Raw genomic sequence first — 110,410 nt, forward strand, 5'->3', positions numbered from 1 at the left:
CAATATGGTGGTTGTAATAAGACATATGAGCCAGCTTGACTTTAAACGATCCCAACGCACCTTGAATGCGCTAGACCGCAAGCCGCCGCCCACATGTCCCTTCATCTAAACTACAATTTCAAAGAGCGTTCCTGCCTCAAACCTCTCGGTCGAAGCGCCAGCGAGCCGGCGATAGGAGGACCGGAACAGAGGCACCGATCATTTGATCAGTACCGCGTCCCGGCTAGAAAAGAGCAATCTCGCTATCCGCTTTGCGGAGCGACCCGAAGGCCAGCGAGGCGACCGGCGGGAGAAGCGAAGAGCGTCTCGTCGTCCGGTGAAGCTGCTTATATGGGCGGCTTCGGAAGGCGTCAACAACGTTTTTGCAGTTTTTTCGGTTCCATGTCGTTTTCGATTGCTGAACCTCGCCTCAGCGGCGCTCGGCGGTCGTTTCGAGCGATACCTTCCCCCTGGTTCAACGCCACGTCATAAGGGTGTGTCCGCGCGCGACCGACGTGCGCCTGCATGAGAGGATTTCATCGTGTCCCCCGCCCCTGCCGCCGCACGTCCCGACGACCGCCCTTGGACCCGCGACGCGATCCGGCGACTGGAGGCGGACTTCTGCCGTTCGGCGGATACCCATCTGATCCGCGTCGAATTGCCCGCGACACCGGGGATCACGCTCTACCTGAAGGACGAATCGGTCCATCCGTCGGGAAGCCTCAAGCATCGGCTTGCGCGGTCGCTGATCCTTTATGGCCTGTGCAATGGCTGGATCGGGCGCGACACGGTGCTGGTCGAGGCGACCAGCGGGTCGACCGCCGTGTCGGAAGCGTATTTCGCGCGGCTGCTCGGCCTGCGGTTCGTGGCCGTCGTGCCGCGCAGCATCGCGAGCGCAAAGATCGCCGCGATCCGCTTTCACGGCGGCGAGGTCCATTTCGTCGATGACCCGCGCGAAGTCTATGCCGCGGCGCAGGCCTTGGCCGACTCGCATGGCGGCCACTATCTTGACCAGTTCACCTATGCCGAACGCGCCACCGACTGGCGCGGCAACAACAACATTGCCGAATCGATCTTCGCCCAGCTGGCCAAGGAGGATCATCCCGAGCCGAGCTGGATCGTCTGCGGCGCGGGCACCGGGGGCACCTCGGCGACGCTCGGGCGCTTCATTCGCTATGGCCGTCATGCCACGCGGCTGTGCGTCGCCGATCCGCAGGGATCGGTGTTCCACCGCCATTATGCCAATCCGGCCATCACCACGGTCGAGGGCGACTGTTCGGGGATCGAGGGGATCGGACGACCGCGCGTCGAACCGTCTTTCGTGCCGAGCGTCATCGACCGGATGATCGCGGTGGACGACGCCGACAGCATCGGGGCGATGCGGGCGCTGAGCCAGCGGCTCGGACGGCCGGTCGGCGGATCGACCGGCACCAACATCGTCGCCTGCGCCGCGCTGATCGCCGAGATGGCGTCGGTCGAAGCCCAAGGATCGGTCGTCACGATCCTGTGCGATTCGGGGCTGCGCTACAGCGACACCTATTTCGACGACGACTGGCTGGCGGCACGGGGGCTCGACTGGCGTCCGGCGGCGGCGCGCTACGCTACGTTCCTGGGAACGGGCGCGTGAGTCCGCTCAGCGTCACCGACCTGTTCACCATCGGGATCGGTCCATCCAGTTCGCATACCGTCGGGCCGATGCGCGCGGCCCACGCCTTTGCGACGATGCTGGCCGAGGACGGGATCGTGCCAGAGCGGGTCTATTGCGACCTTTATGGTTCGCTGTCGCTGACCGGCCGGGGCCACGCCACCGATATCGCCGTGCTGCTGGGGCTGTCCGGCGCCACCCCCGAAGGCGTCGACCCGGATGCGGTGGCAGGCATCGTTGCAGCGATTGGCGACAGCCATCGGCTGATGCTGGCGGGTATGAATGCCATCGCCTTCGATCCGGAACGCGATGTCGTGTTCCACCCCGGTTTCCTGCCCGGCCATCCCAACGCGATGGCCTGTACCGCCGTGCTGGCCGATGGCAGCCGCATCACCCGCCGATACTATTCCGTCGGCGGCGGGGCGATCCGGGCGGAGGGGGAGGCACCGCCGCGCATTAACCTGACGCTGCCGCACCCCTTTGCCACCGGCAACGACCTGTTGGCGCTCTGTGCCGATACGCGCCAGTCGATCGCCGAGGTCGTCGCCGCCAACGAAAGCGCGTGGCGGCCGGAGGCGGAGACGCTGGGCTTCCTCGATGCGGTGCGCGCGGCGATGCTCGCCTCGATCGACCGGGGCTGTGCCGGCAGCGGCGAACTGCCCGGCGGACTGAAGGTGCAGCGCCGCGCGCGGGCGATCCGTGAGAAGCTGCTGGAACGCGGCCCCCGTACCGACCCCAGCGTGGTATTCGAATGGGTCAGCCTGTGGGCGCTGGCGGTGAACGAAGAGAATGCGGCGGGTGGCCGCGTCGTCACCGCGCCGACGAACGGTGCGGCGGGCGTCATCCCCGCCGTCCTCAAATATTACGAGACCTTCGTCCATGGATCGACGCGGGCGGGCGCACAGGCATTGCTGATGACCGCCGCGGCGATCGGTTTCCTCTACAAGCAGAACGCCTCCATCTCCGCTGCCGAAATGGGGTGTCAGGGCGAGGTCGGCGTCGCCTGTTCGATGGCCGCCGCCGGCCTTGCCGCCGCATTGGGAGCCAGCCCGGCGCAGGTCGAGAATGCCGCCGAGATCGGCATGGAGCATAATCTGGGCCTCACCTGCGACCCCATCGGCGGGCTGGTGCAGATCCCCTGTATCGAGCGCAACACGATGGGCGCGATCAAGGCGATCAACGCCGCCTATCTGGCGCTGCACGGTGACGGTCGCCACATCGTCAGCCTCGACCAGGTCATCGAAACGATGCGCCAGACGGGCGAGGACATGAAGAGCCAGTATAAGGAGACCAGCCAGGGCGGCCTGGCGGTCAACGTCGTCGAATGCTGAAGGAACAACGCTTGTCTGCACTGCCCGATTTCGCCGCTATCACACCGGAAACGATCGCCCCGACGCTCGACGCGCTGCTCGCCGAGCGCGATGCAGCGGCTGAGACCGTCAAGGCGGCTGACCCGAGCTTTGCCGCCACGTGGCTGCCGGTCGAGCGGGCCGATGTCGCGCTCGACAATTTCTGGTCGAGCGTGTGGCACCTCCACGCGGTTGCCGACACGCCCGAGCTGCGCGCCGCCCATGCCGCCGGGCAGGCGGTGCTGACCGAACGGGGCATCGCCGCGCAGCAGGACCGGGCGATGTTCGATACGCTGCGCGCGCTGGAGGTGACGCCGGACTTCGCCGCGCTGGACGACGCGGATCGGGTCGCGGTCGAGCGATCGATCCGCGACCGGACGCTGGCCGGGGTCGCGCTGGACGACGCGGCGCGCGAGCGGTTCAAGGAGGTGGCGACCGAACTGTCGGCGCTCCAGACCGAGTTCGCCAGTGCGGTGCTGGACGCGACCGATGCGTGGACGCTGCAGGTGACCGACGAAGCGCGGCTGGCCGGGCTGTCGGAGGCCGACCGGACGATGATGGCGGCGGCGGCCGAGGCGCGCGGGGAAACCGGCTGGGTCGTGACGCTGCAACAGCCGAGCGTCGTCGCGGTGCTGACCTTTGCCGAGGACCGCGACCTGCGCGCGCAAGTCTATCGCGCCTATGGCACGCGGGCGTCGGATCAGGGGCCGGATGCGGGCAGGTTCGATAACGGCCCGCGCATCCGCCGCATCCTCGAATTGCGGCACGAAGCCGCGCGCTTGCTGGGCTTTCCCGATCCGGTCGCGCGGTCGCTCAGCACCAAGATGGCGCCGGACGTGGGCGAGGTGCTGGCGTTCCTGCGCGATCTGGCGCAGCGGGCGCGGCCCCATGCCGAGGCGGAGATCGCCGAGCTGCGCGGCTTCGCCGCCGAGCATCTGGGGATCGACGACCTGCAGCCATGGGATGTCGGCTTCGTCAGCGACCGGCTGAAGCGTCATGCCCATGCGATCGACCAGTCGGTCATCAAGGCCTATTTCCCGGTCGACCGGGTGTTGTCGGGATGGCGAGCGTTGCTGGGGCAGCTGTTCGGGCTGACGCTGACCGAGCGGAACGACGTCGCGACATACCATCCCGATGCGCGCTATTATGACGTGGCCGATGCGGGCGGGGTGTTCGCCGGCCTGTACCTCGACCTGCACGCGCGGCCGGGCAAGAAGGGCGGCGCGTGGATGGCCCCTGCCCGGCCCTATCTGAGCGATGGCGGCCTGCCGGTCGCCTACATGGTCTGCAACTTCGCGCCGACCGGCGGGGAGGTGCCGCTGCTGAGCCATGACGATGTCACGACGCTGCTGCACGAGACGGGGCATTGTCTCCACCACCTGTTCACCCGCGTGCCGCGCCCGGACATCGCCGGCACGACCGGGTTCGAATGGGACGCAATTGAGCTGCCCAGCCAGCTGATGGAGGATTTCGCGTGGGAGCCGTCGGCGCTGGCCGCCATGTCGGGCCATGTCGAGACGGGCGAGCCGCTGCCGCGCGACCTGTTCGACCGGATGCTGGCGGCGCGGCGGTTCGGATCGGGGATGTTCCTGGTCCGGCAGATCGAGTTCGCGATGTTCGACCTGCTGCTGCACCTGGGCACGCAGGGCGACGATCCGATGACGGTGATCGAGGCGATGCGGGACGAAGTGGCGGTGGTCCGGCCGCCGGCATGGCACCGTTTCCCCCACGCCTTCGCACACATCTTCGCCGGGGGCTATGCGGCGGGATATTACAGCTATCTCTGGGCGGAATTGCTGGCGGCGGACGGCTTTGCGGCATTCGCCGAAGCCGGGACGCTCGACCGGGCGACCGGCGACCGGCTGCGCGAGACGGTCCTGTCGCAAGGGGCGGTGCGGCCGGCGATCGAGCTGTTCCGCGCATTCCGGGGGCGCGACCCCGATCCGGCGGCGATGCTGGCGCGGCATGGGCTGGTCTGAGGCCAAAGTTCACTAAGTTCACACTCGCGCGCGTTTTGGCATTTGTCGTGTCTGGTTCACGCGAAGGCGCCAAGGCACGAAGAAGACGGTCGTTTTCGCGCGGAGGCGCGGAGGCGCGGAGGGTTGCGTTCCTGGCGAGGCTTTCGCGACCGGGAGACCTTGTGCGGGCTGGCAGCATGGAGGGAGGCCGCTGGCGCGGGAAAGGTCGCACCAGACGCAACCCCTCCGCGCCTCTGCGCCTCCGCGCGAAATCCATCTTCTTTGCGCCTTCGCGCCTTCGCGTGAATCCGTTCGGCGGCAGCGATGAGAAAGAGCAGTCGCTACTCTGCGGCGCAACTCGCCTGTAGGACAGCCTTTTCGAACACGGCGCGTTTGGCGGCGGCGATGGCGCGGCCGAGGGCCGGGAGCGGGACCTCCGTCAAGGTGATGCGTAGCGTGCGTCCCCTGCCTGGCGTGACCTCCGCCCGCCCTTCGGGCAGGTCGACGACCATCGGACCGCTGGGCACGAAATCGGGCCGGTGGGCGATGGTGACCGTGATCGGTGCGGCGGGATCGGCGGACGGCCCCTCGCGACGCAGCGTCGAGGGGGCGCGGCCGAACGCCGCCTGGAATGCTTCGTTGAAGCGGCGCACGCTGCCATAGCCCGCCGCGAAGGCGATATCGGTCAGCGGCAGGCGGGTATCGTGCACCAGATGCTTGGCGAGATGCAGCCGCCGCGTCGCTTCGATCGCGAGTGGGGTCAGCCCCAGATGCTCGACGAACAGGCGGCGCAGATGGCGGTCGGTCATCCCCAGCCGGTCGGCCAGATCGCCGACGCTGCCGTCGGCCAGCGCGCCATCGTCGATCAGCCGCAGCGCGCGGTGGATCGAGGCGAGCGTGCCGGCCCAGGCCGGACTGTCGGGTGCCGTTTCGGGGCGGCAGCGCAAGCAGGGACGATAGCCGGCCGCCTGCGCCGCCGCCGCGCTGGCATAGAAGCTGACATTACCGCGCGCCGGGGTGCGCGCCGGGCAGACGGGGCGGCAATAGATGCGCGTGGTGCGGACCGCAGTGAAGAACAGCCCGTCCATCGCCGGGTCGCGCCGCACGATCGCGGCATAGCAATGGTCGGGGTCGAGCATGGCGCCAATGTAGCCGGGCACCTTTGCACGACTAGCGGAAAACGGACATGGCCGTGGTGCGATGTCCGCTTTCCGCTGGCGGCCCGGCCCGGCGGTCGGCAGGGTCGCGGGCATGACCCAGCTGCTCCTGTCCGAAACCCTGCCCAGCCCGTTGGGCGCGATCACCATCCTGACCGATGGCGACGGCGTGCTGCGCGCGCTGGAATATGAGGACTTTCCCGACCGGATGGCGCGGCTGTTGCGGCTGCACTATCCGCGCGGCTGGCGGATCGAGCCGGCCGGGCGCGAAAGCGATGCGTGGCATGCGCTGAACGCCTATTTCGCGGGCGAGCTGTCGGCGATCGACACGCTGGCGACGGCGACCGGGGGTACGGATTTCCAGCGGGCGGTCTGGGCCACGTTGCGCGCGGTGCCGGCGGGCCGGACGGTCGCCTATGCCGACATCGCCGCCGCAATCGACCGGCCGAGCGCCGTGCGCGCGGTGGGGATGGCCAATGGGGCGAACCCGATCGCGATCGTCGTGCCGTGCCACCGGATCATCGGGCGGTCGGGGCAGTTGACCGGCTATGCCGGCGGGCTGGCGCGCAAGCAGTGGTTGCTGGCGCACGAGGGGGTCGGGTTGGTTTAAAGGAATGGGTTCACGCGAAGGCGCGGAGCTCGCGAAGAAGAAGGTAGATTTCGCGCAGAGACGCAGAGACGCAGAGGAGTTGCGTTTCGGGCGCTCGGCGCGCGATCGGCAGACCGTAGCGCGCCTTGCAGCAGGGAATGAAGCCGCTGACGCGGGGGATGCCGCAGCAAGTGCAACCACTCCGCGTCTCCGCGTCTCTGCGCGAAATCTACCTTCTTCTCCGCGCCGTCGCGCCTTCGCGTGAACCAATCTTCTTCAGCGCAACGCCGCGCTCATATCTCCACCCGGTGCCAGCGCGGCATAGGCCCGCTCGACCGCCGCGACGAACTTCGCATCCTGCCCGAGATCGCCGAACACCTCGCGCATCGCCAGCAACGCCGCCGGCTCCCCCGCCCGCGCTAGCAAAGCATCGGCGCGCGGATCGACCAGCGTTTCGCCGCTCGCCTTGCGCAGCTCTAGGAACCGGAACCACGCCGCGATCGGCACCGCCAGCCGCTCGACCGACCGACCGCCCGCCCGCGCGTCGCGGATCGTGTCGCACAGGCGATAGGGCAGCTTCTGCGAACCGTCCCACGCGATCTGCGCCAGCCGATGCGCGATCGCCGGATTGGCGAAGCGGGCCAGCACGTCGGCGATATAGGCCGACAGGTCCATCTCGGCCGGCGGCTGGATCGACGGCGCGATATCCTCACGCATCAACCGCTCGGCAAAGGCGGCGAGCGGTGCGCAGGCCATCGCGTCGCGCACCGTCGCCAGCCCCATTAGGATGCCGAGATAGGCGAGCGACGAATGCGCGCCATTGAGCAGGCGCAGCTTCGCATTCTCGAACCCACGCACGTCGCGGGTGAACTGTGCGCCGGCCACGTCGAAGGGCGGGCGCTCCCCGACGAAATCGTCCTCGATCACCCATTGGGTGAACGCCTCGCGCTGGATCGGCCATGCATCGTCGAGCCCGGTCGCGGCGCGGACCGAGGCGCGCAGCGCGTCGTCGGTCGCGGGCGTGATCGAATCGACCATGGTGGAGGGAAAGCGGACATGATCGTCGATCCATGCCGCCAGATCGGGATCGCGCGCGGCGGCAAGGTCGCGGACGGATCGACGGAAACGCTGGCCGTTATCGGCCAGATTGTCGCACGCCAGCAAGGTAATCGCCCCGCCCCCCGCCGCCCGGCGGGCGGCGAGGCCCGCGACCAGCCAGCCTGACAGGGTCGACGGCTCCGCGCCGGTCAGTTCGCGGACGATGGCGGGATGGTCGAGGTCGAGCGCGCCGTGCGCGTCGAGATGATAGCCCTTCTCGGTCACGGTCGTCGTCACGATCCGCGTGGTCGGCGCGGCAATGCGCGACAGGATCGCGTCGCGGCGCTGTGCGGTCAGCAGTTCGGTGATCGACCCGACGACGCGGTAGCGCGTCTCCGCCCCCAGCAGCGCCAGCGTGTAGAGCCCGTCCTGCGGTGCCAGCGCATCCGCCACCCCGGTCGAATTGAGCGCGACCGCGCTGATCGCGAAGCGCGGGTCGTGGTGCAGGATCGCATCGACATAGGCCGCCTGATGCGCGCGGTGGAACGCGCCGGGGCCGATATGGACGATCCCCGGTGTCAGCGCGCTGCGGTCATAGCCGGGCCGCGCGACCGATGGCGGCAGCGCGGCGAGCGTGGCGTCGGACAGCCTCACAGCTTGTACGCCCGCTTGACCAGCCCATAGGCGAGGTCGTGCGCGACCTGGTGCGCATCCTCTTCGTCCAGCCGATGTTCGGCGACCAGCCGCGCGAGGAAGGCGCAGTCGACCCGCCGCGCGACATCGTGCCGCGCCGGGATCGACAGGAAGGCGCGGGTATCGTCGTTGAACCCGACCGTGTTGTAGAAGCCCGCCGTCTCGGTCGCCTGTTCGCGGAAGCGGCGCATCCCCTCGGGCGAATCGTGGAACCACCACGCCGGGCCGAGCTTCAGGCACGGATAATGGCCCGCCAACGGTGCGAGTTCGCGGGCATAGGTCGATTCGTCCAGCGTGAAGAGGATGATCGTCAGGTCGGTCGCGGTGCCGACCACGTCGAGCATGGGTTTGAGTGCCGCGACATAATCGGTTCGGGTCGGGATATCGGCCCCCTTGTCGCGGCCATAGACGTCGAACAGCCCGCGGTTGTGATTGCGGAACGATCCGGGATGAATCTGCATCACCAGCCCGTCATCGATCGACATGCGCGCCATTTCGGTCAGCATCTGCGCACGGAACAGTTCGGCATCGGTCGCATCGGCGGTGCCGGCAATGACTTTCGCGAACAGCGCCTCCGCCTCGGCGCGCGACAAATTGGCGGTGCGGGCGGTCGGGTGGCCGTGATCGGTCGAGGTCGCGCCGGCGGCGATGAAGTCCTGCCGCCGTTTGCGGTGGGCGTTCAGATAGCCGGTCCAGTCATGGACGTCCTCTTGCGTCAGGTCGGCGAACTTCGCGAGGGCGGGGCGGAAGGCTTCATGCTCGCAATCGATCACCGCATCGGGGCGATAGGCGGTGACGACCCGCCCGCCCCAGCCGCTGGCGCGGATCGCACGGTGATGGTCGAGCGGGTCGTCCGCCCCCTCGGTCGTCGCCAGCAACTCGATCCCGAACCGGTCGAACAGTGCACGCGGGCGATAGGCATCGGTCGCCAGCAGCTCGCCGATCCGGTCGTAATAATCGTCGGCATTGGCGGCGGTCAGCGCGTCGTCGAACCCAAATACCGCGCCGAACACATGGTCGAGCCACAGCCGGGAGGGCGTACCCCGGAACAGATGCTGGTTGGCAGCGAACACGCCCCACGCCTTGCGCGGGTCGGCGGCGATCGTCCCGTCGCGGCGCGGCACCGCCAGATCGTCGAGCGCGATCCCCTGACTATACAGCATTCGGAACAGATAATGGTCGGGCGACAGCAACAGCTCGGTCGCATTGGTCCAGGGGCGGTCGGTCGCGAACCAGGCCGGGTCGGTGTGGCCATGCGGGCTGACGATCGGCAGGTCGCGGACGGCGCCATAGAGGTTGCGGGCGATGCCCCGTGTCGCCGGATCGGCGGGGAACAGGCGGTCGGGATGAAGCAGCAGCGCGGGCATCGGAATCTCCTCACCCCCTCGATGCGACATTGTGCCAGCGCTGGCAACAGTCTATTTGGCGTGCATGGCCAGCCAGATTCCCGCCCGCGCCGTTCGGGTCGATCGTGACGATGACGTCGCCCTGTTGCTCGATCCCGTCGCGGCAGGGGGCGTCGTGCGGTTCGACGACGCGCACGTCGTGGCGCGCGAGGATATCGTTGCGGGCCACAAGATCGCGGTGCGCGCCGTCGCGGCGGGCGCGCCGGTGCGGCGGTATCGCGCGGCGTTCGGGGTCGCGACGACGAACATCGCGGCGGGCGCGCACGTCCATGTCCATAATGTGCGGACGGCGCTGTCGGGGGAGGATGCCTATCGCTACGCCCCGGCCCTGCCGCCCGCCCCCTCCCCCCGCACGGAACCGGGCTTTGCCGGCTATGTCCGCGCCGATGGCAGCGTCGCCACGCGCAACGAAATCTGGGTGTTGCCGACGGTCGGCTGTGTCGGGCGGCTGGGCGAGCGGATCGCGGCGGCGGCAGGTCCGCGCCATGCCGGGCGGGTCGATGGGGTCCATGCGTTCAACCATCCGTTCGGCTGTTCGCAACTGGGCGACGACCTGAACCGCACGGGCGCGATCTTAGCGGCGCTGGCGTGCAATCCCAATGCCGCCGGGGTCGTGCTGCTGGGGCTGGGGTGCGAATCGAACCAGCTCGACGCGATGCTCGCGCGGTTGCCGGCGGACATGCTGGCGCGGGTGCGGACGGTGCGGGCGCAGGCGAGCGCCGACGAATTTGCCGAGGCGATGGCGGCGGTGGACGCACTGGCCGAGGCGGCACAGGCGGAGCGTCGGCCCGTGCCGCTGGCGGCACTGCGGCTGGGGGTGAAGTGCGGCGGGTCGGATTCGATGTCGGGGCTGACCGCCAATCCGCTGATCGGGCGGATGACCGACCGGGTCGCGGCGGCGGGCGGCACGGTGCTGATGACCGAGATCCCCGAGATTTTCGGGGCGGAGCGGCTGCTGATGGCGCGCTGTGCCGATGAAGCGGTGTTCGACCGGCTGGTCGAGGTGACCAACCGCTTCAAGCGCTATTTCCTCGACCATGGCGAACCGGTGTCGGAGAATCCCAGCCCCGGCAATATCGCCGGAGGGATCACCACGCTGGAGGAAAAATCGCTGGGCGCGGTGCAGAAGGGCGGCGTTGCGGTGGTGACCGACGTGCTGGACTATGGCGAACCGGTGCGCCGCGCGGGACTGTCGGTGGTCGACGGGCCGGGCAACGACGCGGTGTCGACCACCGCGCTGGCGGCGGCGGGCGCGACGATCACGCTGTTTTCGACCGGACGCGGCACGCCGCTGGGCAGTCCGGTGCCGACGATGAAGATCGCCACCAACCGCGACCTGGCGATGCGCAAGGGCGGGTGGATCGACTTCGACGCGAGCGTCGCGCTGGACGAGGGGCAGGATGCGGCGGCCGATGCGCTGCTGGCGCGGATCGTGGCGGTGGCGTCGGGCGAGCCGGCGCGGAACGAGGTGAACGAGGAACGCGCGATCGGGATCTGGAAGTCGGGGGTTACACTGTAGCCGCGCTGTTCACAGTCGAACCGACCCCATGATATAGACATAGGGGAGCGGCGCACTCCGCACCGACCAATCGGGGGAACATTGTCCGCCGGGTGATGTGACAACCGTCGCAGCTCCATAGGCCTTCAACTGCAGTGCGACGCTTTCCAACGCCGTGAACCCGTTTTGCAGCGCCCGTTCGTCAGTCCTCGGCTGATAGCAGACCGTATAGGTATCAAGCCCGGCGACCATCCACGATCGCGCCGCGTTGGCGATGATGCCGTCGGCATCGCCAGTCAGCTTTCCGTCCAGGTCGTAGCCGACGATGAACGGTCCGGGAATCGGATCGATGATCGGGGGCGGTGCCTCGGGCACGGCCGGCACCGGGCGCTGCCGGGCCGATATCGCCCCCGGCGCAAACGCCAATAGTAGCGCGACCGCGGATAAACGCGGCAACATGGGCAGAAGCGCCGTCACGCCTGCCCATCCGTCGCGCATAGCCCCTCGCGATACCGCCGCGCCTTCTCCACATAGACCGCCGCCGACATCCGCAGCCCGGCCAGTTGTTCGTCGGTCAGCGTCTTCACCGCCCGGGCGGGTGCGCCGACGATCAGGCTCTTCGGCGGAAACGTCTTCCCCTCCGTCACCAGCGCGCCGGCGCCGACCACGCAATCCTCGGCGATGACGGCGTGGTTCAGCACCGTCGCACCCATGCCGATCAGTACGCGGTCGCCGATGGTGCAGCCGTGCAGCACCGCGCGGTGGCCGATGGTGCAATCCTCGCCTAGCGTCAGCGGCGCGCCGGGGTCGCTGTGGAGGACCGCGCCGTCCTGCACGTTGCTGCGCGCGCCGATGGCGATCGCGCCATTGTCGGCGCGCACCACCGCGCCGAACCAGATGCTGGCCCCCGCCCCCAGCCGTACCGCACCGATCAGGTCGGCGGACGGCGCGACCCAGCTGTCGGGGGCGAGATCGGGGACGGCGTCGGCAAGGGCGTAGATCGGCATGACGCCGATGCTATCACCCGGTAACGACGGGAGCGAGTTTCGCGCGCAACAATTTGTCGAAGTGGTCGAGCGGGCAGCGCGTCGCACAGCCGGGGATGGCGATGGCGCGGTCGACGACCGTTGCCGTACCGTTGCGGATCGCGTCCAGCGGCTGCACCCGGTAGGACAGCGTCACATACGGCCCGCGCGCATCGCGCCGCCGGGTCAGGACCAGCGCACCGCCGGGGGCCGCATCGTTCAGCGCAAAGCCCGGCGCGTCGAGATCGACGCCCAGCGCCGCCGCCAGTGCGGTGACGTTGGTGTCATGCCCGACCAGCACGTCGAGGCGCGGCCCGGTGGCGGCGTTCAGGGTCCGCAGCATATGGTCGCCAAGCGGTCCGGCCTGATGCGCGGCCATGTAGGGCGAGCGGGTGAAGACGTCGAACAACGCCGCGTGCAGCACGCCCAGCCGCTTGATCGTCGCGGCATCGGCGCGGCCGAAACCGACCTGTGCCATCGGCATTCCCTCGGCATATTGCAGCAGGATCACCTGCGCCGTGCCCGACGTCGCGCGGATCGGGCCGGTGAACTCCACGCCGCGCCCGTCGGCGGACGGCTTTAGGGTCGCCGGTCCCGGCGTCGAACAGCCCGTGGCCAGGCCGCAGCCCAGCACGCGGTCGAGTTCGCGGATCGTCGCGGCGTGGCGCGCGGTCAGGGCATTCACCCCGCCGGTATAGGCGGTGATCGCCGCCACTGCCTTGTTCGCGTCGAACGCGGTCGCGCCGGCGCGCAGCGGTTCGAACAGCGGATCGACGGTGCCTGCGGCTTCATGCTCGACGGCCAGCCTGCAGCCGGGTGCCAGCGCATCGGCATAGGCGCGGCCGGTGGCGATGGTGCGTTCGGGCGTATTGGCGTGGATGCGGACGCTGCCGGGTGCCGGGCAGCCGGTCGTGCCCAGCCAGCGACGGTCGTGGCGGGCGAGCTGCGCGATCGCCTTTGCGCCGTGGGGCGTCAGATATTCGGGGGCGACCGGCCATGCGGGCCACTGCCCGTCCACCTTGGTATCGAGCGGTGCCTCGCCCGTGATCGGTGCGCGCACGCCGTGGCGCATCAGCATCACGACCCGTTCGACCTTGTCCTGCGCGGCGGCGGGCAGCGGGGTCAGCAGCGTGGCGGCGAGGAGCAGGAGGCGCATGGTCGGTCCTTGTGATTACATTCGGTCGTTCGGAATCATGGATGTACCCCGGCGCAGGCCGGGGCCCAGTTGGGGAACGTCAGCTCCCTGCGCAGAAGCCTTTCCAACCGGACCCCGGCCTGTGCCGGGGTACGAAGTTCATGGGGGGAGGATGATGCCCCCCACCCCTTACATCTTCATGGTCAGGCTGAACTGGAACACCCGACCGGTCTTCAGATAGCCGCCGTTGCGGTCGTTCGAGATATACTTCTCGGTCTTGCCGACCGTCGCCCAATAGGTGTGCTGGTCGAGCAGGTTGCGCGCCGACACGCCGATTTCGAGATTGTCGGTGACTTCGTATGCCGCACCGAAGTTCAGCTCGCCCACCGGCTGGACATAGATGTCCGGCTGGCTGTCCTGCACCGCCGCAAGGAACTTGCCGGTATAGTTGTACCACAGGTTCGTGCGGAACCCGCCGCCGGCATAGAAGACCTCGGCATTGTAGATCAGGTCCGGGGCCTGGGGCAGCGTGCTGGTGCGCGTGCCGCTGCCGGGGATCACGTAATTCGCCTCGGTCTTCTGATAGGTGATGTTGCCGCCCACGCCGAAATTGCCGAGGAAGCTGCTGTCGACCATGTCGCCCACGGTGAAGCGGCCCGATGCCTCGACACCCTTCGCGGTGCCGCCGCCGCCATTGACCGGGCGGATATAGGTGATCTTGCCCACCGTCTCGCTGGCGCTGCGCGACGCGGTGCTGACGATGAAGTTGGTCAGGTCCTTGTAATAGGCGGCAAGCTGGACATAGCGGCCGACGCCCATCTGGTAATCGACGCCCGCGTCATAGCTCCATGCCTGGACCGGCTTCAGGTTCGGGTTCGGCTGGGTGATGGTGACGGTGCCGTCGCTGGCCGGTTCGCCGATCCGGGTCGGGCCGGCGAGCAGGTCGAAGGCGGGGCGCGCATAGCTGGAGCGCACCGCGCCGCGTACCGTCAGGCTGCCATTGGGCTTCCACGCCGCCAGCAGGCTGGGGTCGACATGGTCGTAATCGCGGCCGGCGTTGACGAAACGCGCACCGTTCACGTCGTTGAGGTAATAGCGCGCGCGGAAGCCGTTATCCTCGTAGCGGATGCCGGGCATCACTTCGAGATTGCCGAGCGTGATCGTCGCGGTGCCGTACAGCGCCTTGCGGGTTTCGTTGCCGCTCGACAGTCCCTGGTTCAGCGTCGCCTGCGACACGACGATCAGCGGCACATAGTCGCGGACCTGCGCATCGAGCTGCGCGCGCGACAGCACCTTGATCGGGCGGGCGGGATAGTAATCGAGGAAGTCCTTGAGGACATAGCCCAGATACTGGTTGATCGACGGCCCCTGCACCGTGCCGTTCTGCAGCGGCGTCAGGAAGCGGTAGCGCGTCTGGTCGGGCGCCAGGCTGCGGCCCGAACGGTCGGCATCCTCGTACAGGCCGCCAACCTCGACCGACAGGAAGCTGTCGTTGTTCCAGCCGATGCTGCCCTTCAGCGTCTTCTTGGTCTCGCTCAGATAATCATAGCCGCGCTGGACATAGAGCTGGGTCGGCCGGTCGAGCGACGAGACATAGGCGATCGCACCGTTCGACAGGATCGGGCGCGGCGACTTCGGATTGGACAGGTCGACGTTCACGCCCTCGGTCGCGGCACCGGTGTTGGTCGTGGTGCCGTTGTACGCGATGCCGCGATACGCCGCCTCGATCCGGGTCGGCTGGTCGAAGCGACCATCGGCATAGGCACCTTCGAGGGCGGCGGTGAAGCCTTCCCAATGCGCCTTCGCACCGACCTGTGCCGAGAACAGTTCCTGCTCGATATCCTCGGTGCGGAAATAGCTGGCCGGGTTGATGCCGAGCGGGGTGTAGACGCCCGCCGCATTGTACGACCCGCCATTGGGATTGGTCTGTCCGCGCGTCAGTTCGTTGCGCAGCGCGGTCTGGTTCATCGTGTTGGTATTCAGATACGTCGCATAGTTGACGCGGGCGAATAGATCGATCGGATCGCTGCGGAAGTCGAACGCGCCGGTCGCGCCATAGCGCTTGATCTTGTTGTTGTAGAAATTCCACTGCACGCCGTCGGCGGTCAGCGCGTTCGGGTTCGCGCGCGAATTGCCGCTATTGGCGCGGGTCGGCTTATAGTCGTTCTGGACGGCGGTCGATTCCGCGGCGTTGCCGCGCTCTTCGTAATAGCCCGCGACATAGATGCCGAACTGACGGTCGCTGCCGAAACGGCGCGCGGCGTCGAGGCCGATCGCCCCGCCGAACGCTTCCTGTTCGCGGTCGAGCGCGAGGCCGGCGACCTGCCCCAGCACGCGGGCGCGGGTGAAGCTCTGGTTGAAGTCGAACGCGGTCGGCGTGCGCAGGTCGACGATGCCGGCGATGCTGTCGGCATCCTTGGCCGCACCCGGCGTCTTGTCGGTCACGATCCCGCCGATCGCGAACGGCGAGAACAGGTTGAGCGAGATGGCGCGGTTGTTGCCCGAGGTCTGCGGCAGGCGCAGGCCGTCGAGGGTATAGGCGTTGTAGCTGGTGTCGAAGCCGCGGATCGTAACGAACTGCGCTTCGCCGGTCGCGCTCTGGTTGCGGCCCTGGTCGCGGCTGACCGACACGCCGGGCAGCATCTTGGCGAGGTCGGCGATGCTGGTCTGCGAATGGATCGCGACGTCGCCGGTGGTGACGATGTCGATCGTCGCGATCGCCTGCTGCTCTTCGTTCAGCGCGGTACGCTGGCGGCGGCCGTTGACCACGATGTCATCGGTGAGCGATTCGCTGGCGGTCTGCTGCGCTTCGTCGGTCGCGACGGGCGCGGCGGGTGCGTCCTGCGCATGGGCCATGGCGGGCAGCAGCGCGCCGAGCGTCAGGGCGGCGATGCCGCTGGACAGGACAAGCGCATGGGCGCGCCGCCGGCGTGCCGGCAGCGTCGGGATCGACGACATGGATATTCCCCCAGGGGTATGTTGGATGATTGCGGGGTTGTTCCCCGTTGGACCGCGCCCCTAGTCGATCGATGTGTATATTTTATGACAGTTAGCGATAACGATTGCGTGGCGTTGTGGGGTTTCTGAGAATGCCTCCAGCTTGTGTTGACATTATGTTGACTTTGCCCGGCATCCCTTGCCGATGCAGACGGAGCGGTTAAGGTCGCGCCATGATGAAACGCCGCGATCGTCGCCAGGAAATGCTCGACCTGCTCGCGCAGGGAGAACCGCTGGGGATCCACCGCCTGGCGGATACGCTGGCGGTGTCAGACGAAACCGTGCGGCGCGAATTGCGGCTGCTGGAGGCGGACGGGCTGATCGAGCGCATCCATGGCGGTGCGCGGCTGGCCAAGTCGGTCGAGGAAGGCCCGTTCGAGGCGCGGCTGCACCGCAACGCCGCCGCGAAACAGCGGATCGCCGCCGCCGTGGCGCGGACCGTGGCGGACGGCGATTCGCTCTATCTCGACGCCAGTTCGACAGCATTCCACGTCGCGCAGGCGCTGAAGGGCAAACGCGACCTGACCATCGTCACCAACGCACTGGGCGTCGCGACGGAGCTGGGCGGGCGTCATGGTAACCGGCTGTATCTGGCAGGCGGCGAACTGGACGAGCGGTATCGCGCGTTCTTCGACCCGACGGCGCGCGCCTATCTCGCGCAGTTCCGGCCGGGCATGGCGATCGTGTCGACCGAGTCGGTATCACCCGATGCGGGCTTCACCGACTATCATGTCGGCGAGGGCGAACTGTGCCGCCAGATGATCGCCCAGTCGCGGGCGGTGACGATGGCGGTCGACGCGTCGAAGTTCGACCGGGCGAGCATCGTCGCGGTTGCGTCGTTCGCCGAGGTCGACCGGGTCGTCACCGATCGGGCGGTCGATCCGGCCTATGCGGCGGTTGCCGCCGGGGTGGACTGGATGGCGGCGTAACCGATCCGCCACCCCGGACGCGATCCGGGGTGGCGGGCATCGTCAGGCGCGGCGGCGAACCAGCCAGACCGTATCGCCGGCATCGTCGACCACGAAGATCGCGCCATCGGCCCGCGTCTGGACGCTGACCGGGCGACCATGGACCGTGCCCTTCTTCGCATCGGCGACGAACCCGGTCAGGAAGGGCTGCGGATCGCCGGTCGGGCGACCATCGGCGAACGGCACCGCCAGCACGTCATAGCCGCTGAAGCTCGACCGGTTCCACGATCCGTGCCGCGCGACGAAGGCGGTCGGTGCGCCCTGCTTGGCGAAGGCGATGCCCAGCGCAGCGGCATGCGCGCCGACCGCGACGTCGGGGAGCAAGGTGGAGGAGAGCAGCTCGCGCTTCTCGTTCAGGTGGCGCGGGTCCTGCTTGCCGTAATAGCTGTACGGCCAGCCATAGAAGCCGCCTTCACGGACACCGACCAGATAATCGGGGGCGATGTCGTCGCCGATCTCGTCGCGCTCGTTGACCGCCGTCCACAAATTGGCGGTGCCGGGTACGAAGTCCATGCCGACCGGATTGCGCAGGCCCGAGGCATAGGTCCGCTCGCGCCCGGTGGTCAGGTCGATGGCGAGGATCGCGGCGCGGCGCTTTTCCTCGTCCATGCCATATTCGCCGACATTCGACGCCGACCCGACCGAGACGTACAGCGTGCGCCCGTCGGGGCTGAGCAGAAGGTTACGGGTCCAGTGATTGTTATACCCGCCGGCCGGCAGGGTCGCATGGGTACGCGGCTGGGCGGTGATCCTGGTCTGGCCCGGCTGATAGGGGAAGCTGACCACCGCATCGGTATTGGCGACATAGAGCCGCCCGTTCGCATATTGCATCCCGAACGGCTGGTTGAGATTTTCGCGCAGCACGAAACGCTGTTCGGCGATCCCGTCGCGGTTCGCGTCGCGCAGCAGGGTGATGCGGTTGGCGCTGTAGCCGGTGGTCTTCGACAATGCCTGTCCGCGCGCCACCTCGGGGTCTGCGTCCAGCTTGGGCAGGGTGCGCGCTTCCGACACCAGCATGTCACCATTGGGCAGCAGCAGCGCCTGGCGCGGATAGTCCAGCCCGCTAGCGAACTTCACCACCTCCCACCCGCGCGGCGCAGTCGGGGTGCGCCCCTCGGGCCAGCCGATGGTGACCGGATGGTTGACCACCGATTCGGTCGCATAGGGCGGCGCGGTCTCGGTATAGCCGGGGATCGGCTTTTGCGGTGCCTGCGCGAAGGCGGCGGTCGAGAACAGGGCAAGCGTCGTCGCGCCCAGCGTGCGGAGGTTCATTGCATTTCCCCATGGTTCCATGGAGGCGACAACCGGGTGCAGCGGTGGCGGGTCCGCCAGCAATAAAATGATACGCGCTGGGTACGGATATGATCCTCCCCGGCACGGGGAGGGGGACCGTCGCCGAAGGCGATGGTGCAGGGGGTTGGCCTCGCAACGCAACGGCTCCGTATGCGGGCACCCCCCTCCACCATGCTGCGCATGGTCCCCCTCCCCGTGCCGGGGAGGATACGGGCCGGATCGACGTTCAGCGCCAATCGCGGATCACCGTCATTCCCGCGCAGGCGGGAATCCATAACCGCTGCCGCTTCGGCTGGACCCGCGACCTTGGCGCATATGGACTCCCGCCTGCGCGGGAGTGACGATGGGGGGAGCGTTGCAGTTGTCCAGTGCGCTGAATGTCGATCGGTCCTAGGTCACTCCACCGTGACCGACTTCGCGAGGTTGCGAGGCTGGTCGACATCGGTGCCCTTGGCGACGGCGACGTGATAGGCGAGCAGCTGCACCGGCACCGCATAGACGATCGGGGCGATCAGCGGATGGACCTTCGGCATGGTGATCGTCGCCACCGCGCCGTCGCCCGCCGCCTGGATGCCGTCATAGTCGGAGATCAGCACGACCTTGCCGCCGCGCGCCTGTACCTCCTGCATGTTGCTGACGGTCTTGTCGAACAGCGGACCCGAGGGCGCGATGACGATGACCGGCACCTGATCGTCGATCAGCGCGATGGGGCCGTGCTTCATCTCGCCGGCGGCATAGCCCTCGGCATGGATGTAGCTGATTTCCTTGAGCTTGAGCGCACCCTCCAGCGCCAGCGGATAGTCGGTGCCACGGCCCAGATACAGCACGTCGCGCGCGGCGGCGATGACGCCGGCCATGCCCTCGATCGCCTCGTCATAGGCGAGCGCGCCGTTGATCGACGCGGGCGCTTCGGCGAGGTGGCGGACGATGCTGCGTTCCTCGGCCTCCGACAGGCGGCCCTTGGCCTTGGCGAGGTTCGCTGCCAGCGCGGCCAGCACGGCGAGCTGGCAGGTGAACGCCTTGGTCGAGGCGACGCCGATCTCCGGCCCGGCATGGGTCGGCAGCAGCAGGTCGGCCTCGCGTGCCATCGTGCTGGTCGGCACGTTGACGACGACGGCGATGGTCTGGCCCTCGCTCTTGGCGTGGCGCAGCGCGGCGAGCGTATCGGCGGTTTCGCCCGACTGGCTGATGAACAGGGCGAGGCCACCCTCCTCCATCACCGGCGCGCGGTAGCGGAACTCGCTGGCCACGTCGAGGTCGACGGGAACCCGCGCAAACTGTTCGAACCAGTATTTGGCGACCATGCCGGCATAGAAGCTGGTGCCGCACGCGACGATGGTGACGCGCTTGATCCCCGACAGGTCGAATTCGGGGATCGGCAGCGACACGCGCCCTTCGAACCGCTGGAGATAGCCGCGCAGCGTCTGGGCGACGACGATCGGCTGCTCGTAGATTTCCTTCTGCATGAAATGGCGGTGATTACCCTTGTCGATCAGCGCGCCGGTGACGCCCGACAGGGTGACCGGGCGGTCGACGGGGTTGTTGTCGCGATCGAAGATGTCGGTGCCGTCGCGGCGGCAGACGACCCAGTCGCCCTCTTCGAGATACGCGATGCGCTGGGTCAGCGGGGCGAGCGCCAGCGCGTCGGAGCCGAGATACACTTCGCCATCGCCATAGCCGACGACCAGCGGCGAACCCAGGCGCGCGCCGATCAGCAGGTCGTCATGCTGGCGGAAGAGGATGGCGAGCGCGAACGCACCGTGCAGGCGCGGCAGGATCGCCTTGACGGCATCCTGCGGCGACAGGCCGGCCTCGACCTGTTCGCTGACCAGATGGGCGACGACCTCGGTATCGGTCTCGCTGGTGAACACCCGGCCGCGTGCGGTCAGTTCCTCGCGCAGCGGCTTGAAATTCTCGATGATGCCGTTGTGGACCACGGCAACCTCGTCGGTCGCGTGCGGGTGCGCGTTGTCGGTGGTCGGGCCACCATGCGTCGCCCAGCGGGTATGGGCGATGCCGATATTGCCCGGCAGCGGATGCTCGGCCAGTTCGGCGGCGAGGTTCTTCAGCTTGCCCGACGCGCGGCGACGCTCGATCGCGCTGCCCTCGACCGTGGCGATGCCCGCCGAGTCATAGCCGCGATATTCGAGGCGCTTCAGGCCATCGAGCAAGCGGTCGGCGACGCTTTCGGTGCCGATGATGCCAACAATTCCACACATGATCTTCTCTCCGGCGGGATGCCCGCTTGGTTATTTCTTCGCAGCCTTGGCGGCCGACTGCTTCGCGCGGAAGCGCTTGGCCCAGCCGGCATGGTCGGCGCGGTCGGCACGGACCAGCGCCAGCGCGTCGGTGTCGACGTCGCGGGTCACGACCGATCCGGCGGCGACCAGCGCGCCGTCGCCGATCTTGACCGGTGCGACCAGCGCGCTGTTCGACCCGATGAACGCACCCTCGCCGATCTCGGTACGGTATTTGAAATAGCCGTCGTAATTGCAGGTGATCGTGCCCGCACCGATATTGACGTTCGCCCCGACGCTGGCGTCGCCCAGATAGGTCAGATGGTTGGCCTTGGCCCCCGCACCCAGCGTCGTGTTCTTCACCTCGACGAAATTGCCGACGCGGCTCCCCTCGCCCAGCACCGCGCCGGGGCGCAGGCGCGCATAGGGGCCGACGTCCGCCTTGGTCGCGACGGTCGCACCCTCCAGGTGGCTGAAGGCATGGATCGTCACATTGTCAGCGATGGTCACGCCGGGGCCGAACACGACATTCGGTTCGATCGTCACGTCGCGGCCGAGCTGCGTGTCGTGCGCGAAAAACACGGTATCGGGTGCGATCAGCGTGACGCCATCGGCCATTGCCTGTTGCCGGCGCTTTGCCTGCCACGCGCTTTCCACCGCCGCCAGTTCGGCACGGCTGTTGATGCCGGCCACTTCGTCGGCACCGGTCTCGATCACCACCGCGCCGCGCCCGTCGGCGATCGCCAGCATGACGATGTCGGGCAGGTAATATTCGCCCGCCGCATTGGCGTTGCCGACGCGTTCGAGCAGCGCCCACAGATCGGCCGAGCGTACCGCGGTCACGCCGCTGTTGCACAGGTCGACTGCGCGCTCGTCGGCGCTGGCGTCCTTGTATTCGACCATCTTTGCGATGTTGCCGGCAGTGTCGGTGATGATCCGGCCATAGGCGGCTGCATCCGCCGGACGGAAGCCCAGCACCGCGACTGCGGGCGCGTCCGCCTCGTCCAGCCGCGCGGTCAGTCGGGCGACGGTATCGGCCGACAGGAGCGGCGTGTCGCCGAAGCAGACCAGCACGATGCCGTCATGGTCGGAAAGCGTTTCCTTCGCCTGCAACGCGGCGTGCGCGGTGCCCAGCTGTTCGCGCTGCCAGGCAATCTCGACGCCGCGCCCCGCCACCGCCTTCTCCACCTGTTCGCCGACCGCTCCGACGATCACCACCCGGCGGGTGACGTTCGCGGCGGACAGGCTGTCGAGCAGGTGGAACAGCATCGGCTGCCCGGCGAGCGGGTGCAGCACCTTGTGCTTGCTCGACTTCATGCGGGTGCCCTGCCCGGCGGCGAGGATCACGGCGGCGATCGGTTGTGCGCTCATGGGGGCCGTCTGTGGCACACGACCCTTGCCAATTCCATATCGCCCACGCCAAAGCCGGCCACATGACAAAGATTTCATTCGATATCGTCGGCTTCGACCTCGACGGGACCTTTATCGATACCAGCGGCGACCTGACCGATGCGGTGAATCATGCCCTCGCCGACGCCGGGCGGCCGCTGCTGACGCGCGAACAGGTCATTCCGATGATCGGCGGCGGTGCCAAGCACATGCTGCGGCAGGGGATGGAAGCGACCGGCGGCTGTGACGAGGCGGAGCTGACCCGGCTCCACCGGCTGCTGCTCGACTATTACGAGGCGCATATCGCGGTGCATTCGCGGCCGTTCCCCGGCGCGATGGCGGCACTCGACCGGCTGGGCGCGATGGGCGTGACGGTCGCGATCGTCACCAACAAGCTGGAGGGGTTGGCGCTGCGCCTGCTCGACGAACTCGATCTCACCCGCCGCTTCGCCTGCATCATCGGCGGCGATACGCTGGGGCCGGGCAAGTCGAAGCCCAACCGCGCGCCGATCGATGCGATGATCGAACGCTGTGGCGGGGGGCGGGCGGCGTTCGTCGGAGATTCGCATTTCGACATCGATGCCGCGAAGAATGCCGGCATTCCTTCGGTGGCCTGCTCGTTCGGGTTCCTGATGCAGCCGGTCGCCGAATTGGGGGCGGATGCGGTGATCGATCATTTCGACGAACTGATCCCGACGCTCGCGCGTTTGGGCGCCTGACCCCCTTCCCATTCGAGGAATTGCCATGACCCGCCCCGTCGCCCTCATCACCGGCGCATCGTCCGGTATCGGCCTCAGCTTCGCGCACCACCTCGCGCGGACCGGCCACGACCTCGTCATCGTCGCCCGGCGCGAGGACCGCTTGCGCGATCTCGCCGAACAGCTGTCGGTCGAGCACGGCATCGATATCGAGGTGATCGCCGCCGACCTGGCCGACCCGGACGACCTCGACGTGGTCGAGGAACGGCTGGAGGCGGGCGAACCCATCGCGCTGTTCGTCAACAATGCCGGCTTCGCCGCGATCGGCAAGGTCGGCGAAGGCGACCGCGACGACATGACCGACATGCTGCTGCTGAACGTCGTGGCGTTCAGCCGCCTCGCCGATGCGGCGATGGCCGGCATGAAGCGGTCGGGCAAGGGTACGATCATCAATGTCGGGTCGGGCACGTTGTTCACCAAGATGCCGACCTATGCCGGCTATGGCGCGACCAAGGCCTATGTCGCCTATTATACCCGCGTGATGCAGTCGGAGACGAAGGATACGAACATCCGCGTCCAGCTGCTGATCCCCGGCGTGACCGCGACCGATTTCCACCATGTCGCGGGCAAGAGCATCGACGACTTCCCGCCCGAACGGGTGATGGAGCCGGACGATCTGGTCGTGGCGTCGCTGCGCGGGCTGGAGCTGGGTGAGGCGGTGTGCATCCCGTCGCTGCCCGATGTCGCGGACTGGCACGCGCTGGAAGCCGCCGAGGCGAAGATCGCGCCGAATGCCTCGCGGGACCGCATCGCCGAGCGGTATCACAACTAGGCTCCTCCCCGGCACGGGGAGGGGGACCGCCGCGAAGCGGTGTTGGAGGGGGTTGTCCGCAGACAAAACCGTTGCGTTGCGTGGCGATCCCCCTCCACCATCCGCTACGCGGACGGTCCCCCTCCCCGCGAGCGGGGAGGAGTTGAGCGCCACCAATTATTAAGCTCCCGCCGCTAACCCGGCCGTGGTAGCGGCCAATTCCGGTCGCGGGGGCGTATGATGGGCAAGCGGGTACAGCGGATCCTGGTCATATTCGGCACGCGGCCCGAGGCGATCAAGCTGTTCCCGCTGATCCAGCGCTTACGCGCCCATCCCGGCTTCGACACCCGCGTCGTGGTGACCGCGCAGCATCGCGAGATGCTGGACCAGGTGATGGAGTTCGCGGGCATCGCGCCCGATATCGACCTGAACATCATGACCGCCGGCCAGTCGCTGGACGGGCTGACCGCGCGGCTGCTCGACGCCCTTGGCCCGGTGTTCGATGCGGAGCAGCCCGACCGGGTGATCGTGCAGGGCGACACCGCCACCGCGATGGTCGCAGCCCTCGCCGCCTATTATCGCAAGGTGCCCGTCGCCCATGTCGAGGCGGGCCTGCGCAGCCACGACATCTATCATCCCTGGCCCGAAGAGGTGAACCGCAAGATCGTCGGCAGCATCGCCGACCTGCACTTCGCCCCGACGCAGACCGCCGCCGATGCGCTGCTGGCCGAGAATGTGCCGGCGGACCGCGTGCTGGTGACCGGCAACACGGTGATCGACGCGCTGCACATGGCGCGCGAGCGGATCGCCGCCGATCCGGAGCGGACGCAGGCGCTCGATACGCTGGCTGATCGGTTCGCGGGCAAGCGCGTGGTGCTGGTCACCACCCATCGCCGCGAGAATTTCGGCGGGGGCATGGAGAATATCGCCCGCGCCATCGCCCGCATCGCCGAACGCGAGGATGTCGGCGTCATCTTCCCGGTCCATCCCAACCCGCAGGTTCGTGCCCCCATGGAAGCGATCCTCGGCGACAATCCGCGCGTCGCGATGATCGCCCCGCAGGATTACCCGCATTTCGTCCGCCTGCTCGACCTGTGCCATCTGGTCCTGACCGATTCGGGCGGGGTGCAGGAGGAAGCACCGGGCCTCGGCAAGCCGGTGCTGGTAATGCGCGAGACGACCGAGCGCCCCGAAGGCGTCATGGCCGGGACCGCAAAGCTGATCGGATCGGACGAGGACCGCATCGTCGCCGAAGTCGGCACGCTGCTCGACGCCCCCCATGCCTATGCCGCGATGGCACGGGCGCATAACCCTTTCGGAGACGGCCATGCCTCCGCCCGCATCGTGGAGACCCTCTATGCTTGAACAGCGGATCACCGCCGCCGACACCTATGACGTGTGCGTCGTTGGCTTGGGCTATATCGGCCTGCCGACCGCCGCCGTCGTCGCCCGCTCGGGTGCGCGGGTCATCGGCATCGATGTCAGCCAGCATGTCGTCGACACGGTGGCGCGCGGCGACATTCATATCGAGGAAGCCGATCTCGACACGCTGGTGCGCGACGTCGTGCTGCTCGGCCGCCTGACCACCGCGACCGTGCCGGCGCCGGCCGATATCTTCGTCATCGCGGTGCCGACACCGTTCGGGCCGGGCCATGTGCCGGACCTCAGCTATGTCCTGAACGCCACCCGCGCGATCGCGCCGGTATTGCGCAAGGGCAATACGGTGATCCTCGAATCGACCTCGCCGGTCGGGACCACCGAACAGATTCGCGACCTGCTGGCCGAACTGCGCCCGGACCTCGCCCTGCCCGGCCTGTCGGATACGCCCGATATCGCCGTCGCCTATTGCCCGGAGCGCGTGCTGCCCGGTCGCATCATTCTCGAACTCGTGTCGAACGAACGATCGATTGGCGGGATCACCCCGGCGTGCGCGGAGGCGGCGTGCGGCTTCTATCGCCGCTTCGTCGAGGGGGCCTGCACCGTCACCACTGCGCGGACGGCGGAAATGGTCAAGCTGGTCGAGAATACCAGCCGCGACGTCGCCATCGCCTTCGCCAACGAATTGTCGATCGTCTGCGACAAGATGGACCTGAACGTGTGGGACGTGATCGAGCTGGCCAACCGCCATCCGCGCGTCAACATCCTCAAACCCGGTCCGGGCGTAGGCGGGCATTGCATCGCGGTCGATCCGTGGTTCATCGTCGATGCCGCCCCGGAACAGACGCCGCTGATCCGCACCGCGCGCGAAGTGAACGACGGCAAGGTCGACCATGTCGTCGGCCGGGTCGTGGCGATGCTCGACGCGTCGCCGGACGCCCGCGCGTCGCTGCTGGGCCTCGCGTTCAAGGCGGACATCGACGACCTGCGCGAAAGCCCGGCGGTAAAGGTCGCCGCCGAACTGATCGCGCGGTACGGCGACCGGATCGACCTGGTCGAACCGTTCGTCACCACCCTGCCCCGGTCGCTCGCCGGCGGGCGGCTGGTGTCGCTGGACAAGGGACTGGCGAACGACATTCTGGTCGTGCTGGTCGACCATAGCGTGTTCAAGGCGGTGCCGGCCGAGGCGCGCGCAGGCAAGCAGTTGTACGATACGCGGGGGATGTGGCGGTAGGCGTTTGGCGGACATAAAGCACGGCGCACCACGGGCGATACCATCCTCATGATCGAAACACGGAACGGCACTGCTCGCTTACTCGATTTCCTACCGAGCGAGACACTGCCGCCTATCTCGCTCAGTGAACTGACGGGCGACATCGTGAAGGCGCGTATTGGCTTCTTCCGCTCGGGATTGGAGCGGCGCTTGGCAGATGCGTGGCATAGCCCGGGCACTGACCTGACATGCGCGCAGTGCCGGCTGCTTGTCGGGCAGCGGCTCGGGCTGCGGTGGCTGGCCCGTCCCGTGGCGACGTTCGCCGCAAGATATCCCCAAGCCGAGTGCGACCTCTACCCCGGAGATTTGACGGTCAACGCCATCATTGCTTGGCGCGACCTTGCAGCCGTCGCCCCGGAGGCAACCCGCATTATGCTCGCAGCGAATTATGACTGGCTACGGCACGAGGCCGATGCAGATCGGTGGGCGGACAGCATTCTAAAGCAGGCCGTTCTAGCGTTGGATGCCGCGATACGGGAATGAGTGTCAGTCGCGACATTCCAATGCTGGCGGCTATCTCTTCCGAAACTTCGTCCACAAATGCCGCGCCAACATGACCGGCGGCATCCGGAGCCAATGCGAGCGGACGTAGAAGCCGAACTCGGTCCCCTTGTGGCTGAGCCGCCCCCAGCCGTCACGCGCCAGCAGGCGGCGGGCGAACAGCGCGTCGGACGCGACGGGATCGCCTCCGCCCGGCGTCCCGTAGATCCACCGGGCCAGTCGCAGCGCCCGCGCGACAGCTGCCAATAGATCGTGCAGCGCCGCCCGCTCGGTCAACGATGCGACGAACCCGGCGTCGCGCTCAACAAATTCACGCACCAGCCGGTCGATGTCCCACAAATTGCGCAAACCGCCCTGCAGGTCGCCATCGGCGAACAGGTGCGCGGCGGCGTGGATCACCATGTCCTCCGGTGACAGCACCGACAGCCCGTTGCCCAGCGGCACGGCGTCCGCGATCAGCAGCGAGGCGTCGGGAGTCGGCCGTGCGGTGGGCGGCAGGATCGTGTGGTGGACGTCGATCATCCGGTCCCGCTCCCGGTGGATCAGCGGTGGCAGTTCGTGCATCCAGCGGCGGTAATAGGCGTCGTCATAGGGGTCGGGCTTCACCCATTCCCACCCGGCGGCCAGCAATGCCGCCTCCACCGCGTCGAGATGCTCGCGCGGCACGAGGATATCGAGGTCGCCGATCGCCCGCCCCCGTCCCGCGTCCAGCCCGGCCGCGACGAAGGCGGTGCCCTTCAACAGCACGACCGGTATGCCGAGCGGCGCGAGTACCCGGCGCGCCGCCTCCGCTTCCCACAACGCCGCCACCCGCCCCTGTTCGGCTGACGCGCGGGCGTCGGCCATGATGCGCGCGGCGGGAGTGCCCAGCCCTTCCAATCGCGTGGCCACGCTTCCGATCAGCTGTTCCGCCCGTGCCGCCGCGACCAGCGCATTCCACTGGTCGGGCGTCAGCGTTTCCGACCGCGCCGGATCGGACAGCACGGCGGCGACCAGCGCGCCGCTCATGTCAACGCCCCCCACAACCGCTCGACCAGCGCCAGCGCGGTGTCGGTATCGGGATAGTCGATCGCCCGCACCGGCATCCGTCCGACAAGGCCGGTCAACGCATCGAACCCGCGCTCGCCCATCGCCACGTAATTCGTCGATGCCTGGGTCAGCCGCACGAACGTCTCGGCCGGCTCGACCACACGCACGTCGCTTTCCTGCCCATAGGTCGGGAACAGCAGCAGCGCAGGCATCGCCGGCCGGTCCATCGCGGTAATCGCGGCGGCGTCGGGGACCAGATGGCGGATGTCGCCCTTGGGCGTACCCGGCAGCAGCGGCCCGAACCGCCCGTCCGGCGCGGCGCGCTCCATCACCCCGACCGCTGCATTCTTCAGGCTGATGAGCCGGGGAAAGGCGTGGAGCAGCCCCGTGACCGGATCGAGCAGCGCGAATTCGTCGCCCATCAACCGCCAGCCGCGCGTCATCAGCAGCGCCGCCAGCGTCGACTTGCCCGCGCCCGACTCCCCCGTCATCAACAGCGCCCGCCCGTCGCGCTCTACCGCAGAGGCGTGGAGCAGCAGATAGCGACGCTGCGCCAGCGCCATCTGCAAATTCATCCCCATTTCCGCCGCCAGCAATCCCTGCGCCAGCGGCAATGGCGCGGCGTCGGGAATGGTGAAGTCGCCGCCGATCATGACCGATGGGCGTACGAACCGCCGCCACGGTCGCGCGGCGAACAGGCGGACGTTGAAATCGACGATGCCGTCGTCGGGCCGGGGATAGTCGCGATACAGGTCGCGCAACTGATCGATGGGAGCGCGCCATTCGCTGCCGATGCGGAACCCGACCGGCCCGATGCGCAGGGTCGTGGCGTGCCTCACGCCGGTTCGTCCAGGCGCTCGACCAGCCCGGTTTCGACCAGTTCGTCGAGCCGCGCGGTCAGCGCCGTCGCATCGCCGTCGGGCAGGTCGAACCGCTCGGCGAGCGCCGCCAGCAGTTCCGCAGGCGTCATCGCGCGGTCGGCAAGCAGGTCGAGGATTTCGGGCACCGGCGGCGCGACGACATGGGTCTGGCCGGACGCGCGATGATAGACGGCGCTCAGCCGGTCGAGGGCAACGATCCGGAGAGCGGCCGGCGGCGGCGCGCGATAGCGTGCCGGCACGGGAACGTCAGCCGCGCGGCATCTGGAGCGAGGCGAAGCAGGTGAAGCCGCTGGTCCCGTTCTGCAACCGCTGCACATATTTCAGATAGGCGCGGGTGGTGTCGCCATCGGCACCGGGCAAATTCCGCCCCTTCATCGCCGCCTTGATCTGCTCGCCGGTGAACGGGCGGTTGGCCCCCGGAAAGGCACCCGGCGTCCCGGGAGCGACGGTCTGTCCGTCAGCGGCGATCATCTGACCGGCGCGGGCACGGTCGGGGATCGGGATTTCGCAGGTCATGATCGACGCCTGGGTCTGCGCCAGTGCGGGGCGGATCGACACCACCGCCGACGCGCTTGCCGCGCCGATCAGCAGCGTGCGCCGCGCGAGCGTGCCATCGGTCGGGGGGGTGGGCGTGTCGGTCATGCCGCCATCTTCCCCAATGCACCGGTTTTCGCAACGACAAAGAGGGTTAAGCCTGTCCGGGGGCGGGGCAACGTTGCCGGCACTGGCCTTGGGCGTCACTTCCGCCTAATCGGGGCCGATGGACGAATTCGGCCCCCGCCTGCCCCTCGCCCTCGTCATCGCGGTCGGTGTCGCCCTGTTGGCGCTGCTGCTGGGTGCCGGGATCAATGCCAGCGCGGTGGTGCTGGTCGGTGCCGTCGCCGCGGTGCTGGTCGCCGGGCTGCATCCCCCCGAACGCGGCAGCGGCGAATCGCCCGATACCGCGCGCCAGCATGTCGCCGGCGCGACGCAGGCGGCGATCGATGCGGTCGACGAACCGATCCTGGTGATCGTCGCGGGCCATGTCGAGGCGGCGAACCCCGCCGCGCTCGCGCTGCTCGGCCAGCATATCGTCGGCGGCGACGTCCGCCTCGCCATCCGCCACCCGGCCGCCGCCGAACGGCTGTTCGGCACGCGCGACGATCGCGAGCCGGTTGGGCTGGTCGGCCTTGGCGCACGGGACCAGAGCTGGGAGATGCGGGTCCGCCCCCTGTCGGACGACCGCCGGCTGGTCCATCTGGTCGACCGCACCGGCAACCGCGCGACCGAAAAGATGCGGGTCGATTTCGTCGCGAACGCCAGCCACGAACTGCGCACGCCGCTCGCCTCGCTGCTGGGCTTCATCGAAACGCTGCGCGACGAGGCGGGCGAGGACGCAGGCGTCCGCGAACGCTTCCTGAAGGTCATGAACGACGAAGCGCGGCGGATGCAGCGACTGATCGACGACCTGATCTCCTTGAGCCGGATCGAGGCGGAGAAATATCGCCCACCCGACCAGCGGGTCGACCTGTCGGCGATGGTGGCGGCGGTGCGCGACGAACTGGCCGCGACCAACCCGACGCGCGGGGCGGATATCATGCTGTCGATCGCGCCTGGCGTCAGCGTGATCGGCGACCGGGCGCAGCTGTCGCAGTTGCTGCACAACGTCATGGGCAATGCGATGAAATATGGCCGCGCCGGCACGCCGGTCGAAATAAGCCTGACCCAGCGCGACACGATGGCCGCACTCGTCGTGCGCGACCATGGCGAAGGCGTGGCGATCGAGCATCTGCCGCGGCTGACCGAGCGATTTTATCGTGTCGATTCAGGGCGCAGCCGCGCGCTGGGCGGCACGGGCCTGGGCCTTGCCATCGTCAAGCATATCGTCGAACGGCACCGTGGCCGGCTCGATATCGGCAGCGTGGTGGGCGATGGCACGACGGTTTCCGTCCTGCTGCCCCTCCACGGTGTCATAAAGCCGTAACGCCATGGTAACACAGGACGGCGGAGCGTCGCGAATGACCGTATACGCCGATGGAAACTGGAACCGCATGACCCGCCGGATCGCGCCCGTCCTGGCCCTAGGCCTCGCGCTCACCGCCTGTGAGCCGCAGACGTCGCGCGACCATATCCGCGTCGTCGGCTCCTCGACCGTCTATCCCTTCACCACCGCCGTCGCCGAAATGCTGGTGAACGCGAACCCCGATCTGCGCGCGCCACTGGTCGAATCGACCGGGACTGGCGCGGGTGCGGCGCTGTTCTGCGCCGGCGTCGGTCCGCAGCACCCGGATATCCTCGACGCGTCGCGCCGGCTGAAGAAGTCGGAATATGCGACCTGCGCCGCGCACGGGGTGAAGGATATCATGGAGGTGCAGGTCGGCGTCGACGGCGTGGCGCTGGCCGAATCGAACAATGGCCCGAAGCTGAAACTTTCCAAGCGCGACGTCTATATGGCGCTGTCGGCCAACCCGCTGGGCAAGCCCAACAAGGCGCGGATGTGGAACGAGATCGACCCGGCGCTGCCCGCGATCCCGATCCAGTTCTTCGGCCCACCCGCCACCAGCGGCACCCGCGACGCGCTGGTCGAACTCATCATGGTGCCGGCCTGCGAAGCGGCGGTGCCGGGGGTCAAGGCGCTGAAGGACAGCGACAAGGACCGGTACGAGGATATCTGCACCCGCATCCGCGAGGACGCGGCCTATGTCGACAAGGGCGAGAACGACAATCTGATCGTGCAGAACCTGTCGACCAACCCCAACGCCGTCGGCATCTTCGGCTATTCCTATCTCGAGGAAAACAAGTCGCGGCTGCACGGCGTGCCGATCGACGGGATCGTCCCGAGCTATGACAGCATCGCCGATGGCAGCTATCCCGGGGCGCGACCGCTGTTCATCTATGTCAAGAAAGCGCATATCAAGCCGGTGCCGGGCATGAACGACTTCCTCGCCGCCTATGCCCGGTCGTGGGACCCGAACGGTCCGCTGACCCGGAGGGGCATGATCGCCGCTCCCGCCGCCGTCCGCGCCGAATCGGCCGCAGAGATCGCGAACCAGACCCCGATGAACCCGGCAGGGCTGCACTGATGCACGGCTTCACCCTGATCCTGCTGATGCTGGGGTTCGGCGCCATCGGCTGGATGGTGGCGCGGGCGCGTGCCGCCCGCTTCGCCAAGCCGGCGACCGCCGCCGACCGGCCGAATTCGCTGCCCAGCCAGCATGGCTGGCACATGGCGATCTGGATCGCGGCCCCTGCCCTGCTCTTCCTCAGCATCTGGAGCGCGGTGTCGCCCGCGTTGGTCCGCGACGCGGTGCTGCAGGCACCCGCCGCCGCCGGCCTTCCCGGCCCCGGCTTCGAACGCTCGGCGATCCTTGCCGAGGCGCGCGCGCTGGCGCTCGGCAACGCCTATGGCGCGTTCAACCCGCAGGCGGAGGTGCTGGCCCCGACCTATGCCGCCGCGCAAAGCCGCTACGACTGGATCGGCACCGCGCTGGCGATCCTGCTCGCCTTTGCCGGCGGGGCGTTCGCCTTCACCCGCATCCGCCCCGACTATCGCGCGCGGACGCAGGTCGAACGCGCGGTGATGCTGGCGCTGCTGGTCGCGTCACTGATCGCGATCCTGACCACGCTCGGCATCTTCCTGTCGCTGGTGATCGAAAGCTGGCGCTTCTTCCGCATCGTGCCGGTCACCGACTTCCTGTTCGGCACCAACTGGAGCCCGCAGGTCATCCGCTCGACCGATCCGGGCGCGACTTTGGGCGCGGTGCCTTTGTTCTGGGGCACCTTCTTCATCGGTGCGGTCATCGCGATGATCGTCGCCATCCCGTTCGGGCTGATGAGCGCGATCTATCTGACGCAATACGCCAGGCCCACCGTACGCAAGTGGATGAAGCCGATCCTCGAGATCCTCGCCGGCGTGCCGACCGTGGTCTATGGCTATTTCGCCGCGCTGACCGTGGGTCCCGCGATCCGCGACCTTGCCGTCATGCTGGGGATGCCGTTCGCCAGTTCGGAAAGCGCGCTCGCCGCCGGCCTCGTGATGGGGGTGATGATCATTCCCTTCGTCTCCTCGATGGCCGATGATTCGATCGCGGCGGTGCCGCAGTCGATGCGCGACGGCAGCCTGGCGATGGGTGCCACTACCAGCGAGACGATCGGCAAGGTGCTGCTCCCCGCCGCGCTCCCCGGCGTCGTCGCCGGCGTGCTGCTCGCCGTCAGTCGCGCGATCGGCGAGACGATGATCGTCGTCATGGCGGCATCGGGTGCCGCCTCGATCACGCTCAACCCGTTCGAAAGCGCGACAACGGTCACCAAGCAGATCGTCGATCTGCTGACCGGCGAGGCGGAGTTCGACAGCCCGAAGACGCTCGCCGCCTTCGCGCTCGGCCTCACGCTGTTCGCGATCACCTTCCTTCTCAACGTCGTCGCGCTGCGCGTCGTGAAACGCTACCGGGAAGCCTATGAATAGTCCCAGCCTCGTGGCCGGATCGCCCGCCGTCGAGCGGGCCGCCGCGCCGGAACGCGTGCCGACCGACTGGAAGACCGGGGCGATGCAGAAGCGCATCCGCCGCCGCTATGCCGCCGAGCGTCGCTTCCGCCTGTTCGGCCTTGCCGCCGTCGTGCTGTCGGGCGGGTTCCTCGCCTTCCTGCTCGTCACGATGTTGATGAGCGGGATCGGCGGGTTCCAGCGGACGATGGTCACGCTGCCGATCGATTTCCCCGCCGCCGGGCTGGAGGTCGACCGTGCGCAACTCAAAACGCGCGGTGCCGACCTCGCGCTGGCAGGCGCGGGCTTGGAGAACACGGTCAACGGCGCGGCTGCGGCAGCGTTCGGCGAGGAAAACCGCGTGATCTCCGACAGCGCGTGGCTGACGGTGCGCAACGCGATCAAGGACGACCCGTCGATCCTGTCGCGCAAGGTCAGCATCCCCGTTCCCGCCGCGCCGGGGATCGAGGAAGCAAGCAAGGCCGATGGCGACCCCGCGGACGAAGCGCTGGTCGCGAAGCTCGAACGGGCCGGTGCGATCTCGACCGGGTTCAACACCGACTTCTTCCAGTCGGCCGATTCGACCGATCCTACGGCGGTCGGCATCTGGGGCGCGCTGAAAGGCTCGCTGATGACGATGCTCGTCACGCTGCTGATCGCCTTCCCGGTCGGCACGCTGTCGGCGCTGTACCTTGAGGAATATGCCCCCCGGAACCGCTGGACCGATCTGATCGAGGTTTCGATCAACAATCTGGCGGCGGTACCCTCGATCATCTTCGGCCTGCTCGGCCTGGCGGTCTTCCTCGGCACGCTGAACCTGCCGCGCTCGGCACCGATCGTCGGCGGGCTGACGCTGGCCCTCATGATCATGCCCGTCATCGTCATCGCCGGGCGCAACGCGATCAAGGCGGTGCCGCCCTCGATCCGCGACGCAGCGCTCGGCATCGGCGCGTCGAAGGTGCAGGTGGTGTTCCATCACGTCCTGCCGCTTGCCCTGCCCGGCATCCTGACCGGCACGATTATCGGCATGGCCCGCGCGCTGGGCGAGACCGCGCCGCTGCTGATGATCGGGATGCGCGCCTTCATCAGCCAGCCGCCCCAGGGCTTCGCCGATCCGGCGACCGTGCTACCGGTGCAGATCTTCCTGTGGTCCGATCAGGTCAGCCGCGGCTTCATCGAAAAGACCAGCGCCGCGATCCTCGTGCTGCTGGCGTTCCTCCTCGCGATGAACGCGCTCGCCATCTATCTCCGCAATCGCTTCGAGACCCGCTGGTAATGACCGACACCCAACTCAACAACGCGACCCCGAAACTGTCGGCGCGCGGCGTCGACGTGTTCTATGGCCAGAAGCAGGCGATCAAGGACGTGTCGATCGATATCGACATGGAACATGTGACGGCGTTCATCGGCCCGTCGGGCTGCGGCAAGTCGACCTTCCTGCGTACGATGAACCGGATGAACGATACCGTGTCGTCGGCGCGCGTCACCGGCGATATCCGGCTGGATGGCGAGGATATCTATTCCCCCGCGATGGACGTGGTGCAGCTGCGCGCGCGCGTCGGCATGGTGTTCCAGAAGCCGAACCCGTTCCCCAAGTCGATCTACGAGAACGTCGCCTATGGCCCGCGCATCCATGGGCTGGCGGCGTCCAAGGCCGACATGGACGGGATCGTCGAACGATCGCTGACCCGCGCGGGCCTGTGGAACGAGGTGAAGGACCGGCTGACCGACAGCGGCACCGCATTGTCGGGCGGGCAGCAGCAGCGGCTGTGCATCGCGCGCGCCATCGCGGTCGATCCCGAAGTGATCCTGATGGACGAGCCCTGCTCGGCGCTCGACCCGATCGCGACCGCCAAGATCGAGGAACTGATCCACGAACTGCGCGGGCGCTACGCCATCGCGATCGTCACCCACAATATGCAGCAGGCGGCGCGCGTATCGCAGCGCACCGCCTTCTTCCACCTCGGCACGTTGGTCGAATATGGCCGGACCTCGGACATCTTTACCAACCCCCGCCAGGAGCGCACAAAAGACTATATCACGGGCCGTTATGGCTGAGGGGAAAGAGATGGCGACGGGCCACGAACACACGGTCAAGGCGTTCGATCGCGACATCGGCCATTTGCGCGCACTGATTTCGCAGATGGGCGGCCTTGCCGAACAGGCGATCAGCGACGCGATGCTGGCGCTGACCCGCAACGATCCGGCGCTGGCCAAGGAAGTCCGCGCCAAGGACAAGGCGATCGACGCGATCGAGGCGGAGGTCGAGAAGCTGACCGTGCGCGTTATCGCCCTGCGCGCGCCGATGGCCGACGACCTGCGCGAGGTGGTCGCGGCGCTGAAGATCGCCGCCGTGATCGAACGCATCGGCGACTATGCGAAGAACATTGCCAAGCGGGTCGCATCGATCCATGGCGAGACCCACGACCCGCGCATCGAACCGCTGAGCATCCTGCCCGCCATGGCGCAGCTGGCGTCGGACATGGTGCATGACGTGCTCAACGCCTTTTCGGCGCGCGACGCGCAGGCGGCGGTCGAAATCTGCAAGCGCGACAGTGCGCTGGACGATTATTACAACAGCATCTTCCGCGTGCTGGTGACGTACATGGTCGAGAACCCAAAGACGATCAGCCAGGTCGCGCACCTACTGTTCGTCGCCAAGAATCTCGAACGCATCGGCGACCATGCGACCAATGTCGCCGAAATGGTCTATTTCGCCGCCACCGGCCAGACGATGGCGGAGCGTGAAACCCCCGATTTCGCAGGATAATCATGAGCAAGGCACGCATGTTGCTGCTGGAAGACGATGCGGCGCTCGCCGAACTGATCGCCTTCCATTTCCAGCGCGAGGATTTCGAGGTCGTCCGCACCCATGAGGGTGAAGAGGCGCTGTTGCTGGCGCGGGAGGCGACGCCCGATATCGTCCTGCTCGACTGGATGGTCGAAGGGCTGTCGGGGATCGAGGTCTGCCGCCAGCTCCGCCGTCAGGCCGCGACGCAGAACGTCCCGATCATCATGCTGACCGCGCGCGGCGAGGAAGAGGATCGCGTGCGCGGCCTGGAAACCGGGGCCGACGATTACGTTACCAAGCCCTTCTCCCCCCGCGAACTGGTTGCGCGCGTCAACGCCGTGCTGCGCCGCGTGCGCCCGGCACTGGCGGGCGAATCGCTCAGCTATGCCGATATCGAGATGGACACGGTCGGCCACCGCGTACGGCGCGGCGGCGAGGTCGTGCCGCTGGGGCCGACCGAATTCCGCCTCCTGAAGCATTTACTCGAACATCCCGGCTGGGTGTTTTCCCGCGAACGGTTGCTCGATGCGGTGTGGGGCCATGATTCGGACATCGAATCTCGGACCGTGGACGTACATATCCGGCGGCTGCGCAAGGCGATCAATGTCGGCGACCGGCCCGATATTATCCGTACGGTCCGCTCGGCAGGCTATGCTCTGGACGCGACGGGCTGAAAACTTGCGCGGAAACCTTTTCGTACTTGCTCGTTTGGTTCGCAGCCTAAACGAAACAAGTCGAAAAGGAGTTTTCCGATGAAGACTGTCGCTTTCATGGCCGCCCTGCTGATGGGTAGCGCCGCCGTCGCACAGACCACGCCGCCGATGACGCCGGCCCCCGATGCGACGATGCAGCCGGGCACGACCACCGCGCCGACGCCGCCGGCCGACAACATGACGCCGCCGCCGGCCCCGGACGCACCGGCTGCGCCGGACGCCAATACCCCGCCGTCCGATCCGATGGCGACCACGGCAGCCCCGGCACCGATGGCACCGCCGGCCCCGATGGCAGGTGCGCCGATGGCCGGCGCTCCGATGGCCGGCCAGCAGGTGCAGTTCGCGCCGCCGCAGATGACCCCGCCGCCGCCGGCGAAGGACAGCTACCCGGTGTGCACCCGGACGCTGAAGGACGGCTGCCGCAATCCGGGCGGTCGTTGAGACCTACCGGCCTGATGGCTGACGATGGCGCCTCGCTAGATCAGCGGGGCGCCTTTTTTCCGGGTCCAGCACTCTCCGGGCGATATGGTGCGGGTATCCAGCAGGAGACCTGCCTTGCCACCTTCTTTCATTCGCTCCTTTCCCGCAGTGACCGCCGCCTCACCCCGCCGATGACGCGGCGCTGACCGATGTCGACCACTGCCCCTCCGATCGACGGCGTGCTGGAAACGGCGCTGTACGTCACCGATCTCGACCGGTCGGTCGCGTTTTTTGCCGGCGACCTCGGCCGGCCGATCCTGTTGCGGAACGAACGAATGGCGGCGCTGGATGCCGGTCGGCGCAGCGTGCTGCTGCTGTTCCGTCGCGGCGGATCATCCGAAACCATGGCGACGCCGGGCGGTGCGATTCCCGGCCATGATGGCGCCGGCCGGCTGCACATGGCCTTCGCCATCGCCGATGCGGATCATGCCATGTGGCGGGATCACCTCGAGCAGCGCGGCATCGCGATTACCGGCGAGGTCCGCTGGCCCGGTGGCGGTCGCAGCCTGTACTTCGATGATCCCGATGGCCATGTCGTCGAACTCGCCACGCCCGGCCTCTGGCCGAACTACTGACCGTTCACCTGTATTGCACCAGCAATACACATGTGTCATAGTCCACCAATACAGGGAGGCCATGACATGTATAGCGAGAGCGATCTGAACGGAGCGGTGGAGGCGGGCGTGCTGTCGCACGACGCCGCCGACGCGCTGCGTGCCCATATCGCGCGGCAACGCGCGACTCCGGTGGTGGATGAGGAGCATTTCCGCCTGCTGACCGGCTTCAACGACATTTTCGTATCGGTCGCGCTCGCGTTGCTGCTGGTGTCGCTCGCATGGATCGGCGGCACGATCCTGACGCCACTCGGCGGTCTGGGTGTCGCCGGCGCTTCCTGGTTCCTCGCGGAATATTTCACCGCGCGTCGCCGCATGGCGCTGCCCAGCATCCTGTTGCTGCTCGCCTTTGTCGGCGGGGTCGCTGCGACACTGTTCGGGATCGTGGTCGAGATCGATCCGCAGAACGTGCCCGACCGCACGACCGCGATGATCTTTGCCGGCATCGGCATCGTCGCGGCGGGATCGGCCTGGGCGCATTGGCGGCGGTTCATGGTGCCGATCACGGTCGCGGCGGGGGCAGCGGCCCTGGTCGTGACGGTCGCGGCGCTGCTGGTCGCCGCCTTTCCGGCGCTCAAGGACAATTTCTATCCGGTCACGCTGCTCGGCGGGGTCGGCGTGTTCGCCGCCGCGATGCGCTGGGACCTGTCCGATCGGGATCGCCGCACGCGCCGCAGCGACGTCGCCTTCTGGCTTCACCTCGTCGCCGCGCCATTGGTCGCCCATTCGCTGTTCCAGCTGCTGGGCGTATTCGGCCCGACGGTCACGGCACCGATGGCGGCGGTGGTGATCGCGCTCTATGTCGCCTTCGGCGTGGTGGCGCTCGCAGTGGACCGCCGTGCGCTCCTCGTCTCCAGCCTCGCCTATGTCCTCTATGCGCTCTACGCCCTGTTCCAACAGGCCGGCGCGGTCGAGCTGTCGGCGGCGTTCACCGCCTTCGTCATCGGCTCGGCGCTGCTCACTTTGTCGGTTTTCTGGCAACCGATGCGGCGTCAGGTGGTTGGGCTGCTGGGCGGCATGGGTGAACGCCTGCCGCCGGTGGCGATGGCCTGAACCATTTCCTTACGAAGCGTACCTCACGGCTCCGGGCAACCGGAGCCGCTTTTTCATTCCTCAACCAGCTTCATCAGCCGGCGTTCGACCGGGGCCAGCACCGGACCCAGCTCATGCCCGCGCTTCACGATCGCGCCGGCTTCCCCCACCAGCGCCCACATGCCCTGCTTGTTGCGCAGGGATGGCCGCTTCTCGATCCGAAATTCTGGTCGTTCGGTGGCGCGGCGGAAGGCGCTGAACACGGCGGCGTCGCGGCCCAGGTCGATCGCATAGTCGCGCCAGTGCCCCGCCGCGACCATCCGGCCGTACAGGTCCAGGATGCGGGTCAGTTCGGCGCGTTCGAAGCCGATCTGCCCCGGCTGACGCGACGTGGGAAAGGGTGTGACGATCCCCATCAGGCGCGGTCGCGATGGTCCTGCTGCTCGGCCAGCAGCGCGTCCAGCTGCCGCTTGAGCGTCTCCACCTCGCAGCGGAGCAACTCGATCCGCTGGGTCTGCGGATCGAAATTGTCGCGGCAGGGCGTGCCATAGGGGACGAAGCGCGGATCGGCCGCCTGCCCGCCCTCCACCACGGTCGGACGCGCCGGGATGCCGACGACGGTCGTCCCTTCGGGTACGTCCTTCGTCACCACCGCATTGGCACCGACGCGCGCGCGCATGCCGATGGTGATCGGCCCGAGCACCTGCGCACCCGACCCGATGATCGCTCCGTCGCTGATCGTCGGATGCCGCTTGCCCGCGATGCCGTTGTCGGGGCTGGTCCCGCCCAGCGTCACATTCTGGTAGATCGTCACGCCGTCGCCGATCTCCGCCGTCTCGCCGATCACGACGAAGCCGTGGTCGATGAAGAAATGCCGGCCGATCGTCGCGCCCGGATGGATGTCGATCGCGGTCAGGAAGCGCGAGAAATGGTTGATCGAACGCGCCGCGAAATACCACCGCGCGCGGAACAGCCGGTGCGACACTTTATGAAACGCGACCGCCCATACGCCGGGATAGGTCAGGATTTCAGCGCGCGACCGCGGCGCGGGATCGCGCGCCTTGATCGAATCCAGATAGCGCAACAGCCGCGCAACCATGTGCAGTCCCCTTGGTCGTCGGAGTCTGGCGGTGCCGGCCCACTCCCTCACCCGGTATCCTCGATGGGTGGCCGGGTGAGGGAGCGGGCCGGCACCGCCACGAAACGCGCGCTCGCGCGTTTCGCAGCAGACTCTTATCCCTTGATGTAGGCGGCCCGCCCCCGGTCGCCAAGTCGTACTGTAGGCGCAACAAACCCTATGTATCTTGTAGGTATTGTCGTTTGCCGTCATCACTGACCGCCGCTGCGCCACATCGAAGGGAATGGGATGTTCGAGAATATCGACTGGGTGCGTCTGGCCGAATTCATTGCCGCCGGATTTGCCGCCCAGATCGTCGATGGTGCGCTGGGCATGGCATTCGGGGTGATTTCATCGACGCTGCTGGTGAGCGTGCTGGGCGTGCCGCCCGCGACCGCGTCGGCCAGCGTGCATGTCGTCGAATGCTTCACGACCGGCGTGTCGGGGATCAGCCACGCGCTGCACAAGAATGTGAACTGGAAACTGTTCTGGCGGCTGGTGCTGCCGGGAATCGTCGGCGGCGTGACGGGGGCCTATCTGCTGTCGTCGCTCGACGCGTCGGTCACGCGGCCGTTCGTGATGACCTATCTGGCGGGGATCGGGCTGTACCTGTTGTGGCGGGGCCTGCGCAAACCGCCCGAGCCGAAGGAACCGAAGGTCATCGCCCCGCTGGGGCTGGTCGGCGGCTTCCTCGATGCGGCCGGTGGCGGTGGCTGGGGACCGGTCGTCACGTCCAACCTGCTGGTACAGGGTGCCACGCCGCGCACGACGATCGGCACGGTCAACACGGTCGAGTTCTTCCTGACGGTCAGCATCTCGCTGACCTTCCTGTTCAACCTCGGGCTGGAGGCGTTCACGACCGCCGTGGTCGGGCTGCTGATCGGCGGGATCGTCGCCGCGCCGTTCGGGGCGATGTTCGCCAAGCGTATCCCGGCGCGCACGCTGCTGATCCTGGTCGGCATCGTGCTGACGATCACCAGCCTGTACAGCGTGTATCGGGCGCTAGCGTAGGCGTCCCCCGCAACACAACGTTACCCCAGCGCAGGCTGGGGTCTCTCGCGGCTCCTGCATCGCACGTGCCCGGGGAGACCCCAGCCTTCGCTGGGGTAACGCTTATTTGAAGTCCGCTTACGCCACCGCCGCGTGCACGGTCGCAACAGCGGCCAGCACCGCGCCGATGCGCACCGCGCCCTGGATGACCTCGGCCTTCACGCCGTGCTTCTTCAGCACGTCCTCATGCGCGTCGATGCACATGCCGCAGCCGTTCATCGCCGACACCGCCAGACTGAACAGTTCGAAATCGACCTTCTCGATCCCCGGCGCGGCGATGACGTTCATGCGCAGCTTGGCCGGCAGATTGCCATATTCCTTGTTCTTGGCGAGGTGGACGAAGCGGTAATAGACGTTGTTCATCGCCATCACCGCCGCCGCCGCACGCGCCGCATTGGCTGCTTCAGGCGACAGCTTGTCGGCGACTTCGGCCTCGGCGGCGTCCACCAGCGGCTTGTGCCCGGTGGCGTGCGCGCAGGCGAGCATCGTCCCGAACTTCTTCTGCGGGTCCAGTACCGTTTCGTTCAGCAGCGAACCGACGTTCAGGCGGATATCCTTGGCAAAATCGGGCAGCTGGCCCGCAAATTCCTTGAGCGACATGGGAAAACTCCGTCAGATACACGACACCCCAGCCGACCGGGCAACAGGCCCTGGTCCGCGCTGGGGTGTCGGAAAGTGGCGGGCGGGACGCGAAGCCCCGCCCGGATAAGATTACGCCGCGACCTGCAGGACGTCGTCGCCCTTGTTCCAGTTGCACGGGCACAGCTCGTCGGTCTGCAGCGCGTCGAGCACGCGCAGCGTTTCCGCCGGGTTGCGACCGACGTTCAGGCCATTGACCTGCACCGCCTGGATGACGTTGTCGGGATCGATGATGAAGGTCGCGCGGAAGGCGACATGCTCGTTCTTGTCGAGGATGCCCAGCGCGTCCGCCAGCACCGCACCATTGTCGGCGATCCACGGGAAATCGGCAGCGGCCAAATCCGGGTCCGACTTGCGCCAGGCGAGGTGGACGTGGGCGGTGTCGGTCGACGCGCCGATCAGCACGGCGTCGCGATCGGCGAAATCGTCCTTCAGCTCGCTATAGCCGACGATCTCGGTCGGGCAGACGAAGGTGAAGTCCTTCGGCCAGTAGAACAGCACCTTCCACTTGCCCGGGAACGCGTCGTGGCTCAGCGTCTCGCCAGCCGGAAGCGCATTGGTGCCCTGCTGCACGGGAACGGTGAATTCGGGGAGCTTGTCGCCAACGGTCAGCATGGAATGCCCTTTCTTATGGTGCGGTGCGCACCGTGAATTGCTGCACCGCGATATAGGGTACGGTCCGCACCGATCCAATCGAAATTGCCCTTGGGATTGATCGACCGAGTGAATAAGTATCCGCCATGTCGGTCTATCTGCCCACACTGAAGCAACTCCAATATCTCGTGGCGCTGCGCGATGCCGGCCATTTCGGGCGCGCGGCGGAGGCATCGTTCGTCACCCAATCCACGCTGTCGGCGGGCATTCGCGAACTGGAGACGCTGATCGGCGTGGTGCTGGTCGAACGCACCCGCCGCGTGGTGCGCTTCACGCCGCTGGGCGAGAGCATCGTCGCCAAGGCGCGGACCGTGCTGCGCGAGGCGGAGGAGCTGACCGACATGGCGCGCGCCGCCGGCAGGCCGCTGTCGGGCGAAATGCGGATGAGCGTCATCCCGACCATCGCCCCGTTCCTGTTGCCGCAGCTGCTGCCGCGCCTGCGCCGCGATTATCCCGAACTGAAGCTGTACCTGCGCGAGGAGCCGAGCGCGGCGGCGTGCGAGGGGCTGCACCATGGTCGCACCGACTGCGTGCTGCTGGCGCTCCCCTATGCCTGTGGCGAGGTGGAGACCGCGCCGCTGTTCGACGACCGGCTGTTCCTCGCGGTGCCGGGTAACGATGCGGGCAGCGACACCACGCCGATGGTCGCCGACGATATCGATGCCGAACGCCTGCTCCTGCTGGAGGACGGGCACTGTTTGAAGGACCATGCGCTGCGCGCGTGCGAGCAGCCGGAGGCACGCGGGCAGGCGATGATGATGGGCACGTCGCTCCACACCATCGTCCAGATGGTCGACAATGGTCTGGGCACCACGATGCTGCCGCAGATGGCGATCGATGCCGGCATTCTCGACAATACCGCCGTCAGCGCGCGTCCGATCGAGGCGCAGAACGCGTCGCGCCGCATCGCATTGGTGTGGCGCCGCGCCTCTCCGCGCGAGCGGGATTTTCGCCTGCTGGCAGAGGTACTTGCCGCGCACCGGACCTGATCGTTCGGGCAAATAGGGAACCGTTCCGCGTCGGAAACCGTATTTCCCCGGTCGATGCCGTTTCGTGGCGTCGAACATTCTTGACCGCAACCACCGGAGAAAACCGATGATTCGCGCAACGATTTCTGCCGCCGCGCTCACCCTGTCGCTGACCGCCGCGGCCCATGCCCAGACCGCCCAGACCGGTGTGAAGACCGGCACCACTGCCACTGTCACCACTCCCGTCGGCGGTGTGAACGCAGGCGTACAGGCCGGTGCCAACACCACCGCCACCGCACCGGTGGTGGTCGGCGGCGCGCCGATGCTGCCGACGGCGACCATCGTCGCCAACGCATCGAAGGCGAGCAACCTGACCACGCTGGTGAAGGCGGTACAGGCCGCCGACCTGACTGCGACGCTGTCGGGTCCCGGTCCGTTCACCGTGTTCGCACCGACCAACGAGGCCTTTGGCCGCCTCGCGCCCGGCACGCTCGACCAGTTGCTAAAGCCGGAGCAGAAGGCATCGCTGACGAAGCTGCTGACCTATCACGTCGTGGCCGGCAAGCTCGATGCCGACGCGCTGAAGAAGCAGGTGGAGGCCGGCGGCGGCACCGCCACGCTGACCACCGTCGAGGGCCAGCCGCTGAAGGCGACGCTGGAGAATGGCGGGCTGGTGCTGACCGATGTCGGCGGCGGCAAGAGCTATGTCGAGCAGTATAACGTCGAACAGTCGAACGGCATCGTCCATGTCGTGAACGGCGTGCTGGCACCGAAGCTCGGCTGATCCGGGTCTAGGGTTGAACGATGAAGCCGGGCGGGAGCGATCCCGCCCGGTTTTTTATCGTCCATGACCGTTCGGTTCGAGCAGCTTCGAGCCTGTCGAGAAGCGTCCGTCGAGAACTCCTGTCCGCCAGCGAAACCTCGACAGCTCCCCCCTGCGCGCGCCCGTTCTCGATACGCGCTCTCGACTGCGCTCGATCGCTACTCGAACCAAACGGGAGGGAAGCCGGATGGGAGCAATCCCGCCCAGTTCCCCCCCAACCCCACCTACCCCGTTCGGTTCGAGCAGCTTCGAGCCTGTCGAGAAGCGTCCGTCGAGAACTCCCGTCCGCCAGCGCGACATCGACGGCCACTCCCAACGGAACCCCATCCTCGATACGCGCGCTCGACTGCGCTCGATCGCTACTCGGACCGAACCGGGCAGGCCGGGACGGGACGGGTCAAACCCCGTCGTCCCACCGCGCCGCCGCCGCATCGTCGCTCTCGCGCGCCTCGACCCAGCGCGCCTCCGCACCCCGCCGCTCCCGCTTCCAGAACGGGGCCCCGGTCTTCAACCGGTCGATCAGGAACGCGCACGCCTCCAGCGCCGCGCCGCGGTGCCGCGCGGTCGTCGCGACGAACACCACCCGGTCGCCCGGCACCATCGGCCCGACCCGGTGGACGATCACCGCCTTCGCCAGCGACCAGCGTTCCACTGCCTGCTCGCACAGCGCCTCCAGCACACGCTCGGTGGCACCCGGATAATGTTCCAGCGACAGTTCGGTAACGCCGTCATCGCCGCGCACCAGCCCGGTAAAGGTCGCGACCGCCCCGGCATCCGCCGCCTCCGCCGCCGCATGTTCGGCGGCAAGGTCGATCGGCGTTTCCTGTACGACGACGCGGATCACCCGCCGGTCACCGGCGGAAACAGCGCGATCTCGCGCGCGCCGGCGATGGGCGTGTCGAGCGGCACGAACGCCTGATCGACCGCGGCACGCAACCGCTGCCGATCAGCGAAGGCCGTGGCATAGCCCTCGCCCCGATGGCACAGCCAGTCGACCAGATCGGCGACCGTCGCGACCGCGGCCGGCGGATCGACCCGCTCGCCGGCCTGTCCGATCGCTTCGCGCACCCAGGCGAAATAGAGCAGTTCGACCGCCATTACGTGTCCATGTGCCTGAGGCCGAGGCGCAGATAGTCCCAGCCGGTGATCGCGGTCAGCACGGCGGCGCCCCACAGGCACACCAGCCCGGTGACGTGGACGAACGCATGTTGCGGCACCGCGCCGGCCAGGATCAGCGCACCGAATGCCACGAGCTGCAACGTGGTCTTCCACTTCGCCAGCTGCGACACCGGCAACGACACCTGAATGCCCGCCAGGAACTCGCGCAGGCCCGACACCGCGATCTCGCGCAGCAGGATGACGAGCGCGGCGATCAGGTGGATGCCGGTGATGATCGCGACATCGTGGCGCGTGCCGACCAGCATCAGGATGACTGCCGCCACCATGATCTTGTCGGCAATCGGGTCGAGGAACACGCCCAGCTTCGACACCGTTCCCTGCGCACGCGCGAGGTAGCCGTCGAAATAGTCGGTGATCCCCATCAGGCAATACAGTGCGAAGGCAATGGCATAGCCCGCCTCCCACATCGGCCACCACAGGAACGCGACCAGCAGCGGCACCGCCAGGATTCGCGACAACGTCAGGATATTGGGAAGCGTCAGCACATGTCGCGCTTAGCATCCCCGGCCCCTCGCGCGAAAGCGGCAAAACGGCGTTGAAGCCGGCGGACGCGCTGGCTACACCCGGACCAACCAAGCCGACAGGCACGTAGATCAGGTCGTACCCGGAATGAATAATGCGCTGGGGTTGCTGAAGCAGCGCCGTTTCCTGCCGCTGTTCGTCACCCAGTTTCTGGGCGCGTTCAACGATAATCTGTTCAAGCACGCGATGGTGCTGTTCGCGACCTATCAATTGTTCAAGGACCCGGCGAGCGAACAGAATTTCAACGCGCTGGCCACCGGCCTTGCGATCCTGCCGTTCGTATTGCTGTCCGCCTTGTCGGGACAGCTGGCCGACACGCATGACAAGGCGCGGATCATCCGCATCGTGAAGACCGCCGAGATCGGCATCATGCTCTATGGCGCGGCGGGAATGCTGATCGCGCGCACCGGCTATGTCACGACCGGCGTGGTGATGATGCTGAGCGCCGTCGTGATGCTGGGCGTCCATTCGACCTTTTTCGGGCCGATCAAATACGCGATCCTGCCGCAGCATCTGGAGGATCATCAGGTGCTGGGCGGCACCGGCCTGATCGAGGCGGCGACCTATCTTTCCGTCCTGACCGGCACGATCGTCGCCGGGTGGATCAGCGTCGAATATGCCGCCGCGCTGGTGGTGGTGGTCGCGATCATCGGCTGGTTCACCGGGCGACAGGTGCCCGCGGCCCCCCGCAGTGGCCCCGAACTGGTCGTCAACTTCAATCCCTTCACCTCGTCCTGGCATCTGATCGCGGCGACGATGCATATCCGCCGGCTGTTCCTCGCCATCGTGTCGATCAGCTTCTTCTGGACGATCGGGTCGGTGCTGATCGTGATCTTCCCGGTGCTGGTGAAGAACGTCCTGACCGCCGACCAGCAGGTCGCCTCGCTGACCATCGCGATCTTTTCGATCGGGGTCGCGATCGGATCGGTCATCATCAACGCGTTGCTGAAGGGAAAGATTTCGGCGCGCTACTCCCCCGCCTCGGTCGTCGCGATGGCGGTGTGCGTGCTGGCCTTCGCGTTCGAGGCAAAGGCGTGGGTGCCCGCCCCCGAAGGCACGTTGTACGGCGTCATGGATTTCGCGACCCATCCGCAATCGCTGCTCCTACTCGCCACGCTGGCGGTGATCGCGATCTTCGGCGGGATGTTCGTCGTGCCGCTCTACGCCTTCCTGACGACGACCGTGACCAAGGACCAGACCGCGCGGACGGTGGCGGCGAACAATGTCGTCAACTGCGCGTCGATGACAATCGGCGCGATCGGCGTCATCCTGCTGACCAGGGCGGGACTGGGGCCGACCGACATGCTGCTGCTGGTCGCAGCCATGTGCCTGGTATCGGCGTGGCTCGCCTGGCGCCTGCACAAGGCGTGCGACGACGGCTGCCCGGCATGAAGGCGCGAGCGGCGACCCGGCGCGCCGAGTCCGCCTACAGGAAGAACGTATAGAAGCAGATGAAGAAGGCGGTGAAGCTGACGGTGAACAGCTTCAGGTCGCTGTCGTCGCTGCGCACCGGCACGCTCGCCAGACGCGGCAGCGTGGCGCGGAAGGGGTGACGACGGGGCGCGTTGTTCGGCTTCATCATGGCCGTGTTAACGCTTTCTTTACCCTTTTGTCGTCTGCCACAAATGCGGGCAGCTGTCCGATTACGGGACGCCTGCCCGCAGGGTCATGCCATCGCCACCGCGCGGTCGAGATGCAGATAAGCCGGCGTGAACGACGCGATCGTCCCCAGCCGGTCGAGGTCGTGGATGGTCAGCGTCCGCGCCTCCCAGTCGATCAGCCCCTCGCGGCGCAGCTCCTGCACCATGCGGTTCACATGGACGGGGGTTAGCCCGGTCGCCTCCGCCAGATCGGCCTGGGTCAGCGGAAAGTCGCAGGTCAGCCCCCGGCAGCGCCCGCTCAGCCGCAGTCGGTAATGGACCTCGCAGAACAGCAGCGCGATTCGTTCGCGCGCGCTGCGCAGGCCGAGGCTGGCGATCCATTCGCGCTGCGTGCCCATCGCGACATGGTTGTTCCACCACAGCGCGCGGGCGATGGCGCGATTGTCGCGGCTGAGCGCCGCCAGCGCATCGGGAGCGACCTCGGCCACCGTCATCGCCGTGATCGCGCCGACCGCGTGATCGGTCCGGGCCACCGCCTGGGGATGCGGATCGAACAGGTCACCCGGCAGCAGCAGCGACAGGATCTGCCGCCGCCCGTCGGGCAGCTGTCGATAGCGACAGCCCCACCCCTCCAGCACGACATGGGCGAATCGTGGCACGTCGCCTTCCGCCACCACGTCGCGGCGGGGGGAAATCACCCGGTGCCGCTGGTCGAGCAGGGCATCGATCGCCAGCCGGTCGGCATCGGTCAGTTCGGAAAAGTCGTGCAGGCGCGAACGGTACCGCAGATCATGGCCCCCTGTCATAGGGCCGTTCAGCTAGCTGCTATCGCGGGCACGCACGATATACTGGTATAATCGCTCCGCCCTTGCGTGTTTTTTGTAATATTGCGGGGACGATTATACGACGGCCAACAAAAAACCCCGCATCGCTGCGGGGTTCTTTAGGAAAATGGTGGAGCCGAGGGGGATCGAACCCCTGACCTCTGCAATGCCATTGCAGCGCTCTCCCAGCTGAGCTACGGCCCCGTCCATTTTTTCGAAGCCGCCGCTGGTCGGCGGCCTCGCTTCCCCGTTGGGGAGGAGCGCCCTCTATGCGGAGGGCGATGGTTTGGCAAGCGGCTTTTGCGCCTGCCGCCCCAAAAAAGATCAACGCTCGGCTTCGTTGTCCTCGTCGGACGTGTCGACGCCCAGGTCGTCGTCGCCGCCCAGATCGACATCGTCGTCCGCCGACGGCTCGTCGTCGCCCTCGATATCCAGATCGGCGTCGAGATCGGTATCCTTCTCGGCCTTGTCGCTGACCTTGGCCTGCTCGAACGGCAGGGGCTGCTTCGACTTCAGGATCGGCTCGGGATTCCAGTGCACGCCGCAATTGATGCAGGTGACGGGATCGTCATTGCCAAGGTCGTAGAAGCGCGTCGCGCATTTCGGGCAGGTACGCTTCGTACCCCATTCCGGCTTCACCATGTGTAGCCCCAAACCTTTCGGTGCTGTGGAAGAACGGGGCACATACCCCGGATGGGGCCGCGCCTTGCCATAGCGGGCACGCGCTGTCAAAGCCGCCGGTCATATGCACGACGCCACCCCCACCCCGCTTTCCGTCGCCGCCAGCGGCCCGCTGACCGGCACCGCCCCCGTTCCTGGCGACAAGTCGATCAGCCACCGCTCGCTGATGCTCTCCGCCTTGGCCGTCGGCACCAGCCGCGTGACCGGATTGCTGGAGGGTGAGGACGTGCTGGCCACCGCCGCCGCGATGCGGGCGATGGGGGCGAAGATCGAACGCGGCGACGATGGCGTGTGGACGATCGACGGCGTCGGGGTCGGCGGGCTGCTGCAACCGGAACAGGCGCTCGACATGGGCAATTCGGGCACCTCGACCCGGCTGCTGATGGGGCTGGTGTCGAGCCATGCGATCGCCGCGACCTTCACCGGCGACGCATCGCTCAGCAAGCGGCCGATGGGCCGCGTGATCGAACCCCTGTCGCAGATGGGTGCGGAGATCACCGCAAGCCCCGGCGGCCGCCTGCCGCTGATGCTGCGCGGCATCGTGCCCGCCGTGCCGATCGACTATACGCTACCGGTCGCCTCGGCACAGGTGAAGTCGGCGATCCTGCTCGCCGGCCTCAACACGCCGGGCATCACCCGCGTCGTCGAACCCGTGCCCACCCGCGACCATAGCGAGCGGATGCTGAAAGGTTTCGGCGCGAAGCTGACCGTCGAGGTAACCCCGGCGGGCCGCGTCATCGAACTGCATGGCGAGGCGGAGTTGCAGCCGCAGACGATCACCGTGCCGGGCGATCCGTCCTCCGCCGCCTTTCCGGTGGTCGCGGCGCTGCTCGTACCGGGCAGCCATGTGACGATCACCAATGTCGGCCTCAACCCGACCCGCGCCGCGCTGTTCGACGTGCTGCGCGCGATGGGCGGCGACATCGCCTTCGAAAACCCCCGCGACGTCGGCGGCGAGCCGGTCGCCGATCTCGTCGTCCGCGCCTCCGCGCTGACCGGCATCGAGGTCGACCCGGCGGTCGCCCCGTCGATGATCGACGAATTCCCGATCCTGTTCGTCGCCGCCGCGCTGGCCAAGGGGCGCACCGTCACGCGGGGGCTGGAGGAACTGCGCGTCAAGGAAAGCGACCGCATCACGACGATGGCCGAAGGACTGCGCGCGATCGGCGCGACCGTCGAGGAAACCGAGGACGGCCTCATCATCGACGGCACCGGCGGCGAGCTGCTGCCCGGCGGCGGGACGGTCGAGGCGAAGCTCGACCACCGCATCGCGATGAGCTTCGTCGTCGCCGGCCTCGTGTCGCGCGCGCCCGTCACCATCGACGACATGGCACCCGTGGCGACCAGCTTCCCGACCTTCACCACGCTGCTGCGTGGCCTTGGCGCGTCGCTGTGATCATCGCGGTCGACGGCCCGGCTGCATCGGGCAAGGGCACCATCGCGCGCGCGCTGGCGAAGCATTACGGCCTGCCACACCTCGACACCGGGCTGCTGTACCGTGCGGTGGCGACCCGCGTGCTGCGCGACGGCATGGACCCGACGCGGGAGGCGGACTGCGTCGCGGCCTGCGACTTTTCTGACACGCTGCTGGACGACCCGTGGCTGCGCACCGATGAAGCCGGGCAGGCCGCCTCGATCGTCTCGGCGCATCCGCTGGTCCGCTCGGCATTGCTGCGGCGGCAGCGCAAGTTCGCGCAGCAACCCGGCGGCGCGGTGCTGGACGGGCGCGATATCGGCACGGTCATCGCGCCCGACGCCGATGCCAAGCTGTTCGTGAAGGCGACCCCGGCGATCCGCGCCCGCCGCCGCCATACCGAACTGGCCAAGGCCGGCTCGACCGTCACCTACGACCGGGTGCTGGCCGATATCCGCGCCCGCGACGAACGCGATTCGAGCCGCTCGACCGCGCCGCTGGTCATGGCACCCGATGCCGCCCCGCTCGACACCAGCACCCTGTCGATCGAGGTCGCGGTGGAACGCGCCATCGCCATTGTCGAGGGGCAGCGGGGCAAGTAAGCTCCGACGATACTCTACGTCACCCCGGGCTTGACCCGGGGTCCCGCTTCTTCTTCGAACGCCGGACAAGAAGCGGGACCCCGGACCAAGTCCGGGGTGACGAAATAGGATGGTGCCGCACCCCTCTTTCCTACACGGTAGCCTCCTGTCATCGTCGGCGGGTCGCCCTTGTCACCCACCCCGCCAACCGCAGCAAAGCGAGCCGCCACGCCCACCGCGCAACAACGCCACTAGTGTGAACTTAGTGAACTTTGGGGCCGCAAACCGCCTGACACCCACCCCCGCCCGCCCCTATAGCGAACGCCCCTCCCATCCCGGACCCTGCCCCATGATCCCCGGTTTCGACCTCCCCGCCTTCGTCGCCGCGACCCTTGCCGAGGATATGGGCGACGCGGGCGACATCACCGCGGCCGCCGTCATCCCGGCCGATGCGATGTTCACCGGCATCATGGACAGCCGCGACGCGATCACCGTGGCGGGCCTCGACATCGCCGCCGCCTTCTTCCGCCATCTCGACCCCGCGGCCCAGATCGAGCTGCTGGTGGCCGATGGCGACCGGGTGCCCGCCGGCACCGCGCTGATGCGGCTGCGTGGCAATGCCCGTGCACTGCTGACCGCCGAACGCTCGGCGCTGAACACCGTCCAACATCTGTCGGGCATCGCCACCCTGACCGCAACCTATGTCGCCGAGATCGAAGGCACCGGTGCGACGCTGCTCGACACCCGCAAGACCATTCCCGGCCTGCGCCTCCTCGAAAAGTACGCGACCCGCATAGGCGGCGCGACCAACCACCGCATGGGGCTGTGGGATGCGGCGATGATCAAGGACAATCACGTCGCGGTCGCAGGGTCGGTCGGTGAGGCCACCGCCCGTGCCAAGACGGCGGGGATCGAGCGGATCATCGTCGAGGTCGATTCGCTCGACCAGATCGAACCGGCGCTCGCCGCCGGGGCAACCCACCTGCTGCTCGACAACATGGCCCCGCCGATGCTGCGCGAAGCGGTCGTGCTGATCGCCGGGCGCGTACCGACCGAGGCATCGGGCGGCGTCCGGCTCGACACGATCCGCGCCATTGCCGAAACCGGCGTGACCTATGTCAGCGTCGGCCGCCTGACCCAATCGGCCCCGGCGGCCGATATCGGGCTGGATTTCACCCTCGACGCCGCATAACCCTTGCCCGTTTTCAGGGGAGCCTTCATGCGTCCGTCTTCGATCGTCCGGTTCGACCGGCTCTATCTCGCCTCGATCGCCGTCGGGCTGGTCGGCAACATCCTCGAATGGCCGCTGACCATGGCACGGCTGGCGGAGAACCCGGACACCGCGGCGCTGGGGTCGACGGCGACGGTCGCGGCCGGCGGGATGATCGCGGTCGGCATCGTCATCGCGCTGTTGCTGTGGTTCTTCATCGCCCGGCGCGGCAGCAACGTCGCCAAATGGATCCTGGTCGTCTTCACCGTCTTCGCGATCGGCAGCCTTGCAGTCGGCTTCTCGACCGGCGCGGTGATCTTCGACGCCGGCGGCATCGTCCGCATCGTTGCGGTCGCGCTGCAGACGGCGGCGGTCGTCTTCCTGTTCCGGCCCGATACCGCCGCGTGGTTCGCCCCGGCCATTACGGAGGAGGATATATGAACCGCCTCGCCCTAACCCTCGCCGCGCTGCTCGCGCCGGTCGCGGTACAGGCGCAGACGCTGCAATGTTCGGTGCCGAGCCGGATCGAACGCCCGCGCCCCGACCTGCCGACACCGCAACAGCCGCGCCGCGTGCTGCCGATCGGCAGCTATACGCTCGCCATCACCTGGAGCCCGGAATATTGCCGCACGCGCCGCGACGATGCGCGTAATGCCTTCCAGTGCGGCGGCGCCAACCGCTTCGGCTTCACGCTGCACGGGCTGTGGCCCGATGGCGAGGGCAAGGACTGGCCGCAATATTGCACCACCACCCCGATCCTCCCCGAAGCGGTGATCGCGAAGAACCTGTGCGTCACCCCCTCGGCCCAGCTGCTCCAGCATGAATATGCCAAGCACGGCACCTGCATGGGCGTGACCCCGGCCGCCTATTTCGACGAGTCGCGCGCACTGTTCCAGCGGCTGCGATTCCCCGACATTATGGCCCTGTCGCGCCGCCCGGCCCTTACCGCCGGACAGATCGCCAGCGCCATCGCCCGCCTCAATCCGGGCATGACCGCGCAGTCGATGCGGATCACCACCAACAAGCGCGGCTGGCTGGACGAAGTGTGGCTCTGCCTCGACAAGCGCCGCCGCTACACCGCCTGCCCGGCGCATCAGGGTGGCGTGACGCCCAACACCCGCGTCAAGATCTGGCGCGGCGGGCGGCAGGCGGGCTGATTACCCCTCGACCGTCACCGTCGCAGGATGGTTACGGTCGAGATGCTTGCGGATGATCCGCAGGTTGCGGGTGTTGGAACGAAAGAAGAAGTCCGGCACCGCGCCGACGATCGGGATCAGCCCCAGCGCCCAGTCGGTGCCGACATTGCCCGCCATCCGCGCCATCTGCCACTTCGACATGCCCAGGTTGCGGGCCTCCCACAGCATATAGCTGCCCATCGCCGCGCCGATGAAGCTGCCGACCACGGGAATGAAGTTCAGCAGGAAGTCCAGTCCGACCGGATGGTTCGTGCCCGGAATGGTCATCGACCGCTCCATCAGCCGCTCGATCGCCACCACGCGACGGCGCACGGCTTGCGGGTCCTTGTCGAGATGCCCGGCGATCTGATCGAACAGTTCGGGCGAGATGCGGGTGGTCTTTGCCATGCCCCCTATCTGGTGTCGGCGCGCAGGTGGTTCAACGGATGTACCGCGCGGCCATTGGTCTGGAACGCGCGCAGCCGGGGCGCGACCAGCGACCAGCGCCACGGCCGCGCGACCGGCACGAACGCCACGTCCGCCGCCATCGCCGCATCCGCCGCCGCCAGCCTTTGCGCCCGCTCGGGCAGATTGTCGGCATCGCGTGCGGCAGCGATCAGCGTCATCGCCTCCATCGAACAGTTCCGGCACGCGGTCGCCAGATACCAGCGCGCACTGTCATAGGGGGCCACCCGGTCGATCAGCCGCAGCTCGGCCGGCGCGGTCATCGCCACCCGTTCGCCCGTGATGCCGATGCGCGACAGCGCGACCGCGATCCGCCCCCACAGCAACGTCGCCCCCGGCCCGGTCGGCAGCGCGACGCGCAGCCGCACCGGCTGGCCATAGGCGGTGACCTGTGCCCGCGCGGTCGCCCAGCGCTGGTCGTCGGTCAGGTTGCGCCACGCGGGCAGCGCCGGGTCCGCCGCCGAATCGAGCTTCTCGGGCAACAGCGTGTCCGCCGGCCCCCATGCCGGATCGATCGCACCGGGCAGGTTCGCCCCCTGCACCGCCATCGCCACCGCCGCCCGGCCGAGCGCGCTCGACAGGAACCCGTCCCGCCCGACAAAGGCAAAGCCGAACAACCCGCGCGCCGGATCGACCCGCACGTCCGCCGGACGCGGGCTGGCGGCGGCGACCAGCGGCCAGTCGGCAAAGTCCCCACCCAGCACCAGGTCGCTGCGCTTCTCGGCATAGCGCGCCACCGCCAGCGCCGCGCGGCCGCCGCGCAACCGGACCTCGTCGGCGGCGACCGGCGGCGGTCCTTCGGGATCGGCCGGCGCGCGCAGGCGGATGCCGTTTCCCCGCAACCGGCGCAGCGGCCCCGTGCCCTGCGCACCCCGGATCACCGCCAGTTCCGGCTGGGCCAGCAATGTCAGCAATTCGGTATTGGGGCGCTTCAGCCGCACCTCGATCACCTGCGGCGTCATCGCCACGATCTCGTCGATCGACCACAGGAACGGCGTCAGCCGATGCCCCGCCTCCACCCGCACCGCGCGGCGCAGCGCCACCACGACCTGTTCGGCGGTGACCGGTCGCCCGTCGCTCCACGTCGCATCGCCCAGCCGAAAGATATAGCTGCGCCCGTCATCGACCATGTTCCAGCGCTCGGCGAGGCCCGGCTCGACCTGTCCGGCGGCATCGAACCGCACCAGCCCCTGCGCCAGCGCGCTGCGCAGCAGCACGCGCTCGACATCGCCCTTCGCTCCGTCCTCGATCGCATCGACCGTGACCGGCCGCTGGTCGCCCCGGCCGTCACAGGCCCCGACCGCCAGCAGCAGGGGAGCGAGGAACAGGATGCGCACGATGCCACCTCCTTGCTGGTACGGACGGCGGGACTTGAACCCGCACTCCCGATGGGAAGCGGATTTTAAGTCCGCTGCGTCTACCGATTTCGCCACGTCCGCGAGGCAAGCGGCGTTCCAAGCGGATCGCCGCGCGCCCGTCAAGCCGCGCCGCGTCGCAGCGTCTGGATGATGCCGGAGAAATCGGTCGCCGCGTTGCCGTCCTCGACGAAGCGGGCATAGAGTTCGGCGGCGCGCGCGCCCATCGGCGTGTCGGCCCCTGCCCCCGCCGCCGCCTGCATGGCGAGCCGCAGGTCCTTCAGCATCAGCGCGGCGGCGAACCCGCCTTGGAACCCGCGGTCCGCCGGCGTTTCCGGACCGACCCCTGCGACCGGGCAATAGCTGGTCATCGACCAGCACTGCCCCGAACTGACCGACGAGATGTCGTAGAAGGTCTGCGGGTCCAGCCCCAGCTTCTCGGCCAGCGCAAATGCCTCGCACGTCGCGATCATCGACGCGCCGAGCAGCATGTTGTTGCACATCTTGGCGGCCTGTCCCGCGCCGCTCGTCCCCGCATGGATCACCGCCTTGCCCATGTCGGACAGGAACGGCTCTGCCTTCGCAAAGGCTGCGTCGTTGCCACCGACCATGAAGGTGAGCGCGCCGGCATTGGCCGCCGCGATCCCGCCCGATACCGGCGCATCGACCGCGTGCAGCCCTTTCGCACGCGCCGCCTCCGCGACCTGGCGGGCGGTATCGACGTCGATCGTCGAACAATCGATCAGCACCGCGCCGGTGTCGACCGCTCCGAACAGCGCATCGCCATAGACCTGCGCGACATGCGCACCGGCGGGGAGCATCGTCACCACCGCCTGCGCGCCGGTGGCGGCCTCCACCGCATCGGCGACGGGCAGGCAGCCGGCTGCCTTCGCCCGCGCCAGCGCCTCGGCCGACAGGTCGAACGCGCGGACGTCATGCCCCGCCTTCGCCAGATTGGCCGCCATGCCCCCGCCCATATTGCCGAGGCCGATAAAGCCGATGCGTGCCATGATCGTCTCTCCTATCGCCCGGTCCAGTTGCCGGGGCGCTTTTCGACGAAGGCGGTCATGCCTTCCTTCTGGTCCGCCGTGCCGAACAGGCCGTGGAACAGGCGGCGTTCGAACTGCACGCCTTGGGCAAGTGTCGTGTCGAAGGCGGCGTTGACCATTTCCTTGTTCGCCTTGACCGCCAGCGGGGCCATGGCGGCGATGGTGGCGGCGGTCTTTACCGCTTCCTCGACCAGATCGTCGGCGGGCACGATCCGTGCGACGAGGCCGCAGCGTTCCGCTTCCTCTGCGCCGATCATCCTGCCGGTCAGGCACATTTCCATCGCCTTCGCCTTGCCGACGGCACGCGCAAGGCGCTGCGACCCGCCCATGCCCGGCGTCACGCCCAGCTTGATCTCGGGCTGGCCGAACTTCGCGGTGTCCGCCACGAGGATGAAGTCGCACATCATCGCCAGCTCGCACCCGCCGCCCAGCGCGAAGCCCGCCACGGCGGCGATGATCGGCTTGCGGGTGCGGGTGAAGGCGTCCCAGCCGCTGAAATGGTCGCCGCCATACATGGCCGCGAAGTTCATTTCCTGCATCTCCTTGATATCGGCGCCGGCGGCGAACGCCTTGGCCGATCCGGTGATGACCGCGCAGCCCTGTGTCGGGTCGGCATCGAACGCGCGCATCGCGTCGAGCAGTTCGGACAGGATTTGCCCGTTGAGCGCGTTCAGCGCCTGCGGCCGGTTGAGCGTGACCAGCGTCACCGCATCGCGTCGCTCGACGAGGATGGTTTCATAAGCGGACATGGTGGTTCCTCGAACTCATTGCGGTTGCCATTCGTCGGCGGGTGGAAGTGGGGCGAAGATGCGGTCGATCATATGGTCGCTGACCGCATCCGGTGTGGCCGGGTCCCATTTGGGCGCGTGATCCTTGTCGACGATCACCGCCCGCACGCCCTCGACAATATCCGGGCGCTGCACGATGCGGGTGACGACGGCATATTCCTGCCGCATCTCGTCCTCGAAGGTCGGCATGGTCGCGCCGTCGAGCAGCAGCTTGAGCGACACCTTGCACGACAGAGGCGAACGTTGCCGCAGCGTCGTCAGCTGCTCATTCGCCCAGTCCGACCCGTCCGCCTCCAGCGCGGTCAGGATTTCCTCGAAATCGTCGCTCGCGAACAGCCGGTCGATCGCTTCGCGCTGCGTCAGGATCGGCGCATCGCCGGGCGGGGTCGCGTGGTCGGAAAGGATCGCCTCCGCCGCCTGCGGATCGGCGGCGATGGCCTGCTTCACCGTCTCCAGCGTGTCGGCGGGGAGCAGGTGCGTCGCAAGGCCGAGCGCCAGCATCTCGCTGCCGTCCAGCCTTGCCCCGGTCAGCGCCAGATACTGGCCGATCCGACCGGGCAGGCGCGACAGATACCAGCCGCCGCCGACATCGGGGAACAGTCCGATCGCGGTCTCCGGCATGGCGAAGCGGCTGTTCTCGGTCGCGACACGAAACCGGCAAGGCTGCGAAATGCCGACTCCGCCACCCATCGTCACCCCGTCCATGACGGCGATGGTCGGCTTGGCATAGGTGAACAGCCGGTGGTTCAGCCGATATTCGGTCGCGAAGAACGCGCGCGCAGCGGCGCCGTCCGCCGCGCTGCTCTCCGCAATCATGCGGATATCGCCGCCGGCGCAGAAGCCGCGGCCCTCGGCATGGTCGATCAGGATCGCGTGGACGTCGGCGTTCTCGCGCCACTGCTCCAGCGCCGCCAGCATCGCGTCGCACATCTCGTGATTGAGGGCATGGAGGGCTTTGGGACGGTTCAACCGGATGCGGCCGAGATGGCCGTCGACCATCGTCAGCACATCGTTCACTTCACCAGCTCCCGTCCCACGATCATCCGCATCACCTGGTTCGTGCCTTCCAGGATCGAATGCACCCGCAGGTCGCGCCAGAAGCGTTCGATCGGATAGTCCATCAGATAGCCATAGCCGCCATGCAGCTGCAGCGCCTGATCGACCACCTTCGATCCCGTGTCGGTGGCGAAGCGTTTCGCCATCGCGGCGAAGCGCGTCTTGTCGGGCGCGTTCGCCGTCACCTTGGCCGCGGCGGTGTAGAGCAGCGCCCGCGCCGCCTCCAGCTCGGTCGCCATGTCGGCGAGGGTGAACTGGGTATTCTGGAAGTCGGCGATGGGCTTCCCGAACTGCTGCCGCGCCTTGGTATAGGCGATCGCCTCGTCGAGGCAGCGCTGCGCCCCGCCCAGCGAACAGGCACCGATGTTCAGCCGCCCGCCGTCAAGCCCCTGCATCGCGATCGAAAAGCCCTGCCCTTCCGCGCCGACCAGATTGGCGGCGGGCACGCGTACCTGGTCGAGGATCACCGCGCGCGTCGGCTGCGAATGCCAGCCGAGCTTGCGTTCGTTCGCGCCGAACGACACGCCGGGCATGTCCTTCTCGACAGCCAAGCAGGAGATACCCTTCGGTCCTTCGCCCCCGGTGCGGCACATGACCAGATAGACGTCGTTGTCACCCGCGCCGGAGATGAACTGCTTGGTCCCGGTAACGATATAGTGGTCGCCATCGCGCACCGCCTTCGTCTTCAGCGCCGCCGCGTCCGACCCGGACGACGGCTCGGTCAGGCAATAGCTGGCAAGCTTGTCCATCGTGACGAGATCGGGAAGGAACCGGCCTTTCAGCTCGGCCGACCCGAATGCGTCGAGCATCCACGCCGCCATATTGTGGATCGAGATGAACGCGCTGGTCGACGGACAGCCATAGGCCATCGCCTCCATGATCAGCGCCGATTCCATCCGGCCAAGCCCGATGCCGCCCGACTCCTCGGACACATAGATCGCGGCAAAGCCCAGCTCCGCCGCCGCCTTGATTGTGTCGCGCGGGAAGATGTGCTTCTCGTCCCATTCGGCGGCATGGGGGGTGATCGCATCCGCCGTGAACCGGCGGGCAAGCTCCTGAATCTCGCGCTGGTCGTCGGTCAAATCGAACTGGGTCACGCTTCACTCTCCACTATCGCTTCGGCCGGCATCGCCGCGGTTGCTCGCGCGCGGCCGAACATCATCTCGTTCATCACGGTGTCTTGTGCAGCACGCGCTGCCGGTAGAGCGGGATCGCGATCGACAGCGTGTTGCGCTCGTACCAGCGCGGCGCCGGCACGCCCTTTTCCCACGCGATCGCCTCCAGCCGGTTGCCCTGCGCCGATGCCGTATCGGGCTGCGCCTGCGCGATCGGATCGCGATACGCTGCGTCAGCGGTAACGATCTCCCATCCCCTGCTTCGCAGCGCCGCGACCAGATCGGCGATCCAATAGGCGGCAAGGTCGGTTTCGTGGAGCAGCATCACCTGCACCGGCTGCCGCCCCAGCGCCTGCTTCGCCAGCCGGTCGCTGAACTCGGCGGATTCGACATGGGTTTCGACATACAAATCGCGCAGGGCGTCCATGTCGATCGGCTCGCCGGTCTTGCGCGCTTCGGCCGTCAGGTTTTCGATACTCCAGTCCGACCCGTCGACCGTGACATAGCCGTTCGACAGTTTTCGCGCGGCGAGGCCGGCCCGGACGGCATCCCGCTTCGCCTTGTCGGTGCCGCCCTCGTCGAGGAAGGGGAAGCGGAACCACGGGCGCAGCCCCTTGCGGCCCATGAGCCACGCGCTCGCCCGGTCGATATCGGCCAGATAGGCCTCAGCCGTCATCGACTTCAGCGCGGGATGGCTGAAGCTGTGGTTGGCGATGACATGGCCCGCCTTGACATAGGCCGCGATCCGCCGCCCGCCCCCCGCCCCATCCGGCGCGGACAGATTGCCCGGCACGACGAAGAAGGCAGCCTGGCGGACCTTCGCCTTGCGCAGGCCGGCAATGATCCGCTCGGTGCGTTCGTCGGGCGTCAGGAACGGCCCGCGCGCCCGCGGCGCATCGTCGAAGGTCAGCGCTATACGTTTCTGGGCGGCGGCGGGGGCCGATGCGACCAGCAATGTCAGCATCGCTACCATCAGGCGTCGTATCATCGTGGTAATTCCTCCCGGCAGACGACGGCTATCGCGGGTTTGAGGATCAGGTCCGGCCAAGTCGTCACCCCGGGCTTGACCCAGGGTCCCGCTTCTTCCGCAACGGACGACAAGAAGGCGGGACCCCGGATCAAGTCCGGGGTGACGGGATTAACGCATGGCGGGACGAACGCCACCGGGTCCGCTCACCCCATCGTCGGAATGACGAACGCATCCTGCGTCCGCGCCGCTGCACCGTCCTCGGCCTGGCTACCCATCGCCGATCCGTCCGGCCAGCGCTGGGTGATCGTCTTGACCTTGGTCCAGAAGCGCACGCCCTCTTCGCCATGCTGGTTCACGTCACCGAAGGCGCTGCGCTTCCACCCGCCGAAGCTGTGATAGGCGACCGGCACCGGGATCGGCACGTTGATCCCGACCATGCCGACATTGACGCGAGCCGCAAACTCCCGCGCGGCATGGCCGTTGCGGGTGAAGATTGCGACGCCGTTGCCATATTGATGTTCGCTCGGCAGGCGCACCGCGCTCTCGAAATCATTCGCGCGCACGATCTGCAGCACCGGGCCGAAGATTTCCTCGCGATAGGATTCCATCTGCGGCGTCACATGGTCGAACAGCGTCGGGCCGATGAAGAAGCCGCGCTCATGCCCCTGCAGGCTGAACCCGCGCCCGTCGACGACGAGTTCGGCGCCTTCCTCGACGCCCTTGGCGATCCAGCCCTCGACCCGCGCCTTGTGCTGCGCATTCACCACCGGGCCGTAATGCGCGTCGGCGTCGGTCGACACGCCGATGCGCAGCGCGCCGATGGCGGGGATCAGCTTTTCACGCAGGGCCACGGCGGTCTTCTCGCTGACCGGCACCACGACCGGCAACGCCATGCAGCGCTCGCCCGCCGACCCGAACGCGGCGCCCGCCAGATCGGCGACGACCTGATCGAGATCGGCGTCGGGCATGACGATGCCATGGTTCTTGGCCCCGCCCATCGCCTGCACGCGCTTGCCCGCCGCGACGCCGCGGCGATAGACATAGTGCGCGATATCGCTCGACCCGACGAAGCTGACCGCGCCGATCGCCGGATGGTCGAGGACCGCGTCGACCACCGTCTTGTCGCCATGGACGACCTGCAAAATGCCTTCGGGCGCGCCGGCCTCCAGCATCAGTTCGGCCAGGCGCACCGGCACCGACGGATCGCGTTCGCTGGGTTTCAGGATGAACGCGTTGCCGCAGGCGATGGCGACGCCGAACATCCACATCGGGATCATCGCCGGGAAATTGAACGGGGTGATGCCTGCGCCGATGCCGATGGGTTGCCGCATCGAATAGACGTCGATCCCCGGCCCTGCGCCCTGGGTATAATCCCCCTTCAGCAGATGCGGCACGCCACAGGCGAATTCGATGACGTCGAGGCCGCGCTGGATGTCGCCCTTGGCATCGGCGATCACCTTGCCATGCTCGCTCGACAGCAGCTCGGCCAGTTCCTGCATATTCGCTTCGACCAGCTGCTTGAACGCGAACAGCACGCGGGCGCGCTTCTGCGGATTGGTCGCGGCCCATGCCGGCTGTGCCGCCTGCGCCGCCGCCACCGCGCGGTCGAGATCGGCGGCGGTGCCGAGGCGGACATGCGCCTGTACCTCGCCGCGATTGGGATCGAAGACGGCACCCGTCGCGCCGTCCGTGGCATTCAAACCGCCCGCGATCACATGATCGATGACCCGCATAGTCTCTCCTGTCGGTCGCGGTGGCTGGTCTGTCGCCGACTCATCCGCGTGTAATTTTATTGCTTTTGGCATAGCCGTACCGAGCGGGCAATCGCCGGAACCAGATTCAGGTCCGGCCGCTTTGTCGCGCGATGCAAAACGCTTCCCCCCCGGCACGCGCGCAAGAAACGGTGAAGGTCCGGTCGCGCTTTCGCTATCGCCTGACCTCCTCGGTCATCAACGCGCTGATCTTTTCCTCGCTGATCGGCGCGGTCAGCGCGCTGGTGCGGGTCGGGCCGGCGGGCTTCTGGGACGCCTTCCGTCAGGGCGCGCCGATCGGGTTCCTGACCGCGCTTCCCGCCTCGCTGCTGGTCGTGCCGCTGGTGCAGCGGCTGGTCGACCGGCTGTTCGGCATCGACCCGCCGGCGTGACGGGAAGCGCGGGCGGACGGCCCTATCCCAGCTTGAACTCGTCGAACTTGATCGGATCGCGCGCCGGATAGCGGGTGTCGAACGCATAGGACGTGACCAGCCCGGTGCCGGTATCGAACACGGTATAGGCGGTGATGTCGTTGCTGGTCAGGAACGGCACGTTCTGCGCCGCGCCCGCCAGCTCGACCTGCGGGTTGCGCAGGGTCGGCAGCGCCATCGGCCGGTCGTGCGGGTCGTCCTCGCGTGGGTAATCGTCGGGGTTCCAGCGCAGCGAGGTCAGCGCGGCGACCTGCGCCTCGGTCGGCGGCCCCGATCGGCGCGGCGACAGGTTGCTAACATAGGCGCCATAGCTGTTCCCGACGTTCGACGTCTCGATATAGTGTAGGTTGCCGACCTTGCTGCGGCACCACAGATGCGAATGGCCGACCTGCACCAGCTGCACCCCCGCCGCCGTCAGCAGCGGTTCGATGTCGCCCCGCCACAGATCCTTCGACAGCGGATAGTCGTATTTGACGTAGCGCATCCGCCCCGCGTCCAGCACCGGCTGAATCTGCCCGTTCCACGTCGCCCGGTCGATCGGAAAGGCGAACGGCCCCATGGTGCGGATCGCGCCGGTCGCGTCCGTATATTCGAACGTCGCCTCGGTCTGCGCCATCACCGGCGTCGCATTGTCGCCCAGCCCGAACACCGACTGGTGGACCAGCACGATCTTGTACTTGGCCGAGCGGAACGCGTCGCTGGCCAGAACTTCCTGCAACCACTGATATTGGCGCGATCCACGCGCAAAGGGATGGAACTGGAAATCGCCGAAGCCCCAGGCGGCGGGATCGTTGATCGATGCCGTCGCCTCGGTCAGCTTGCCGCGCGTATTGGCGGTCCAGCTGCGCCAGATGCGGTTGCCGTCCATCGCGATCAGGAAGGTATCGCCGATCCGCTGCGCATAATAGCGCCCGCCCTCCGGCCCCTGCGGCAGGGTGAAGATTTCCTCGTACGAGATCGTCTCATAGCTGTTGTCCCGGATCCAGCGTTCGCGGATCGCGGCATCGCCCGACGGGTTCACCGTCGCCGCGACCTTGTCGTAGCGCAGTTCGGCATACCAGCGCGGCTGCGGATCGTTGAACATGGTGTTCAGGCTGTTCGCCGGGTTCCACCGCCCGGAATATTCGTGATTGCCGAGGATCGGATAGATGACCCCGCTCTGGAGCAGCGGGCCGCCGGTATAGGTCGATGCCGGCTGCCATTTGCGCATCGTCCCCTGCAACGCACCGAAGAAGGGCGGCAGGTTCAGTGTGCCATTGTCGAACCATTCCGACGCCCGGTTCGGCACGTTGACCAGATCGCCGGCGAACAGCACGACGTCGATCGGCGCCAGCGTCTCGGCCACGCGCTCGTAATTGGCCGAGGCCATTCTCTTCAGCTGCAAATCGGACGTGAGCAGGAACCGCGTCGCCTGCCCCGCGGCGGGCAGCGGTTGCAACGTTCCCTCGCTGCTGCGCATCGTCTTGTTGCCGTCGCTGCTGATCGCGACATAACGCTGCCGCCCCGCCGAGGCCGACAGGCCGGTGACGACCGCTTCGTGCCGCCATATATCGCGCTGCGTCAGGCCGGCATAGCTGCGGCCGGCGACGGTCGAGGCGGCATCCTCATACATGCGCGACAATTTGGTCGAGGTCGCCACCACCTGCTGCCCGAAGCCCGCGCCATAGCGGACCGCATGATCCTTGCCCCGGAACTCGGTGAACCACACGACCCGCACCGAATCGGCTGTCGGCAGCTGGAGGAACGGTTCGGTCAGCACCAGCGGTTCGGCGACGAACATGTCGGTCGGCAGCGCCGCGCTGGTCGGAGTCGGGGTCGGCGTGGGGGTAGGTGTCGGATTGACGATGATCCCGCTGCCGCCATCGTCACACCCTACCAGCAGTCCGCTGGTCGCCGCCGCGATCAGCCACCCCGTCCGCTTCGTGAAACTCCGCCGGTCCATGTGCGCCCCCTGCCGTTCGATCGCGATCGGGTTACGAAGGGGGAATGACGCGGGCGTAACGCCGCCGTGACAGTCGCGCGACAGTCATGGCGTCAGGCTATGACCCCATGCCGAATCCCGGTAGCGGCGCCCCGTGGTTGACAACGTCGTCATATTAATAAGATAATTTGATTACTTAAAGCCGGACGGATCCGTCACGGTCAGGGAGAGACTTATGCCGGCACGTTTTTCGTCCATCGTCGCAACGCTTTGCGCAGGACTATGCGCGATCCAGCCGGTCGCGGCGCAGGAAGTGCTGGACGCCGATCCGAATACGCTCGCCCCGTCCAAGGACCCGAAACGCATGCCCAACGGCCTGGCGCAGACGCCGCCGATGGGGTGGAACAGCTGGAATAAATTCGCCTGCAACGTGAACGAGAAGGTCATTCGGGCGATGGCCGACGCCATCGCGTCGAACGGCATGAAGGCCGCCGGCTATGAATATGTGGTGATCGACGATTGCTGGCACGGGACGCGCGACGCCAACGGCTTCATCACCGAGGATCGGCAGCGTTTCCCGAGCGGACTGAAGGCGCTGGGCGACTATATCCATAGCAAGGGGCTGAAGTTCGGCATTTATTCGGACGCGGGCACCAAGACGTGCGGCGGTCGTCCCGGCAGCCAGGGCCACGAATATCAGGACGCGATCCAGTATGCCCGCTGGGGTGTCGATTACCTGAAGTACGACTGGTGCTCGACCGGGTCACGCAATGCCGAGGAAGCCTATGCCACCATGGCCGACGCGCTGAAGGCCAGCGGGCGGCCGATCCTGTTCTCGATGTGCGAATGGGGCAACAACCGGCCATGGCTGTGGGGCCAGAAGATCGGCAACATGTGGCGCACCACCGGCGACATCACCGACAAATGGACCGGCAAGCATAATTACAGCTGGGGCGTGGCGTCGATCGTCGACATGAACGAACCGCTCTGGCCCTATGCCGGGCCGGGTCACTGGAACGATCCCGACATGCTGGAGGTCGGCAATGGCGGCCTGACCGACGTTGAATATCGTGCGCACTTCTCGCTCTGGGCAATGATGGCCGCCCCGCTGATCGCGGGCAATGACGTGGCCACCATGAGCCAGGCGACGCGCGACATATTGCTGAACCATGAGGTGATCGCAGTCGATCAGGACAAGCTGGGCCAACAGGGGCACCGCGTCGCGCGCGACGGCACCAGCGAGGTGTGGGTCAAGCAGATGGCCGATGGCGGGCGCACGCTGCTGTTATGGAACCGGGGTGAGGCACCCGCGCGGATTACCACCGACTGGACGACGCTGGGCCTGCCCGCTGCGACCCGGCTGAAGGCGCGGGACCTGTGGGCGCACAAAGATTTGGGGCGGTTGTCGCGCAGCTACAGCGCGGAGGTCGCACCGCACGGCGTGGCGATGGTGCGACTGAATCCGTAGGGTTGTTCACATCGTCACTCCCGCGCAGGCGGGAGTCCATATGCGCCGGCGTCGCGGATCGAGCCGAACCGTCAGCGTGTATGGATTATCGCCTGCGAGGGAATGACGAAAGGACGAACGTTTACCGCCCCCACACGCCCTTGCGCCCGTCGATCGCCTTGCCGATCGCATCCGCAATCTTCGCATCGTCGGCGACGTTCGGGTGGAAGTGACACCCGCCGAAGCTCAGGCCGGTCACCGGCACCACCGCAAGCCGGGTTTCTCCCGACTCACGCAGCCTGTCGCCGACCTTCGCCACTTCGCGCGCGATCTCGCCCTCGGCCAGATCGGTCGCCCACAACACGAAGAACGCGCGCGGGTTACGCCGCCGCAGGTCCTGCACGAAGCGGACATAGCGCGCCTCATAATCGGCATGGAGCGCGTCGCGGGTCTTCCAGCGCTCCTCCGGCTTCAGCGGCGTCGTAAAATCGTTGGTGCCCAGCGCGATGACGATCACCTGCGGCTGCCACCCCGCATCGACCGCCGGGGCCTTTCCGTCGAACAGCGCGTACGGATAGGCGTCGGGCACGGTCGGTGCGGCGAACCCGCCATAGTTGCGCACGATCCCGCGCCCCGAAATCGCATTGACGCGGTAGGCGGTGCCGTAGCGGCGCGACAAATGGCCGGCGATCCCCTGCGACGTGTCGGTCGTCTCCCACACCTGCTGCTCGCTACAGTCGCGGCTGGTGGAGGTATTGCCATAACCGACCGTGTGCGAATCGCCGATGAACTCGATCGCGCGGCGCGGGGTCGCGGGTGCCGGCAGCGGCATCGTACCGGCCGGCGCATAGAGGCCGCCGAACGTGGTCGGTCCGGCCTGTGATTCGCTGACGACATCGACGCGGATACGATGCTGCCCGGCGGAAGGCGCTGCGACGCGGTAACGCCCAGGCGCAGGGTGAACCAGCGCAACCGGCGCAGCCCCGTCGACCGCAACACGCAACGAGACGTCCCCCGGCCCGATGACGAGGTCCACCGCCTCCCCGCGAAACGCACCCTCGAAATAGCTGCCCGGCCATTGCCGGCGATAGCGCGATGCCCCCTCGCCGCCCGTGACGACGCGCCCGCCGATCTGGAGCGGCAGCGCCCGACCGGCCACCGAATCGTCCGACAGTCGCCGGATGCCAGCGGTCGGACGCTCCTGCGCCGACGCGATCGCCGACAACGTTATCATGATCGGCAGCGTCGAACGGAGGAAGAAGGGAGGCATCGTCGTCTCCTGTTAATTAAACCCTGGAAATCAGTGCGTTTTGCCGCGCATAGCTGTCGCCCACACCCGGTCCGGCAAAAATGGGTTTAGCGGGATAAAACGAATGAGCAATTGGATCGATAACGCGCCGCGCGTGGCCGAAGCGGCGATCCCGCAGGACGACGCCGCGTTCGAAACACTGCTCGACGCCGCGCGACCGGTGGTGCTGCGCGGCCTCGTCGCCGATTGGCCGGCGGTGGCGGCGGGTGCGCAGGGCCATGCGGCGATGGCGGCCTATCTGCGGCGCTTCGACGGGGGCAAGCCGCTGGGGCTGTTCGCCGGTCCGCCTGCCATCGATGGCCGCTTCTTCTACCGCGACGATATGCGCGGGTTCAATTTCGAACGCGGCAACATCCCGCTGCCGGTACTGCTCGACGGTTTGCAGAAGGCGGCGGCGGAGGTTGCCCCGCCCGCCTTCTACGCCGGCGCCAGCGCGGCGAAGGATCATTTTCCCGGCTGGACCCGAGACAATGTCCTGCCGCTGCCGACCGGCGATGCGACCGCTCGGCTGTGGATCGGCAATGGCAGCCGGGTGTCGGCGCATTTCGACATGGCGAGCAACGTCGCGGTGGTGGTCGCCGGCCGGCGGCGGGTGGTGCTGTTCCCGCCCGAACAGGTCGCCAACCTCTATATCGGGCCGCTCGACGTCACCATGGCGGGACAACCGGCGACGATGGTCGATATCGAACGCCCCGACCTGACCCGCTTCCCGCGCTTTGCCGAGGCGCAGGCCCGTGCCATCGTCGCCGATCTGGGACCGGGCGATGCGATCCTGATCCCGACGCTGTGGTGGCACGAGATTCGGGCGACCGGCGCGCTCAACGTGCTGGTCAATTACTGGTGGACGCGCGGTACGCCGGATGCGCCGTTCCTGGCACTCGTCCATGCGATCCTTGCGGTACGCGACCGGCCGGCAGCGGAGCGGGCGGCGCTCAGGACCTGGTTCGACCATTATGTGTTCGGCGACGACGCCCCGGCGGTGGCGGATCATCTGCCGCCGGCAGCGCGCGGCGTGCTGGGCGCCCCCAACCCGGAGCGCGATGCGCGGATCAGGGTGTATCTGCGGCAGATGCTGGGCGGTTAAACGACCATCTCGTCATTCCCGCGCAGGCGGGAGCGACGACAGGAAGATGGGTCACCCCAGCCGCGCCAGCACCGCCCCATGCGACGGCAGCCCGGCGACGGCCGCCGCCGTAGCGCTGCGCATCTGGCGGAGCGCCACGGCCAGCCGCTCCTCGTCCAGCGCGTCGGCGACCGGGTCATGCCCGACCGGGTCGACCCCCTGCCCCAGCAGCACCGCGACCCAGCTGGGCATCGCGAACAGTTCGTCCTCGTACCGGAACACCCGCCCCTTGTGGCGGAACAGGTCCAGCTTGCGCGTCAGGCTGTCGGGCACGTCCATGGTGCGGACATGGTCCCAGAACGGCGAATCGTCGCGCGCGGTCGCATGATAATGCAGGATGATGAAGTCGCGGATCGACCGGTAGTTGTCCGCCATCTGCCGGTTATATTCGTCGCGCTCCACCTTCGAGAAATCGCGGTCGGGGAACAGCGCGAACAGCTTCGAAATGCCCTGCTGGATCAGATGGATGCTGGTCGATTCGAGCGGTTCGAGGAACCCGCCCGACAGGCCGATGGCGACGACGTTGCCCTCCCACATCCGATGGCGCTGCCCGGCGGTGAACGACAACCGGCGCGGCGCAGCGGTCGGGGCGGAATCGAGGCGTGAGAGGAGCAACTGCTCTGCCGCATCGTCGTCGAGGAACCGGCTGCAATAGACCACGCCGTTGCCGGTGCGATGTTGCAGCGGGATGCGCCACTGCCATCCGGCCTGGTGCGCGGTCGCGCGGGTATAGGGCAGTACCGGCTCGGTCCGTTCGGTCGGGACCGCGATGGCACGGTCGCAGGGCAGCCAGTGCGACCAGTCCTCGAACCCCACCCCCATGGCGTCGCCCAGCAGCAGCGAACGGAAGCCCGAACAGTCGATGAACAGCTCGCCTTCGACCCGCCGGCCATCGTCCAGCACCACCGCCGCGACATGGCCCTTGTCCGCGCGTTCGACCGACACGATCCGCCCCTCGACCCGCGCGACGCCGTCCGCTTCGGCCCGACGGCGCAGGAATGCGGCATAGAGCGTCGCGTCGATATGATAGGCATAGGCCATGCCCGACAGCGGCGAACGCGGATCGCCGGATGGCGGCCCGAACGCGGTGGCACGCGCGGCGACCGTGCTGGGCGAATAATCGGCGATCGGGCCGATGCCCGCTTCCCCCCGCAGCTTCAGCCAGAGCTGGTGGAAATTCACCCCCTCGATATCGCGGCCATAGCTGCCAAACGGATGGAAATAGCCGCTGTCGGGCCGGTGCCATCCGGCGAATTCGATGCCCAGCTTGAAGCTGCCTTTGGTCTCGCGCAGGAACTCCGCCTCGTCGATACCGAGCAGCCGGTTGAAGCTCAGGATCGACGGGATCGTCGCCTCGCCCACGCCGACCGTGCCGATCGCATCGGATTCGACCAATGTGATCCGCCGCTGCCCGTCGTCGAGGAAGCGGCCGGCGGCGGCGGCAGTCATCCAGCCGGCGGTGCCGCCGCCGATGATGACGACATGGGCGATACGGCGATCGGTCATACAGGATAATCCAGTGCGGCAAGTCGGGCGGCAAGGTCGCGGATCAGGCGGGCGGCCTCGGCCGGGGCGGTCGACAGCGTCACGGGATCGGGCCGTTCGGGCCGCATCCCCTGCCCCAGCAGCACCGCCGTCCACGCATCGCGCTGCACCAGTTCCTCGTCCGCCGGTACGATTTGCCCCCGCCGCGCGAACTGCGCAAGGAGCGCTTCGAGCGAGGCGGGGCGCTTGGCGGCATGCAGCCTGCACCAGAACGGCCCCTGCGTCCGTCCGCCGCCATGATAATGGAGCGCGAGGAAGTCGCGCATCCGCTCCGCCTGCAACCGGGCACGACGGTTCAGCTCCGCCTGCAACAACGGTTCCGGTTCCTGGGCGGGCAGCAATTCGAGCAGCAGCGCCAGCTGCCCCAGTGCGAGGGTGAAGCCCGCACGGCCGAGCGGCCCCGGTTGCACCACCGCATCGCCCAATGCGACGACGCGCCCGGCAAATGGCTCGGCGAGGCGGCCGGGTACGATAACAACCCCGTCGCCCCCCAGCTCCACCCGAACGCCGGACCAGTTCGCGCGCCACCCCTGCGCGGTGGCACGATAGCGGTCGCAGCCGCCCGCGTCCTCTCCCGCCGCCCCGAACGCAACGCGCCCTTCGGGCAGGGCGTCGCGCCAATCCTCGAACGCCCGATCAGCCGATAGCAGCCGCGCCGGCCCGCCCGCATCGACCATCAAATCGGCGGCGATCTGTGCCCCGTCCTGCAAGCGAATCGCCCCGTCCGGCCCGACTCCGGCGAAGGGCGCAGCGAACCGCACCCCCGCCTGACCACCAATCGAGGCCAGCGCCTGCGTCAGGCGTGCGGGGTCGAGATCGAGCGCCGGCTCGACCCGGGGGTCGGCGATCCCCGCGGTCGCCGCGACACAGGCCGGAACCAGCGCATGGAACGGCGGCACCCGCTCCCGCGCCGCCTGCGCTCGCAGCCACAGCGCAGCCAGCCGCCCCTGCGCCAGCGTCGCGGCGGCATCGTCTCCCACCATCCATTCCGTGCCGTCGCGGCTCCAGTCGGCAAAGGCACTGGCATAGCGTGGCCGGGCGACACCACGCCCCAGCAGCAGATCGGACGGCATACCGATCCGCGCCAGCACGTCCTGCACCGTCGGCAGCGCCAACGGGAACCGGTCGGCCAGCGCGTCGGGCGGCACCGGGGCCGGCACCAACGTCACCTCCGCGCCCGGCAGTGCCTGTTGGAGCGCCACCGCGCTGACCAGCGCGACCGGGCCACCCCCGACCACCGCGACCGACCGCAGGGGCACGCGCGCGTTCATGCCCGTCGCTCCAGCGCGGCATCATGGCTCGGCATCGCCGCCACCCGCTCGGCAATCGCCCTGGCCAGCGACCGCAGCGCACGATCCAGCCCGGCGGCCTCGGGCAGGTCGGCGCGCGGATCCCATCCCGCCGGCACCACCCCCTGCCCCAGATAGACCGCGACCCAGCTGGGTTCGAGGAACAGGCCATGGCTGTATTTCGAGACCTGCGCACTACCCCGCCACAGCGCCAGCTTGGTCGCAAGCGTGTCGGGGATCGCCATCGTCCGCACATGGTTCCAGAACGGGGAATCGTCGCGGGTCGTCGCGTGATAGTGCAGGATCAGGAAGTCGCGGATGCGATCATATTCGGCATCGATCGCCGCGTTGAACCCGTCGCGGTCGACCTGCGCCACGTGCCGGTCGGGGAAATGCTCGATCAGCGCGGTGATCGCCGCCTGCACCAGATAGATGCTGGTCGATTCGAGCGGTTCGAGGAAGCCCGACGCCAGCCCGACCGCGACGACATTCCCCGCCCAGCTGCGCCGCCTGCGTCCCGCGCGGAACCGCAGGAAGCGCGGATCGGCCAGTGCCTCGCCGTCCAACCCGGCAAGCAGCGCGGCGGCAGCTTCGTCGTCGGACACATGGCCGCTGGCATAGACATAGCCATTGCCCACCCGGTGCCGCAGCGGAATGCGCCAGCGCCAGCCGGCCGGCATCGCCGTCGCGCGGGTATAGGGTTCGATCACCCCATCGGGACTGGCGCAGGGCACCGCCACCGCCCGGTCGCACGGCAACCAGTGCGACCAGTCCTCCCATGGCTCGGCCAGTTCACCGCCCAGCATCAGCGACCGGAAACCCGAGCAATCGACGAACAGGTCGCCTTCGACCCGCCGGCCATCGTCCAGCACCACCGCTCGCACGGTATCGCCATCCCGTTCGACCGTGACGATCCGCCCCTCGATCCGCGTCGCGCCACGCGCCTCCGACCATTCGCGCAGGAAGGGGGCGAAGCGGGTCGCATCGAATTGATAGGCATAGCCGAACGAGGTCGTCGGATCGTTCGGATCGCTTCCGGGCCGTTCGAACCGACGCTGTTCGGCAGCAGTCACTCCAGCCGAAAATGCCCCGATCGGCGGCATCGCCCCCGCCGCCGCGCGCCGCAGCCAGTAATGATGGAACGCCACCCCGCCCAACGGACGGCCATAGGTGCCGAACGGATGGATATAGCGGTCGCCGATCGCCCCGAAATCGCGGAATTCGATACCGAGCTTATAGGTCGCCTCGGTCGCGGCCATGAACGCCGCCTCGTCGATACCCAGCCGTTCGAGGTACAGGCGCAGATGGGGCAGCGTCGCCTCGCCCACGCCGACGATGCCGATCGATTCGGATTCGACCAGCGTGACGCTGCACGCGGCCGGCAACAGTCCGACCAGACCGGCGGCGGTCATCCACCCCGCCGTTCCGCCGCCGACGACGACCACCCGGACCGGTTCGCCGGCACCATTCGCTTGTTTCGTCATCGATTTCCCATGCTCGCCCTGTCACCATAAGGCCACACTGACAACGATATCAACATTACCGAAATCGATTTGCTATATTTCCGTTGTGTTGCTGAACTCGGAGTTTTACCGGGACGATAACCCGCAGTGGCGAGGTTGTTGATCGGGTCCTGCAGGGACCATGGGGAGGAAGCGTGATGGTGTTACGCCATAAGCAGACGGCTATGGACGGTTTTAACGCGCGCAAGCGCCTCGGCGCGACGGCATCGATGCTGGCGCTGACGGTTGCGGTTCAGCTGGCGGCCACGGGCGCGATGGCGCAGACCACGGTCGCTCCGGCATCGCGCGACGACCAGTCGACGCCGCAGACCGAAACCGCACCGCAGACCGACGGCGTGCCCGCTGGCAGCGGTGCCGGCAAGCGTCCCGTGTCGGGCAGCATGTCGATCCAGAATCAGGGTACCGTCGACCAGTCCAACGTCACGGCATCGGATATCCAGACCCCGGCCGCCGATACGACGGACGGAGATGACATCGTTGTCACCGGCCTGCGTCAATCGCTCGCCAACGCACAGTCGATCAAGCGCAATGCTGACACCGTTGTCGACGCAATCACCGCAGAGGACATCGGTGCGCTTCCCGACCGTTCGGTCAACGAAGCGCTGCAGCGCGTCGCCGGCGTCGCGATCACCCGTTTCGCCGCCGCGACCGACACCGCGCACTTTTCGGTCGAAGGATCGGGCGTCACCATCCGCGGCCTTTCCTATGTCCGTGGCGAATTCAACGGCCGCGACAGCTTCGGCGTCGGCGGCGGTCGCGAAATCGGCTTCAACGACGTGCCGACCGAACTGGTCGGCTCGGTCGAGGTGTACAAGAACCTGACTGCCGACATGATCGAAGGCGGCATTTCGGGTTCGGTCAACATCAACACCCGCAAGCCGTTCGATACCAAGGATACGCTGGTCTATCTGTCGGGCAGCGTGAACTATGGCGACTATAACGGTCGCAGCGAACCGGCCGTGGTCGGCCTGTTCTCGAAGCAGTGGGACCTCAACAGCGGTGGCCGGTTCGGCATCATGGCCAGCGGCAGCTACAACCGCCAGCGCAGCCGGTCGGACTCGGTGTTCTATTCGGCGTTCCTGCCGCGCTACAACGACGACAAGAACGGCAACGGCGTACAGGACGCCGGCGAAGGCCGCGTGCTGAACGCGGGCACCCCGTATCAGTCGACGCTGTTCGATCGCTATCCGGTGCCGTCGGGCCGCGAACTGGTCTATGTGCCGCTGGGCGCGGGGATGCGGATGCAGAATTTCGACCGCAAGCGCGTCGGCTATTCGGCGGCGGCACAGTATGAGAACGCCGCGCGCAACCTGCTGGTCACCGCACAGTTCCTGCGCGCCGAATCGTCGCAGACCTGGCTCGACCGCACCGTCGAACCCAATGTCTATTATGCCGATGCGAACGCCATCTTCCCACAGGCCGGCACCACGCCGACCTATAACGATGACGGGCTCTTCACCAACGGAACGTTGATCCGCCAAGGCGGTGGTCAGTACACAACGCTCGGCAACCGCTACTTCCAGACCGACGGGTTCACGCAGGACCAGTCGCTGAACGTGAAGTGGGATCCGACCGACCGCCTGCACCTGAACTTCGACGGCCAGTATGTCTTTTCGAAGGCGCGCGATTCGGACGATGTCGTCGAACTGGCGAACTTCAATGGCGTATCGATCGACGGGCGCGGCGACGTGCCGCAAATCAACCTGATCCCGGCGAACGGCCAGTCGGTGCGGGCCTATTTCGACAGCCAGACCAACACGTACATCCGCGACGCGATGAACAATCGTACGCATTCGGACGGCGACGAATGGGCGTTCCGCGCCGATGCGCAATATGACGTGTCGGACGATTCGTTCCTGCGCAAGGTCCGTGTCGGTGGCCGCTACGCCACCCGCGACCAGACGGTGAAGGCGAATGATTACAATAACTGGGGCGCGGTGTCGGACACCTGGACCTCGGGCCTGGCGACGGTCGACCGGTATCGCGACAGCATGTCGCCGGTGAACTTCGCCGACTTCTATCGCGGGCAGGCGGTGCAGCCGCCGACGGCATGGGGCATCCGCGACGATATCCTGACCGACCATGACGCGCTGACCGCATTGCTGCGCACGGCGACCAAGCAGGGCGGCGGTGGCTACACCCCGCTCGAGGACCGCGGCACCGCCTCGGCACCGCTCGTCGATGGCTATTTCCGGCCGAACGAAGTCTATCGCATTACCGAAAAGACCTATTCGGGCTATGCACGCCTCGACTTCGGCGTCGACGACATCGGCGGCGGCACGTCCAGCCTGTCGGGCAATATCGGCCTGCGCTTCGTCCATACCGAGGACCAGTCCTTCGGTGCGACCGCGTTCCCCAACATTGCCAACACGCTCGGCGGTTTCCCGACCGTGGCGGCGTTCTGCGCCAGCCCCAACACCAACGGCACCGTTCGCCCGATCTGTACGCTGACCGCGGCACAGCAGCAGGCGATCGTCGCCTTCTCGAACAACGGGTCGATCAACGACGTCGCTTCGCAGAAGTTCGACAAGTGGCTGCCCAGCCTGAACATCAAGTATCAGGCGACCGAGCAGCTGCTGTTCCGCGTCGCGGCATCGAAGGCGATTTCGCGTCCGGGCTTTACCGATCTGCGCAACTTCGTCGGCCTCGCGCCGTCGGCGTCGAACACCACCGGTGTCTATGGCTTCTCGGCTAATGCCCGGAACCCGTTCCTGCGGCCGATCGATGCGAAGCAGGTCGACCTGACCGCCGAATGGTATTTCGCCAAGGTCGGCTCGCTGACCGCCGCAGTGTTCTACAAGCAGCTGTCGAACATCATCCTCGACAATTTCGGGTATAGCCGCAGCTTCAGCAACAACGGCCAGAACTTCGCCGCCACGATCAACGGCCCGGTCAACGTGCCCGGCAATGCCGACATCAAGGGCGCCGAAATCTCGTACCAGCAGACCTACGACTTCCTGCCGGGCGCGCTGCGCGGGCTGGGGACGCAGGCGACGTTCACCTACATCTCGCCGGGCAAGCTGCCCAACGCACGCCCCGACAACCGCCCGGAAGACGGCAACCGTCCGCCGCTCGACGTCGTGGGCCTGTATGACGGCCTGCCGCTGGCGCAACTGTCGAAGTACAACTTCAACGTCTCCGCCTTCTACGACTTGGCCGGCGTCTATGCGCGCATCGCCTATAGCTGGCGTTCGAAGTATCTGCTGACCAACCGCGATTGCTGCTTCCCGTTCCTGCCGGTCTATTCGGACGCGACGGGCCAGGCGGACGCATCGCTGTTCTACACGGTCAACAAGCAGTTCAAGATCGGCGTGCAGGTTCAGAACCTGCTCGACGCGACGACCAAGACCTCGTTCGTGCTGAACGGCGACGGCCTCGAAGCCCCGCGCTCGTACTTCAAGAGCGATCGCCAGTTCCAGCTGAGCGTTCGCCTGACCATGTAATTTCCTTCCCCGGAAACACCTGAGCAAGGGGGTCGCAGCCATCCGGTTGCGACCCCCTTTTTTTCGCGCCGTTCCTCCGCACCAATCAATTAAGAAAGCAAATATCACTATTCTCGTTGACAGCGATGACAGCGCCGCCCAATCTGCGACGGACACGAACAAGGACGCATCGGCATCGGACCGGCGCGCTGGAAGGGGACCTGATGACCAACATCGCTCGACGCACATTCCTCGGCACGTCCGCCCTGCTGGCGGGCTGCACCATAGCGCCACCGGTCGCTACCGCGCCGGCCTCTACCGACCGCGCGTTCGTCCGGCGCGAGGGCGCGCGGCTGATGGTCCGCAACGAACCCTATCGCTTTGTCGGCGCGAACATCTGGTATGCCGCCTATCTCGGCGCCGATGCCCCCTATGGCGACCGGGCGCGGCTGGGGCGGGAGCTTGACGCTCTGGCGGCGATGGGCGTCACCAACCTGCGCGTGCTGGCTTCGGCCGAGGAAGGGCCGCTGAAGAACTCGATCAAGCCGGGCTTTCGCGGACCGGGCAAGGATTACAACCAGACCTTGCTCGCCGGCCTCGACTATGCGCTCGCCGAAATGGCCAGGCGAAACATGCGCGCGGTGCTGTACCTGACCAATTTCTGGGAATGGTCGGGCGGCATGATGACGTACCTGTCCTACGTCAATGGCGGTCAGTATCTGAACATGAACGACCCGGCGCATCCATGGCCGGAATTCGCCAATTATAATGCGCAGTTCTATAGCGATGCCCGCGCGATGGAGCTGTATCGCGACTGGATTCGTACCGTCGTCGGCCGCACCAACAGCGTGACCGGCACCCGCTATGCCGACGATCCCGCGATCATGGCGTGGCAGCTGTCGAACGAACCGCGCCCATCGGGCGACCTCGCGCACGCGAACCTGCCGCAATTCTACGCCTGGGTCCGGGCAAGCGCGCAGCTTATCAAGTCGATCGATCCCAACCATCTCGTCTCGACCGGCAGCGAGGGGCTGAAGGGTGGATTGGAGCGTGCCGACATCGTGCTGGCCGAACATGCCATCCCCGAAATCGACTATCTGACCGTGCACATCTGGCCGAACAACTGGGACTGGGTGAAGCAGACCGACCTCGCCAACACCGCTGCACGGGGCGAGGCGTTGACCGACACCTATATCGCCGACCATGTCGCGCTGGCCCGCCAGCTCGACAAGCCGATGGTGATCGAGGAATTCGGCTATCCGCGCGACGGCGGCAGCAACGATCCCGCCGTGCCGACGACCTACAAGGACCGCTTCTACGGCCGAATCTATGCCGCCGCGTTGAAGAGCATGGCGGAGGGCGGGCCGATCGTCGGCACCAATTTCTGGGCATGGAACGGCGAGGCGCGGGCGCAGCATCCCGACTATCGCTTCGCCGAGGGCGACCGGCAATATATGGGCGATCCGCCCCACGAACCGCAGGGCTGGTACGGCATCTTCACCGGCGACACGACGATCCGGCTGGTGGCCGATCAGGCGGCAGCGATCGCGCGGTTGCGGCGCTGATAAGGCCTCAAGTTCCTCGTCATTCCCGCGTAGGCGGGAATCCATAGCCGCCGACGTTTCTAAAAGGGTCGGGACGTCAGCGCATATGGACTCCCGCCTGCGCGGGAGTGACGATTCGGCTAGGAGCGGGTCAGCGCCCCGCCCCCTCCAGCCCCGCCACTACCGCCGCCTGCGGCAGGTAACGCGGGGCAACGCGGGCTTTCGCGCGCTGTTCATAAGCATAGCCGGCCGACAGGATCGCTGCGTCGGCTCCGGCGGTGCCGATGAAAGACAGCCCGACCGGCAATCCCTGCATCAGCCCCATCGGCACGGTCAGGTGCGGATAGCCGGCGATGGCGGGCAGTGCCGACGCCGATGGCCCGCCATATTGATCGCCATAGACCGGATCGCTGAGCCATGCGGCAGCATAGGTCGGTTCGACCAGCAGGTCGGCGCGCGCTGCCTTCAGCATCGCATCGATCCCGTCGCTACCCGCGAGGCGCAGCGAGGTCGCGCGTGCAGCGCGATAGGCGGGATCGGCCAGCCCCTTCGTCTTGGCCGCGTCCTCGAACAACTCCTGCGCAAAGAAGGGCATTTCGACGGCGGCATTGGCGCGGTTGAAGGCAATGACCTGCTCCAGCGTCCGCGTCTTCACCGTCGCCGGCGTCGTGGCGAGATAGGCGTCGAGATCGGCCTTCAGTTCGGTCTTGAGCACCAGCAGCTCCGCCTCACCCAGCCCGTCGAGCTTGGGGCGCGTCACCTCGACCAGCGTCGCCCCTGCGGCGCGCAACACCGCCAGCGCCGCATCGAACCGTTCGGTCAGCGCCGCCGGCATTCCCGCCGGCCGGATCACCCCGACCCGTTTGCCCTTGAGCGCCTCCGCCGACAGCCCGGCAGCATAGTCGCGTGACCTCGTCCGCGCGGTCGCGACGTCGGTCGGATCGGGACCGGCCATCGCCGACAGCAGCAGCGCGACGTCGCGCACCGACCGCCCCATCGGCCCCGGCGTATCCTGGCTGTGGCTGATCGGCACGACCCGGCTGCGGCTGACCAGCCCCAGCGTCGGCTTGAACCCGACAAGGCCATTGATCGACGAGGGGCATACCACCGAACCGTCGGTCTCGGTCCCGACCGCCACCGCTGCCAGGCTGGCAGCGATCGCCGCCCCCGATCCCGACGACGATCCGCAGGCGGTGCGATCGAGCGCATAAGGATTACGCACCAGCCCGCCGACCGCACTCCACCCGCTCATCGACCGGGTGGAACGGATATTCGCCCATTCCGACAAATTGGTCTTGCCGAGGATCACCGCCCCGGCGCGGCGCAGATAGGCGACCAGCGGCGCGTCGCGACGTGTGACATTGTCCTTGAGCGCAAGGCTGCCCGCCGTCGTCGCCATCGGGTCGGCGGTTTCGATATTGTCCTTGATGAGCACCGGCACGCCATGCAGCGGCCCGCGCACTCGCCCGGAACGGCGCTCATCATCCAACGTCCTGGCTTGTGCCAACGCGTCCGGGTTGATCGCGATCACGCTGCGCAGGGTCGGCCCCTGCCGATCAAGCGCGGCAATCCGGTCCAGATAGGCTTGGGTGATCGCCACGCTACTGGTCGCGCCGGACTGCATCCGCTGCTGGAGCTGGTCGACCGACAGCTCCTCGACACGCTCGGCCTGCGCCTGCACTGCCGCGGGTGCCGCGGGTGCCGCGATCAGCGCCAACGCCGCGATACCGTAAAATCCCTGCCCACGCATATCCATTCCCCGTCCGGTTCGTCGGCGCGAAGCTATCGCAGCGGCGGCCCCGCGCAATGGCCGAAACGGACCCCGGACAGCAAAAACCCCGCCAATCCAACGGACTGACGGGGTTTTCGAAATGGTGGGCGCGGCAAGGATTGAACTTGCGACCCCTGCGATGTCAACGAAGCGGGCAGCACGGTTTTCTGCGCTTTTCAGGCACAGGACGGTGCCCCGCCCCCCGCTGAAACTCGCAGAAAACCGCGCGTTCCTGCACGCAACGCCGAACCCGCGCCGAAGCCCACACCCTCCACATAGCGGCGGCTGACAAGCCGTCCCGCACGCTCGAGCGGCGTCGGAACGCAATTCCGGCGGCGCTTTCGTGCGCCCATCGACTTCCGCGCCGGGAGCCGACCGATGTCGCTTACCTATTCCGATCAAGCCCACCTCGCCCGCGCCACGCGCGCCCTGATCCGCAGCACCGGCGCGCGATTCGCTGGACGCGAGCGCGGCCAAGATCGTCAGGTCCACCGTGAGAGCTATGACGTCCACGACAGCCGTGCACAGGTGTCGCGGCGATGCGCTGACGGTACCGAGGCGGGCACGCTCGCCTGGGCAGACGCAATGGTGAAGACCGCACGCGAATACGATCTGCTCGAACGAAACAAGGGCAAGCCCCGGCCGCTGAAGGACACGGGGATCGTCGTGCTGGAGGCGGTGCTGCGCGGGCACTGGCACGACTTCAAAAGCGGCCGCATTGATCCGGCGCTGAGCCAGATCCAGCGCGCCACGGGCTATGTCCGGCAGACGATCGTCGACGCACTCGCGCGGCTTGAGCGCCACGGCTTTCTCGGATGGGTGCGGCGCACTGAGCGCATCCGTAATCCCATAGCTGGTGGCCCGACACGCCAGCAGATCAACAACAGCTACTTCGTCGACGAAAGTCGCCTTGCGTCCCGAGCCGGCCGATACGTCCGCGATCGCTTCCGCCAGCTCCTCGCCCGCGCAAAGGCGCGCCTGGCGCTGAAGGCGAAGCAGCAGCCCGTCGCCCCACCCCCAGGGCCGCCAAGCCCTGTGCGCCGCCCAGCGCCGAAGAGCGAGCTATCGAAGGCGCTCACCGCCTTGGGAGCCGCCGTCGGCCGAGGATCAGGCCCGAGTCTGGATAATGGACTGTCTCCCCCCTCAGAATGAAGATCATAAGGTGTCGCTACCGCGACACGCATCAATAGGACGCCCCACCCCGCCCATCTGTCCCGCCTTGCGTTTTGTCCCCTTGTCGCCACGCTGCGACACACGCACCCGCGCGTCTCGCTGACACGTCGGGACGAGGCGGCGAAGCCGCCCCGATGGCTCTGCGGCGGGGACGAGCACGACCCGTGCCAATAAAAGCGCCCCAACCCGCCTGCGGACAGGTCACGCGGGGGGCATGAGAAGATCGGCCCAGATTTGCATCACGCGGCGGCGCGGGCCGAGCTGCTTCGATCGATTGTAGGCGCCCTCTACCTTCACGTTGACCTCAGCTCCCTTTTTTGCGGCGTGGCCCAAGGCGCGGTCGATCGCGACGCGCTCCGACGGGAACCGCTCGTTCAGGATCGTCGAGAAGGTGGCGCGCCAACCGTGCGGCACGTGGCGGCCGGCGTATCCGGCCTTCCGATACAGCGCGCCGATGGCGCTCTCGGCTATCGGCGCAGCATCGCCGCCGCGGCCAAAGACCAGGACCGGATCGATCGCCAGCGCGCGGACGATCCGCACAACTTGGACGGCCTGGCGCGATAGCGGCACGACATGATCGAAGCGGCGGTCCGCCTTCTTGGCCTTCGCCAGTTTCATGCGCGCCGCCGGCACCACCCACGCCGGCAGCTGCGGACCGACCGCCTCCCCCGTCCAATCGACGTCGTGTAGCTCGTCCCATTTCATACCCCGTAGCGCGCCTAGGCGAACGCCGGTCAGCGCGAGAAAGCGCGACGCCAGCTGGACAACCGCCGGCACCGGCACGCCGGCCGACGCCGCCAGCAGCTCGCGCGCGTCATCGATCGAGACCAGGGCGAGCTGCTCGCCGGCAATCGGCGCGGCCGCGAGCGCCTGCTTCACCGACGCGGCCGGATCGGAATCGCACAGCTCATTGGCGATCGCGAAACCAAAGACCTTACTGATCCGCTGGCGCAGGCGCTTCGCGTACCACGACTGGACCGATCGTGATGTCGGCGGCGTCCTGTCGCACCCGGGCCGCACCGTTCACTCCGGTCGCGACGATCGTCGGCGGTACAGGCGCGGGCCATGTCTGACCTGGGGAGAGGAACGCGGCCTGAAGCAAGGCAAAAAGCATCATCATTGGACGTTCGCTCTCATGTGCGTGGAGAGGACGCCGTCGGCGCGACCGACACGCGCTTCACCGAAGGCGGTGAAGTGGTCGCCTTCCGGCGTCATCAGGTTGTTGGTGGTCCCGTCGCTGTACCAGTCGTTCGGGTATGCGGCGCTGTAGTAGATGTCCGCGCGACAGTTGTAGGTCGACGTGATGCCTGGGCGGCCGATCAGCGCTTGGTTGTAGCCGAAGCCGGTTCCCGATCCCGTGTCGAGATAGTTGGGGTTGGGCGACTGATCCGGCGGCGCGAGGAAGTACTTGCTGGCCGACGTCGAGCGGACCGTCGAGAAGCCGACATGGATCCGAAGCGTCGGGTTGATCGACAAGAGCTGCCCGATCACGAAGTCCAGGTCGGCGAGGATGTCGGCGAGCGGCCGCGTGTTGATGTCGTTATACGGCTCGTCGATGTACGCATCGGTGAAACCGGCAACATGGTTCAGGCGCCAGATCTGACCGGCGCGGATGTTCTCGGCCCAGTATTGCAAGCGATCGCCATCGGTCGCGAACTTGGCCATCGGCTTGCCTGCACGATATGCCGCCTGCTGCATGAAGCCGCCGCGGTTGACGCCGTAGCCCGCCGGATGGTTGCCCTTGCCGTCGACCCGGCTCGTGCCCTGCCCGTAGATCGCCCCCTTGGTGTGCTCGATCTCGCACTTCAGGAACTGCAACAGTCGCGTGCCCGCATTGCTGCCGCCGTTGGCGGTGAAGGTGGTCGAACCGAAACTCGTCGTACCGCCATCATAACTGCCCGTGCCAGCGTCCCCGCTGCCGCCGGACACATAGGTCATTGGCAGCAGCGTGCCCGACGTCGCGTCGATCTCCATCATACCAATGATCTGACCAGCGTTCGGCCATTCGCTCAGCCCAAGATCTGCCGGCGAAAACGGATCGAACACGACGTCGCCGGCGGCCGGCACGAACGAGTCCGCGCCACCCTTCTTCAGGCGGAAAAGATTGCCGACGACGGCGCCGGTCGAGCTAACGCAGTGAACCTGCGCGCCCATCGCGGTCACGCCCGACCAGTTGATGATCTTTTCCGGTCGGACACCGTCGACCGACTTGTCGACATAATAGCCCGGTGCGGTGATGCGGCACCGACCGGTCTGGCCGCCGCCGATCATCAATGGCATCGGGTTGCGAACCCGCCGCTTGGTGATGCCGCTGGCGAGAGCGTTCAGGCCGTCGGGGTCAGAGGTGCCCGTCGTCGCCTGCCGGAACAGGCTCGGCGCGACGACGGCGCCGCCCGCGACCTTGAAGCCAGCGGCGCGAAGCCCGGCCGCGAGCGTGCCAGCGCCGCCGATCGCCGAGCGCGCCTGGGCATCACTGAGGCCCGCCGCGGCAATGATACGCGCGATCGCCGCCTCGGACAGGCCCCCGCCCCCGCCGCCGGACCCGATCCCGATCCCGATCCCGATGCCGCCCATCAGTCGATCACCAGCATGTCGGCGGCGGTCGTGCCGGTCGCGAGGATCCGCTGCGCCCGGAACGGGATCAGCGCGCCATCGGGCACATTCTTCCAGGTCCGGGCCTCGGTACCGCCGGTGCCGCGCATGACGATCGTGCCGCCGGTCCCGACGTAGAGGGCCTTGCCGATATTGGGCAGGTCGGCGGCATCGTTGGGGACGACGGGCGTGGCCCGGGTGCCCGGGCTAGTGACGGTGTCGGCATACTGGCCGAAGCGATCGGGCATGGGGCAGTCCTTTCTGGGTAAGGCGTGTCAGCGCGCGGCCGCGGCGGGCACGATCGCGATGGCGCGGTCGGCGACGGCCAGCGCGCGGTGCTGTTCGGCGATGGTGGTGGCGACCTTGGCCAGTTCGAGCGCGCGCTCGATCGTCGCTAGGGCGAGACGGACGCGCGCTGCGCGCGCTGGCGGCAGACTGGGCAGGATCACCTCGGCATAGGGCCGCAGGCGATCGTACCGCGCCTGGACGCTGTCGACGGTGTCGGCCGACAGGTGCGCCGGGCCGACACAGGCGGTCAGCGGCAGCGACGCGGCCGCCAGCGCCACCGCGAGGAGCAGGCGGCGCATCATGCGACACCTGCATATTCGGCGGCGGCGTCGAAGCTCGGGCACGCCTTCATGTATTCCTGCGGCTCGATGCGCCCATTGCCGTTGCGGTCCGGCGAATAGTCGCGGTGGCCCTTGATCGTCGCGGTCGGGAAGCGATGCTTCAGCTCGGTCAGCAGATGAACGAGCGCCGCCTTCTGTGCCGGCGTCCGGGTGTCCTTCGCCGTTTTGCCATCGGCCGCGACGCCGCCGACGTAACAGACCCCGATCGTCCGCTGGTTATAGCCCTCGACATGCGCGCCCGGGCGCGACAGCGGTCGGCCGACCTCGATCGTGCCGTCGAGCCGGATCACGAAATGGTAGCCGATGTCCGCCCACTTCTTCGCGAGGTGCCAGCTACGGATCGTCGCGGCGGTCACGTCTCGCCCTTCGGGCGTGGCCGAGCAGTGAATGACAATGCCGACGATCGCGCGGTTGATCGGCGCGCGGGCGGCTTCCAGCCACGCCGGCAGGATCGTGCTGCCGAGCAGGCCGAGCCGCTGCCTCACCGCCTTCTGCGGCAACGCGCGGGCTGCGATGACCATGATGAACAGGATGCCGGTGATCCAGTTTGCGACATTGGCGGGGATCAGCGCGCGCAGCTCGGGCGGCATCGACTGCCATCCGGCCTGCAGCTGGACCGGATCGATCGCCAACAGCGTCGACAGCATCACGCCGATCGCGGCGAGCTGCACGGAATGGGCGCGCGCGAGCACGCGCCCCCGATCGAGGAGCGTCTTCAGCATATCGATTTCCTTGTGAAAGCGCGGCGTCAGCCGCGAAGATTGTCCACGATCGCCTGCGCAAACGGCAGCACGGTGCCGATCGCCAGCAGCACGATCCCCATGTCGATGGTCATCGGCGTGTCTCCCCGTCCTGCACGTCCTGCCGCGCCTCGACGCGGGCCAGGCGCTTGTCGGCCTCCCGCATGTCGGTGGCCTGTTGCTCGACCAGGCGCTCGAGCGTCGCTGTACGTCGCCCCTGTTCCTGCAGTTGCGAGATGTAACCACCGCCGGTCAGCAGTCCGCCGGCGATCAGAGCACCGACCGAAGCGGCCGGCATCCACGCCAGCCACCGCGGCGCCGGCGAGGGCGTCGTGTCGGTCATGTCGATCCTTTCGGGATGCCTTAGAGGGCGAGGCCTGCCCATTCGCCGATCTGGCGTTCGATGCGGAACCGGAAGTCGTCGCTTTCGGTACGGTTCGTCACGACGCCGCCGTAGAAGCGGCCGTTGAACGTCTGCCCGGCATTGCCGTCGGCCAGCAGCCGAGCGCGCGCGTTCGCGAGGGCGGCCGGATAGGTCACCGCCGCGTTGTCCGCGACATCGAGACAGTCGACCGCGTTCGACCGGGCAAGGCCCGGTTCGGACAGCAGCGACAGCACCAGCGGCGCACCCTGCATCCCGAAATTGCCGGTCGACGTGCCGCTGTTGCCCGACGCCGGCAGGCGGATGATGAAGCTCTGCCCGTCGCGCACGACCATCCACCATGTCGCGTTCGTCGCGGTCGGAATCGTCATCGAGCGCGGGACCGAAATCAGGCAATGCGGCCCGGCCTCGCCCGGTTCGCGGTAAATGCCGAGCGACGCGGTGAACTTGGCGAACTGGAGCGCGCCGGCCGCGCCGATTAGGAAGAACGACCCAGCGGTGTACGGCTCCAGCCAGTAACTGCCCAGATCATCGTGCCGCAGATAGAACCCCATGCTGTCGTCGGGTACGACCAGATGATTGGCGAACAGCTTGTCGTTGACGCGGCGGATGATCGGGTCGCCATCGTCCGCCCAGGCGCTGACCGGCACCTGCCCCGCGCGATCGAGGAACAGCGTCGAGCGGTCCTGCACTTCCCACCACCCGCCGGCCGTCACGCCCGACGCCTTCAGATCGGCCGGGCCGATTGGGTTGTCGTCGACGTTGAGGATGTGGCCCGCCAACGGCGCGTCGGCGAAGTTGCCGTTCGCATCGTATAGGCGCAGCGGCACGCGGTACGTCTGATCCTGTCCGACGCTGCGGTCGTTCTCATAGTCCTGCCGCAGGATCGTCCATGTCTGCCCGGTGGCGGTATAGGCGGCATAATCCTGCGCGTGGACGATGCGGGTCGTCGCCGGCTTCGTCGTGGTGATGACCGCATTGAGGATGCGGTTTTCGTTCAGGTCGAAGGTCGCGCCGGGGGCGATGTCATAGCTGGTCGTGCCGGCGATCGTCTTGACCGTATAGGTCGACTTCACCAGCGCCGGCGGGGTCCGGTCCGCTTCGTCGATCTCGGTGACGATGCTGTTGGCCTCGACCCGCGCCAACGGGGCGTCGGCCGGTTTGATGATGACGGTACGGGGGGTGTACGCCGTGAAGCCACCGTCCTCGGCGACGATGACCGAATTCGTTCCGGTCTGCTCGAGCCGGCCGCCGTACCAGCGAAGATACCCCTTCTTGAACGTCGATATGCAGGCCGCCGCGCCGGTTCCGCCGCGCTTGCGCGGGTTGGAGGCGATGCAATCATACGCAACCGCATCAGCCCAAATGCGCCATGGGCGTTTGCAGTCATCCGCCGAACAGCGGATGAACGTCGTGTTGCGGCTCTTGCAATCGAACCCGGCGTCGCTGCATCCCCACCCGTGGCAGTCTTCGAAGAGCCAGTTGTAATCCTGCCCCTCGTTCCCGAAGGCGTCGCCGTTCTGGTAGAAGTTGAGGCTGTCGCGGCAATTGCCCATGGAGCAGCGTCGGATGATAACGTCGTGCACACCGTTGGGCAGGCCATCCGGCGCCAACCCGACGCTTTCCGACCCTTCGCCAACGATCCCGTTGCAGAAATTGTCGCCATCCTGCTCCTGCGCATCGCCGTGGCAGTCCTCAACCAGGATGTCGTGGCTGGCGTAGCGGAACCGGGCGAAGTGCTTTGACCAGCCCTGCCCGGTGCAGCGGCGCATCGTGAAGCCCGACACCGTGGCGTCGATCCCGTGCCCGGACGACCCGTTCTCGTAAAAGGCGCGGACGTTGGCGAAACTGCAATCCTCGATCAGCAGGTCGCTATGCGGCTGCTGTGATCGGATGCAGCCATAGCCCTGATCCTCGAACCGCAGGAACGCGAAGCCAAGGTGGTCGGCACCGGACCGCAGCCGAAACACCTCGGCACCGTCCGCCGCGCCCTTGCTCCACGGGTTCGCGCGCGCGCCGACGATCCGGGCCGTCATCGGCTGTCCGTTGCCGTCGACACCCCGGATTGTCACCCGGCGCTGGGCGGTGCCGCCATGGTTGATCGGGATGTTGCCGTTCTGCGCATAGGGTCCGAGGTCGGCGCGTACCCACACGTCGCCGCCGATCGCCGCCGCCCGCGCGACCATCGCGTCCATCGCCGTCAGCGGCGCGGCGTCCGCCCAGCTGGTGCCATCCATCGCCCCGGCACCGCCCGGCACGATCATCGCCGCCTTGCGCGCGGACGGCCGGCGCTGGACGACCGGCAACAGCGCCGCATAGATGCGCGGCGCGGCGGTCAGCAGCGTGACGCGCCGGCGGCCGGTGAACTCGCCCCGGTTCGACTGGCCGGGCTGGTCAATGGACCAATCGATCTTCGCCGGAATCGGAGCGTCGGGGAATGGGATCAGCATCAGCCCCACCCTCCCGGCAAACCCGGACGCGACAGCTTCCGCATCGTCTTCGACGTCGCGCCGGCCATGATCGGCTCAGCCGCAGCGCCGACGGCGCGGACGCTCGTCTCCTCGACCCGCGCCATCAGCATATCGGACGCATCCACCCGTACCCGGGTATCGACCTGCAGCCGGTCCTGCGACGCGGATCGCATGCGCGCATAATTCGGGCGCGGCTCGCGCAGCGTCGGCATCGATGGCGCGATCAGCCCGCCGCCGGCGAACTTCTTCAGCCGGCCGCTGTTGATCGCCGCCAGCTCGGGGAGCCATTGCGCCGTCGCCGCCGCGTTGACGATGAATTCCTTGTTGCTGACGCGAATGGCGCCCTTCCCGTTCGACAGCATCGCGAGGATGCTGTCCGACCGGCCGGTCCCGGGGCCACGGATCAGGCCGCCCGGCGATCCGCCACCGGCGAACCCGGGCAGGCCGCCATCGGCGAAGCCCGGCAGCACTGACAGCGCGCCGCCATCCGCGAACCCGAAGATGCCGCCGCCGATCGACGTGACGATCGCCTTCTGGATCGCAAGGCGCGCCAGATCGGCGACCACGCCGCCGATGACATCGCCGGCGACGCCGCCAATGCCCAGTAGGTCGGTGACCGCCTGACCGGAACGCCGATCAGCGCGGTTTCTGGGTGCCCGGCGTCAAGCACCTGCTCGATCTGTTGACGGGGGATCGACATCACCATGCTGCCTTCGTGCCATCGGCGCTGACATACAGCGGCGGGTTCGTGGGACGGGACGGTCGGCCCCGGAAAATTGCGACCAGATCGGCGGCGATCGCCTGCGCATCGGTCTCCAGCTCCTCGAAGAGCTTCGGTGTCATCTCGCCCAGGCGCGCCCGGTGGGTCAGCACGTCGAACCGATCCGAGAGGCGTTCGAGCTGATCGGGCACGTTCGAGCGCGCCTGGACGGGGCGACGCTGGCGGGAGTGGTCGTGGACCATGCATCAGCCTCCTCATGCCAAAGCGCCCGCCGATCCCAGGGGGGGAGATCAGCGGGCGCCGGACGCAGCTATCGCGGGGTCGGAATTGCCAATTACGTGACCGTTTTCGCAGGTGACCTTGTGGGAAGTTCCCCAAAGGTAACGGGTCAGACCCGTTTCCATCCGTCCAGCGCGCGGATCAGGACCGCCTTCGTCCGGCGGTTCGACTTTCGCCAGCGCCGGGCCGCTTCGACCAACCCCATATCGTCAACGATGATCGCGAGGAGCATCGCGCCATCGGCGCCGATCGCCGCGCGCCAGCGCGTGTACGCCTGCTCTCGAAGCACGGCGCCGATCCGCTCGGCCGACGCGGCGTTCGGGCCACCGCGACTGCCGCGCGGCTCCAGCTTGGCGGTGCGGACCGCGACGTCGGCCGTGATCGCTTCGTGCGCCGTCGCAATCTCTTGCGCGGCCGCGAGCTGGTGAACGTCGAGCGCGCCCGTTGCCACGAGGCGGGCAAGCGATCCTTCGCGCCGGCGCTCGGCATCTGCGAAATCGTGTGTCTGCGGCGTGCCGAAAGCCTTGTGCGACCAGCGCTCGCGTTGCGCGACTTGCTCCTCGATGCCTGGCGCCAGGCGGACGATCGGCGGCGCCTTCCCCTTCCGCGCTTTGTTGCGCCCGGGCTTTGGCCGCGGCGCGCCCAGCACCAGGTGCACAAATCGCTGCTGTTCGTAATCGTCGGTGCTGACCACAGGCGCGCCCGCTGCGATCCTAGTCGGAATTCCGGCCATGATGATCCCCTTCAGAATCAGGGATATGATCGAGGATCGCCACTAGCGACAGATTCCCTTGTGGTAACGGCACCACGTCGGGCGGGCAGACAAAATCGTCGTCGATCTTCATGCCCATGCCGCGCATCCGCTCGATCAGATGGCGGTCCATTAACCCGGGCACGGTAATCGCCCGCTGCGCACCGGGCGCGCGATCGATCATCTTCTCGGCCGCGAGCTTTTTCACCAGTGCCTTTGCGCGGGTGTCGCTAACCGACAGCGAGATCGCGATCTCGCGCATCGATGGGCTACGTCCTTCCCTCACGATGTAATCGGAGATGTACGCCAGTGCCTGATCTTTCCTGCTACTGGCCCCACCCACCGTATTTTTCCCTCCGGCATCAGCGCCTGATCCAATATAAGAAAAATTGGTGGCAATTCCACGCTTCGTCGCGCTGACGTCAAGTCTTGTCCTTAGCGTGATTAGCGGCCATCAAATCCTACATTCAAATCGCGATTTCGTAGCTTCAGCGGTGATGCGATAACTTGGCGGTGCCCATACCGCCTTGGACGGCCCTCCTGCTAATGGAGGTGGGATGAGACTGACAGGACGTTCCGGAATGATCTCGAAACCGATTCTTCTGCACCCGGCGGTGCGGGCTGCACAACTCGTCCTATCACTAGGATTCGTTGGCTTTTGTATAAGACAATTCCTGGTGGGCGAGCACGTTGGCTATGGCGGCTTCGTCGCGTTTCTGGGCGTCATGGTATGGGCATTCGCGGCCGACCGAGCGAAGGCAGCAAACCGGGATTGAGACCGGCTTCACGCTCGCTGACGGCGGAGACCCCCTCCGCCGTGCGCGTGGAAATACGGGGCGTTCAGGCTTACCGGTACCCGCATTCGCGCGTTCGATACCCACAGCAGCTTTTGCGAAATAGCGGACAGTCCAAGGGCTCCGCGGTGATCGCGGGGCGTGTCCCAGATACCCGCACAGTACCCTCGTCCGTCGTCACTCGGTTGCGAACATGAAGCGACGAGCCCATGATCGAGCCATGAGGGTTACATTCATGGCGATAGCCGTTGCGGTAGTGCAGGTTGCTGCAGGCGTCGGGGCATCTCAAACAACCGACCTAGGGGCGCAGCGAGTGGACACCGTCTACATGTTCAAAGGGTCGCAAGGCGCGATGGCTTACACCGTCGATCGAACGGGGAGGAACCTTCCGGAGCAGTATGCACCGTGGCGCTTTCTCAAACCCGTTTCGACAAAAGGGCCGACCTTCGAAGCGGGGGCAGACAAGGCGGCTCTAGCCGAGGTTCAAGCCAAAGGTTTTTCGGTTTCCGTCTACACGATTACGTTTGAGCCAACCATCACCGTTCCAGAACGACGATGAAGTAGGCGGTTCAAGCGTACCGCATCTCACAGCAGACGAGCAGATTGTCACATCCCCCTGACACGCTGCGGCGGACTCTCCACGCGGCGCTCGCCCCATATGCTAGTCGGTAAGGCCGACAGTGCCCGCAATCTGGTTGATCATACCCTCGCTTCCGCTATCGCCCAATCTCAGCCGCTCAATTCGCGGGGGTTGCGTCATCGCCGGGAAAGCGCTTGCCCATTTCGTTGAAGTGCTCGTCGCTGGTGAAGCCACCGCCGAGGTCATAGAGGTAAAGTGTAACTGGGCACCGCTGCGCGTTTGCCCAGACTATCGCCTCCTGGACCGAAACGGCTTCTAGCGCATCATAATCTACCACTAGCGACGGATCACTCTCGGGTGCTTGATCAGCATCACGACAACTATTGTCGTGCTCGACCGCTTCCACGATCGCATTGACCTCGCGCCAACGATAAGGGCGGGTACGTTTGTCTATGACGTTCCAAAGCATGAAGACGTTGTAGCCCGGCCGCGATCATCCGCAACGGCAGCTTTCCACAAATTTCCTGCCATGACCGCTCCCGCCAAGTTGCAGACGCACCGGCGTCCACTAGACTAGTCGTTATGAAGATGACGCACGCACTTTACATCGTGATAGTGATGGCGGCCGGGTGTGTCGCGAATCTCGCGTCGGCTCAAGCCGACGCTCCTCCGCCTTACGATCACTGCTTCGCGGGTCCATTCGTGCTCACTTTTGAGCGAGGCTCAGCACAGCTTACGGAATGGCACAGAGAGGTGCTTGCTACGGTTCGATCGGAAGCAAAGCATTGTGGCGGTGAAATGCTGATCGAAAGCTACCCTTCCAATGACGGACCGCCCAGTTTGCAAAGGCAGCGGGCATCTGTCGTGTTTGACCACTTGAAGAACAGTGGTGCCCCTATGGATAGGGTCGTGATTGGGCTGGAAGCACGGCCATGGCCCACACCAACCGAGGACGGACGCCAACGGCACATTCAAATCATGCTGGCGATCTAGCGCTGAGCAGGCGAACGTCCGCTTTCCACCACTTCCAGGCATTGGCAGGCGGAGTATGCCTCCGCTGCGCCTCGCGAAACCGGACACTTCGTCAGACGCGATCTGCGACTTGCCTTGGGCGGCGCGCAGGGAATGTCTGAGCGAACCAATAGCTGAGGCCTCCGCATACGCCAGCAACTAGGGCGGTTGGCCACCCCGCCGGTACCTCCATTCCAACTGCGGCCAAAGCTTCGACGGCAACGATAAACACAATGGCAGTTAGGATACCCGTGACTAAAAGCCGCATGACAGAACCTCGGAATGATCGGTACGGTGAGAGGGTAAACAGAAACACTACGGCGGAGAAACCCTCCGTCGTGCTCACCCAAATGCAGCTTATTCTATACGTACCGTACCCGCTTTCTGGTGATTAGTACCCGCAGCGGCCGTTCCTAAAAGCTATCATCTGAAACGATATTCAGGTCCGGTTTGCGAGTTGGACGAAGGCCGGAGCAAGCAATTGGCCACAGCGACCGGCATGCCGCAGTTCTCCATTCGCTTGGCGGTAAAGTACCCATAGAGCATCCCCGGCCGGGAACGGCGCCTCGCAAGCCGCTGACCCTAAAGGCTTGCAGCCTTCCCACTCAGCCGTTTGGCGCTGTACAACCTCGGTGGTTTTTACTGGCTTACCCAAGTATGTTCGGCTGACCACAACGGTGTACGTGACCGGCAACCGTGCCTCAGTCAGCGCGTAAGCCCACCGTAGCACCGGAAAGCGGCAGGCCGCGGGATATTGCACCTTCACCACTCGCCCCCGCGCGATAAGGGCAAGGCCTTTCATTTCGAAGCGTAGCTGCCGTTCCGTAAGATCCTGTGGTTGCACGCAACTACAGGCGGCAGCAGCAGAAGGTAGAAGCGCCATCGCTAGCGCAAGCGCAAGCGCAGAAAGATGAGACCGCATAGGCAATCTTGATCGCTGGACCTGCCGACGTCAACGTCGCGATCGTCACGAAGCTGGGTATTATGGGGCGTAGATACCCTTCGGGTCAGCCGCCATTACCGGTCCTTCGGAATACACCTTTGACAACCGCTTCGGTCCGAGCCTTATTTCGGTTCGCGGATGGAAGGTACCGCCAACCAGACCCGATGTCGACACCGCGCGTCATTAAAGAAAGATGACTTCAGGAGGACCATCGTGATCTCGATTGCAATATTGATGCTTGCTGGGGCGACTCAGACGATTAGTACGCCCAGCGAGACGCTGTTTTGTGATCAAATTCTGCGGTCGGACGACGGCGTATTTTACGCATCAGCGACGGTGGAAGTCAGCAGGACTTACGACAGCATCTCGTCAACGGTTGTGGCAAACGAACGCGATTATCGGATATCTGCCAACGTCGAGTTTGTGGATGGCCAACACACCCCCGATCGAACTGAACTCGATATTGGCACCTGGCGCATACCTCGGTCAGCCGAGTTTCCCGTGACCGTAACGGTCGATATTGATACCTTGTATTCCAGCGATTTTGTCTTCGCCAAACCGGACGCCCAAGTGATCGACGGCTCCCTCTTAGCTGAGGCGACCGGTTCGGTGAACGAACAGCTTCGCAAGGTAGCAGTCCCGGGCGTCAATATCCCGATCATCACACACGAGCGACTTTGGGGCGTCCGACATATCATGCTCCGTACCAAGAACCGTGACGGCAGGTTGATCGATCAGCGAACGCTTAAAACCGCCAATTGGGGCAAACTTGCTGCGTTTGTTGCTACCGCTTTTCCTGCGCTACAGTCCCACGTGAAAGCTCGCGCCTGCCATCCTGTGACGCGGGTTCTTGTCATAGATTGAACCATTCAGTGCTGCTTCAGATAGGCGAGCACAGAAATCTCGCAGTCAGATACGTCGACCACGTCGCGATGACGGGCTCAGCCCAACATCGGTATGCCCCTGTGCGGTGGAGAACCCCTCCGCCGTCGTGCCTACCGCACGGCTAAAGCGCGTGACTTTCAGTTAGGTTCGAGCGGGCTATACCCGCTCGATACCCGCTCTTCGTTTCCCTCAGGCGTAGGCCCGCTCAACCTCAATTTCATCCTGGTGGGTGCGTGCTTGGTGAATATCCCAATCAGCCTGCATACGGATCAAGGTGTCCGCCCTAACGCCGAACACCTTTTCCAAACGGATCGCCATCGTCGAAGACAAGTCCGATCGGCCGTTCAGCAAAGTGCTGAGCGACTGGCGGCTAACACGCATCAGCATGGCTGCTTCACCGATCCCGACGCCGTGAGCATCGATAATCTCCGTGCGGACCCAATCGCCTGGGTGGACGGCTATCGAGGGGTGCATGGTGAGAGGCATCAGTGATAGTCCTCTAGATCTAGGTCGACGATTGCGCCGGCCTCGTTAATGAGAAAGGTCATCCGCCAGTTCTTCGTTACGGTCAGTGACCAGACTCCGGCACGATCGCCGGTAAGCTGATGCGCGCCGTAATTTGGCGGGACGCGAAGTTCGCCGGGTTCGCTGGCTGCGTTCAGGAATGCGAGCATTTTGCGCAGCCGATCGATCAACGATCCATCCAGCCCGCGAGGATCGCCGGTTAGAAAGAACCGCTTGAGCGCTTTGTGCGAAATGCTCTCCACGTCCATACGCTCTATGTAAAGCGACGCTTTACATTGTCAAGCGACACTTGACGAAAAAGCTACCTTCGCACGACTATAGCGGTCGAAATTCCATCGCCAAACCAACCACCAAACACGTGTTACTATAACGGACTTAACGCCTTGCGTTAAGGTGCGATGTTGACATGATACGGCTATCGGCTATGTCAGATGGCGATGGATATCGAATTCACAGATCCGCGCCTCGCATCGATCGAAACAGGTGCTGCAGCCGACACGAGGCTGCCGGTGGCCGTGATCCAGTCCGCAAGACAACGGCTAAGCATAATTCGAGCCGCGCCGGATTTGCGATCACTCTACAACTGGAAGAGCCTGGGACTGCAGTCCGAACCGAATTCAAATTACCATCTCGTAGCACTGTTACCACAGTGGGCGATTACGATAAGTATTGCAGAAAAGAACAGTATCATGACGGTGATCGTAACGGCGATAACAGAACAGCTGCGGGGAGTGGCATGATGGTATTCGCTAACCTCGTAGCAATCGAACCACCTGGCTCGTTCATAAAGGTTGAGTTGGAAGCACGTGGCTGGTCCCAGCGCGATCTTGCTTTCATCCTTGGTCAAACCGAACAGCAACTTAACCCGCTTCTCTCAGGAAAGCGTAGCATTACCCCTGATATGGCACGCCTCCTAGGCGATGCGTTCGATGTTTCGCCGCAATTTTTCCTCAGCCTTCAAAGCCGGTATGACCTACAAAACTCGAAAGACCCAGATCCAGCAGTGAAGACGCGCGCCGAGCTACAGGCGAGCTATCCTGTCCGGGAAATGATACGTCGGGGCTGGATCCAGGACGGAGAGGCGTCGCTTCTCCAGTTGCAGATGAGCCGTTTTTTTGAAGCGGCAAATGACGATGCGCCTGCGGAAGTCGCCTTTGCGGCAAAACGGACAAATTACGATGAGACGCCACCCCATCAGCGAGCATGGGTCTTTCGCGTCCGACAACTTGCAAGGGAAATTCCGGCCGAACCTTATGCTTCTGACAAACTTCGGAGTCTCCTACCAAAGCTTCATAGCTTGATCGTTGATCCAGAATCGGTCGCTTTGGTACCTGCGCTGTTGGCGGACGCAGGTGTGCGTTTCGTTCTAGTTGAAGTGTTGCCGAATGCGAAAATTAGCGGCGTTTGCACTTGGCTGGATGATAATAGTCCGGTCATCGGCATGTCGACTCTTTACGACCGGATTGATAACTTCTGGTTCGTTTTGCGCCATGAAATAGAACACGTGCTTCAAGGCCATGGCAAGCGCTCGATTGGTATGATCGATCACTTGGCGGGTGAGGGCACGAAAGACGCTAACGGGAGCGCAGAAGAAGAGAATATTGCAGACAGCGCGGCGGCCGACTTCTGCATTCCTTCTGTAAAAATGTCGTCATTTTATGCTCGCAAGAACCCTTATTTTTCTGAGCGTGATGTTTTAGGATTTGCGGCGCTAATGTCAGTTCACCCAGCGATAGTTGTTGGACAGCTTCAGAAGCGCATGAATAGGTTTGATTATCTGCGTAAATACCAAATTCCGATCAGAAAACATCTAGTTAAAGGCGCAGTTTCGGACGGATGGGGCAATATTGCGGACGCGAAACTTTGAAACCGGGAATTCGATATGGCAACTTATAACGAGCAACTCCAAGCAATATTTAATCGATATACCGAAGAAGTAAGCCCGGATCCTGTATCGCTTGACGAAGTTGCGGCGTGGGCGATCGAACGTGGTCTTTATCGCCCTGCCCCCCGCGATGTCGTTAAAATTTGCCGAGACGCGCTCGCGGACAGTCTTCGACAGGAGCGCCGCATAGACGCCGCGGGTCGCAAGTACCGGGCGAAGCATTCTGTACGTACCCGCATCGGGGACCAGCAGTTTAGCCTTTGGTCTGACATCGACACAGCCCCAAGATCGTTCATGGAAAAATCTTTCGGCCAACGTCGCAAGTCCATAGCGGATGACTGCTTTCAAATCAAACAAGACGTTGACCATTTCAATGACGAACATTTAACCGATGAACCGATCAATATGATCTTAGATTTCACCGATGACGTCGCTGAAATGGAAGCCGTTGCTCGTAGAGATCTGGATGACGAAGACGCAGCGTGAGCTGATCTCGCGTAAGGGTCCAAAAGTCGACAAACTGGACGGCGGAGACACCCTCCGTCGCTCGCTGCATGCCGTGGCAGCGGCGCAGTCCCCGACTACACAGACTGAACCGTATTTACCCCGCAATACCCACGCCTCGCCTAGCGGTTGCGTGCCACGTCCATTACGGCAGTTCCCTATAAAAGCCTTGGCCATTTGAAATAGCCGCCCCGCGCACTACATTCATATTATTGTCCGCTTGCAGTTTGCGAGCGCGGGCAACTGAGAGACCACCGTGCTCCCGCTTGCTAGCGAGGAGCAGTATGATGGACCTCAATGAATTAGAGAACCGACGTCGTATATCGGATCGAAACGCTGCGAAGGCGGCCTGCGTAGAGGCGCGGGTTGCGCATTCGCGGCTTGCGGCGGGCTATGCCGCTCAGATCGCTCGTAGTCACGGCAAACGCGACGCGAGCTGACCCTGTAACAACCGATAGCGCGGACCGATCCGGCCAGCGGTGGACACAAACGGACATCGACGCTCTTCGAAGTCAGGCGTTCGCACGGTCCCCGCTGGACGTAATCTCAGCTTTTCTACAACGAACTGAGCACGAGACCGCTCGTATGGGCGCCCGCTTGCGGATTAAGCTCATCACAGAGCCAACCGAAGGATCTACGGATGAGCAAAGATAAGAACCGTGGAAATCGGGAAGTTCGGAAACCGAAAAAGGTCGAACCAAAAGTCAACGCGTCGAAACCGTCTTTGAAAGCCGTTGTGGGCATTGAACCAAGCGGCGGGTTGAACGTGCACACCCGGAAAGATCGTTGATGCTGGAGCTAGCGCTTCGGGACGGTACGGCCGTTTTCATGAACCCGGAAGCGATTTGGTACATTCGCGATGGGGGTGGTGGAACGGCCGCTATTCACGGTTATTCCGGCGTAGCCCTATTCGTAGCTGGCGATGCGGGCCAGATCGCTAAGCGCTGGCTGGAATTGAAAATGTCCAGCATTCACCCCGGGTTTCATGGGCTTCGCATTGTCAAAGACGATTGAAGGCTAGCGTCCGAACCAAAATTGGCTCGCTCGACGAACACGCCGCCGCGCCCCATCCCACCGACAATTATGAGAGCGGCGCCGACCGCATCCAGGCATCGGCCTCATCATAATCCAGGAACGTCCGGCAGTTGGGTGCGGTGAGGTAGCGCTCTGTCTGCAATTTTCCCAAACTGGACGCTGCTACCGCTGCGATCGGGGCCTTGGTCAGCATCAAGGCCTTGGGCATCATTCCAGCCAATGCGTCGATAACGTTAGCTGGCTGAATGGGCGCGTTCCGCATGTCGACGAATGTGTAAAATGCGCCGTGGCGCAGGCGAATGGCCGTGCCCTTAGCTATCAGTTCCGCCGCGAACTTCGCAGCCAAGCCAGCCGACCAGAAGCCGTACGTGGTGATTTTGAGCGTGCGGTTGGGAATGTCATATTCGATGTTGTACTTGGCGATACCGGTATTCATGAGACTGCTTAGCACCCGACTTTGGAGTAGACGGTTGTGAGAGCCGGGCGAAGCGCGGCCTCTTCAAGACGAACCCGTTCCTCGACCCCCCTTGCGACGCGTGCCGAAGCATCACGATACCCGGCCCAGTCCTTCCTGATCTGGTCTAGCGTCCACGTCGCAAGATAGCGGCTTACCCGGCCCCTTCGATCGGCAAGGTCTCGATCCAACTCCGCGATTGCTTCTGCTATTCCCGCAAGGTTCCCGCACGGTAACGGGACCAGCGAGCTAGCGCTCTCGATTGCCGACGTAGGAGAGGCAGCGCTGCATCACGCCGGGTTCGGGGAGCTGATCCAACGAGCGCCTGAACCGGACGCCGGGCCGGTATCGCCGTCCTGCAAGCGCCGCGCAAAGGTCGTCCGCGACGCATTCATCGCTTTGGCGTGCGACGCGCGCGACGACCGCGAAGCGGTAGCGTTGGTCGCCCTCGCCACACGATCGACCTCGCCCCGCCTTGAACGCCTTGCCCGGATGATTGCGGAATGACCACCGTCCCGAACCCGTTCGCCGGGCCTGACGCTGCGCTCGTCGACGCGATCGCCGCCGAGATCGGTGCAGGCTTCGTTGCAGGCTATTCGCCGATCGCAGTTCGTCACATCTCCGATCCACGCATCGGCACTGCGACGTTGATGGCTGCGGTCGCGCAGGCGCACGCCGCCGGCTTGGTCAAGGCGATCCGTACAGCCGCCGGCGGCGACGTCCGCCAGTTCGTCGCGGAAATCGCTGCGTGGATTGACGCGGAGGTGGCGCGATGACCGATCGGTCAATGCACGATCCTTATTACGCCCCGCCAGAGGCGCGCCGTTTCGGGGTACATCCATACGAAATTCGGCGGGTGATGGCGCGGCATTCGGCCGACGTCGAACTCGCGCTCGGCATCCTCGTCCGCGCGGCCGAGCGCTGCGGCGCGAATGGCGAGCTTTCGCGCGATCGCACGCTGTACGAAGCGGTGCTGAAGGAAATGACCATGCGCATGGTCAAGATCGCATGGTCGGCCGAGGGCTGGAACGCCATGGCAGCAAGCGACGCGCTGATCGAAATCCGTGTGGCGATGCAGGCAGCCTTCCCGGCAGCGGCGGAAGACGGAGGTATGGGCGGATGACCCGCGACACCTTCACCGCCCGCCACCTGACGGCCGGCTGCTCCGTCTGCCACGGAACGGACGCGCACTGGACCGGTCCGAACGCGCAGGCCCTCGCCGCCCAGCATCACGATCGGACGAAGCACCACACCTGGTGTGAGGTGCATCTGTCGATCCGCTACGGCACCGAAGTCCGCGATGATCGCCAGGCCGACATTGAGGACGCGATTGCGTCCGTCACCAAGGGAGTAGCCCTATGACCGCGTACAGCATCGTCACGCTCGGTCGCCGACTAAGTCGCGCAGTCGAGCAAGGCAAAGGCATCAAGCTAGAGGCTCGTGACGTCGATTTGCTCGGAAGCCTTGGGTTTTTCGACGACGTACACACCGCCACCGCAAAATTTATCAAGGAACAGTCGCTGTGCCGGATCGCGCGCCGCCAATCTATCGACGGGGCAAATACTGGGTCGACAAACTCCGCCGGGAAGACGGGACCGAGCGCAGTCCCAACTGGTACGTCTTCTGGTACGACGTCGACGCGCGACGCGAGGCAAGCGCTTCGACGGGTACGTCGGACGAAGACGAGGCCATAAGGGCGTGCGACCGTCGCTATCTCGCCGATCGCGGCGAATCGCACGCCTTCTGCTACGCCTGCGGGCAACCGCTGGCATCGGCGGCCGACTATCTGCTGCTCGACGCGATGGCCGATTATCGGATCGAGCATGGCGATCTGCAGCTCTCCGCCGTGACGATCTCGGCGCGGCTGAAGCACGTCACCGATTTCGTCCAAGCCGAGGAAGCCGCGGGCGGCATCTTCGGTATCGCGACGTCCTGTGCAACGGCGTGTGGCACGCCGTTCATCACCGCCTTTCGCGCTTGGTCAAAGGCACAGCCAGTGGTGTCGCGGAACAAGAAGCAGGAGATTACGACCTCGCGGCCGAGATCGGCGGCGGCAACGGAGGAGTCGGTGCTGCAGCTCGCGGCCGCACTCAATCACGCGGCCGATGCGGATCCGCCGCGATCGGAGCGTCGGCCGATCTACAAACCACTTCCCCGCAGCCAGGTGTCACGGCCCCGGATGCGTCGGGCGGACGTCGCCACGCTCGCCAAGATGCTCGCCTTCGCGGCCGAGCCAGACAAGAAGCGCGCCTCGCTACACGCCTTCCTCGTCGCCTCGATCTGCACCGCCGCCCGGCCTGACACGGTGCTCGATATTTCCGTCGCGCCAGAGCGCGGCCAGTGGGAGCCGGGCCTGCGCGTCATCGACCTGAACCCGCACGGCCGGGCACAGACCAAGAAGTATCGGCCGATCATTCCGGTCATGCCGGTGCTAGACGACTGGCTGCGCGCGGAATGGCGCGCCTACCAGAAGCTGGATCGGGCCGAGCGAATCGGCGCGGGCTTTCTGGTGAACTATTATGGCCGCCCCGTTTCGAGCGTCCGCACCGCATGGCGAAGCATGATCTCCGAGCTCGGCCTGCCGGCAACGCGCGAATGGGGCACCTATGTGCTTCGACACACGATGGCGACCCTGCTGCGTCAGAACGGCGCGGATAAGTGGGAGCTGCAGAATTTCCTGGGCCATGCTCGAACGATCACGGACATCTATGCCGTCAGCATATATCCGAGCGTGACAAACGGCCTCTCCGCCATTCTCGACGAGATCGAGCAGCTATCTCCGGGGGCGTTGCGCCGAAAGTGCGCAGAAAAGGCACTACCCGGCCCTTCCACCGTGGAGGTGAAAATGACCGGGTAGCAACACTTTAAATGGTGGGCGCGGCAAGGATTGAACTTGCGACCCCTGCGATGTCAACACAGTGCTCTACCACTGAGCTACGCGCCCGGCGCTGTCCTTCCGGAGAAGGGAGCGAAACCGGAGACGCGCTGTTAGCCGCGTCGATTCCGCCTGACAAGCCCTTAATTGCTTGTCGGGATTCTTTCTCCCTCGAACAACCGGTCGACCTCGGCCACCAGCTCGCGCAGGTGGAACGGCTTGGACAGGATGCGGGCGTGCGGCACCTGCTGCCCGGCCTTCAGCGTCACCGCAGCGAAGCCGGTAATGAACATGACGCGCAGCGACGGTGACATCTCGGCGGCGCGCTGTGCCAGTTCGATGCCGTCCATTTCGGGCATGACGATATCGGTCAGCAACAGGTCGAACGATTCGCTCTGCAGCAGCGGGATCGCCGCCGTGCCGCGATCCACCGCGCTGACAAAATAACCGGCACGTTCCAGCGCGCGCGTAAGATACTCGCGCATCACCTGATCGTCCTCGGCCAGCAAGATTCTGAACATCCGACTCCCTTCGATGCCAGCCCTTGTCCTAGGCGATGGTGGTTAAGATTTTCCAGCCGGGCGCTCGACAAGCGCGACGGAGCGTGATCCTTTGCGACCGATGGAAGCACCCATAGCCCCGCCGCCGTTCGACCGGTACGGACCGGACGAACCGGCATCGCCGGTGGTCGTGTCGGTGCCCCATGCCAGCCGCGATTATCCGGCGGCGATGCAGGCGTTGCTGACCGTACCCGTCGCCCGGCTTAGCGCGCTGGAGGATCGGTATATCGATGCCGTCGCCACGCAGCTTGTCGGACAGGAGACGATGTTCGTCGCACGGCGCGCGCGTGGCTGGATCGACCTCAACCGGTCGCCCGCGCGCGACCGCGATCCGCACGTCGATACCGGCGTCGATCCGCGCGCCTTTGCGGCACAGGCGTCGGACAAGGTGCGCAGCGGCATCGGACTTATTCCCCGACGCGCGGGCGGTGCCGACAATATGTGGCGGCGCAAGCTGAGCGATGCCGAGGTGCGCGCACGGATCGACGGGGATCATGCACCTTATCACGCCGCGCTCGCTGCTGCCTTGACCGCTGCCCATGTCCGCTTCGGGATCGCGCTGCTGCTGGACCTGCATTCGATGCCCCCCCTGCCCGGCGTCACCCCGGCGCAGGTCGTGCTGGGCAATCGCCATGGCCATAGCTGTGCCGGCGTCTTCACCGACATTGCCGCCGCGATCGTGCGCGATGCCGGACTGCGGGTGGCGATCAACCATCCCTACGCCGGCGGCCATATTCTTGCTGCCCATGCCCGTCCGCGCGCCGGCATCCATGCGTTGCAGCTGGAGATCGATCGCGCCCTGTATCTGGACGAACGGTTCGACCAGCCGGGCGACGGCGTTGCCGCGACGGCAGCTTGGGTCCGCGCGCTGATCGATGCGCTGGCCGATGCCATGCTTGCCCTTCCCCACCGCATTGCAGCGGAATAGCACAGAAAAAAGCCACCCCGTGCGGTTGCACGGAGTGGCCAAGGTTCAGGGAGGAGGCGCGTGAAACGCGCCGCACGGTTCAACGAAAGGGGGGAACATCGAACCGTGTAACCATGATTTAGGGTGGAGGTCAGGCGGGTTCAAGACCCATTTTACGATTGACCGTGACTTTATCGCAACTGGCCGTCAGGGTACCGCCCGACGGCCGGGAAGCATTCGCGCGAGCACCCCGTCGCGCAACAGGAAATGGTGCCGCAGCGCGGCGGCGACATGCAGCGCGACCAGCCCGGCCATGCCGAATCCGACGATTTCGTGCAGTTCGTGCCCCAGATGGGCGGCACTGTCGGAAATCGGCAGATAGGGGATCGGGAACAGTCCGAACCAGTCGAGCGGATAACGCTTCGCACCCGACGACATCGCCCAGCCGGTAAGCGGCACGACGAGCAGCAGAACGTAGAAGGCGAAATGCGACGCCCGCGCCACCATCCGCTCCCACCCCGCCGTTTCCGGCGGCAGCGGCGGCAGCGGCGGCGGGCGATGCCCCAGCCGCCACGCGATCCGTCCCAGCGTCAGCACCAGGACGGTGATGCCGACCGCCTTGTGCACCGGCATCGATCCGCCGATCAGGCCGATCCACAGGTTGGCCACTACGAGCGCCGCGATGACCCAGTGGAACAGGATCGCGACGCGCGAATAGCGCCCGCCATGGCTCGGTCCGACCGTCGCCATCAGAAGGTCGGCACCGCGACAGGCTGCTGCTGCACCTTGCCCTGACGCATCTGGCGCGCGAACACGTCACGCATCAGCGACAGCGAGAAGAGGTGGGCGAAGATCAGCGGCAACATGCCCGACTGCTGCATCTTGCGCAGCTGGTCGCCGCGCAGTTCGTTCAGCTTTTCCTCGGATACCATCTGGAACCCGCGATAGACGAAGGGCTGGTCATTGCCTTCCTGCTGGATCGCGACTTCGCCGTCCATCAGCAGGCCGAGATCCTTGATCTCCTTCATGAACATGCCGGTGCGCTGCCCGGCCTGTTCGAACTGTTCGTTGAAGGCGAGGATCTGCTTGGTCACTTCGCTCGGCTGGTCGCCGTCGAACAGCGGCTCGCCATCCTCGAACGGGCCGACGACGTCCGACGTCGGATCGAAGCACAGCGACAGATCTTCCGAATCCGGACGCAGCCGGGCGAGGAGATAGGGGTAACGGCGGATATAGGCCGGGATATAGGTTTCCGGGTCGATCAGCCGGCCCTCATCGTCCATGAAGGTGTTGACGCCCTCGTTCAGCCCCATCAGCGCCAGCGGCACGGGATCGTCGCCGACCGAGAACACGATCGGCATCCGGCGCTGCACCAGCGGGAATTCCTCGACGGTGACGGGGATCGCATGTTGCCCGACCAGGAACGGCGCGGTCTCGCTCGCGCGGACCTTCCAGTTCGCATGGGTCTGGCTCGAAAGTGGTTCGAGCTGGTTGTAGAACAGCGGAAGCGATTGATTCTGCGGCGCGCTGGCCATTTCAGGGTCTCCAGATACTCTATAGTCGGTCCGGTCATACCATGCCGGACGGCCGCCCCCCCGGGCGAGCCTCGACCCCACGTCTATGGATTGGCGGTGCAGGGCGCAAGCGATACGAGCTTGCCGGGATTGAACAGCCCCTGCGGGTCCAGGCCGCCCTTGATCGCGCGCAATGCCGCCAGCCGCGCAGGGGGGCCGAGCCGCTCCAGCTCGGCACGCTTCATCTGGCCGATGCCATGTTCCGCGGAGATCGACCCGCCGGCCGCCGCCACCGCATCATGGACGAACCGGGTGACGACCGGCGCATCCTCGGCATACCAGCGCGCCGGGTCGACGCCTGCGGGGGCGCGGACGTGGAAATGGACATTCCCGTCGCCCAGATGCCCGAAGGCGGTGGCATGGCTGCCGGGAAAGCGCGCCTCCGCCGCCGCCGCCGCCTGAACCATGAAGCGCGGCATCGTGTCGACCGGGACCGAGATATCGTGCTGCACCGCCGGACCGGTCGACTTCTCCGCCGCCGAGAGCGAATCACGGAGAAGCCAGAATGCCTCGGCCTGCGCCTCGCTGCTCGCCAGCACGGCGTCGGCGACCAGCCCCGCCTCCATGCCATCCGCCAGCAGTTCCTCCAGCAACGGCCCCGGCGACGATTCGCCGGGTGCGGCCACCGCCTCGATCAGCAGCTGCCATGGATGATCGCCCGCCAACGGCGCGCGGGCGCCGGGCAAGTGCGCGACCGCCAACGCAAGCGTGTCGGCCGGAATGATCTCGAAACTCTCGATCCGGTCGGTCGCCGCCTGCATCCGCCGCAACAGGCCCAGTGCCGCCTGCGGATCGGCGACCCCGGCCCATGCCACCGCCCGTTCGGCAATGGCCGGGACCAGCTTCAGCGTCACCGCAGTCACGATGCCCAGCGTTCCCTCCGCCCCGACCAGCAACTGGGTCAGGTCGTATCCGCGATTGTCCTTGGGCAGCGCCGACAGCCCGTCATGTACGCTGCCGTCGGGCAGCACCGCCTCGACCCCCAGCACCAGCCGCCGCATATTGCCCCAGCGCAGTACCTGCGTGCCACCGGCATTGGTCGAGGTGAGGCCACCGATGGTGGCACTGCCCCGCGCGCCCAGCGTCAGTGGGAAACGCTGGCCCGCCTCCGCCGCCGCCTCGTGCAGATGCTGCAGGATGACGCCGGCCTCGACCACCGCCTGCCCCTCATCCAACTGCCGGATGCAGTTCAGCCGCCGGAGCGACAGCAATATCGCCGATCCGTCGGCCGGCGGGGTGGCACCACCGACCATCGACGTATTGCCCCCCTGCGGCACCAGCGCGACGCCGTGCCGCGCGGCGAGCGCGACCAGCGCCGCCACCTGCGCGGCATCTTCCGGTTCGAACAGGGCCGCGCTCGCCCCATGATAGCGTCCGCGCCAGTCGGTCAGCCATGGCGCGATCCGGTCGGCGTCGGTGGTCACGATCCGGTCGCCGAACGCGTCGCGGGCGTCGGCGACCATGGCGGCGATGGCTGCGGTCGTCATCCGATGGGCGTAGCATCGCCAATGCTCTTGCCGCCAGTTCATCTGAGGTTAAATTCCGCCATAGGATGATCCCCGCGTGACCGCCCTGCCGCTTTCCGCAGCGACCATGATGTTGCTCCTGCTCGCCCTGCCCAGCGCGGCGCAGCGTCGTCCCGCCGACGCGCCGGCGGTGACCACCGTGCGGACCGAGGTTCGCGTCCAGCGGGTGATCCTGCGCGTGCCGCGCGCGCCCTTCGCGCCCGCCGCCTATAGCGCGCCGCGCGCCCTGCCCCCGATCCAGTGGGTCGAGAAGCGCACCGACCGCTGCGTGCCGCTGCAGAACCTGGCCGCCGTGACGATCAACCGGACGGACAGCGTCGACCTGCTGCTCAGCAGCGGGGGCCGCCTTCGCGCGCGGCTGGCCGACGACTGCCCCTCGCTCGATTTCGTGTCGGGCCTGTATATCAAGCCGAGCGGTGACGGACGGATGTGCGCATCGCGCGACGTGATCCGGTCGCGTACCGGCGGCCAGTGCCGCATCGCCGCGCTCCGGGCGTTGGTCCCGGCGCGCTAGGGCAGATTCGCTCGCGCAAACGGCCATCATCGGATCGAACAGGAAGCCGGCGAAAACTTGACTTTTCCGGCATTTTTGGCGAGGGCCGGTCGGATTTACCGGGACGCGGTCGTGTTGCGTTCCCCAGCCATGGAATCGCAATGACCTTTGCCGATCTCGGCCTGTCCGACGAACTGCTGCGTTCCGTTACCGATTCGGGCTATACCGAACCGACCCCGATCCAGGCCGCGGCGATCCCATCGGTCCTGATGATGCGCGACCTGGTCGCCATCGCCCAGACCGGCACCGGCAAGACCGCCTCGTTCGTGCTGCCGATGATCGACATCCTGGCCCATGGGCGCAGCCGGGCGCGGATGCCGCGGTCGCTGATCCTCGAACCGACGCGCGAACTGGCCGCACAGGTTGCCGAGAATTTCGAGAAATACGGCGCGAACCACAAGCTTTCCATGGCGTTGCTGATCGGCGGCGTGTCGATGGGCGATCAGCTGGCGGCGCTGGAAAAGGGCGTCGACGTCCTGATCGCGACGCCGGGTCGGCTGATGGACCTGTTCACCCGTGGCAAGATCCTGCTGACCGGCTGTTCGATGCTGGTCATCGACGAAGCCGACCGGATGCTCGACATGGGGTTCATCCCCGATATCGAGGAAATCTGCACCAAGCTGCCGAAGCAGCGCCAGACCTTGCTGTTCTCGGCCACGATGCCGCCGCCGATCAAGAAGCTGGCCGACAAGTTCCTCGACAACCCCAAGACGATCGAGGTGTCGCGTCCGGCATCGACCAACCTGAACATCACCCAGCATGTCGTGCCCGTCGCTGCGGTCAAGAAGCGCGACGTGCTGCGCAAGCTGCTGGCGACCGAAGACGTTCGCACCGCGATCATCTTCTGCAACCGCAAGACGACGGTGCGCGAACTGAACAAGGTGCTCCAGCGCGCCCGCTTCCGCTCGGCCGAAATCCATGGCGACATGGACCAGTCGGCGCGCATCGCCGAACTGGAACGCTTCAAGTCGGGCGACGTGTCGATCCTCGTCGCATCGGACGTGGCGGCGCGCGGGCTGGACGTGAAGGGCGTTAGCCATGTGTTCAACTTCGACGCACCGTGGCACCCGGACGATTATGTCCACCGCATCGGCCGGACCGGGCGGGGTGGCGCTACCGGCGTCTCCTATACGCTGGTGACGCCCGACGATGCCGAGAATATCGCCAATATCGAAAAGCTGACCGGGCAGAAGATTCCGGTCCTCGACCTGAACGATGCACCGGTCGAAGCCGCGCCCGAACCGGAAGCGGCTCCGGTCGAGGAGGCTCCGCGTCGGGGTCGCCGCCGTCCTGCCGCGGAAGCCGACACACCGCCGGCCCGGGCACCCCGCGCCGCGCGCGAGGAACGCCCGGCCCGCGAGGAACGCCGCCCCCGTCGCGAGCGGGAGGAACGTGCGGAGGACCGCCACGAACCGCGTCGCGACGAACGTCCGGCCCGCTATGTCCAGCAGGACGCGGTCGAGGACGGGGCGTGGAACGGCCCTGTCCCCGCCTTCCTGAACGTCCGCATTCCCGGCTGACCGGTGTGAACGGCGACCCGTTCGAAACGGTCGCCGTCCAGGCGATCGAAAGCCCGTGCGTGCTGGTCTGTTCGATCGATAGCGACACCGGCTGGTGCCTCGGCTGTGGGCGCACCCGCGACGAGATCGCCCGCTGGACGGCGATCGATGCCGATGCCCGTCGCGCGGTGATGGCGGTGCTGCCACAGCGTATGGCCGTTCTGGAGCAATAGCTTAGACGGACCCGTGGGCGACCCCGCGCGTTGAGCGCGCGACTTGTTTGCCCTGGGAGTATCGTCATGGCCGTCACGCTCAAGCCGCTATCCGAACAGACTATCGTCATCACCGGTGCCTCGTCCGGCATCGGTCTCGCCACCGCACGGCGCGCCGCGCGCGAAGGTGCGCGCGTCCTGCTGGTCGCCCGCAACGAGGACGCGTTGCGCGAAGCGGTCGAGGGCATCCGGCTGCGTGGCGGCAAGGCCGATCACCTAGCGATCGACGTTACCGCCGCCGACGCGCCGGAACGGATCGGGGCCAAGGCGCGCGAAGTGTTCGGCGGGTTCGACACCTGGGTCAACGATGCCGCCGTCGCGCTATATGCCCGGCTGGACGAGACCGGCATCGACGAACAGCGCCGCGTGTTCGACGTCGGCTATTTCGCGATGGTCGCCGCGTCGCTCTATGCCGCGCGCGAACTGACCGCGCGGGGCGGCGGCGCGATCGTCAATATTGGATCGATCCTGTCCGACCGTTCGGTCCCGGTGCAGGGTGCGTACAGCGCGATGAAGCACGCCGTGCAGGGCTTTACCGAGGCGTTCCGCATGGAGCTTGAGGCCGATGGCAAGCCGGTATCGGTGACGTTGGTCAAGCCCGCCGCGATCGACACCCCCTATCCCGAACATGCCCGCAACCGCATGGACCAGCCCGCCCGCGTGCCCCCGGTCGTCTACGACCCCGACCTGGTGGCGAAGGCGATCTGCTTCGCCGCCGCGCATCAGAAGCGCGACCTGACCGTCGGCGGGACCGGCATGGCGATGACCAAGATGAGCAACCTGCTGCCGCGCAGCGCCGACCGTTTCATGGAGAAATTCTTCAAGGAAGAGGCGCAGACCACCGACACGCCGGCAGCGCCTGGTGCCAAGGACAATCTGTTCCAGCCGCGCGCCGATGGGCGCGCGCGGTCGAACCAGGACCATTATGTCCGCAAGCAGAGCCTTGCGCTCGAGGCGCAGATGCGGCCGTGGACGACCGCTGCGCTGCTCGGCGGGATCGGGGTAGCGGCGGGCATGTTGCTGTCGCTGCGCGGATCGACGCCACGCCGGACCGACGCACCGAAGCTGCTGCCCCCGCCCCGCGCGCATCAGCCCGACGGCACCGACGCCAGCGCGTCCTATGCGGCCGGTATTGCCGATGAAGGCACCATCCCGGGTAGCGAACCGGTGTTTTCGGAACGGCCGGCGGGTTCACCGGTCACCCCGAACGCGGCGGAGATCAAGGTCGTGCAGCCCTAAGCTATCCTGCCGTCACCCCGGCCCACGCCCGGGGTGACAGCATTCCCTTACTCGCCCGGTCCGCGCATCAGCTTGCGGATGAAGCCGATCACGCCGGTCTGGCGCGACCGGCGCAGACGTTCGGCGGCAAGGATCGTCTGCACCTTGCGGAAGCACGCCTCGACATCGTCGTTTACGAGCACATAGTCATAGCCGTCCCAGTGGCTGACCTCCGCCGCCGCGCGGGCCATGCGGCCTTCGATCACTTCGGCGCTGTCGGTATTGCGCGACACCAGCCGCTGGCGCAGTTCGGCCATCGACGGCGGCAGGATGAACACGCGAACCACGTCACCGCCTGCGATCTGGAACAGCTGCTGCGCGCCCTGCCAGTCGATGTCGAACAGCACGTCCTTGCCCGCGCTCAGCATCGCCTCGACCGGTGCACGCGGCGTTCCATAGCGATTGTCGAACACATGCGCCCATTCGAGGAACTCATGGTCGGCGACCATCCGCCGGAATTCCTCAAGGTCGACGAAGTGATATTCCTTGCCATCGGTCTCGCCCGGCCGGGGGGCACGGGTCGTCGCCGACACCGACATCGACAGGTCGTCCTCGGCCGCCAGCAGCTTGCGCGCGATGGTCGATTTGCCCGCGCCGGAGGGCGAGGACAGGACGAACAACACGCCGCGGCGCTTGAAGCCGTGGAGGTCGGGGTCGGGCAGATGGCTCATGGACCGGCCTATTCGCGCGTACAGGCGGACGGCGTCAAGGGGCGACGGTACAAAGCCGTCGCCCCTCGATCGGGTTCACAGGGATGTGAAGGTCTGTCCGGCCGGTCGCGGGCGGCCCCGTCCGGCACCGGCCCGCCGCAACCGGCGGACCGGGCACGCGTCAGTAGCCGCGTCGCATCTTGTCCAGCTTGCGCCGGTCATAAGCCTTCATGGCGACATAGCCGCCGCCAAGGATCATGCCGAGCGGACCCATGCGGCGCATCGCGCTACCGGCCAGCCAGCCCATCGCAGCACCCTTTGCGCCACCACGCCCATCGCGGCGATCCATCTCGCGCCCGACGAGCGCGCCGATAATCCGTCCGATCATGCTGCATCCTCCGTTTCGAAGAGTTGTGACTTCAGTTCGGCGGCCCCACGCAAGACGGCCCAGCCAACCGCATAGGTTATCGCCATGGGCACCACGACTTTCAGGACATTGGCGACGACCGCACCCTTGATCGCGCCATCGACCCTCGAGTCATCATCGCCGCTCATCTTGTCGATTGTCGCACCGACCAGTGCCCCTATCGTCGTCGCGCCCATATTTTCCTCACCGAAGTTATACGGATACAGCGCAGGAAGGGCCGGGATGTTCCCTGTCGCCGCACCGCCCGGTCGCACGCATTCGCCCATCGCCGATGTCAAAGTTCACAAAGTTCACACTCGCCACATTTTCGCAGCGTCACGCACCATGGTCGGCAAATGGCTGCGAACCGCTTCACCGCGACACTCCCCAGCCGGCAGCATGGCATTCGGTCGCCCTGTAGGAAAGCGATCCGCAATCCCGGCTATCCGACCATTGTCTCCGGCCGGACCAGCCGGTCGAACGTCGCCTCATCGACCAGTTCCAGCGCCAGTCCCGCCTCCCGCAGGGTCAGCCCTTCGGCATGGGCGTGCTTGGCGATCCTGGCGGCATTGTCGTAGCCGATCTCGGGTGCCAGCGCTGTGACCAGCATCAGCGACCGTTCGACC

113 protein-coding genes and 3 tRNA genes (1 of these 116 cut by a window edge) are annotated in these 110,410 nt (G+C 66.4%); 52 read left to right on the top strand and 64 right to left on the bottom strand.

What is annotated here, in order from left to right; translation table 11 throughout:
- Nucleotides 1-520 precede the first annotated feature (520 nt).
- Genes MF609_RS00005 through MF609_RS00015 form a run of 3 tightly spaced genes read left to right on the top strand, consistent with a single transcriptional unit; the run spans nt 521 to nt 4,952 of the window.
- Nucleotides 521-1,606, top strand: a complete 1,086-nt coding sequence (locus MF609_RS00005; RefSeq protein ID WP_242414285.1) for a PLP-dependent cysteine synthase family protein — start codon at nt 521-523, stop codon at nt 1,604-1,606.
- Entirely contained in the window at nt 1,603-2,955 is a 1,353-nt protein-coding gene (locus tag MF609_RS00010) for an L-serine ammonia-lyase (RefSeq protein WP_242414286.1), read from the top strand. The genes MF609_RS00005 and MF609_RS00010 overlap by 4 nt, the downstream gene beginning before the upstream one ends.
- 11 nt (nt 2,956-2,966) lie before the next feature.
- Complete coding sequence (locus tag MF609_RS00015; protein WP_242414287.1) at nt 2,967-4,952, top strand: M3 family metallopeptidase; 1,986 nt, start codon at nt 2,967-2,969, stop codon at nt 4,950-4,952.
- Nucleotides 4,953-5,272: 320 nt separating this feature from the next.
- Here the strand turns inward: MF609_RS00015 and MF609_RS00020 are convergent, their stop codons facing one another.
- Entirely contained in the window at nt 5,273-6,184 is a 912-nt protein-coding gene (locus MF609_RS00020) for a bifunctional transcriptional activator/DNA repair enzyme AdaA (protein WP_242414288.1), read from the bottom strand.
- Here MF609_RS00020 and ogt point away from each other — a divergent pair.
- Nucleotides 6,183-6,698: a methylated-DNA--[protein]-cysteine S-methyltransferase gene (ogt, locus tag MF609_RS00025; protein ID WP_242414289.1), complete on the top strand. Its 516-nt coding sequence runs from the start codon at nt 6,183-6,185 to the stop codon at nt 6,696-6,698. The genes MF609_RS00020 and ogt overlap by 2 nt on opposite strands.
- A 255-nt stretch (nt 6,699-6,953) precedes the next feature.
- Here the strand turns inward: ogt and MF609_RS00030 are convergent, their stop codons facing one another.
- Together MF609_RS00030 and uxaC are read right to left on the bottom strand one after the other, a co-directional pair.
- Nucleotides 6,954-8,369 (bottom strand): mannitol dehydrogenase family protein, encoded by a 1,416-nt coding sequence (locus tag MF609_RS00030; RefSeq protein WP_242414290.1) that lies wholly within the window; start codon nt 8,367-8,369, stop codon nt 6,954-6,956.
- Nucleotides 8,366-9,775, bottom strand: coding sequence for a glucuronate isomerase (gene uxaC, locus MF609_RS00035; RefSeq protein ID WP_242414291.1), 1,410 nt, complete (start codon nt 9,773-9,775; stop codon nt 8,366-8,368). The genes MF609_RS00030 and uxaC overlap by 4 nt, the downstream gene beginning before the upstream one ends.
- A 64-nt stretch (nt 9,776-9,839) precedes the next feature.
- Here uxaC and MF609_RS00040 point away from each other — a divergent pair, with 64 nt between their 5' ends.
- On the top strand, nt 9,840-11,333 hold the full coding sequence (locus MF609_RS00040; RefSeq protein WP_242414292.1) for a UxaA family hydrolase: 1,494 nt from the start codon (nt 9,840-9,842) through the stop codon (nt 11,331-11,333).
- 9 nt (nt 11,334-11,342) lie between these two features.
- On the opposite strand, the gene MF609_RS00045 is transcribed toward MF609_RS00040, so the two are convergent.
- From MF609_RS00045 to MF609_RS00060, 4 genes are all read right to left on the bottom strand, one after another.
- Nucleotides 11,343-11,789, bottom strand: coding sequence for a hypothetical protein (locus MF609_RS00045; protein WP_242414293.1), 447 nt, complete (start codon nt 11,787-11,789; stop codon nt 11,343-11,345).
- Entirely contained in the window at nt 11,786-12,319 is a 534-nt protein-coding gene (locus MF609_RS00050) for a gamma carbonic anhydrase family protein (RefSeq protein WP_242414294.1), read from the bottom strand. Before MF609_RS00050 ends, MF609_RS00045 begins: the two co-directional genes overlap by 4 nt.
- Nucleotides 12,320-12,332: 13 nt before the next feature.
- On the bottom strand, nt 12,333-13,493 hold the full coding sequence (locus tag MF609_RS00055) for a histidine-type phosphatase (RefSeq protein WP_242414295.1): 1,161 nt from the start codon (nt 13,491-13,493) through the stop codon (nt 12,333-12,335).
- A gap of 168 nt (nt 13,494-13,661) precedes the next feature.
- Nucleotides 13,662-16,430 (bottom strand): TonB-dependent receptor, encoded by a 2,769-nt coding sequence (locus tag MF609_RS00060; protein ID WP_242414296.1) that lies wholly within the window; start codon nt 16,428-16,430, stop codon nt 13,662-13,664.
- Nucleotides 16,431-16,642: 212 nt separating this feature from the next.
- Between MF609_RS00060 and MF609_RS00065 the strand changes: the two genes are divergently transcribed.
- Nucleotides 16,643-17,398, top strand: a complete 756-nt coding sequence (locus MF609_RS00065) for a DeoR/GlpR family DNA-binding transcription regulator (protein WP_242414297.1) — start codon at nt 16,643-16,645, stop codon at nt 17,396-17,398.
- Between the two features lie 42 nt (nt 17,399-17,440).
- Here MF609_RS00065 and MF609_RS00070 read toward each other — a convergent pair whose 3' ends face one another.
- The 3 genes from MF609_RS00070 to glmU all read right to left on the bottom strand — a co-directional run bounded on the left by MF609_RS00070 (nt 17,441) and on the right by glmU (nt 22,338).
- Complete coding sequence (locus MF609_RS00070) at nt 17,441-18,709, bottom strand: PQQ-dependent sugar dehydrogenase (RefSeq protein WP_242414298.1); 1,269 nt, start codon at nt 18,707-18,709, stop codon at nt 17,441-17,443.
- Nucleotides 18,710-19,125: 416 nt separating this feature from the next.
- Nucleotides 19,126-20,949: a glutamine--fructose-6-phosphate transaminase (isomerizing) gene (gene glmS / locus MF609_RS00075; protein WP_242414299.1), complete on the bottom strand. Its 1,824-nt coding sequence runs from the start codon at nt 20,947-20,949 to the stop codon at nt 19,126-19,128.
- Between the two features lie 30 nt (nt 20,950-20,979).
- Nucleotides 20,980-22,338 (bottom strand): bifunctional UDP-N-acetylglucosamine diphosphorylase/glucosamine-1-phosphate N-acetyltransferase GlmU, encoded by a 1,359-nt coding sequence (glmU, locus tag MF609_RS00080; protein ID WP_242414300.1) that lies wholly within the window; start codon nt 22,336-22,338, stop codon nt 20,980-20,982.
- A gap of 62 nt (nt 22,339-22,400) precedes the next feature.
- On the opposite strand from glmU, the gene MF609_RS00085 reads away from it, so the two are divergent.
- The 5 genes from MF609_RS00085 (at nt 22,401) to MF609_RS00105 (ending at nt 26,998) form a co-directional block, all read left to right on the top strand.
- Nucleotides 22,401-23,075, top strand: a complete 675-nt coding sequence (locus MF609_RS00085) for an HAD-IA family hydrolase (protein WP_242414301.1) — start codon at nt 22,401-22,403, stop codon at nt 23,073-23,075.
- Between the two features lie 25 nt (nt 23,076-23,100).
- Entirely contained in the window at nt 23,101-23,886 is a 786-nt protein-coding gene (locus MF609_RS00090) for an SDR family NAD(P)-dependent oxidoreductase (protein ID WP_242414302.1), read from the top strand.
- Nucleotides 23,887-24,105: 219 nt separating this feature from the next.
- Nucleotides 24,106-25,230, top strand: a complete 1,125-nt coding sequence (gene wecB / locus MF609_RS00095) for a non-hydrolyzing UDP-N-acetylglucosamine 2-epimerase (RefSeq protein ID WP_242414303.1) — start codon at nt 24,106-24,108, stop codon at nt 25,228-25,230.
- Entirely contained in the window at nt 25,223-26,476 is a 1,254-nt protein-coding gene (wecC, locus tag MF609_RS00100) for a UDP-N-acetyl-D-mannosamine dehydrogenase (RefSeq protein WP_242414304.1), read from the top strand. The genes wecB and wecC overlap by 8 nt, the downstream gene beginning before the upstream one ends.
- A 48-nt stretch (nt 26,477-26,524) precedes the next feature.
- Nucleotides 26,525-26,998, top strand: a complete 474-nt coding sequence (locus tag MF609_RS00105; protein ID WP_242414305.1) for a hypothetical protein — start codon at nt 26,525-26,527, stop codon at nt 26,996-26,998.
- A gap of 30 nt (nt 26,999-27,028) precedes the next feature.
- On the opposite strand, the gene MF609_RS00110 is transcribed toward MF609_RS00105, so the two are convergent.
- The 4 genes from MF609_RS00110 to MF609_RS00125 are packed head-to-tail and all read right to left on the bottom strand — an operon-like array spanning nt 27,029 to nt 29,568.
- Complete coding sequence (locus tag MF609_RS00110; RefSeq protein ID WP_242414306.1) at nt 27,029-28,024, bottom strand: nucleotidyltransferase domain-containing protein; 996 nt, start codon at nt 28,022-28,024, stop codon at nt 27,029-27,031.
- A complete protein-coding gene (locus tag MF609_RS00115) occupies nt 28,021-28,884 on the bottom strand; it encodes an HprK-related kinase A (RefSeq protein ID WP_242414307.1) in 864 nt (287 codons plus the stop codon). The genes MF609_RS00110 and MF609_RS00115 overlap by 4 nt, the downstream gene beginning before the upstream one ends.
- A complete protein-coding gene (locus MF609_RS00120) occupies nt 28,881-29,165 on the bottom strand; it encodes an HPr-rel-A system PqqD family peptide chaperone (RefSeq protein WP_242414308.1) in 285 nt (94 codons plus the stop codon). Before MF609_RS00120 ends, MF609_RS00115 begins: the two co-directional genes overlap by 4 nt.
- Before the next feature lie 7 nt (nt 29,166-29,172).
- Nucleotides 29,173-29,568 (bottom strand): hypothetical protein, encoded by a 396-nt coding sequence (locus tag MF609_RS00125; RefSeq protein ID WP_242414309.1) that lies wholly within the window; start codon nt 29,566-29,568, stop codon nt 29,173-29,175.
- Between the two features lie 118 nt (nt 29,569-29,686).
- Here MF609_RS00125 and MF609_RS00130 point away from each other — a divergent pair, with 118 nt between their 5' ends.
- From MF609_RS00130 to MF609_RS00175, 10 genes are all read left to right on the top strand, one after another.
- A complete protein-coding gene (locus MF609_RS00130; protein ID WP_242414310.1) occupies nt 29,687-30,889 on the top strand; it encodes an ATP-binding protein in 1,203 nt (400 codons plus the stop codon).
- Nucleotides 30,890-30,923: 34 nt separating this feature from the next.
- A complete protein-coding gene (locus MF609_RS00135) occupies nt 30,924-31,988 on the top strand; it encodes a substrate-binding domain-containing protein (RefSeq protein WP_242414311.1) in 1,065 nt (354 codons plus the stop codon).
- Nucleotides 31,988-33,370 carry a phosphate ABC transporter permease subunit PstC gene (gene pstC / locus MF609_RS00140; RefSeq protein ID WP_242414312.1) on the top strand — a complete coding sequence of 461 codons (1,383 nt, stop codon included), beginning with the start codon at nt 31,988-31,990 and terminating at the stop codon, nt 33,368-33,370. Before MF609_RS00135 ends, pstC begins: the two co-directional genes overlap by 1 nt.
- 82 nt (nt 33,371-33,452) lie before the next feature.
- Nucleotides 33,453-34,664, top strand: coding sequence for a phosphate ABC transporter permease PstA (gene pstA, locus MF609_RS00145; RefSeq protein WP_242415135.1), 1,212 nt, complete (start codon nt 33,453-33,455; stop codon nt 34,662-34,664).
- The gene (pstB, locus tag MF609_RS00150) at nt 34,664-35,446 is read left to right on the top strand and encodes a phosphate ABC transporter ATP-binding protein PstB (RefSeq protein ID WP_242414313.1); all 783 of its coding nucleotides are present in this window, start codon (nt 34,664-34,666) and stop codon (nt 35,444-35,446) included. The genes pstA and pstB overlap by 1 nt, the downstream gene beginning before the upstream one ends.
- Nucleotides 35,447-35,456: 10 nt before the next feature.
- Nucleotides 35,457-36,158 (top strand): phosphate signaling complex protein PhoU, encoded by a 702-nt coding sequence (gene phoU, locus MF609_RS00155; protein ID WP_242414314.1) that lies wholly within the window; start codon nt 35,457-35,459, stop codon nt 36,156-36,158.
- A 2-nt stretch (nt 36,159-36,160) separates the two neighbouring features.
- Nucleotides 36,161-36,853, top strand: a complete 693-nt coding sequence (gene phoB / locus MF609_RS00160; RefSeq protein ID WP_242414315.1) for a phosphate regulon transcriptional regulator PhoB — start codon at nt 36,161-36,163, stop codon at nt 36,851-36,853.
- Between the two features lie 78 nt (nt 36,854-36,931).
- Nucleotides 36,932-37,333 (top strand): hypothetical protein, encoded by a 402-nt coding sequence (locus MF609_RS00165; protein WP_242414316.1) that lies wholly within the window; start codon nt 36,932-36,934, stop codon nt 37,331-37,333.
- 188 nt (nt 37,334-37,521) lie between these two features.
- Complete coding sequence (locus MF609_RS00170) at nt 37,522-37,947, top strand: VOC family protein (protein ID WP_242414317.1); 426 nt, start codon at nt 37,522-37,524, stop codon at nt 37,945-37,947.
- Nucleotides 37,948-38,013: 66 nt separating this feature from the next.
- Nucleotides 38,014-39,039, top strand: a complete 1,026-nt coding sequence (locus MF609_RS00175; protein ID WP_242414318.1) for a hypothetical protein — start codon at nt 38,014-38,016, stop codon at nt 39,037-39,039.
- Nucleotides 39,040-39,092: 53 nt separating this feature from the next.
- Here the strand turns inward: MF609_RS00175 and MF609_RS00180 are convergent, their stop codons facing one another.
- Together MF609_RS00180 and epsC are read right to left on the bottom strand one after the other, a co-directional pair.
- Nucleotides 39,093-39,434 carry a DUF2794 domain-containing protein gene (locus MF609_RS00180; RefSeq protein ID WP_242414319.1) on the bottom strand — a complete coding sequence of 114 codons (342 nt, stop codon included), beginning with the start codon at nt 39,432-39,434 and terminating at the stop codon, nt 39,093-39,095.
- The gene (gene epsC / locus MF609_RS00185; RefSeq protein WP_242414320.1) at nt 39,434-40,117 is read right to left on the bottom strand and encodes a serine O-acetyltransferase EpsC; all 684 of its coding nucleotides are present in this window, start codon (nt 40,115-40,117) and stop codon (nt 39,434-39,436) included. The genes MF609_RS00180 and epsC overlap by 1 nt, the downstream gene beginning before the upstream one ends.
- Nucleotides 40,118-40,384: 267 nt before the next feature.
- On the opposite strand from epsC, the gene MF609_RS00190 reads away from it, so the two are divergent.
- On the top strand, nt 40,385-41,146 hold the full coding sequence (locus MF609_RS00190) for a sulfite exporter TauE/SafE family protein (RefSeq protein ID WP_242414321.1): 762 nt from the start codon (nt 40,385-40,387) through the stop codon (nt 41,144-41,146).
- A 117-nt stretch (nt 41,147-41,263) separates the two neighbouring features.
- Here the strand turns inward: MF609_RS00190 and ahpD are convergent, their stop codons facing one another.
- A complete protein-coding gene (gene ahpD, locus MF609_RS00195; protein WP_242414322.1) occupies nt 41,264-41,785 on the bottom strand; it encodes an alkylhydroperoxidase, AhpD family in 522 nt (173 codons plus the stop codon).
- 111 nt (nt 41,786-41,896) lie between these two features.
- The gene (locus MF609_RS00200) at nt 41,897-42,439 is read right to left on the bottom strand and encodes a peroxiredoxin (protein WP_242414323.1); all 543 of its coding nucleotides are present in this window, start codon (nt 42,437-42,439) and stop codon (nt 41,897-41,899) included.
- Between the two features lie 125 nt (nt 42,440-42,564).
- On the opposite strand from MF609_RS00200, the gene MF609_RS00205 reads away from it, so the two are divergent.
- The gene (locus MF609_RS00205; RefSeq protein ID WP_242414324.1) at nt 42,565-43,467 is read left to right on the top strand and encodes a hydrogen peroxide-inducible genes activator; all 903 of its coding nucleotides are present in this window, start codon (nt 42,565-42,567) and stop codon (nt 43,465-43,467) included.
- Nucleotides 43,468-43,573: 106 nt separating this feature from the next.
- Nucleotides 43,574-44,230, top strand: a complete 657-nt coding sequence (locus MF609_RS00210; protein WP_242414325.1) for a fasciclin domain-containing protein — start codon at nt 43,574-43,576, stop codon at nt 44,228-44,230.
- Between the two features lie 436 nt (nt 44,231-44,666).
- Here MF609_RS00210 and MF609_RS00215 read toward each other — a convergent pair whose 3' ends face one another.
- From MF609_RS00215 to pgsA, 3 genes are read right to left on the bottom strand one after another with little or no spacing between them, the layout of a single operon-like run.
- Complete coding sequence (locus MF609_RS00215) at nt 44,667-45,113, bottom strand: molybdenum cofactor biosynthesis protein MoaE (RefSeq protein ID WP_242414326.1); 447 nt, start codon at nt 45,111-45,113, stop codon at nt 44,667-44,669.
- The gene (gene moaD, locus MF609_RS00220; protein WP_242414327.1) at nt 45,110-45,367 is read right to left on the bottom strand and encodes a molybdopterin converting factor subunit 1; all 258 of its coding nucleotides are present in this window, start codon (nt 45,365-45,367) and stop codon (nt 45,110-45,112) included. The genes MF609_RS00215 and moaD overlap by 4 nt, the downstream gene beginning before the upstream one ends.
- On the bottom strand, nt 45,367-45,933 hold the full coding sequence (gene pgsA, locus MF609_RS00225) for a CDP-diacylglycerol--glycerol-3-phosphate 3-phosphatidyltransferase (protein ID WP_242414328.1): 567 nt from the start codon (nt 45,931-45,933) through the stop codon (nt 45,367-45,369). The genes moaD and pgsA overlap by 1 nt, the downstream gene beginning before the upstream one ends.
- 124 nt (nt 45,934-46,057) lie before the next feature.
- Here pgsA and MF609_RS00230 point away from each other — a divergent pair, with 124 nt between their 5' ends.
- Nucleotides 46,058-47,362 (top strand): MFS transporter, encoded by a 1,305-nt coding sequence (locus MF609_RS00230; RefSeq protein ID WP_242414329.1) that lies wholly within the window; start codon nt 46,058-46,060, stop codon nt 47,360-47,362.
- Nucleotides 47,363-47,396: 34 nt separating this feature from the next.
- Here the strand turns inward: MF609_RS00230 and MF609_RS00235 are convergent, their stop codons facing one another.
- The 4 genes from MF609_RS00235 to MF609_RS00250 form a co-directional block, all read right to left on the bottom strand.
- Entirely contained in the window at nt 47,397-47,552 is a 156-nt protein-coding gene (locus tag MF609_RS00235; protein WP_242414330.1) for a hypothetical protein, read from the bottom strand.
- Between the two features lie 84 nt (nt 47,553-47,636).
- Entirely contained in the window at nt 47,637-48,377 is a 741-nt protein-coding gene (locus tag MF609_RS00240) for a Crp/Fnr family transcriptional regulator (RefSeq protein WP_242414331.1), read from the bottom strand.
- Between the two features lie 146 nt (nt 48,378-48,523).
- Nucleotides 48,524-48,599: transfer RNA gene (locus tag MF609_RS00245), tRNA-Ala, on the bottom strand.
- A 120-nt stretch (nt 48,600-48,719) separates the two neighbouring features.
- On the bottom strand, nt 48,720-49,037 hold the full coding sequence (locus MF609_RS00250) for a TIGR02300 family protein (RefSeq protein ID WP_242414332.1): 318 nt from the start codon (nt 49,035-49,037) through the stop codon (nt 48,720-48,722).
- 103 nt (nt 49,038-49,140) lie between these two features.
- Between MF609_RS00250 and aroA the strand changes: the two genes are divergently transcribed.
- The 5 genes from aroA to MF609_RS00275 all read left to right on the top strand — a co-directional run bounded on the left by aroA (nt 49,141) and on the right by MF609_RS00275 (nt 53,438).
- Nucleotides 49,141-50,472: a 3-phosphoshikimate 1-carboxyvinyltransferase gene (gene aroA, locus MF609_RS00255; protein WP_242414333.1), complete on the top strand. Its 1,332-nt coding sequence runs from the start codon at nt 49,141-49,143 to the stop codon at nt 50,470-50,472.
- Complete coding sequence (gene cmk / locus MF609_RS00260) at nt 50,469-51,092, top strand: (d)CMP kinase (protein ID WP_242414334.1); 624 nt, start codon at nt 50,469-50,471, stop codon at nt 51,090-51,092. The genes aroA and cmk overlap by 4 nt, the downstream gene beginning before the upstream one ends.
- 328 nt (nt 51,093-51,420) lie before the next feature.
- Nucleotides 51,421-52,263, top strand: coding sequence for a carboxylating nicotinate-nucleotide diphosphorylase (nadC, locus tag MF609_RS00265; RefSeq protein ID WP_242414335.1), 843 nt, complete (start codon nt 51,421-51,423; stop codon nt 52,261-52,263).
- Nucleotides 52,264-52,290: 27 nt separating this feature from the next.
- Complete coding sequence (locus MF609_RS00270; protein WP_242414336.1) at nt 52,291-52,722, top strand: hypothetical protein; 432 nt, start codon at nt 52,291-52,293, stop codon at nt 52,720-52,722.
- On the top strand, nt 52,719-53,438 hold the full coding sequence (locus MF609_RS00275; protein WP_242414337.1) for a ribonuclease T2 family protein: 720 nt from the start codon (nt 52,719-52,721) through the stop codon (nt 53,436-53,438). The genes MF609_RS00270 and MF609_RS00275 overlap by 4 nt, the downstream gene beginning before the upstream one ends.
- Here the strand turns inward: MF609_RS00275 and MF609_RS00280 are convergent, their stop codons facing one another.
- The 9 genes from MF609_RS00280 to MF609_RS00320 all read right to left on the bottom strand — a co-directional run bounded on the left by MF609_RS00280 (nt 53,439) and on the right by MF609_RS00320 (nt 61,987).
- A complete protein-coding gene (locus MF609_RS00280) occupies nt 53,439-53,864 on the bottom strand; it encodes a DUF4112 domain-containing protein (RefSeq protein WP_242414338.1) in 426 nt (141 codons plus the stop codon). It abuts the gene before it with no gap.
- Nucleotides 53,865-53,869: 5 nt separating this feature from the next.
- Entirely contained in the window at nt 53,870-55,258 is a 1,389-nt protein-coding gene (locus MF609_RS00285) for an ABC transporter substrate-binding protein (RefSeq protein WP_242414339.1), read from the bottom strand.
- 16 nt (nt 55,259-55,274) lie between these two features.
- A tRNA-Leu gene (locus MF609_RS00290) sits at nt 55,275-55,360 on the bottom strand.
- A gap of 38 nt (nt 55,361-55,398) precedes the next feature.
- Nucleotides 55,399-56,286 carry a 3-hydroxyisobutyrate dehydrogenase gene (mmsB, locus tag MF609_RS00295; protein ID WP_242414340.1) on the bottom strand — a complete coding sequence of 296 codons (888 nt, stop codon included), beginning with the start codon at nt 56,284-56,286 and terminating at the stop codon, nt 55,399-55,401.
- Between the two features lie 11 nt (nt 56,287-56,297).
- On the bottom strand, nt 56,298-57,074 hold the full coding sequence (locus MF609_RS00300; RefSeq protein WP_242414341.1) for an enoyl-CoA hydratase: 777 nt from the start codon (nt 57,072-57,074) through the stop codon (nt 56,298-56,300).
- Between the two features lie 15 nt (nt 57,075-57,089).
- Nucleotides 57,090-58,112, bottom strand: coding sequence for an enoyl-CoA hydratase/isomerase family protein (locus tag MF609_RS00305; protein ID WP_277991021.1), 1,023 nt, complete (start codon nt 58,110-58,112; stop codon nt 57,090-57,092).
- Nucleotides 58,113-58,126: 14 nt separating this feature from the next.
- The gene (locus MF609_RS00310; RefSeq protein ID WP_242414343.1) at nt 58,127-59,266 is read right to left on the bottom strand and encodes an acyl-CoA dehydrogenase family protein; all 1,140 of its coding nucleotides are present in this window, start codon (nt 59,264-59,266) and stop codon (nt 58,127-58,129) included.
- A gap of 73 nt (nt 59,267-59,339) precedes the next feature.
- The gene (locus MF609_RS00315; protein WP_242414344.1) at nt 59,340-60,272 is read right to left on the bottom strand and encodes a polysaccharide deacetylase family protein; all 933 of its coding nucleotides are present in this window, start codon (nt 60,270-60,272) and stop codon (nt 59,340-59,342) included.
- 185 nt (nt 60,273-60,457) lie between these two features.
- A complete protein-coding gene (locus MF609_RS00320) occupies nt 60,458-61,987 on the bottom strand; it encodes a CoA-acylating methylmalonate-semialdehyde dehydrogenase (protein ID WP_242414345.1) in 1,530 nt (509 codons plus the stop codon).
- A 131-nt stretch (nt 61,988-62,118) separates the two neighbouring features.
- Here MF609_RS00320 and MF609_RS00325 point away from each other — a divergent pair, with 131 nt between their 5' ends.
- Entirely contained in the window at nt 62,119-62,397 is a 279-nt protein-coding gene (locus tag MF609_RS00325) for a DUF2798 domain-containing protein (protein ID WP_242414346.1), read from the top strand.
- Nucleotides 62,398-62,419: 22 nt separating this feature from the next.
- Here the strand turns inward: MF609_RS00325 and MF609_RS00330 are convergent, their stop codons facing one another.
- Nucleotides 62,420-64,378, bottom strand: coding sequence for a metallophosphoesterase (locus tag MF609_RS00330; RefSeq protein ID WP_242414347.1), 1,959 nt, complete (start codon nt 64,376-64,378; stop codon nt 62,420-62,422).
- A gap of 214 nt (nt 64,379-64,592) precedes the next feature.
- Between MF609_RS00330 and MF609_RS00335 the strand changes: the two genes are divergently transcribed.
- Nucleotides 64,593-65,825, top strand: coding sequence for a glycoside hydrolase family 27 protein (locus MF609_RS00335; RefSeq protein WP_242414348.1), 1,233 nt, complete (start codon nt 64,593-64,595; stop codon nt 65,823-65,825).
- A 121-nt stretch (nt 65,826-65,946) separates the two neighbouring features.
- On the opposite strand, the gene MF609_RS00340 is transcribed toward MF609_RS00335, so the two are convergent.
- Nucleotides 65,947-67,074: an SGNH/GDSL hydrolase family protein gene (locus MF609_RS00340; protein WP_242414349.1), complete on the bottom strand. Its 1,128-nt coding sequence runs from the start codon at nt 67,072-67,074 to the stop codon at nt 65,947-65,949.
- 103 nt (nt 67,075-67,177) lie between these two features.
- Here MF609_RS00340 and MF609_RS00345 point away from each other — a divergent pair, with 103 nt between their 5' ends.
- Nucleotides 67,178-68,197, top strand: coding sequence for a cupin-like domain-containing protein (locus tag MF609_RS00345; RefSeq protein ID WP_242414350.1), 1,020 nt, complete (start codon nt 67,178-67,180; stop codon nt 68,195-68,197).
- Nucleotides 68,198-68,248: 51 nt separating this feature from the next.
- Here the strand turns inward: MF609_RS00345 and MF609_RS00350 are convergent, their stop codons facing one another.
- Genes MF609_RS00350 through MF609_RS00360 form a run of 3 tightly spaced genes read right to left on the bottom strand, consistent with a single transcriptional unit; the run spans nt 68,249 to nt 72,554 of the window.
- Nucleotides 68,249-69,742: a tryptophan halogenase family protein gene (locus MF609_RS00350; protein WP_242414351.1), complete on the bottom strand. Its 1,494-nt coding sequence runs from the start codon at nt 69,740-69,742 to the stop codon at nt 68,249-68,251.
- Nucleotides 69,739-71,052, bottom strand: a complete 1,314-nt coding sequence (locus MF609_RS00355; RefSeq protein ID WP_242414352.1) for a tryptophan 7-halogenase — start codon at nt 71,050-71,052, stop codon at nt 69,739-69,741. The genes MF609_RS00350 and MF609_RS00355 overlap by 4 nt, the downstream gene beginning before the upstream one ends.
- A complete protein-coding gene (locus MF609_RS00360) occupies nt 71,049-72,554 on the bottom strand; it encodes a tryptophan halogenase family protein (RefSeq protein ID WP_242414353.1) in 1,506 nt (501 codons plus the stop codon). The genes MF609_RS00355 and MF609_RS00360 overlap by 4 nt, the downstream gene beginning before the upstream one ends.
- Nucleotides 72,555-72,757: 203 nt before the next feature.
- On the opposite strand from MF609_RS00360, the gene MF609_RS00365 reads away from it, so the two are divergent.
- Both MF609_RS00365 and MF609_RS00370 read left to right on the top strand, forming a co-directional pair.
- Nucleotides 72,758-76,036, top strand: a complete 3,279-nt coding sequence (locus MF609_RS00365) for a TonB-dependent receptor (RefSeq protein WP_242414354.1) — start codon at nt 72,758-72,760, stop codon at nt 76,034-76,036.
- Between the two features lie 203 nt (nt 76,037-76,239).
- On the top strand, nt 76,240-77,580 hold the full coding sequence (locus MF609_RS00370; RefSeq protein ID WP_242414355.1) for a glycoside hydrolase 5 family protein: 1,341 nt from the start codon (nt 76,240-76,242) through the stop codon (nt 77,578-77,580).
- A gap of 130 nt (nt 77,581-77,710) precedes the next feature.
- Here the strand turns inward: MF609_RS00370 and MF609_RS00375 are convergent, their stop codons facing one another.
- Nucleotides 77,711-79,315 (bottom strand): amidase, encoded by a 1,605-nt coding sequence (locus MF609_RS00375; protein ID WP_419723036.1) that lies wholly within the window; start codon nt 79,313-79,315, stop codon nt 77,711-77,713.
- A 393-nt stretch (nt 79,316-79,708) separates the two neighbouring features.
- On the opposite strand from MF609_RS00375, the gene MF609_RS00380 reads away from it, so the two are divergent.
- Nucleotides 79,709-80,482, top strand: a complete 774-nt coding sequence (locus MF609_RS00380; RefSeq protein WP_242414357.1) for a hypothetical protein — start codon at nt 79,709-79,711, stop codon at nt 80,480-80,482.
- Between the two features lie 222 nt (nt 80,483-80,704).
- On the opposite strand, the gene MF609_RS00385 is transcribed toward MF609_RS00380, so the two are convergent.
- The 11 genes from MF609_RS00385 to MF609_RS00435 form a co-directional block, all read right to left on the bottom strand.
- Complete coding sequence (locus MF609_RS00385) at nt 80,705-81,523, bottom strand: tyrosine-type recombinase/integrase (protein WP_242414358.1); 819 nt, start codon at nt 81,521-81,523, stop codon at nt 80,705-80,707.
- 96 nt (nt 81,524-81,619) lie between these two features.
- Entirely contained in the window at nt 81,620-83,077 is a 1,458-nt protein-coding gene (locus MF609_RS00390; RefSeq protein WP_242414359.1) for a hypothetical protein, read from the bottom strand.
- Nucleotides 83,077-83,343: a spike base protein, RCAP_Rcc01079 family gene (locus MF609_RS00395; RefSeq protein WP_242414360.1), complete on the bottom strand. Its 267-nt coding sequence runs from the start codon at nt 83,341-83,343 to the stop codon at nt 83,077-83,079. Before MF609_RS00395 ends, MF609_RS00390 begins: the two co-directional genes overlap by 1 nt.
- A gap of 27 nt (nt 83,344-83,370) precedes the next feature.
- A complete protein-coding gene (locus MF609_RS00400; RefSeq protein WP_242414361.1) occupies nt 83,371-83,682 on the bottom strand; it encodes a hypothetical protein in 312 nt (103 codons plus the stop codon).
- Entirely contained in the window at nt 83,682-84,446 is a 765-nt protein-coding gene (locus MF609_RS00405) for an N-acetylmuramoyl-L-alanine amidase (RefSeq protein ID WP_242414362.1), read from the bottom strand. Before MF609_RS00405 ends, MF609_RS00400 begins: the two co-directional genes overlap by 1 nt.
- Before the next feature lie 109 nt (nt 84,447-84,555).
- Nucleotides 84,556-84,807: a hypothetical protein gene (locus tag MF609_RS00410; protein ID WP_242414363.1), complete on the bottom strand. Its 252-nt coding sequence runs from the start codon at nt 84,805-84,807 to the stop codon at nt 84,556-84,558.
- A gap of 20 nt (nt 84,808-84,827) precedes the next feature.
- A complete protein-coding gene (locus MF609_RS00415; RefSeq protein WP_242414364.1) occupies nt 84,828-87,296 on the bottom strand; it encodes a hypothetical protein in 2,469 nt (822 codons plus the stop codon).
- Nucleotides 87,296-87,883 (bottom strand): hypothetical protein, encoded by a 588-nt coding sequence (locus MF609_RS00420; RefSeq protein ID WP_242414365.1) that lies wholly within the window; start codon nt 87,881-87,883, stop codon nt 87,296-87,298. Before MF609_RS00420 ends, MF609_RS00415 begins: the two co-directional genes overlap by 1 nt.
- Nucleotides 87,884-88,016: 133 nt before the next feature.
- Nucleotides 88,017-88,280 (bottom strand): hypothetical protein, encoded by a 264-nt coding sequence (locus tag MF609_RS00425; RefSeq protein WP_242414366.1) that lies wholly within the window; start codon nt 88,278-88,280, stop codon nt 88,017-88,019.
- Nucleotides 88,281-88,426: 146 nt separating this feature from the next.
- Nucleotides 88,427-89,050: a hypothetical protein gene (locus tag MF609_RS00430; RefSeq protein ID WP_242414367.1), complete on the bottom strand. Its 624-nt coding sequence runs from the start codon at nt 89,048-89,050 to the stop codon at nt 88,427-88,429.
- The gene (locus tag MF609_RS00435; RefSeq protein WP_242414368.1) at nt 89,031-89,330 is read right to left on the bottom strand and encodes a hypothetical protein; all 300 of its coding nucleotides are present in this window, start codon (nt 89,328-89,330) and stop codon (nt 89,031-89,033) included. Before MF609_RS00435 ends, MF609_RS00430 begins: the two co-directional genes overlap by 20 nt.
- A 752-nt stretch (nt 89,331-90,082) precedes the next feature.
- On the opposite strand from MF609_RS00435, the gene MF609_RS00440 reads away from it, so the two are divergent.
- Nucleotides 90,083-90,421, top strand: coding sequence for a hypothetical protein (locus MF609_RS00440; protein ID WP_242414369.1), 339 nt, complete (start codon nt 90,083-90,085; stop codon nt 90,419-90,421).
- Nucleotides 90,422-90,599: 178 nt separating this feature from the next.
- Here the strand turns inward: MF609_RS00440 and MF609_RS00445 are convergent, their stop codons facing one another.
- Nucleotides 90,600-90,911 (bottom strand): hypothetical protein, encoded by a 312-nt coding sequence (locus MF609_RS00445; RefSeq protein WP_242414370.1) that lies wholly within the window; start codon nt 90,909-90,911, stop codon nt 90,600-90,602.
- A 113-nt stretch (nt 90,912-91,024) separates the two neighbouring features.
- On the opposite strand from MF609_RS00445, the gene MF609_RS00450 reads away from it, so the two are divergent.
- Nucleotides 91,025-91,435 carry a hypothetical protein gene (locus tag MF609_RS00450; RefSeq protein ID WP_242414371.1) on the top strand — a complete coding sequence of 137 codons (411 nt, stop codon included), beginning with the start codon at nt 91,025-91,027 and terminating at the stop codon, nt 91,433-91,435.
- 1,174 nt (nt 91,436-92,609) lie between these two features.
- Entirely contained in the window at nt 92,610-93,260 is a 651-nt protein-coding gene (locus tag MF609_RS00455) for a hypothetical protein (protein WP_242414372.1), read from the top strand.
- 210 nt (nt 93,261-93,470) lie between these two features.
- Here MF609_RS00455 and MF609_RS00460 read toward each other — a convergent pair whose 3' ends face one another.
- On the bottom strand, nt 93,471-93,767 hold the full coding sequence (locus tag MF609_RS00460) for a HigA family addiction module antitoxin (RefSeq protein WP_242414373.1): 297 nt from the start codon (nt 93,765-93,767) through the stop codon (nt 93,471-93,473).
- Nucleotides 93,767-94,054 (bottom strand): type II toxin-antitoxin system RelE/ParE family toxin, encoded by a 288-nt coding sequence (locus MF609_RS00465; protein ID WP_242414374.1) that lies wholly within the window; start codon nt 94,052-94,054, stop codon nt 93,767-93,769. Before MF609_RS00465 ends, MF609_RS00460 begins: the two co-directional genes overlap by 1 nt.
- A 189-nt stretch (nt 94,055-94,243) precedes the next feature.
- On the opposite strand from MF609_RS00465, the gene MF609_RS00470 reads away from it, so the two are divergent.
- From MF609_RS00470 to MF609_RS00485, 4 genes are all read left to right on the top strand, one after another.
- Nucleotides 94,244-94,546 carry a hypothetical protein gene (locus MF609_RS00470; protein ID WP_242414375.1) on the top strand — a complete coding sequence of 101 codons (303 nt, stop codon included), beginning with the start codon at nt 94,244-94,246 and terminating at the stop codon, nt 94,544-94,546.
- Nucleotides 94,543-95,673, top strand: coding sequence for a helix-turn-helix transcriptional regulator (locus MF609_RS00475; RefSeq protein ID WP_242414376.1), 1,131 nt, complete (start codon nt 94,543-94,545; stop codon nt 95,671-95,673). The genes MF609_RS00470 and MF609_RS00475 overlap by 4 nt, the downstream gene beginning before the upstream one ends.
- Before the next feature lie 15 nt (nt 95,674-95,688).
- Nucleotides 95,689-96,177, top strand: a complete 489-nt coding sequence (locus MF609_RS00480; protein WP_242414377.1) for a hypothetical protein — start codon at nt 95,689-95,691, stop codon at nt 96,175-96,177.
- Nucleotides 96,178-96,984: 807 nt separating this feature from the next.
- Nucleotides 96,985-97,209, top strand: a complete 225-nt coding sequence (locus tag MF609_RS00485) for a hypothetical protein (protein ID WP_242414378.1) — start codon at nt 96,985-96,987, stop codon at nt 97,207-97,209.
- 67 nt (nt 97,210-97,276) lie between these two features.
- On the opposite strand, the gene MF609_RS00490 is transcribed toward MF609_RS00485, so the two are convergent.
- Nucleotides 97,277-97,666, bottom strand: a complete 390-nt coding sequence (locus MF609_RS00490; protein ID WP_242414379.1) for a hypothetical protein — start codon at nt 97,664-97,666, stop codon at nt 97,277-97,279.
- 521 nt (nt 97,667-98,187) lie between these two features.
- On the opposite strand from MF609_RS00490, the gene MF609_RS00495 reads away from it, so the two are divergent.
- The 4 genes from MF609_RS00495 to MF609_RS00510 all read left to right on the top strand — a co-directional run bounded on the left by MF609_RS00495 (nt 98,188) and on the right by MF609_RS00510 (nt 100,541).
- Nucleotides 98,188-98,460, top strand: a complete 273-nt coding sequence (locus MF609_RS00495) for a hypothetical protein (protein WP_242414380.1) — start codon at nt 98,188-98,190, stop codon at nt 98,458-98,460.
- Nucleotides 98,457-98,807 carry a hypothetical protein gene (locus tag MF609_RS00500; protein WP_242414381.1) on the top strand — a complete coding sequence of 117 codons (351 nt, stop codon included), beginning with the start codon at nt 98,457-98,459 and terminating at the stop codon, nt 98,805-98,807. Before MF609_RS00495 ends, MF609_RS00500 begins: the two co-directional genes overlap by 4 nt.
- The gene (locus tag MF609_RS00505; RefSeq protein WP_242414382.1) at nt 98,804-99,046 is read left to right on the top strand and encodes a hypothetical protein; all 243 of its coding nucleotides are present in this window, start codon (nt 98,804-98,806) and stop codon (nt 99,044-99,046) included. Before MF609_RS00500 ends, MF609_RS00505 begins: the two co-directional genes overlap by 4 nt.
- 160 nt (nt 99,047-99,206) lie before the next feature.
- Nucleotides 99,207-100,541, top strand: a complete 1,335-nt coding sequence (locus tag MF609_RS00510) for a site-specific integrase (RefSeq protein WP_242414383.1) — start codon at nt 99,207-99,209, stop codon at nt 100,539-100,541.
- 12 nt (nt 100,542-100,553) lie between these two features.
- Here the strand turns inward: MF609_RS00510 and MF609_RS00515 are convergent.
- Nucleotides 100,554-100,628 (bottom strand) — tRNA-Val (locus MF609_RS00515).
- Nucleotides 100,629-100,702: 74 nt separating this feature from the next.
- The gene (gene cpdR, locus MF609_RS00520) at nt 100,703-101,080 is read right to left on the bottom strand and encodes a cell cycle two-component system response regulator CpdR (RefSeq protein ID WP_242414384.1); all 378 of its coding nucleotides are present in this window, start codon (nt 101,078-101,080) and stop codon (nt 100,703-100,705) included.
- 100 nt (nt 101,081-101,180) lie between these two features.
- Between cpdR and MF609_RS00525 the strand changes: the two genes are divergently transcribed.
- Nucleotides 101,181-102,047, top strand: a complete 867-nt coding sequence (locus MF609_RS00525; RefSeq protein WP_242414385.1) for an N-formylglutamate amidohydrolase — start codon at nt 101,181-101,183, stop codon at nt 102,045-102,047.
- Nucleotides 102,048-102,233: 186 nt separating this feature from the next.
- Here the strand turns inward: MF609_RS00525 and MF609_RS00530 are convergent, their stop codons facing one another.
- From MF609_RS00530 to MF609_RS00540, 3 genes are all read right to left on the bottom strand, one after another.
- A complete protein-coding gene (locus tag MF609_RS00530) occupies nt 102,234-102,776 on the bottom strand; it encodes a cytochrome b (RefSeq protein ID WP_242414386.1) in 543 nt (180 codons plus the stop codon).
- Nucleotides 102,776-103,561, bottom strand: coding sequence for a SapC family protein (locus MF609_RS00535; RefSeq protein ID WP_242414387.1), 786 nt, complete (start codon nt 103,559-103,561; stop codon nt 102,776-102,778). The genes MF609_RS00530 and MF609_RS00535 overlap by 1 nt, the downstream gene beginning before the upstream one ends.
- Nucleotides 103,562-103,644: 83 nt before the next feature.
- Nucleotides 103,645-105,087: an FAD-binding oxidoreductase gene (locus MF609_RS00540; protein ID WP_242414388.1), complete on the bottom strand. Its 1,443-nt coding sequence runs from the start codon at nt 105,085-105,087 to the stop codon at nt 103,645-103,647.
- 106 nt (nt 105,088-105,193) lie between these two features.
- Here MF609_RS00540 and MF609_RS00545 point away from each other — a divergent pair, with 106 nt between their 5' ends.
- The 4 genes from MF609_RS00545 (at nt 105,194) to MF609_RS00560 (ending at nt 108,689) form a co-directional block, all read left to right on the top strand.
- Nucleotides 105,194-105,640 (top strand): hypothetical protein, encoded by a 447-nt coding sequence (locus tag MF609_RS00545; protein WP_242414389.1) that lies wholly within the window; start codon nt 105,194-105,196, stop codon nt 105,638-105,640.
- 140 nt (nt 105,641-105,780) lie between these two features.
- Nucleotides 105,781-107,199, top strand: coding sequence for a DEAD/DEAH box helicase (locus MF609_RS00550; RefSeq protein ID WP_242414390.1), 1,419 nt, complete (start codon nt 105,781-105,783; stop codon nt 107,197-107,199).
- Nucleotides 107,200-107,204: 5 nt separating this feature from the next.
- Nucleotides 107,205-107,411, top strand: coding sequence for a DUF1289 domain-containing protein (locus MF609_RS00555; RefSeq protein ID WP_242414391.1), 207 nt, complete (start codon nt 107,205-107,207; stop codon nt 107,409-107,411).
- 66 nt (nt 107,412-107,477) lie between these two features.
- Nucleotides 107,478-108,689, top strand: a complete 1,212-nt coding sequence (locus MF609_RS00560; protein WP_242414392.1) for an SDR family oxidoreductase — start codon at nt 107,478-107,480, stop codon at nt 108,687-108,689.
- A gap of 47 nt (nt 108,690-108,736) precedes the next feature.
- Here the strand turns inward: MF609_RS00560 and gmk are convergent, their stop codons facing one another.
- The 4 genes from gmk to fumC all read right to left on the bottom strand — a co-directional run.
- The gene (gmk, locus tag MF609_RS00565; protein WP_242414393.1) at nt 108,737-109,399 is read right to left on the bottom strand and encodes a guanylate kinase; all 663 of its coding nucleotides are present in this window, start codon (nt 109,397-109,399) and stop codon (nt 108,737-108,739) included.
- A gap of 160 nt (nt 109,400-109,559) precedes the next feature.
- Nucleotides 109,560-109,766, bottom strand: coding sequence for a hypothetical protein (locus tag MF609_RS00570; protein WP_242414394.1), 207 nt, complete (start codon nt 109,764-109,766; stop codon nt 109,560-109,562).
- Nucleotides 109,763-110,083: a hypothetical protein gene (locus MF609_RS00575; RefSeq protein ID WP_336943600.1), complete on the bottom strand. Its 321-nt coding sequence runs from the start codon at nt 110,081-110,083 to the stop codon at nt 109,763-109,765. The genes MF609_RS00570 and MF609_RS00575 overlap by 4 nt, the downstream gene beginning before the upstream one ends.
- A 143-nt stretch (nt 110,084-110,226) precedes the next feature.
- Nucleotides 110,227-110,410: the end of a class II fumarate hydratase gene (fumC, locus tag MF609_RS00580; protein WP_242414395.1), read on the bottom strand. The gene runs 1,202 nt beyond the window's last position; the window shows 184 of its 1,386 coding nt (coding positions 1,203-1,386); its start codon lies beyond the right edge, outside the window; it ends in the stop codon at nt 110,227-110,229.

The organism is Sphingomonas panni, assembly GCF_022664435.1.
Classification (GTDB): Bacteria; Pseudomonadota; Alphaproteobacteria; order Sphingomonadales; family Sphingomonadaceae; genus Sphingomonas; species Sphingomonas panni.

Excerpts from the sequence above, each read along its gene's own strand:
- ogt (WP_242414289.1), top strand. The coding sequence starts at position 6,183 with ATGACCCAGCTGCTCCTGTCCGAAACCCTGCCCAGCCCGTTGGGCGCG.
- MF609_RS00020 (WP_242414288.1), bottom strand. The coding sequence starts at position 6,184 with ATGCCCGCGACCCTGCCGACCGCCGGGCCGGGCCGCCAGCGGAAAGCG.
- uxaC (WP_242414291.1), bottom strand. The coding sequence starts at position 9,775 with ATGCCCGCGCTGCTGCTTCATCCCGACCGCCTGTTCCCCGCCGATCCG.
- MF609_RS00040 (WP_242414292.1), top strand. The coding sequence starts at position 9,840 with ATGGCCAGCCAGATTCCCGCCCGCGCCGTTCGGGTCGATCGTGACGAT.
- MF609_RS00050 (WP_242414294.1), bottom strand. The coding sequence starts at position 12,319 with ATGCCGATCTACGCCCTTGCCGACGCCGTCCCCGATCTCGCCCCCGAC.
- MF609_RS00055 (WP_242414295.1), bottom strand. The coding sequence starts at position 13,493 with ATGCGCCTCCTGCTCCTCGCCGCCACGCTGCTGACCCCGCTGCCCGCC.
- MF609_RS00060 (WP_242414296.1), bottom strand. The coding sequence starts at position 16,430 with ATGTCGTCGATCCCGACGCTGCCGGCACGCCGGCGGCGCGCCCATGCG.
- MF609_RS00065 (WP_242414297.1), top strand. The coding sequence starts at position 16,643 with ATGATGAAACGCCGCGATCGTCGCCAGGAAATGCTCGACCTGCTCGCG.
- MF609_RS00070 (WP_242414298.1), bottom strand. The coding sequence starts at position 18,709 with ATGAACCTCCGCACGCTGGGCGCGACGACGCTTGCCCTGTTCTCGACC.
- glmS (WP_242414299.1), bottom strand. The coding sequence starts at position 20,949 with ATGTGTGGAATTGTTGGCATCATCGGCACCGAAAGCGTCGCCGACCGC.
- glmU (WP_242414300.1), bottom strand. The coding sequence starts at position 22,338 with ATGAGCGCACAACCGATCGCCGCCGTGATCCTCGCCGCCGGGCAGGGC.
- MF609_RS00085 (WP_242414301.1), top strand. The coding sequence starts at position 22,401 with ATGACAAAGATTTCATTCGATATCGTCGGCTTCGACCTCGACGGGACC.
- MF609_RS00090 (WP_242414302.1), top strand. The coding sequence starts at position 23,101 with ATGACCCGCCCCGTCGCCCTCATCACCGGCGCATCGTCCGGTATCGGC.
- wecB (WP_242414303.1), top strand. The coding sequence starts at position 24,106 with ATGGGCAAGCGGGTACAGCGGATCCTGGTCATATTCGGCACGCGGCCC.
- wecC (WP_242414304.1), top strand. The coding sequence starts at position 25,223 with ATGCTTGAACAGCGGATCACCGCCGCCGACACCTATGACGTGTGCGTC.
- MF609_RS00105 (WP_242414305.1), top strand. The coding sequence starts at position 26,525 with ATGATCGAAACACGGAACGGCACTGCTCGCTTACTCGATTTCCTACCG.
- MF609_RS00110 (WP_242414306.1), bottom strand. The coding sequence starts at position 28,024 with ATGAGCGGCGCGCTGGTCGCCGCCGTGCTGTCCGATCCGGCGCGGTCG.
- MF609_RS00125 (WP_242414309.1), bottom strand. The coding sequence starts at position 29,568 with ATGACCGACACGCCCACCCCCCCGACCGATGGCACGCTCGCGCGGCGC.
- MF609_RS00130 (WP_242414310.1), top strand. The coding sequence starts at position 29,687 with ATGGACGAATTCGGCCCCCGCCTGCCCCTCGCCCTCGTCATCGCGGTC.
- MF609_RS00135 (WP_242414311.1), top strand. The coding sequence starts at position 30,924 with ATGACCGTATACGCCGATGGAAACTGGAACCGCATGACCCGCCGGATC.
- pstC (WP_242414312.1), top strand. The coding sequence starts at position 31,988 with ATGCACGGCTTCACCCTGATCCTGCTGATGCTGGGGTTCGGCGCCATC.
- pstA (WP_242415135.1), top strand. The coding sequence starts at position 33,453 with ATGCAGAAGCGCATCCGCCGCCGCTATGCCGCCGAGCGTCGCTTCCGC.
- pstB (WP_242414313.1), top strand. The coding sequence starts at position 34,664 with ATGACCGACACCCAACTCAACAACGCGACCCCGAAACTGTCGGCGCGC.
- phoU (WP_242414314.1), top strand. The coding sequence starts at position 35,457 with ATGGCGACGGGCCACGAACACACGGTCAAGGCGTTCGATCGCGACATC.
- phoB (WP_242414315.1), top strand. The coding sequence starts at position 36,161 with ATGAGCAAGGCACGCATGTTGCTGCTGGAAGACGATGCGGCGCTCGCC.
- MF609_RS00165 (WP_242414316.1), top strand. The coding sequence starts at position 36,932 with ATGAAGACTGTCGCTTTCATGGCCGCCCTGCTGATGGGTAGCGCCGCC.
- MF609_RS00170 (WP_242414317.1), top strand. The coding sequence starts at position 37,522 with ATGTCGACCACTGCCCCTCCGATCGACGGCGTGCTGGAAACGGCGCTG.
- MF609_RS00175 (WP_242414318.1), top strand. The coding sequence starts at position 38,014 with ATGTATAGCGAGAGCGATCTGAACGGAGCGGTGGAGGCGGGCGTGCTG.
- MF609_RS00180 (WP_242414319.1), bottom strand. The coding sequence starts at position 39,434 with ATGGGGATCGTCACACCCTTTCCCACGTCGCGTCAGCCGGGGCAGATC.
- epsC (WP_242414320.1), bottom strand. The coding sequence starts at position 40,117 with ATGGTTGCGCGGCTGTTGCGCTATCTGGATTCGATCAAGGCGCGCGAT.
- MF609_RS00190 (WP_242414321.1), top strand. The coding sequence starts at position 40,385 with ATGTTCGAGAATATCGACTGGGTGCGTCTGGCCGAATTCATTGCCGCC.
- ahpD (WP_242414322.1), bottom strand. The coding sequence starts at position 41,785 with ATGTCGCTCAAGGAATTTGCGGGCCAGCTGCCCGATTTTGCCAAGGAT.
- MF609_RS00200 (WP_242414323.1), bottom strand. The coding sequence starts at position 42,439 with ATGCTGACCGTTGGCGACAAGCTCCCCGAATTCACCGTTCCCGTGCAG.
- MF609_RS00205 (WP_242414324.1), top strand. The coding sequence starts at position 42,565 with ATGTCGGTCTATCTGCCCACACTGAAGCAACTCCAATATCTCGTGGCG.
- MF609_RS00210 (WP_242414325.1), top strand. The coding sequence starts at position 43,574 with ATGATTCGCGCAACGATTTCTGCCGCCGCGCTCACCCTGTCGCTGACC.
- moaD (WP_242414327.1), bottom strand. The coding sequence starts at position 45,367 with ATGGCGGTCGAACTGCTCTATTTCGCCTGGGTGCGCGAAGCGATCGGA.
- MF609_RS00230 (WP_242414329.1), top strand. The coding sequence starts at position 46,058 with ATGAATAATGCGCTGGGGTTGCTGAAGCAGCGCCGTTTCCTGCCGCTG.
- MF609_RS00235 (WP_242414330.1), bottom strand. The coding sequence starts at position 47,552 with ATGATGAAGCCGAACAACGCGCCCCGTCGTCACCCCTTCCGCGCCACG.
- MF609_RS00240 (WP_242414331.1), bottom strand. The coding sequence starts at position 48,377 with ATGACAGGGGGCCATGATCTGCGGTACCGTTCGCGCCTGCACGACTTT.
- MF609_RS00250 (WP_242414332.1), bottom strand. The coding sequence starts at position 49,037 with ATGGTGAAGCCGGAATGGGGTACGAAGCGTACCTGCCCGAAATGCGCG.
- aroA (WP_242414333.1), top strand. The coding sequence starts at position 49,141 with ATGCACGACGCCACCCCCACCCCGCTTTCCGTCGCCGCCAGCGGCCCG.
- nadC (WP_242414335.1), top strand. The coding sequence starts at position 51,421 with ATGATCCCCGGTTTCGACCTCCCCGCCTTCGTCGCCGCGACCCTTGCC.
- MF609_RS00270 (WP_242414336.1), top strand. The coding sequence starts at position 52,291 with ATGCGTCCGTCTTCGATCGTCCGGTTCGACCGGCTCTATCTCGCCTCG.
- MF609_RS00275 (WP_242414337.1), top strand. The coding sequence starts at position 52,719 with ATGAACCGCCTCGCCCTAACCCTCGCCGCGCTGCTCGCGCCGGTCGCG.
- MF609_RS00280 (WP_242414338.1), bottom strand. The coding sequence starts at position 53,864 with ATGGCAAAGACCACCCGCATCTCGCCCGAACTGTTCGATCAGATCGCC.
- mmsB (WP_242414340.1), bottom strand. The coding sequence starts at position 56,286 with ATGGCACGCATCGGCTTTATCGGCCTCGGCAATATGGGCGGGGGCATG.
- MF609_RS00300 (WP_242414341.1), bottom strand. The coding sequence starts at position 57,074 with ATGTCCGCTTATGAAACCATCCTCGTCGAGCGACGCGATGCGGTGACG.
- MF609_RS00305 (WP_277991021.1), bottom strand. The coding sequence starts at position 58,112 with ATGGTCGACGGCCATCTCGGCCGCATCCGGTTGAACCGTCCCAAAGCC.
- MF609_RS00315 (WP_242414344.1), bottom strand. The coding sequence starts at position 60,272 with ATGATACGACGCCTGATGGTAGCGATGCTGACATTGCTGGTCGCATCG.
- MF609_RS00320 (WP_242414345.1), bottom strand. The coding sequence starts at position 61,987 with ATGCGGGTCATCGATCATGTGATCGCGGGCGGTTTGAATGCCACGGAC.
- MF609_RS00325 (WP_242414346.1), top strand. The coding sequence starts at position 62,119 with ATGCAAAACGCTTCCCCCCCGGCACGCGCGCAAGAAACGGTGAAGGTC.
- MF609_RS00330 (WP_242414347.1), bottom strand. The coding sequence starts at position 64,378 with ATGGACCGGCGGAGTTTCACGAAGCGGACGGGGTGGCTGATCGCGGCG.
- MF609_RS00335 (WP_242414348.1), top strand. The coding sequence starts at position 64,593 with ATGCCGGCACGTTTTTCGTCCATCGTCGCAACGCTTTGCGCAGGACTA.
- MF609_RS00340 (WP_242414349.1), bottom strand. The coding sequence starts at position 67,074 with ATGCCTCCCTTCTTCCTCCGTTCGACGCTGCCGATCATGATAACGTTG.
- MF609_RS00345 (WP_242414350.1), top strand. The coding sequence starts at position 67,178 with ATGAGCAATTGGATCGATAACGCGCCGCGCGTGGCCGAAGCGGCGATC.
- MF609_RS00350 (WP_242414351.1), bottom strand. The coding sequence starts at position 69,742 with ATGACCGATCGCCGTATCGCCCATGTCGTCATCATCGGCGGCGGCACC.
- MF609_RS00355 (WP_242414352.1), bottom strand. The coding sequence starts at position 71,052 with ATGAACGCGCGCGTGCCCCTGCGGTCGGTCGCGGTGGTCGGGGGTGGC.
- MF609_RS00360 (WP_242414353.1), bottom strand. The coding sequence starts at position 72,554 with ATGACGAAACAAGCGAATGGTGCCGGCGAACCGGTCCGGGTGGTCGTC.
- MF609_RS00365 (WP_242414354.1), top strand. The coding sequence starts at position 72,758 with ATGGACGGTTTTAACGCGCGCAAGCGCCTCGGCGCGACGGCATCGATG.
- MF609_RS00370 (WP_242414355.1), top strand. The coding sequence starts at position 76,240 with ATGACCAACATCGCTCGACGCACATTCCTCGGCACGTCCGCCCTGCTG.
- MF609_RS00375 (WP_419723036.1), bottom strand. The coding sequence starts at position 79,315 with ATGGATATGCGTGGGCAGGGATTTTACGGTATCGCGGCGTTGGCGCTG.
- MF609_RS00380 (WP_242414357.1), top strand. The coding sequence starts at position 79,709 with ATGTCGCTTACCTATTCCGATCAAGCCCACCTCGCCCGCGCCACGCGC.
- MF609_RS00390 (WP_242414359.1), bottom strand. The coding sequence starts at position 83,077 with ATGGGCGGCATCGGGATCGGGATCGGGATCGGGTCCGGCGGCGGGGGC.
- MF609_RS00395 (WP_242414360.1), bottom strand. The coding sequence starts at position 83,343 with ATGCCCGATCGCTTCGGCCAGTATGCCGACACCGTCACTAGCCCGGGC.
- MF609_RS00400 (WP_242414361.1), bottom strand. The coding sequence starts at position 83,682 with ATGCGCCGCCTGCTCCTCGCGGTGGCGCTGGCGGCCGCGTCGCTGCCG.
- MF609_RS00405 (WP_242414362.1), bottom strand. The coding sequence starts at position 84,446 with ATGCTGAAGACGCTCCTCGATCGGGGGCGCGTGCTCGCGCGCGCCCAT.
- MF609_RS00410 (WP_242414363.1), bottom strand. The coding sequence starts at position 84,807 with ATGACCGACACGACGCCCTCGCCGGCGCCGCGGTGGCTGGCGTGGATG.
- MF609_RS00415 (WP_242414364.1), bottom strand. The coding sequence starts at position 87,296 with ATGCTGATCCCATTCCCCGACGCTCCGATTCCGGCGAAGATCGATTGG.
- MF609_RS00425 (WP_242414366.1), bottom strand. The coding sequence starts at position 88,280 with ATGGTCCACGACCACTCCCGCCAGCGTCGCCCCGTCCAGGCGCGCTCG.
- MF609_RS00430 (WP_242414367.1), bottom strand. The coding sequence starts at position 89,050 with ATGGCCGGAATTCCGACTAGGATCGCAGCGGGCGCGCCTGTGGTCAGC.
- MF609_RS00435 (WP_242414368.1), bottom strand. The coding sequence starts at position 89,330 with ATGCGCGAGATCGCGATCTCGCTGTCGGTTAGCGACACCCGCGCAAAG.
- MF609_RS00440 (WP_242414369.1), top strand. The coding sequence starts at position 90,083 with ATGAGGGTTACATTCATGGCGATAGCCGTTGCGGTAGTGCAGGTTGCT.
- MF609_RS00445 (WP_242414370.1), bottom strand. The coding sequence starts at position 90,911 with ATGCTTTGGAACGTCATAGACAAACGTACCCGCCCTTATCGTTGGCGC.
- MF609_RS00450 (WP_242414371.1), top strand. The coding sequence starts at position 91,025 with ATGAAGATGACGCACGCACTTTACATCGTGATAGTGATGGCGGCCGGG.
- MF609_RS00460 (WP_242414373.1), bottom strand. The coding sequence starts at position 93,767 with ATGCCTCTCACCATGCACCCCTCGATAGCCGTCCACCCAGGCGATTGG.
- MF609_RS00465 (WP_242414374.1), bottom strand. The coding sequence starts at position 94,054 with ATGGACGTGGAGAGCATTTCGCACAAAGCGCTCAAGCGGTTCTTTCTA.
- MF609_RS00470 (WP_242414375.1), top strand. The coding sequence starts at position 94,244 with ATGGATATCGAATTCACAGATCCGCGCCTCGCATCGATCGAAACAGGT.
- MF609_RS00475 (WP_242414376.1), top strand. The coding sequence starts at position 94,543 with ATGATGGTATTCGCTAACCTCGTAGCAATCGAACCACCTGGCTCGTTC.
- MF609_RS00480 (WP_242414377.1), top strand. The coding sequence starts at position 95,689 with ATGGCAACTTATAACGAGCAACTCCAAGCAATATTTAATCGATATACC.
- MF609_RS00485 (WP_242414378.1), top strand. The coding sequence starts at position 96,985 with ATGCTGGAGCTAGCGCTTCGGGACGGTACGGCCGTTTTCATGAACCCG.
- MF609_RS00490 (WP_242414379.1), bottom strand. The coding sequence starts at position 97,666 with ATGAATACCGGTATCGCCAAGTACAACATCGAATATGACATTCCCAAC.
- MF609_RS00495 (WP_242414380.1), top strand. The coding sequence starts at position 98,188 with ATGACCACCGTCCCGAACCCGTTCGCCGGGCCTGACGCTGCGCTCGTC.
- MF609_RS00500 (WP_242414381.1), top strand. The coding sequence starts at position 98,457 with ATGACCGATCGGTCAATGCACGATCCTTATTACGCCCCGCCAGAGGCG.
- MF609_RS00505 (WP_242414382.1), top strand. The coding sequence starts at position 98,804 with ATGACCCGCGACACCTTCACCGCCCGCCACCTGACGGCCGGCTGCTCC.
- cpdR (WP_242414384.1), bottom strand. The coding sequence starts at position 101,080 with ATGTTCAGAATCTTGCTGGCCGAGGACGATCAGGTGATGCGCGAGTAT.
- MF609_RS00525 (WP_242414385.1), top strand. The coding sequence starts at position 101,181 with ATGGAAGCACCCATAGCCCCGCCGCCGTTCGACCGGTACGGACCGGAC.
- MF609_RS00530 (WP_242414386.1), bottom strand. The coding sequence starts at position 102,776 with ATGGCGACGGTCGGACCGAGCCATGGCGGGCGCTATTCGCGCGTCGCG.
- MF609_RS00535 (WP_242414387.1), bottom strand. The coding sequence starts at position 103,561 with ATGGCCAGCGCGCCGCAGAATCAATCGCTTCCGCTGTTCTACAACCAG.
- MF609_RS00540 (WP_242414388.1), bottom strand. The coding sequence starts at position 105,087 with ATGACGACCGCAGCCATCGCCGCCATGGTCGCCGACGCCCGCGACGCG.
- MF609_RS00545 (WP_242414389.1), top strand. The coding sequence starts at position 105,194 with ATGATGTTGCTCCTGCTCGCCCTGCCCAGCGCGGCGCAGCGTCGTCCC.
- MF609_RS00550 (WP_242414390.1), top strand. The coding sequence starts at position 105,781 with ATGACCTTTGCCGATCTCGGCCTGTCCGACGAACTGCTGCGTTCCGTT.
- MF609_RS00560 (WP_242414392.1), top strand. The coding sequence starts at position 107,478 with ATGGCCGTCACGCTCAAGCCGCTATCCGAACAGACTATCGTCATCACC.
- gmk (WP_242414393.1), bottom strand. The coding sequence starts at position 109,399 with ATGAGCCATCTGCCCGACCCCGACCTCCACGGCTTCAAGCGCCGCGGC.
- MF609_RS00570 (WP_242414394.1), bottom strand. The coding sequence starts at position 109,766 with ATGATCGGACGGATTATCGGCGCGCTCGTCGGGCGCGAGATGGATCGC.